At 70.4% G+C, this 114,388-nt stretch carries 111 protein-coding genes and 1 pseudogene (2 of these 112 cut by a window edge); 84 read left to right on the forward strand and 28 right to left on the reverse strand.

Annotated features, from left to right (window positions below):
* Positions 1–252, reverse strand: the start of a protein-coding gene (locus R4I43_RS05160; RefSeq protein WP_324264354.1) for a pyridoxamine 5'-phosphate oxidase family protein. It extends 390 nt beyond the left edge of the window; only the first 252 of its 642 coding nucleotides appear in the window; its start codon is at positions 250–252; its stop codon lies beyond the left edge, outside the window.
* A 60-nt stretch (positions 253–312) separates the two neighbouring features.
* Between R4I43_RS05160 and pdxR the strand changes: the two genes are divergently transcribed.
* Positions 313–1,731, forward strand: a complete 1,419-nt coding sequence (gene pdxR, locus R4I43_RS05165) for a MocR-like pyridoxine biosynthesis transcription factor PdxR (protein WP_324264355.1) — start codon at positions 313–315, stop codon at positions 1,729–1,731.
* Positions 1,732–1,808: 77 nt separating this feature from the next.
* A complete protein-coding gene (locus R4I43_RS05170) occupies positions 1,809–2,900 on the forward strand; it encodes a D-alanine--D-alanine ligase family protein (RefSeq protein ID WP_324264356.1) in 1,092 nt (363 codons plus the stop codon).
* 72 nt (positions 2,901–2,972) lie between these two features.
* Here the strand turns inward: R4I43_RS05170 and R4I43_RS05175 are convergent, their stop codons facing one another.
* The gene (locus tag R4I43_RS05175; protein ID WP_324264357.1) at positions 2,973–3,560 is read right to left on the reverse strand and encodes a DUF3515 domain-containing protein; all 588 of its coding nucleotides are present in this window, start codon (positions 3,558–3,560) and stop codon (positions 2,973–2,975) included.
* A 39-nt stretch (positions 3,561–3,599) separates the two neighbouring features.
* A complete protein-coding gene (locus R4I43_RS05180; protein WP_324264637.1) occupies positions 3,600–3,833 on the reverse strand; it encodes an Lrp/AsnC ligand binding domain-containing protein in 234 nt (77 codons plus the stop codon).
* Between the two features lie 73 nt (positions 3,834–3,906).
* Here R4I43_RS05180 and R4I43_RS05185 point away from each other — a divergent pair, with 73 nt between their 5' ends.
* Entirely contained in the window at positions 3,907–4,896 is a 990-nt protein-coding gene (locus R4I43_RS05185) for a thiamine-phosphate kinase (RefSeq protein WP_324264358.1), read from the forward strand.
* A 63-nt stretch (positions 4,897–4,959) separates the two neighbouring features.
* On the opposite strand, the gene R4I43_RS05190 is transcribed toward R4I43_RS05185, so the two are convergent.
* On the reverse strand, positions 4,960–6,291 hold the full coding sequence (locus R4I43_RS05190; RefSeq protein ID WP_324264359.1) for an MFS transporter: 1,332 nt from the start codon (positions 6,289–6,291) through the stop codon (positions 4,960–4,962).
* 361 nt (positions 6,292–6,652) lie between these two features.
* Between R4I43_RS05190 and R4I43_RS05195 the strand changes: the two genes are divergently transcribed.
* Positions 6,653–7,327 carry a uracil-DNA glycosylase gene (locus R4I43_RS05195; protein ID WP_324264638.1) on the forward strand — a complete coding sequence of 225 codons (675 nt, stop codon included), beginning with the start codon at positions 6,653–6,655 and terminating at the stop codon, positions 7,325–7,327.
* Between the two features lie 293 nt (positions 7,328–7,620).
* Here the strand turns inward: R4I43_RS05195 and rpmB are convergent, their stop codons facing one another.
* On the reverse strand, positions 7,621–7,812 hold the full coding sequence (gene rpmB / locus R4I43_RS05200; protein ID WP_281454936.1) for a 50S ribosomal protein L28: 192 nt from the start codon (positions 7,810–7,812) through the stop codon (positions 7,621–7,623).
* Between the two features lie 292 nt (positions 7,813–8,104).
* On the opposite strand from rpmB, the gene R4I43_RS05205 reads away from it, so the two are divergent.
* From R4I43_RS05205 to R4I43_RS05230, 6 genes are all read left to right on the forward strand, one after another.
* Complete coding sequence (locus tag R4I43_RS05205; RefSeq protein ID WP_324264360.1) at positions 8,105–9,664, forward strand: DAK2 domain-containing protein; 1,560 nt, start codon at positions 8,105–8,107, stop codon at positions 9,662–9,664.
* Between the two features lie 103 nt (positions 9,665–9,767).
* Positions 9,768–10,115 (forward strand): GntR family transcriptional regulator, encoded by a 348-nt coding sequence (locus R4I43_RS05210; protein WP_324264361.1) that lies wholly within the window; start codon positions 9,768–9,770, stop codon positions 10,113–10,115.
* Complete coding sequence (locus tag R4I43_RS05215) at positions 10,112–11,059, forward strand: SdpI family protein (RefSeq protein WP_324264362.1); 948 nt, start codon at positions 10,112–10,114, stop codon at positions 11,057–11,059. Before R4I43_RS05210 ends, R4I43_RS05215 begins: the two co-directional genes overlap by 4 nt.
* 128 nt (positions 11,060–11,187) lie before the next feature.
* Positions 11,188–11,646, forward strand: a complete 459-nt coding sequence (locus R4I43_RS05220) for a hypothetical protein (protein ID WP_324264363.1) — start codon at positions 11,188–11,190, stop codon at positions 11,644–11,646.
* Positions 11,647–11,685: 39 nt separating this feature from the next.
* Positions 11,686–13,917: an ATP-dependent DNA helicase RecG gene (gene recG / locus R4I43_RS05225; RefSeq protein WP_324264364.1), complete on the forward strand. Its 2,232-nt coding sequence runs from the start codon at positions 11,686–11,688 to the stop codon at positions 13,915–13,917.
* 341 nt (positions 13,918–14,258) lie between these two features.
* A complete protein-coding gene (locus R4I43_RS05230) occupies positions 14,259–17,636 on the forward strand; it encodes a pyruvate carboxylase (protein ID WP_324264365.1) in 3,378 nt (1,125 codons plus the stop codon).
* A gap of 313 nt (positions 17,637–17,949) precedes the next feature.
* Here the strand turns inward: R4I43_RS05230 and R4I43_RS05235 are convergent, their stop codons facing one another.
* Together R4I43_RS05235 and araD are read right to left on the reverse strand one after the other, a co-directional pair.
* Positions 17,950–18,852, reverse strand: coding sequence for a dihydrodipicolinate synthase family protein (locus R4I43_RS05235; protein WP_324264366.1), 903 nt, complete (start codon positions 18,850–18,852; stop codon positions 17,950–17,952).
* 16 nt (positions 18,853–18,868) lie between these two features.
* Positions 18,869–20,599 (reverse strand): L-arabinonate dehydratase, encoded by a 1,731-nt coding sequence (araD, locus tag R4I43_RS05240; protein ID WP_324264367.1) that lies wholly within the window; start codon positions 20,597–20,599, stop codon positions 18,869–18,871.
* Between the two features lie 130 nt (positions 20,600–20,729).
* Here araD and R4I43_RS05245 point away from each other — a divergent pair, with 130 nt between their 5' ends.
* Together R4I43_RS05245 and R4I43_RS05250 are read left to right on the forward strand one after the other, a co-directional pair.
* Positions 20,730–21,500 carry a ribonuclease activity regulator RraA gene (locus tag R4I43_RS05245; protein ID WP_324264368.1) on the forward strand — a complete coding sequence of 257 codons (771 nt, stop codon included), beginning with the start codon at positions 20,730–20,732 and terminating at the stop codon, positions 21,498–21,500.
* 12 nt (positions 21,501–21,512) lie between these two features.
* Complete coding sequence (locus R4I43_RS05250; RefSeq protein ID WP_324264369.1) at positions 21,513–22,580, forward strand: Ldh family oxidoreductase; 1,068 nt, start codon at positions 21,513–21,515, stop codon at positions 22,578–22,580.
* Here the strand turns inward: R4I43_RS05250 and R4I43_RS05255 are convergent.
* Positions 22,569–24,122: a thiamine pyrophosphate-dependent enzyme gene (locus R4I43_RS05255; RefSeq protein WP_324264370.1), complete on the reverse strand. Its 1,554-nt coding sequence runs from the start codon at positions 24,120–24,122 to the stop codon at positions 22,569–22,571. The genes R4I43_RS05250 and R4I43_RS05255 overlap by 12 nt on opposite strands.
* A 121-nt stretch (positions 24,123–24,243) precedes the next feature.
* On the opposite strand from R4I43_RS05255, the gene R4I43_RS05260 reads away from it, so the two are divergent.
* Positions 24,244–24,936, forward strand: a complete 693-nt coding sequence (locus tag R4I43_RS05260) for a GntR family transcriptional regulator (RefSeq protein WP_324264371.1) — start codon at positions 24,244–24,246, stop codon at positions 24,934–24,936.
* A gap of 43 nt (positions 24,937–24,979) precedes the next feature.
* Here R4I43_RS05260 and R4I43_RS05265 read toward each other — a convergent pair whose 3' ends face one another.
* Complete coding sequence (locus R4I43_RS05265) at positions 24,980–26,317, reverse strand: MFS transporter (protein ID WP_324264372.1); 1,338 nt, start codon at positions 26,315–26,317, stop codon at positions 24,980–24,982.
* Between the two features lie 139 nt (positions 26,318–26,456).
* Positions 26,457–28,505, reverse strand: a complete 2,049-nt coding sequence (locus tag R4I43_RS05270; protein WP_324264373.1) for a HelD family protein — start codon at positions 28,503–28,505, stop codon at positions 26,457–26,459.
* Between the two features lie 170 nt (positions 28,506–28,675).
* On the opposite strand from R4I43_RS05270, the gene rsmD reads away from it, so the two are divergent.
* From rsmD to R4I43_RS05315, 9 genes are all read left to right on the forward strand, one after another.
* Positions 28,676–29,236: a 16S rRNA (guanine(966)-N(2))-methyltransferase RsmD gene (rsmD, locus tag R4I43_RS05275; RefSeq protein ID WP_324264374.1), complete on the forward strand. Its 561-nt coding sequence runs from the start codon at positions 28,676–28,678 to the stop codon at positions 29,234–29,236.
* Positions 29,237–29,290: 54 nt separating this feature from the next.
* Positions 29,291–29,773, forward strand: a complete 483-nt coding sequence (gene coaD / locus R4I43_RS05280) for a pantetheine-phosphate adenylyltransferase (RefSeq protein ID WP_324264375.1) — start codon at positions 29,291–29,293, stop codon at positions 29,771–29,773.
* A 109-nt stretch (positions 29,774–29,882) separates the two neighbouring features.
* Positions 29,883–30,296 (forward strand): ribonuclease domain-containing protein, encoded by a 414-nt coding sequence (locus tag R4I43_RS05285; RefSeq protein ID WP_324264376.1) that lies wholly within the window; start codon positions 29,883–29,885, stop codon positions 30,294–30,296.
* A 266-nt stretch (positions 30,297–30,562) separates the two neighbouring features.
* The gene (locus R4I43_RS05290) at positions 30,563–31,291 is read left to right on the forward strand and encodes a DivIVA domain-containing protein (protein WP_324264639.1); all 729 of its coding nucleotides are present in this window, start codon (positions 30,563–30,565) and stop codon (positions 31,289–31,291) included.
* 160 nt (positions 31,292–31,451) lie between these two features.
* Complete coding sequence (locus tag R4I43_RS05295) at positions 31,452–32,024, forward strand: YceD family protein (protein WP_324264377.1); 573 nt, start codon at positions 31,452–31,454, stop codon at positions 32,022–32,024.
* 2 nt (positions 32,025–32,026) lie between these two features.
* Positions 32,027–32,209, forward strand: a complete 183-nt coding sequence (rpmF, locus tag R4I43_RS05300; RefSeq protein ID WP_125091036.1) for a 50S ribosomal protein L32 — start codon at positions 32,027–32,029, stop codon at positions 32,207–32,209.
* A gap of 14 nt (positions 32,210–32,223) precedes the next feature.
* Positions 32,224–32,991, forward strand: coding sequence for a ribonuclease III (gene rnc, locus R4I43_RS05305; protein ID WP_324264378.1), 768 nt, complete (start codon positions 32,224–32,226; stop codon positions 32,989–32,991).
* A 109-nt stretch (positions 32,992–33,100) separates the two neighbouring features.
* Positions 33,101–33,985 carry a bifunctional DNA-formamidopyrimidine glycosylase/DNA-(apurinic or apyrimidinic site) lyase gene (mutM, locus tag R4I43_RS05310; protein ID WP_324264379.1) on the forward strand — a complete coding sequence of 295 codons (885 nt, stop codon included), beginning with the start codon at positions 33,101–33,103 and terminating at the stop codon, positions 33,983–33,985.
* Between the two features lie 35 nt (positions 33,986–34,020).
* Positions 34,021–34,233: a hypothetical protein gene (locus R4I43_RS05315; RefSeq protein WP_324264380.1), complete on the forward strand. Its 213-nt coding sequence runs from the start codon at positions 34,021–34,023 to the stop codon at positions 34,231–34,233.
* Here R4I43_RS05315 and R4I43_RS34555 read toward each other — a convergent pair.
* Positions 34,197–34,319 (reverse strand): annotated as a pseudogene (locus R4I43_RS34555) (mannosyltransferase YkcB-related protein); the annotation flags it as partial. The gene R4I43_RS05315 and the pseudogene R4I43_RS34555 sit on opposite strands and share 37 nt — an antisense overlap.
* Before the next feature lie 137 nt (positions 34,320–34,456).
* On the opposite strand from R4I43_RS34555, the gene R4I43_RS05320 reads away from it, so the two are divergent.
* From R4I43_RS05320 to R4I43_RS05335, 4 genes are all read left to right on the forward strand, one after another.
* A complete protein-coding gene (locus R4I43_RS05320) occupies positions 34,457–35,707 on the forward strand; it encodes a bifunctional glycosyltransferase family 2/GtrA family protein (RefSeq protein ID WP_324264381.1) in 1,251 nt (416 codons plus the stop codon).
* Positions 35,704–37,803 carry an ArnT family glycosyltransferase gene (locus R4I43_RS05325; protein ID WP_324264382.1) on the forward strand — a complete coding sequence of 700 codons (2,100 nt, stop codon included), beginning with the start codon at positions 35,704–35,706 and terminating at the stop codon, positions 37,801–37,803. Before R4I43_RS05320 ends, R4I43_RS05325 begins: the two co-directional genes overlap by 4 nt.
* A 120-nt stretch (positions 37,804–37,923) precedes the next feature.
* Positions 37,924–38,643: a response regulator transcription factor gene (locus R4I43_RS05330; protein WP_324264383.1), complete on the forward strand. Its 720-nt coding sequence runs from the start codon at positions 37,924–37,926 to the stop codon at positions 38,641–38,643.
* The gene (locus tag R4I43_RS05335) at positions 38,640–40,082 is read left to right on the forward strand and encodes a sensor histidine kinase (RefSeq protein WP_324264384.1); all 1,443 of its coding nucleotides are present in this window, start codon (positions 38,640–38,642) and stop codon (positions 40,080–40,082) included. The genes R4I43_RS05330 and R4I43_RS05335 overlap by 4 nt, the downstream gene beginning before the upstream one ends.
* Positions 40,083–40,142: 60 nt before the next feature.
* Here R4I43_RS05335 and asnB read toward each other — a convergent pair whose 3' ends face one another.
* Positions 40,143–41,969, reverse strand: a complete 1,827-nt coding sequence (gene asnB, locus R4I43_RS05340; protein ID WP_324264385.1) for an asparagine synthase (glutamine-hydrolyzing) — start codon at positions 41,967–41,969, stop codon at positions 40,143–40,145.
* Between the two features lie 384 nt (positions 41,970–42,353).
* Between asnB and kdpF the strand changes: the two genes are divergently transcribed.
* The 11 genes from kdpF to R4I43_RS05395 all read left to right on the forward strand — a co-directional run bounded on the left by kdpF (position 42,354) and on the right by R4I43_RS05395 (position 54,063).
* A complete protein-coding gene (gene kdpF / locus R4I43_RS05345) occupies positions 42,354–42,449 on the forward strand; it encodes a K(+)-transporting ATPase subunit F (RefSeq protein WP_324264386.1) in 96 nt (31 codons plus the stop codon).
* On the forward strand, positions 42,449–44,095 hold the full coding sequence (kdpA, locus tag R4I43_RS05350) for a potassium-transporting ATPase subunit KdpA (protein WP_324264387.1): 1,647 nt from the start codon (positions 42,449–42,451) through the stop codon (positions 44,093–44,095). The genes kdpF and kdpA overlap by 1 nt, the downstream gene beginning before the upstream one ends.
* The gene (gene kdpB / locus R4I43_RS05355) at positions 44,092–46,143 is read left to right on the forward strand and encodes a potassium-transporting ATPase subunit KdpB (protein ID WP_324264388.1); all 2,052 of its coding nucleotides are present in this window, start codon (positions 44,092–44,094) and stop codon (positions 46,141–46,143) included. The genes kdpA and kdpB overlap by 4 nt, the downstream gene beginning before the upstream one ends.
* 14 nt (positions 46,144–46,157) lie before the next feature.
* Entirely contained in the window at positions 46,158–46,754 is a 597-nt protein-coding gene (locus R4I43_RS05360) for a potassium-transporting ATPase subunit C (protein ID WP_407691198.1), read from the forward strand.
* A 151-nt stretch (positions 46,755–46,905) separates the two neighbouring features.
* Positions 46,906–49,443, forward strand: coding sequence for a sensor histidine kinase KdpD (locus tag R4I43_RS05365; protein ID WP_324264390.1), 2,538 nt, complete (start codon positions 46,906–46,908; stop codon positions 49,441–49,443).
* A complete protein-coding gene (locus R4I43_RS05370) occupies positions 49,444–50,124 on the forward strand; it encodes a response regulator (RefSeq protein WP_324264391.1) in 681 nt (226 codons plus the stop codon). It begins immediately after the preceding gene.
* Positions 50,125–50,252: 128 nt separating this feature from the next.
* Positions 50,253–50,624 carry a hypothetical protein gene (locus tag R4I43_RS05375; protein ID WP_324264392.1) on the forward strand — a complete coding sequence of 124 codons (372 nt, stop codon included), beginning with the start codon at positions 50,253–50,255 and terminating at the stop codon, positions 50,622–50,624.
* Between the two features lie 38 nt (positions 50,625–50,662).
* Positions 50,663–51,223, forward strand: a complete 561-nt coding sequence (locus R4I43_RS05380) for a DUF3558 domain-containing protein (RefSeq protein ID WP_324264640.1) — start codon at positions 50,663–50,665, stop codon at positions 51,221–51,223.
* Between the two features lie 9 nt (positions 51,224–51,232).
* Positions 51,233–52,540, forward strand: coding sequence for a hypothetical protein (locus R4I43_RS05385; RefSeq protein WP_324264393.1), 1,308 nt, complete (start codon positions 51,233–51,235; stop codon positions 52,538–52,540).
* Positions 52,541–52,542: 2 nt separating this feature from the next.
* Entirely contained in the window at positions 52,543–53,388 is an 846-nt protein-coding gene (locus R4I43_RS05390) for an ESX secretion-associated protein EspG (protein WP_324264394.1), read from the forward strand.
* 60 nt (positions 53,389–53,448) lie between these two features.
* On the forward strand, positions 53,449–54,063 hold the full coding sequence (locus R4I43_RS05395) for a nucleoside/nucleotide kinase family protein (protein ID WP_324264395.1): 615 nt from the start codon (positions 53,449–53,451) through the stop codon (positions 54,061–54,063).
* Position 54,064: 1 nt separating this feature from the next.
* Here R4I43_RS05395 and R4I43_RS05400 read toward each other — a convergent pair whose 3' ends face one another.
* Positions 54,065–54,253 carry a hypothetical protein gene (locus R4I43_RS05400; RefSeq protein ID WP_324264396.1) on the reverse strand — a complete coding sequence of 63 codons (189 nt, stop codon included), beginning with the start codon at positions 54,251–54,253 and terminating at the stop codon, positions 54,065–54,067.
* 24 nt (positions 54,254–54,277) lie between these two features.
* Here R4I43_RS05400 and R4I43_RS05405 point away from each other — a divergent pair, with 24 nt between their 5' ends.
* From R4I43_RS05405 to smc, 3 genes are all read left to right on the forward strand, one after another.
* Positions 54,278–54,835 (forward strand): hypothetical protein, encoded by a 558-nt coding sequence (locus tag R4I43_RS05405; protein ID WP_324264397.1) that lies wholly within the window; start codon positions 54,278–54,280, stop codon positions 54,833–54,835.
* Between the two features lie 30 nt (positions 54,836–54,865).
* The gene (locus R4I43_RS05410) at positions 54,866–55,150 is read left to right on the forward strand and encodes an acylphosphatase (protein ID WP_407691199.1); all 285 of its coding nucleotides are present in this window, start codon (positions 54,866–54,868) and stop codon (positions 55,148–55,150) included.
* Positions 55,151–55,238: 88 nt separating this feature from the next.
* On the forward strand, positions 55,239–58,883 hold the full coding sequence (gene smc / locus R4I43_RS05415) for a chromosome segregation protein SMC (RefSeq protein WP_324264398.1): 3,645 nt from the start codon (positions 55,239–55,241) through the stop codon (positions 58,881–58,883).
* On the opposite strand, the gene R4I43_RS05420 is transcribed toward smc, so the two are convergent.
* Complete coding sequence (locus R4I43_RS05420) at positions 58,880–59,182, reverse strand: zf-HC2 domain-containing protein (protein ID WP_324264399.1); 303 nt, start codon at positions 59,180–59,182, stop codon at positions 58,880–58,882. The genes smc and R4I43_RS05420 overlap by 4 nt on opposite strands.
* 236 nt (positions 59,183–59,418) lie before the next feature.
* Here R4I43_RS05420 and R4I43_RS05425 point away from each other — a divergent pair, with 236 nt between their 5' ends.
* The gene (locus tag R4I43_RS05425) at positions 59,419–60,075 is read left to right on the forward strand and encodes a hypothetical protein (protein ID WP_324264400.1); all 657 of its coding nucleotides are present in this window, start codon (positions 59,419–59,421) and stop codon (positions 60,073–60,075) included.
* A 165-nt stretch (positions 60,076–60,240) separates the two neighbouring features.
* On the opposite strand, the gene R4I43_RS05430 is transcribed toward R4I43_RS05425, so the two are convergent.
* Both R4I43_RS05430 and R4I43_RS05435 read right to left on the reverse strand, forming a co-directional pair.
* Positions 60,241–61,740 carry a sodium:solute symporter gene (locus R4I43_RS05430; RefSeq protein WP_324264401.1) on the reverse strand — a complete coding sequence of 500 codons (1,500 nt, stop codon included), beginning with the start codon at positions 61,738–61,740 and terminating at the stop codon, positions 60,241–60,243.
* A gap of 8 nt (positions 61,741–61,748) precedes the next feature.
* Entirely contained in the window at positions 61,749–62,930 is a 1,182-nt protein-coding gene (locus tag R4I43_RS05435) for an anhydro-N-acetylmuramic acid kinase (protein ID WP_324264402.1), read from the reverse strand.
* 126 nt (positions 62,931–63,056) lie between these two features.
* Between R4I43_RS05435 and ftsY the strand changes: the two genes are divergently transcribed.
* From ftsY to whiG, 23 genes are all read left to right on the forward strand, one after another.
* On the forward strand, positions 63,057–64,451 hold the full coding sequence (gene ftsY / locus R4I43_RS05440) for a signal recognition particle-docking protein FtsY (protein ID WP_324264403.1): 1,395 nt from the start codon (positions 63,057–63,059) through the stop codon (positions 64,449–64,451).
* Between the two features lie 370 nt (positions 64,452–64,821).
* Positions 64,822–66,042 (forward strand): CynX/NimT family MFS transporter, encoded by a 1,221-nt coding sequence (locus R4I43_RS05445; protein WP_324264404.1) that lies wholly within the window; start codon positions 64,822–64,824, stop codon positions 66,040–66,042.
* A gap of 122 nt (positions 66,043–66,164) precedes the next feature.
* The gene (locus R4I43_RS05450) at positions 66,165–67,505 is read left to right on the forward strand and encodes an ammonium transporter (protein WP_324264405.1); all 1,341 of its coding nucleotides are present in this window, start codon (positions 66,165–66,167) and stop codon (positions 67,503–67,505) included.
* The gene (locus R4I43_RS05455) at positions 67,502–67,840 is read left to right on the forward strand and encodes a P-II family nitrogen regulator (RefSeq protein WP_324264406.1); all 339 of its coding nucleotides are present in this window, start codon (positions 67,502–67,504) and stop codon (positions 67,838–67,840) included. The genes R4I43_RS05450 and R4I43_RS05455 overlap by 4 nt, the downstream gene beginning before the upstream one ends.
* Positions 67,841–68,254: 414 nt before the next feature.
* Positions 68,255–68,836 carry an AAA family ATPase gene (locus R4I43_RS05460; protein WP_324264407.1) on the forward strand — a complete coding sequence of 194 codons (582 nt, stop codon included), beginning with the start codon at positions 68,255–68,257 and terminating at the stop codon, positions 68,834–68,836.
* 297 nt (positions 68,837–69,133) lie between these two features.
* Positions 69,134–70,876: a DEAD/DEAH box helicase gene (locus tag R4I43_RS05465; protein WP_324264408.1), complete on the forward strand. Its 1,743-nt coding sequence runs from the start codon at positions 69,134–69,136 to the stop codon at positions 70,874–70,876.
* A gap of 153 nt (positions 70,877–71,029) precedes the next feature.
* The gene (gene ffh, locus R4I43_RS05470; RefSeq protein WP_324264409.1) at positions 71,030–72,589 is read left to right on the forward strand and encodes a signal recognition particle protein; all 1,560 of its coding nucleotides are present in this window, start codon (positions 71,030–71,032) and stop codon (positions 72,587–72,589) included.
* Positions 72,586–73,656 (forward strand): metal-dependent hydrolase family protein, encoded by a 1,071-nt coding sequence (locus R4I43_RS05475; protein WP_324264410.1) that lies wholly within the window; start codon positions 72,586–72,588, stop codon positions 73,654–73,656. The genes ffh and R4I43_RS05475 overlap by 4 nt, the downstream gene beginning before the upstream one ends.
* A gap of 144 nt (positions 73,657–73,800) precedes the next feature.
* Complete coding sequence (locus R4I43_RS05480; protein ID WP_324264411.1) at positions 73,801–74,559, forward strand: CPBP family intramembrane glutamic endopeptidase; 759 nt, start codon at positions 73,801–73,803, stop codon at positions 74,557–74,559.
* A gap of 68 nt (positions 74,560–74,627) precedes the next feature.
* On the forward strand, positions 74,628–75,443 hold the full coding sequence (locus tag R4I43_RS05485) for a CPBP family intramembrane glutamic endopeptidase (protein ID WP_324264412.1): 816 nt from the start codon (positions 74,628–74,630) through the stop codon (positions 75,441–75,443).
* Positions 75,444–75,803: 360 nt separating this feature from the next.
* Entirely contained in the window at positions 75,804–76,280 is a 477-nt protein-coding gene (rpsP, locus tag R4I43_RS05490) for a 30S ribosomal protein S16 (RefSeq protein WP_324264413.1), read from the forward strand.
* Positions 76,277–76,516, forward strand: a complete 240-nt coding sequence (locus R4I43_RS05495) for an RNA-binding protein (protein ID WP_093413382.1) — start codon at positions 76,277–76,279, stop codon at positions 76,514–76,516. Before rpsP ends, R4I43_RS05495 begins: the two co-directional genes overlap by 4 nt.
* Before the next feature lie 5 nt (positions 76,517–76,521).
* On the forward strand, positions 76,522–77,085 hold the full coding sequence (gene rimM / locus R4I43_RS05500; protein ID WP_324264414.1) for a ribosome maturation factor RimM: 564 nt from the start codon (positions 76,522–76,524) through the stop codon (positions 77,083–77,085).
* 50 nt (positions 77,086–77,135) lie between these two features.
* Positions 77,136–77,927, forward strand: a complete 792-nt coding sequence (gene trmD / locus R4I43_RS05505) for a tRNA (guanosine(37)-N1)-methyltransferase TrmD (RefSeq protein ID WP_324264415.1) — start codon at positions 77,136–77,138, stop codon at positions 77,925–77,927.
* 196 nt (positions 77,928–78,123) lie between these two features.
* On the forward strand, positions 78,124–78,483 hold the full coding sequence (gene rplS, locus R4I43_RS05510) for a 50S ribosomal protein L19 (RefSeq protein ID WP_132627488.1): 360 nt from the start codon (positions 78,124–78,126) through the stop codon (positions 78,481–78,483).
* A gap of 240 nt (positions 78,484–78,723) precedes the next feature.
* Positions 78,724–79,617, forward strand: coding sequence for a signal peptidase I (gene lepB, locus R4I43_RS05515; protein ID WP_407691207.1), 894 nt, complete (start codon positions 78,724–78,726; stop codon positions 79,615–79,617).
* A gap of 7 nt (positions 79,618–79,624) precedes the next feature.
* A complete protein-coding gene (locus R4I43_RS05520) occupies positions 79,625–80,377 on the forward strand; it encodes a ribonuclease HII (protein ID WP_324264417.1) in 753 nt (250 codons plus the stop codon).
* Positions 80,378–80,410: 33 nt separating this feature from the next.
* Positions 80,411–80,734 carry a DUF2469 domain-containing protein gene (locus R4I43_RS05525; protein ID WP_324264418.1) on the forward strand — a complete coding sequence of 108 codons (324 nt, stop codon included), beginning with the start codon at positions 80,411–80,413 and terminating at the stop codon, positions 80,732–80,734.
* 298 nt (positions 80,735–81,032) lie between these two features.
* Entirely contained in the window at positions 81,033–81,434 is a 402-nt protein-coding gene (locus tag R4I43_RS05530) for a YraN family protein (RefSeq protein ID WP_324264419.1), read from the forward strand.
* Complete coding sequence (locus tag R4I43_RS05535) at positions 81,435–82,946, forward strand: YifB family Mg chelatase-like AAA ATPase (protein WP_324264420.1); 1,512 nt, start codon at positions 81,435–81,437, stop codon at positions 82,944–82,946.
* Positions 82,946–84,106, forward strand: a complete 1,161-nt coding sequence (gene dprA, locus R4I43_RS05540) for a DNA-processing protein DprA (protein WP_324264421.1) — start codon at positions 82,946–82,948, stop codon at positions 84,104–84,106. The genes R4I43_RS05535 and dprA overlap by 1 nt, the downstream gene beginning before the upstream one ends.
* Before the next feature lie 212 nt (positions 84,107–84,318).
* A complete protein-coding gene (locus tag R4I43_RS05545; protein ID WP_324264422.1) occupies positions 84,319–85,293 on the forward strand; it encodes a tyrosine recombinase XerC in 975 nt (324 codons plus the stop codon).
* Positions 85,268–86,215, forward strand: a complete 948-nt coding sequence (whiG, locus tag R4I43_RS05550) for an RNA polymerase sigma factor WhiG (RefSeq protein WP_324264423.1) — start codon at positions 85,268–85,270, stop codon at positions 86,213–86,215. Before R4I43_RS05545 ends, whiG begins: the two co-directional genes overlap by 26 nt.
* Here the strand turns inward: whiG and R4I43_RS05555 are convergent, their stop codons facing one another.
* A complete protein-coding gene (locus tag R4I43_RS05555) occupies positions 86,216–86,725 on the reverse strand; it encodes a M23 family metallopeptidase (protein ID WP_324264424.1) in 510 nt (169 codons plus the stop codon).
* Between the two features lie 372 nt (positions 86,726–87,097).
* Here R4I43_RS05555 and rpsB point away from each other — a divergent pair, with 372 nt between their 5' ends.
* The 6 genes from rpsB to R4I43_RS05585 all read left to right on the forward strand — a co-directional run bounded on the left by rpsB (position 87,098) and on the right by R4I43_RS05585 (position 92,200).
* A complete protein-coding gene (gene rpsB, locus R4I43_RS05560; protein WP_324264425.1) occupies positions 87,098–87,925 on the forward strand; it encodes a 30S ribosomal protein S2 in 828 nt (275 codons plus the stop codon).
* A 189-nt stretch (positions 87,926–88,114) separates the two neighbouring features.
* On the forward strand, positions 88,115–88,930 hold the full coding sequence (tsf, locus tag R4I43_RS05565; RefSeq protein WP_324264426.1) for a translation elongation factor Ts: 816 nt from the start codon (positions 88,115–88,117) through the stop codon (positions 88,928–88,930).
* Between the two features lie 245 nt (positions 88,931–89,175).
* A complete protein-coding gene (gene pyrH, locus R4I43_RS05570; RefSeq protein WP_324264427.1) occupies positions 89,176–89,925 on the forward strand; it encodes a UMP kinase in 750 nt (249 codons plus the stop codon).
* A 101-nt stretch (positions 89,926–90,026) separates the two neighbouring features.
* Positions 90,027–90,584: a ribosome recycling factor gene (gene frr, locus R4I43_RS05575; protein WP_324264428.1), complete on the forward strand. Its 558-nt coding sequence runs from the start codon at positions 90,027–90,029 to the stop codon at positions 90,582–90,584.
* Positions 90,585–90,620: 36 nt separating this feature from the next.
* Complete coding sequence (locus R4I43_RS05580; protein WP_324264429.1) at positions 90,621–91,469, forward strand: phosphatidate cytidylyltransferase; 849 nt, start codon at positions 90,621–90,623, stop codon at positions 91,467–91,469.
* Positions 91,469–92,200 carry a class I SAM-dependent methyltransferase gene (locus tag R4I43_RS05585; protein ID WP_324264430.1) on the forward strand — a complete coding sequence of 244 codons (732 nt, stop codon included), beginning with the start codon at positions 91,469–91,471 and terminating at the stop codon, positions 92,198–92,200. The genes R4I43_RS05580 and R4I43_RS05585 overlap by 1 nt, the downstream gene beginning before the upstream one ends.
* A gap of 82 nt (positions 92,201–92,282) precedes the next feature.
* On the opposite strand, the gene R4I43_RS05590 is transcribed toward R4I43_RS05585, so the two are convergent.
* Positions 92,283–92,738, reverse strand: a complete 456-nt coding sequence (locus R4I43_RS05590; RefSeq protein WP_324264431.1) for a carboxymuconolactone decarboxylase family protein — start codon at positions 92,736–92,738, stop codon at positions 92,283–92,285.
* Between the two features lie 77 nt (positions 92,739–92,815).
* Here R4I43_RS05590 and R4I43_RS05595 point away from each other — a divergent pair, with 77 nt between their 5' ends.
* Positions 92,816–93,700, forward strand: coding sequence for a sigma-70 family RNA polymerase sigma factor (locus tag R4I43_RS05595; RefSeq protein WP_324264432.1), 885 nt, complete (start codon positions 92,816–92,818; stop codon positions 93,698–93,700).
* Positions 93,701–93,959: 259 nt separating this feature from the next.
* A complete protein-coding gene (locus R4I43_RS05600) occupies positions 93,960–94,421 on the forward strand; it encodes a hypothetical protein (RefSeq protein WP_324264433.1) in 462 nt (153 codons plus the stop codon).
* Here the strand turns inward: R4I43_RS05600 and R4I43_RS05605 are convergent.
* Genes R4I43_RS05605 through R4I43_RS05620 form a run of 4 tightly spaced genes read right to left on the reverse strand, consistent with a single transcriptional unit; the run spans position 94,405 to position 97,590 of the window.
* A complete protein-coding gene (locus R4I43_RS05605) occupies positions 94,405–95,091 on the reverse strand; it encodes a metal-dependent transcriptional regulator (protein WP_324264434.1) in 687 nt (228 codons plus the stop codon). The genes R4I43_RS05600 and R4I43_RS05605 overlap by 17 nt on opposite strands.
* A 5-nt stretch (positions 95,092–95,096) precedes the next feature.
* Positions 95,097–95,984 carry a metal ABC transporter permease gene (locus R4I43_RS05610; protein ID WP_324264435.1) on the reverse strand — a complete coding sequence of 296 codons (888 nt, stop codon included), beginning with the start codon at positions 95,982–95,984 and terminating at the stop codon, positions 95,097–95,099.
* Positions 95,981–96,700: a metal ABC transporter ATP-binding protein gene (locus tag R4I43_RS05615; protein WP_324264436.1), complete on the reverse strand. Its 720-nt coding sequence runs from the start codon at positions 96,698–96,700 to the stop codon at positions 95,981–95,983. Before R4I43_RS05615 ends, R4I43_RS05610 begins: the two co-directional genes overlap by 4 nt.
* Complete coding sequence (locus R4I43_RS05620) at positions 96,697–97,590, reverse strand: metal ABC transporter substrate-binding protein (RefSeq protein ID WP_324264437.1); 894 nt, start codon at positions 97,588–97,590, stop codon at positions 96,697–96,699. Before R4I43_RS05620 ends, R4I43_RS05615 begins: the two co-directional genes overlap by 4 nt.
* Positions 97,591–97,721: 131 nt before the next feature.
* On the opposite strand from R4I43_RS05620, the gene rlmN reads away from it, so the two are divergent.
* Together rlmN and R4I43_RS05630 are read left to right on the forward strand one after the other, a co-directional pair.
* Entirely contained in the window at positions 97,722–98,834 is a 1,113-nt protein-coding gene (gene rlmN / locus R4I43_RS05625; protein ID WP_324264438.1) for a 23S rRNA (adenine(2503)-C(2))-methyltransferase RlmN, read from the forward strand.
* A 148-nt stretch (positions 98,835–98,982) separates the two neighbouring features.
* Complete coding sequence (locus tag R4I43_RS05630) at positions 98,983–99,891, forward strand: alpha/beta hydrolase family esterase (RefSeq protein WP_324264439.1); 909 nt, start codon at positions 98,983–98,985, stop codon at positions 99,889–99,891.
* A gap of 69 nt (positions 99,892–99,960) precedes the next feature.
* Here R4I43_RS05630 and R4I43_RS05635 read toward each other — a convergent pair whose 3' ends face one another.
* Together R4I43_RS05635 and R4I43_RS05640 are read right to left on the reverse strand one after the other, a co-directional pair.
* Positions 99,961–100,239 (reverse strand): DUF2631 domain-containing protein, encoded by a 279-nt coding sequence (locus tag R4I43_RS05635; protein ID WP_324264440.1) that lies wholly within the window; start codon positions 100,237–100,239, stop codon positions 99,961–99,963.
* Between the two features lie 203 nt (positions 100,240–100,442).
* A complete protein-coding gene (locus R4I43_RS05640) occupies positions 100,443–100,712 on the reverse strand; it encodes a GlsB/YeaQ/YmgE family stress response membrane protein (RefSeq protein ID WP_324264441.1) in 270 nt (89 codons plus the stop codon).
* A 104-nt stretch (positions 100,713–100,816) separates the two neighbouring features.
* Between R4I43_RS05640 and dxr the strand changes: the two genes are divergently transcribed.
* From dxr to R4I43_RS05680, 8 genes are all read left to right on the forward strand, one after another.
* Complete coding sequence (dxr, locus tag R4I43_RS05645) at positions 100,817–102,061, forward strand: 1-deoxy-D-xylulose-5-phosphate reductoisomerase (RefSeq protein WP_324264442.1); 1,245 nt, start codon at positions 100,817–100,819, stop codon at positions 102,059–102,061.
* Positions 102,061–103,344 (forward strand): M50 family metallopeptidase, encoded by a 1,284-nt coding sequence (locus R4I43_RS05650; RefSeq protein WP_324264443.1) that lies wholly within the window; start codon positions 102,061–102,063, stop codon positions 103,342–103,344. Before dxr ends, R4I43_RS05650 begins: the two co-directional genes overlap by 1 nt.
* Before the next feature lie 279 nt (positions 103,345–103,623).
* A complete protein-coding gene (gene ispG, locus R4I43_RS05655; protein WP_324264444.1) occupies positions 103,624–104,778 on the forward strand; it encodes a flavodoxin-dependent (E)-4-hydroxy-3-methylbut-2-enyl-diphosphate synthase in 1,155 nt (384 codons plus the stop codon).
* 155 nt (positions 104,779–104,933) lie between these two features.
* A complete protein-coding gene (locus R4I43_RS05660; protein WP_324264642.1) occupies positions 104,934–105,770 on the forward strand; it encodes a GNAT family N-acetyltransferase in 837 nt (278 codons plus the stop codon).
* Between the two features lie 66 nt (positions 105,771–105,836).
* Positions 105,837–107,621 carry a penicillin-binding transpeptidase domain-containing protein gene (locus R4I43_RS05665; RefSeq protein ID WP_324264445.1) on the forward strand — a complete coding sequence of 595 codons (1,785 nt, stop codon included), beginning with the start codon at positions 105,837–105,839 and terminating at the stop codon, positions 107,619–107,621.
* A 305-nt stretch (positions 107,622–107,926) separates the two neighbouring features.
* Positions 107,927–108,316 carry a type II toxin-antitoxin system VapC family toxin gene (locus R4I43_RS05670; protein WP_324264446.1) on the forward strand — a complete coding sequence of 130 codons (390 nt, stop codon included), beginning with the start codon at positions 107,927–107,929 and terminating at the stop codon, positions 108,314–108,316.
* Positions 108,317–108,420: 104 nt separating this feature from the next.
* Entirely contained in the window at positions 108,421–109,278 is an 858-nt protein-coding gene (gene map / locus R4I43_RS05675; RefSeq protein ID WP_324264447.1) for a type I methionyl aminopeptidase, read from the forward strand.
* Between the two features lie 57 nt (positions 109,279–109,335).
* Positions 109,336–109,896, forward strand: a complete 561-nt coding sequence (locus R4I43_RS05680; protein ID WP_324264448.1) for a hypothetical protein — start codon at positions 109,336–109,338, stop codon at positions 109,894–109,896.
* Positions 109,897–109,920: 24 nt separating this feature from the next.
* On the opposite strand, the gene R4I43_RS05685 is transcribed toward R4I43_RS05680, so the two are convergent.
* From R4I43_RS05685 to R4I43_RS05700, 4 genes are read right to left on the reverse strand one after another with little or no spacing between them, the layout of a single operon-like run.
* Complete coding sequence (locus tag R4I43_RS05685; RefSeq protein ID WP_324264449.1) at positions 109,921–110,580, reverse strand: DUF6346 domain-containing protein; 660 nt, start codon at positions 110,578–110,580, stop codon at positions 109,921–109,923.
* A gap of 3 nt (positions 110,581–110,583) precedes the next feature.
* Positions 110,584–111,675 (reverse strand): WXG100 family type VII secretion target, encoded by a 1,092-nt coding sequence (locus R4I43_RS05690; protein ID WP_324264450.1) that lies wholly within the window; start codon positions 111,673–111,675, stop codon positions 110,584–110,586.
* Entirely contained in the window at positions 111,659–111,973 is a 315-nt protein-coding gene (locus R4I43_RS05695) for a type VII secretion target (protein ID WP_324264451.1), read from the reverse strand. The genes R4I43_RS05690 and R4I43_RS05695 overlap by 17 nt, the downstream gene beginning before the upstream one ends.
* Positions 111,970–112,413, reverse strand: a complete 444-nt coding sequence (locus tag R4I43_RS05700) for a YbaB/EbfC family nucleoid-associated protein (RefSeq protein WP_324264452.1) — start codon at positions 112,411–112,413, stop codon at positions 111,970–111,972. The genes R4I43_RS05695 and R4I43_RS05700 overlap by 4 nt, the downstream gene beginning before the upstream one ends.
* Positions 112,414–112,528: 115 nt before the next feature.
* Between R4I43_RS05700 and R4I43_RS05705 the strand changes: the two genes are divergently transcribed.
* Positions 112,529–114,049: a cobyric acid synthase gene (locus tag R4I43_RS05705; protein ID WP_324264453.1), complete on the forward strand. Its 1,521-nt coding sequence runs from the start codon at positions 112,529–112,531 to the stop codon at positions 114,047–114,049.
* A 116-nt stretch (positions 114,050–114,165) separates the two neighbouring features.
* Positions 114,166–114,388: the 5' portion of a type II toxin-antitoxin system Phd/YefM family antitoxin gene (locus R4I43_RS05710; protein WP_324264454.1), read on the forward strand. It continues 38 nt past the right edge of the window; 223 of the gene's 261 nt are visible here — the first part of the coding sequence; it begins with the start codon at positions 114,166–114,168; its stop codon lies beyond the right edge, outside the window.

Consider the following 114,388-nt stretch of genomic DNA (forward strand, 5'->3'; position numbering starts at 1 on the left):
GATCGTCACCGACACGCACACCTCGTTGGCTTCCCGGAGGCTCCGCGCACCGGTCGATCCGTGCAGGTAGAGCGTGTCGCCGCGACGTCCGTAGCCGGTGGGCAGCACGCGCGGCGAACCGTCGACCACCACGGCGAGGTGGCAGACCAGACCGGCGTCGAGCGTCGCGCGCAGGTCGGTGCGGTCGGTGCGCGCCCGGTGGGCGCCCCGGCGGATGGTGGACCGTTCGGTGGGGGAGAGCTGCGAAGTCACGTCGCCAGCATCACCCGCAGAAGTGGCATCATCGAAGTGCCAATCAGGGAGAATTTCGAAATGCCACACGACGTGCCCGCGGCCAGCTCGCCGCTGCTGGAACTGGCCATCGACCTGCACCGGGACGCCGATCTGCCGCTCGCGGTCCAGCTCGCCGACGCGCTGCGGCACGCCGCCACCATCGGCCAGCTGCGCGGCGGCGACCGGCTGCCGTCCACGCGCGCCCTGGCCCGGCACCTGGCCGTGAGCCGCACCGTCACGGCCGCCGCCTACGAGCAGCTGCACGCCGAGGGCTGGATCGTCGGGCGGCGCGGCTCGGGCACCTTCGTCACCACCAGTCCGCCCGGGGCGCGCACCGATGCCGTGCCGCCGCCGGTCATGCAGCACCGGCACGCCGAACGCCCGATGATCGTGCTGGTCCCCGGGGTGCCGTGGGCCGACGGCATCGATCGCGCGACCTGGCGCCGGGCCTGGCGCGCGGCCGCCGACACCGTTCCTGACCTGCGCCCGCAGCGCGCCGGGCTGCTCAGCTACCGCGAGGCGGTCGTGGAACACCTGCTGCGCCACCGGGGTCTGGTCGTCGGTGGCTGGACGGCGGAGAACGTGCTGGCCACCGGCGGAACCAGCACCGCGCTCGGGGAACTCGCCGCCGCCGTGCTGCCGCGCGGCGCGAAGGTCGCCGTCGAGGAACCCGGCTACCAGCGCGCGGTGGGGGCGTTGAAAGCAGCCGGGATGGAGGTCGTGCCCGCGCCCGTCGACCACTCCGGCCTGGTGGTCGAGGACGTTCCGAGCGGAGTCGCGGCCGTCTACTGCTCACCGGCGCACCAGTTCCCGATCGGCGGGAGGCTCCCGGCGGAGCGCCGCATCGCTCTCATCGAACGCGCCCGCGACGGGGGCTGGCTGATCGTCGAGGACGACTACGACGGCGAACTCCGCTACGACGTCGCACCGCTCCCGGTGCTCGCCTCGATGGCCCCGGACGTCGTGGTGCACCTGGGCACCACCAGCAAGATCCTCACCCCGACGCTCGGCGTCGGCTGGATGCTCGGCGCCGAGAAGATCACCACGGCCGTGCAGCGGCACCGCGAGCGCATCGGCGCGAGCCCGGCCCCGGCGGGCCAGCGGGTGCTGGTGGAACTCGCCCGCCACGGCGATCTCGGCAGGCACCTGCGCCGGCTGCGCCGGGAGCTCTCGCAGCGCCGCGCGATCGTCGTAGACCGGCTGGCCGCCGAGGGGGTCGGAGTGTTCGGCGACCGCGCGGGCGCCCACGTCGTGCTGCCGCTGCCCGACGGCGAAACCGAGCAGCGCGTCCTCGACGACGCCGCCGAGCGCGGACTCGTCCTCGACGGGCTGCGACGCCACCACGACGGACCGCAGCGGTGGTGCGGAATCGCCCTCGGCTACGCCGCCTGCACCCGCGACGAACTCGAATCTGCCCTGCCGATCGTGGCCGAGCTGTGCGGAAAAGCAGACGGGTGATGTCCGATACCGCATCGTGTCGCGAGCGGGAGGGCTTCGTAAAACGACCGGAGCGCAGCCGGGGTATGGTCCCGGCCATGACTTCGCGCAAGACCCGGGTGGCCGTCGTTTTCGGCGGCCGCAGCACCGAGCACGGCATCTCCTGCGTGTCCGGCGGCAGCGTGCTCGCCCACCTGGACCAGGACCGTTTCGAGATCGTGCCGGTGGGCATCACCCAGGAAGGCGCCTGGGTGCTCGGCACCGACGACCCGAAGCAGCTGGAGATCCGGAACCGCGAGGAACCCCGCGTGGTCTCCGGCACCGCGCTGGCCCTGCCGGGTGACCCCACGCGCCAGGAACTGGTGCTGCTCGAACCGGGCAAGGGCGGCGAGGTGCTCTCCGGTGTCGACGTCGTCTTCCCGGTGCTGCACGGAGCCTTCGGCGAGGACGGCACCATCCAGGGCCTGCTGGAGATGGCCGACGTGCCCTACGTGGGACCGGGCGTGCTCTCCAGCGCGGTGTCGATGGACAAGGAGTACACCAAGAAGCTGCTCGCGGCCGAGGGCATCGAGGTCGGCACCTACGAGGTGCTGCGCCGCGGCCAGGGGACGCTGACCGAGGAGCAGCGCGAGCGGCTCACCCTGCCGGTGTTCGTCAAGCCCGCGCGCGCAGGATCGTCGCTGGGCATCACCAAGGTCACCGACTGGGCCGACCTGGACGACGCGATCGCCGAGGCCCGGCGCACCGACCCGAAGGTCATCATCGAGACCGGGGTGACCGGGCGTGAGATCGAGTGCGGTGTCCTGGAGTTCCCCGACGGGCGCGTCGAGGCCTCGCAGCCCGCCGAGCTGCGGGTCACCGGTGAGAGCGACTGGTACGACTACGAATCGAAGTACCTCGACGACGTCACCGAGTTCGACCTGCCCGCCAAGATCAGCGATGAGCACACCGCCGAGCTGCGCGACATGGCGGTGCGCGCCTTCGCCGCGCTGGAGTGCCAGGGACTGGCCCGCGTCGACTTCTTCCTCTCCGACGAGGGCCAGCTGATCATCAACGAGGTCAACACGATGCCGGGCTTCACCTCGATCTCGCTGTACCCGCGCATGTGGGCGCACAGCGGCATCGACTACCCGACGCTGCTGACCACCCTCATCGACACCGCGCTGGCCCGCGGCACCGGCCTCCGCTGACGCGCACCAGGGGGGGACACCCCCAGCCCACGGAGGATGCAGGGGGGGTGGGCCCCGGGGCGGCGGCGACGGTCACGGGAAGACGGGTTGCTCGGGGAGCGTTGCCTTGATGAGGCTGGAGAGGTCCTGCAACGGGCCCGTGCCGGTGTCGGCCGGGGCGCTCAGCGCCACGTAGACCGGGCGGTCGACGGCCAGCCACGAGGAATCCCCGCCCTGGTTGATCTCCAGCCAGCTGACCCCGGAGACGTCCATCAGCTGCGACGTCGGGGTCAGCTCGGCGGGTGCGTCGATGCCGCAGCGCACGGTCACCGGGTCGTGCTCGGCGTCGCCCCAGGCGACGGTGGCGGCGGGCGCGGGCTCGGCCAGCGGCCGACGCGGAACCGGTGCGCCACCGATCGTCAGCTCGGCGGGCAGCGCGGACATCACCGAGGCGCACTCCGCTGACTGCGCTTTCGGCGCCGGGATCGGCGGTGCCGCCAGCGGTCCCGTCCGGCGCGCGGCCTCGGCGGCCCGGGCTTCCTCCCGCAGGCGGTGCTCGCCGTACCAGCCGTAGACGCCGACACCTGCCACCCCCGCGGCCAGCAGCACGCCGAGCGCGATCGCGATGATCAAAACCGGCTTGGGAACGCCGGATCCCTCGTGCTCAACCACGTTCCCCACTACAGCACCACGTGCTGACCCGTCCGGAGGAGGGGCACCTCAGAGGTGAACCACCGGACAGGTCAGCGTCCGGGTGATGCCGTCGACGTTCTGGATCTTGGCGACGACCATCTTGCCGAGGAGGTCGACGTTCTCGGCTTCGGCGCGCACGATGACGTCGTACGGACCGGTGACGTCCTCGGCGCTGATGACGCCGGCGGACCCGGCGATCTCGCCGGCGACTGCGGCTGCCTTGCCGACCTCGGTCTGGATGAGGATGTATGCCTGTACCACGGCGTGCCCCTTCGTCTGGCCCATGTGCTCGGGGTAGGAAACTGGCAGAAAGCTACCCCATCTGACCGAGCTGATGCTCAAGGAAGGAAGGTCCCAGTTGGGTCCTGACTCGTCCCAGGAACCACAGACCATTTCCCAGGTGGGTGAGTTCAATCTCATCGATCGAGTGACGGCTGGTCGCGAGCAGTCGCCGGGCACGCTCCTCGGCCCGGGCGACGACGCCGCCGTGCTGGCCGCCCCCGACGGCCGCGTGGTGGCCACCACCGACGTGCTGGTGGAGCAGGTCCACTTCCGTTTCGACTGGTCGACACCACACCAGGTGGGGCGCAAGGCGGTCGCGGTGAACCTCTCCGACATCAACGCGATGGGCGCGGTTCCCACCGGCCTGCTGGTCGGTCTCGGCTGCCCGCCCGAGACCCCGGCGGCCCTCGTCGACGAACTCGCGGAAGGTCTGTGGGAAGAGGCACAGCGAGCCGGGATCGGGCTCATCGGGGGCGACATGGTGTCGTCGCCATCACTGACGATCTCGATCACAGCGCTCGGAGATCTGCAGGGAAGAGCACCCGTCACCCGTTCCGGAGCCCGGCCGGGCGATGTGGTCGCGGTCGCCGGCAGGCTCGGCTGGTCGGCGGCGGGCTTAGCCGTGCTGGGCCGCGGATTCCGCTCCCCGGTCGCCGTGGTCGGCGCGCACCGCGTGCCCGAACCGCCCTACGGCGCCGGACCGCAGGCCGCCGTCGCGGGCGCCACGTCCCTGGTGGACACCTCCGACGGGTTGCTGGCCGACCTCGGCCACATCGCCACCGCCTCCGGAGTCGCCATCGACCTGCGCATGGAGCAGGTCGAGATCCCGCAACGGCTCACCGAGGTCGCCTCCGCGCTCGGTGCCGACGCCCGCCACTGGGTCCTCACCGGAGGGGAGGACCAGGCGCTCATCGCCACCTTCCCCGCCAACCGCCCGCTGCCGCCGGACTTCCGCGAGATCGGCGTGGTGGCCGAAGGATCCGGCGTCACCATCGACGGCAACACCTACGAGGGCTCCGTGGGCTGGGAGCACTGGCGCTGACCGAGCCAAGAGAACGCCCCCTGGCCGGGCCAGGGGGCGCTCTCGAATGTGGTGGTTTCGGCGTCAGTTCGCCGGTGCCGCCGCGGGGGATTCCTGCATCAGCGGCTTCTTCGCGGTCTCCTTCATGAGCAGGATCGGCACCAGGGCGACCAGTGCCGCGCCCATCAAGTAGAAGGCGGGGAAGTAGCTGTTGCCGGTGTTGGTCACGACGGAGTCGTTGATCAGCGGCGCAGTACCACCGAAGGCGGCAGTGGAGATGTTATAGCCGACCGAGAACGCCGCGTAGCGGACCTTGGTCGGGAACATCGCCGGCAGCGTCGCGGCCAGCGGCCCGATCAGCTGCACGTGCCCGATCGCCAGCAGCCCCAGGCCCAGGATCGTGGTCAGGACCGTGCCCTGGCCGATCAGCCAGAACGCCGGGATCGGCAGCACCAGGAAGCAGATGGCCGCCGACAGGAACAGCGGCTTGCGTCCGATGCGGTCCGACAGCGCGCCCACCGGCGTGATGATCACCAGCATGAACACGACCGTCAGCAGCAGCGGGACCAGCACCTGGTGCTCCTGCCCGTCGGGCACGTCGAGCGTGTCCGAGAGGTAGGTCTCCATGTAGGTGAGGATCGTGTAGTTGGCGACGTTGATGAGCACCACGATGCCCATCAGGATCAGCAGCTGGCGCCACCACTCGCGGATCAGGTCCCGCAGCGGGGACTTGGCGACCTGGTGGGTGTTTTCCAACTGCTTGAACGCCGGGGTGTCCTCCAGCTTCGAACGCAGGTACAGACCGACACCGCCGAGCGGACCGGCGATGAGGAACGGAATGCGCCAGCCCCAGGTCTCCATCGAAGCGCTGTCCAGCGTCAGGATCAGGACGGTCGGCACCAGAGCACCGAGCCCGAATCCGACCAGGGTGCCGAATTCCAGCCAGCTGCCCCAGAAGCCGCGCTTGCGGTCCGGAGCGAACTCGGCGATGTAAGTCGCGGCACCGCCGTATTCACCACCGGTGGAGAAGCCCTGCACCAACCGGCACAGCAGCAACAGCATCGGCGCGAACAGACCGATGGTGTTGTACGTCGGCAGCAGACCGATGACGAACGTCGAGCCCGACATCAGCAGAATCGTTACCGCGAGCACCTTCTGCCTGCCGATCCGGTCGCCGAGCGGACCGAAGAACAGGCTGCCCAGCGGGCGGAACAGGAAGGAGATGGCGAAGACGCCGAACGCGGAGATGGTCTCCCAAGGGCCGGGGAAGAACTGGTGTCCGACGTAGGCGGCCACGTACGCGTAGACACCGAAGTCGTACCACTCCGTGCAGTTACCGATTGCCGCGGCGCCGACCGCGCGGCGCAGCAACGACTTCTGCTCGGCCTCTGTTTCGGCTGTTTCCTGAGAAGTCATGAGTTTGCGGCCCACCTCCGGGTGTTGTCTCCACGGCCGTGGTCGATTTGGAACTTCGCCAGAACCTAGCCGAGTGGCCATGTCGTGGCCACCAAAAACACGACATCGAGCATTTCCACGTTATTTCGTTTATGCAGAACCGCACGCCGGGCGCACCGGAACCCTCCTCTCGGAGCGTCACTGATTTGACAGGGGAATTTCCGCGATGACGGGCGGAAATGGCGCTTTCGGAGTAGTTGTGATTACGCATGTGAGCTAACTCGCGATCACCGTTACATCATCGGTATGTGACGTGTGACACTGCCGAGTGGTTGTGGGGTTGCGTGGGAGACCCTCGGTGTCGATCGATAACCTGCTCGGCATGGCAGCACGTCCACTGCACGAAACCGTCGAGGCCGGCTGGGCGGAGGCGCTCGCTCCGGTCGCGGACCAGATCTCGGCGATGGGCGACTTCCTGCGCTCCGAGGTCGCCGAGGGCCGCACCTACCTGCCGGCCCCGGAGAACGTGCTGCGCGCGTTCCAGCAGCCGTTCCACGACGTGCGCGTGCTCATCGTCGGCCAGGACCCCTACCCGACGCCGGGGCACCCGGTCGGGCTCAGCTTCTCGGTGGCCCCCGGGGTCGCGCCGCCGCGCAGCCTGGTCAACATCTTCCGCGAGTACAGCGAGGACCTCGGCCACCCGAAGCCCTCCAGCGGCGACCTCACGCCGTGGACCGAGCGAGGAGTGCTGCTGCTCAACCGCGCCCTCACGGTCAGCCCCGGCAAGCCGGGCTCGCACCGGGGCAAGGGCTGGGAGCAGGTCACCGCCCAGGCCATCAAGGCCCTCGCCGCCAGGGAAGAACCCCTGGTCGCGATCCTCTGGGGACGCGACGCCCGCGACCTGCGGCCGCTGATGCCGGGCGTCGAGTGCGTCGAATCACCGCACCCCAGCCCGATGTCGGCAGACCGCGGGTTCTTCGGGTCTCGGCCCTTCAGCAAGGCCAACGAGATCTTGCAGCGGAAGGGCTGGCAACCCATCGACTGGAAGTTGCCGTAGGACCCGCAACGGGAGTTCGTCAGGCAACCGGCGAAGCCGGTTCCTCCTTGCCCCGAGCAAGCAACTGGCACCGCCGCGGGTTCTGAGCGACTTCGTGGCGAGCACGCCGTGACGCCGTGTATTGGACATACATCAGGAACGGCGCGCGGAATCCACGGAGCCGCTCAGGTTCCGCTGCTGGCACCGCTGAGCAAGGGGACCACAGAGTCTTGTCAGTGGGCAGAACTCGCCCCAGGGCAGCAGAAAACCCCGAGGCGAAACCACCCCGGGGCTCCTAGCTCAAGAACAAAACCTCAGCCGCGGACGATCTTGCCGGCCTTCATGCAGGACGTGCAGACGTTCATGCGCTTGCGCTGGGACAGACCGATCTTGGCGTGCACGGTCTGAATGTTCGGGTTCCACCGGCGCTTGGTCTTCCGGTGGGAGTGCGAGACCGAGTTGCCGAAGCCTGGTCCCTTGCCACAGACGTCGCAGACGGCAGCCACGTCAGACACCCCTTACTTTGCTTGACGGTTACAGCGATGAGAGCCCCGCAGCCGTGCCACGCCGAAGCGGAGAGGCACTTGCGGGAGCGCTTCCTGCTCACCGCCGTGCGGCGGCCTGAGCCCGGAGAACCCGGTCGCCCGGGGTCATCGCCACCCTGGGACCGGATCAGTCTAGCCCACCGCCACCGGCTCCTTCCGAGGTGGGGGCCGATGTGCGGCGGAGCACCGTGAGCGCGCCGACTGCGGATAGTCTCGGGTCCAACCGATCCTAACCTGCGTGGGAGGTTCCCGGGTGTTGCGGACGCTGAACGCGGCGACTGCCCGCCGCTGGGCGGACCTGGCCCTGTCGGCGCTGGCCGCCGAGCGCGAGGCGATCGACCGGATCAACGTCTTCCCGGTTGCCGACGGCGACACCGGTACGAACCTGCTGCAGACGATGCGGGCGGCCGTGCGGACCCTCGACGAGACCGCGCCGGACACGCTCGGCGGTGTGCTGGGCGCGCTGGCCAAGGGTGCGCTGGGGGGCGCGTGCGGGAACTCCGGGATGCTGTTCTCGCAGGCCATCAGGGGTCTTGCCGAGCGGCTGGGGGATGCGGTGACCGCCGATGGCGTGCAGTGGCGGGAGGCGCTGCAGCGCGCGGAGGAGCTGGCGCGGCAGGCGGTCGCGGAGCCGCAGGAGGGCACCGTGCTGTCCGTGCTGCGGGCTGCGGCCCGTGGTGGGCAGGACTGCGCTGAGCTCGCGGACGTGGTGCGCGGTTCGACGCGCGCCGCGATCGACGCCCTGGCCGCCACCCCGGCTCAGCTGCCGGTGTTGTCCGAGGCGGGCGTGGTCGACGCCGGCGGGCGCGGTCTGGTGATCCTGCTCGACGCGCTGCACGCCGTGGTGCGCGACGGCGAGTGGCTGGCCCCGAACTCCCCGGATCCGGCCGAGCCGGACCTGCTGGAGCACGAGTCGAGCTTCGACTACGAGGTCATGTACCTGCTGGCCGACACGGATGCCGGTCGGGCGGAGGCGTTGCGCTGGCGGCTGGGCGAGCTGGGCGACTGCGTGTCGGTGGTCGGCGACGGTTCCGGCTCGTGGGCGGTGCACGTGCACTGCGACGACATCGGGGGAGCGATCGAGGCGGGCGTCGAGTCGGGCCGGGCGCACCGCATCAAGGTGACGCGTTTCGCAGATCAGCAGGCCGCCTACGCCCGCGATGTGGCGGTGCTGGCGTGCGTGCCGGGCGAGGACCTCGGCGAGCTCTTCGCGGCCGAGGGCGCCGATGTGCTGGTCAGCGGTTCGCTGCCGTTCCCGGCCGAGCTGCGGGAGGCCTTCACCGCGACCGGGGCCGGGCACGTGGTGGTGCTGCCCAACGACCTGGACACGGCGCTGGTCGTGGAGAGCGCGGTCGCTGACCTGCCGAAGGACTCGCCGGAGGTCGTGGTGGTGCCGACGGCGTCGCCGGTGCAGGGGCTGGCCGCGCTCGCGGTGCACGACCCGAACCGGCGTCGCGCCGACGACCAGGTCGCGATGGCCGAGGCGGCTGCGGCGACGCGTCGCGGGGAGCTCTACGTCGCCGACGCCGAAGCGCTGACCTGGGTCGGCCGCTGCCGTCCCGGCGACATCCTGGGCTTGATCGACGGCGAGGTCGTGCTCATCGGCGAGGACCTCACCGCCACGGCACAGGAGCTGCTCACCCGGATGCTCACGCTCGGGGGCGAGCTGCTGACCGCGCTCGTCGGCGACAACACCCCTGCTGAGCTGCCTGGGGAACTTTCCGCTCACCTGCGTCGCGCGCACCCCGAGGTGGAGATGGCCAGCTATCCGGCGGGCGCGTTGGACGCCCTGCTGCTGATCGGCATCGAGTAGCCGCACTTCGAGGAGGGGAACCTTCCTGCCAGTCGGGGAGGTTCCCCTCCTCGTTGCTGCACGCTTCCCAGATGAAATCGATGGTGCTAGTTTCATTAGCGTCATGTTGCTCTCGTTGGATCTCGAGGACGGGCGGCCGCTGCACGAGCAGGCCGCCGATGCGATCCGTCGTGCCATCGCCGACGGGGAGGTTCAGCCGGGAGACCGGCTGCCGCCCGCGCGCGATCTGGCCGATGCGATGCGCATCAACGCCAACACGGTGCTGCGGGCGTTGCGCGAACTGCGCGCCGAGGGGCTGCTGGAGTTCCGGCGCGGGCGAGGGGTGACCGTGCTGCACCGCCCCGATCCCGAGGCGGGGCTGCGCTCGCAGCTGCGCGACCTGCTGGCCGAGGCACGACGCCGGGGCTTCACCGCCGCCGATCTGACGCGGTGGATCGAGGAGGAATCGTGAACCACCGGAAGACCTTCCTGATCGTCTCGCTCGTCTGGACTGCGGTCGTGACGGTCGCCCTCCTCGCACCGCTGGTGCTGCTGCGCGATCGGCTCCCGGACCCGATCGCCACCCACTGGGGCTTCAGCGGTGTCCCCGACGGGTCCTCGTCCATTGCGGGATTCCCGCTGCTCATGCTGCCGGGATGGCTGGTCCTGGCGGTGTTCGCCGTGGTCGCGGGGACGATGGGCGAGCGACGCGCCCACCGCGCCGGTTCCGCGGCCGGGCTGGGGGCGACGGCCTTCTTCTTCGCGGGGATCACGGCCTCCACGCTGTTGGCGAACCTCGATCACACCGCCTGGCAGGACGCCCGGTTGCCCGGGTGGCACGTGCCGGCGGTGCTGGTCGCAGCGGTGGTGGCCGGCGGCCTCGGGTGGAGGGTCGGCAACCGCGGGCCGGACGAGCCGGGCGCCGAGCACGACTCGGCGGGCGAGCTCGCTCTCGAACCGGGGCAGCGCGCGGTGTGGATCTCGTCGGTGTCCAGCCGGGTCCTGGTCGTCATCGGAGTCGTCGCGGTCCTGGCCGGCGTGGGAGCCCTCGCCCTGGCGACCTGGCAGGTCGCGCTGCCCGCGCTGCTCGGGGGGATCGTCGTGTCGGGCCTGTCGACCGCGCGGATCCGCGTCGACGAGCGCGGGGTGAGTGCCGCCTTCGGGCCGCAGCGCTTCCCGGTGCGCCGGGTCCGGCTGGAGCAGATCAGCAGCGCGGGAGTCGTCCGCCGCCGCGCCCTGGAGGTCGGCGGCTGGGGGTACCGGGTTCTTCCCGCCACCACCGCGATCATGCTGCGCGGCGGCGAGTGCCTGGCGTTGCGGCTGACCTCCGGCCGCGACTTCATCATCAGCGTCGACAGGCCCGAACGCGGTGCGGAGCTGATCAACGCGCTGCTCGCGGAACGCGCGGCGATGTGAGCGCGGGAACCTACCTGCCACCGTTGCACGGGAACCTTCCTGCCACCGCCCGCGCGTCGTCGCGGGTGGTCGGCGGTGTGGTCGGTGCGTGCCGCTAATCTCGAACCGAGTCGTCGAGGGAGCCAGCAGTGCGAATCCGGAGCCGGTACCTGTGGTTGATCACAGGCTGGACGCTGCTCGTGGCCGTGCTTATGCTCGCCGTGCCGCTGGGGGTTCGTGCGCGGCTGCCCGAGCCCATCGCCGTCGAGTGGACCTCGACCGGAACGCCGGAGAGCTCCAGTTCGCTGCGGGACTTCCTGCTCGGCAAGCTGGTGTGGTGGCTGGTGGTCGCGGCGGTGTGGAGCGCGCTGGTGCTGCGCGGTGTGCTGCGCAAGCGGGCCACGGCGGTGACCGGAGCCGTGATGGCGGTGTTCGGCTGGGTGATGCTGGGGACCGTGGTGCTGACCACGATGGCCAACCTGGACGCGCCGGACTTCCGCGACGCCACCGAACTGGCCGGCGAGGGCTGGCTGCTGCTCGGCGCGCTGCCGGTGGCGTGGGCGGGCTGGCGGCTCGGCGGCCGGGAAACCGTCGGTGCCGCCGACTGACTCGCGGTGCCATCCGAGGACGCAGGCGGAGGACTTGCAGTGACCACATTGGACGCCAAGCTCGACCGGTTGTTGGGGGCCAAGACCGGCAAGGCGCTCGAGTCTGCGCTGGGCCTGGTCACCGTCGGCGATCTGCTTCGGCACTACCCCCGCCGCTACGCCGAGCGCGGTGAGCTGACCGCGATCGCCGGGCTGGAGCTCGGCGAGCACGCGACGGTGCTGGCCAAGGTCGAGCGGGTCACCAAGCGCACCATGAAGTCCCGCCGGGGCACCATCGTCGAGGCCCGCATCACCGACGGGCACCGCTCGCTGTCCTGCACGTTCTTCAACCAGGCGTGGCGCGAGCGGGAGCTGATCCCCGGCAAGCGCGGCATGTTCGCCGGCAAGGTCACCGCGTTCCGCGACCAGCTGCAGCTCGCCCACCCCGAGTACCAGCTGTTCGACTCGGAGGCCACCGACGTGGGTGCCGCCGCCGAGGAGTTCGCCAGCGCGCTGCTGCCGGTCTACCCGTCGGCGCAGGGGCTGCCGTCGTGGTCGATCGCGCGCTGCGTGAGCCAGGTCCTGGACGTGTGGGACGGCACCGACGACCCGCTGCCGACCGAGCTCCGCGACCGCCTGGGCATGTCCTCGCTGGAGGACGCGCTGCGCAAGATCCACCGGCCGCAGAACTTCGGCGAGGTCGCCGCCGCGCAGGACCGGCTCAAGTGGGACGAGGCGCTGGCCGTGCAGCTCACGCTCGCCCAGCGTCGCAGCAACACGAAGTCGCACCCGGCGCCGGTGTGCGAGCGCCGCGACGACGGGGTGCGGGTCGCCTTCGACGAGCGGATGCCGTTCGAGCTGACCCGGGGCCAGCAGGAGATCGGCGAGCAGATCGCCGCCGACCTGGGCACCGAGCACCCGATGAACCGCCTGGTCCAGGGCGAGGTCGGCAGCGGTAAGACGATCGTGGCGCTGCGCGCGATGCTGCAGGTCGTCGACGCCGGGCGGCAGGCCGCGATGCTCGCGCCCACCGAGGTGCTGGCCGCCCAGCACGCGCGTTCGCTGCGCGAACTGCTCGGCGACCTGGCGATGGCGGGCGAGCTCGGCGGCGCGGAGAACGCGACCCGGGTGACGCTGCTGACCGGCTCGCTCAACACCGCCCAGCGGCGCCAGGCGATGCTGGAGGCGGCCTCCGGCGAGGCCGGGATCGTCGTGGGCACGCACGCGCTGATCCAGGACAAGGTGTCCTTCGCCGATCTCGGGCTGGTCGTGGTCGACGAGCAGCACCGCTTCGGCGTCGAGCAGCGCGACGCCCTGCGCGCCCGAGCGGGCGAGGAGACCGCGCCGCACGTGCTGGTGATGACGGCGACGCCGATCCCGCGCACGGTGGCGATGACGGTCTACGGCGACCTGGAGACCTCCGCGCTGCGCGAACTGCCGCAAGGGCGTTCGCCGATCAGCACCAGCGTGGTGCCGGTGTCGGAGAAGCCCGCGTGGCTGGACCGGGCGTGGGCGCGCATCCACGAGGAGGTCGCCGCCGGGCACCAGGTGTACGTGGTGTGCCCGCGCATCGGCGACGACGAGGAGAGCTCGGGCAAGGGCAAGAAGGCCAAGAAGTCCACTGTGGATGACGGAGACGGCGAGGAGCCGCCGCCGGACGACGGCGGCGAGCAGCGGCGCCCGCCGGTCGCGGTGATCGACGTGGCCGAGCAGCTGGCGGCGGGGCCGCTCTCCGGGCTGCGGCTGGGAATCCTGCACGGCAGGCTCGCGCCGGACGACAAGGACGCGGTGATGCGCTCCTTCGCCGCGGGCGAGCTGGACGTGCTGGTGGCGACCACGGTGATCGAGGTCGGCGTCAACGTGCCCAACGCGACCGTCATGGTGATCATGGACGCCGACCGGTTCGGCGTCTCCCAGCTGCACCAGCTGCGCGGCCGGGTGGGCCGGGGCAGCGCGCCGGGGCTGTGCCTGCTGGTCACCGAGGCGATGGGCGGCACCACCACGCGCGAGCGGCTGGACGCGGTCGCCTCCACCACCGACGGCTTCGAGCTGGCGCGGCTGGACCTGGAGCTGCGCCGGGAGGGCGACGTCCTGGGCGCCGCGCAGTCGGGCCGCAAGTCCGGCCTGAAGATGCTCTCGCTGCTGCGCGACGAGGACGTCATCGCCCAGGCGCGCGAGGAGGCGGACCGGTTCGTCACGGCCGATCCGGAGCTGCGGGAGCACCCGGGTCTGGCGCGCATGGTGGCCGAGGTGGTCGACGAGGAACGCGCGGAGTACCTCGAAAAGTCCTGATTACCGTCCAGTAGTGGGTGAAAATCCCGGATGCTGGGCAGTTTTGAAGAAAATTCCGGAGAACTCGGAGCGGTCGATCTCGAGCTGTTCCGGCGCGGATCGCCCGTTGTCGGTCGTGAGATGACCACGAGGTGACCTGCAGGCCTCGAATAGGTGAGCGAAAGTTCTGCGCGCGGAAAGATTTCATGATTTTCTTTTCGCTACGCCTTGTGCGCCTCACGCGTTTGGGCTGGTCATGAGGGGTGCAGAGGTCTTCGTCACCTGACGGGTTCTCCCGTTACGGGGAATTTTCGCGGTAGTGTCTCCACACCGACCGACACCTGTTATCCGAGGGAGCCGGCATGTTCCGCAAGGTGCTCGTCGCAAACCGCGGCGAGATTGCGATTCGCGCTTTTCGCGCCGCCTACGAGCTGGGAGCGGGAACCGTCGCGGTCTTCCCGCACGAAGACCGCAACTCGCTGCACCGGCTGAAAGCCGACGAGTCGTACGAGATCGGCGAGCCCGGCCACCCGGTCCGGGCCTACCTGTCCGTCGACGAGATCATCAAAGCCGCGCGTCAGGCGGGCGCCGACGCGGTCTACCCGGGCTACGGCTTCCTCTCGGAGAACCCCGAGCTGGCCAAGGCCTGCCACGAAGCCGGCATCACGTTCGTGGGACCGCAGAAGCAGATCCTCGAGATGACCGGCAACAAGGCCACCGCCGTGGCCGCGGCGCGCGAAGCCGGAGTTCCCGTGCTGGACTCCTCGGCGCCGTCCCGCGACATCGACGAGCTGCTGGCCGCGGCCGAGCAGATGACCTTCCCGGTCTTCGTCAAGGCCGTCGCCGGTGGTGGCGGTCGCGGCATGCGCCGCGTCGACGACCCGGCGGCCCTGCGCGAGGCGCTGGAAGCCGCCATGCGCGAAGCCGAGTCCGCCTTCGGCGACCCGACGGTGTTCCTGGAGCAGGCCGTGGTCAGCCCGCGGCACATCGAGGTGCAGATCCTCGCCGACGGCCAGGGCAACGTCGTGCACCTCTTCGAGCGCGACTGCTCGGTGCAGCGGCGCCACCAGAAGGTCATCGAGATCGCCCCGGCCCCGAACCTCGACCCGCAGCTGCGGGAGCGGATCTGCGCCGACGCGGTCGCCTTCGCCCGCAAGATCGGCTACGTCAACGCCGGAACCGTCGAGTTCCTCGTCGACGAGCGCGGCAACCACGTCTTCATCGAGATGAACCCACGCATCCAGGTCGAGCACACCGTGACCGAAGAGGTCACCGACGCCGACCTGGTCCAGTCGCAGCTGCGCATCGCCGCCGGCGAGACGCTGGAAGACCTGGGCATGACCCAGGACAAGATCCAGCTGCGCGGTGCCGCCCTGCAGTGCCGCATCACCACCGAGGACCCGGCCAACGGGTTCCGCCCCGACACCGGCATGATCAGCGCCTACCGCTCGCCCGGCGGCGCGGGCATCCGCCTCGACGGCGGCACCGCCTTCGCCGGCACCAGCATCAGCGCGCACTTCGACTCGATGCTGGTCAAGCTGTCCTGCCGGGGCCGCGACTTCCCGACCGCGGTGGGCCGCGCCCGCCGCGCCCTCGCCGAGTTCCGGATCCGCGGCGTCTCCACGAACATCCCGTTCCTGCAGGCGGTGCTCGACGACGACGACTTCGGCCAGGGCCGCGTCACCACTTCCTTCATCGACGAGCGCCCGCAGCTGCTCACCGCCCGGCACTCCGCCGACCGCGGTACCCGGCTGCTGAACTACCTCGCCGACGTCACCGTCAACCAGCCCAACGGTCCGCGCCCCACAGCGGCCGACCCGAGCTTCAAGCTCCCCGAGGTCGACCTGACCGCGGCCCCGCTGCCCGGCACCAAGCAGAAGCTCACCGAACTCGGCCCGGAGGGCTTCGCGCGCTGGATGCGCGAGGCCAAGCACGTCGGCGTCACCGACACCACGTTCCGCGACGCCCACCAGTCGCTGCTGGCCACCCGCGTGCGCAGCAAGGACCTGCTGGCCGTCGCGCCGCACGTGGCCCGGATGACGCCGGACCTGTTCTCGGTCGAGTGCTGGGGCGGCGCCACCTACGACGTGGCGCTGCGCTTCCTCGCCGAGGACCCGTGGGAGCGGCTGGGCAAGCTGCGCGAGGCCATCCCCAACGTCTGCCTGCAGATGCTGCTGCGCGGCCGCAACACCGTCGGCTACACCCCGTACCCGACGGAGGTGACCGAGCACTTCGTGCAGGAGGCCACCAACACCGGCATCGACATCTTCCGGATCTTCGACGCCCTCAACGACGTCGAGCAGATGCGCCCGGCCATCGAAGCCGTGCGCAACACCGGCAAGTCCGTCGCCGAAGTCGCGCTGTGCTACACCGCTGATCTGTCCAACCCGGACGAGAAGCTGTACACACTGGACTACTACCTGCGGCTGGCCGAGCAGATCGTCGACGCCGGCGCGCACGTGCTGGCCATCAAGGACATGGCGGGACTGCTGCGCCCGCCGGCCGCGGCGAAGCTCGTCTCCGCGCTGCGCGCGGAATTCGACCTGCCGGTGCACCTGCACACCCACGACACCCCGGGCGGGCAGCTGGCCACCTACATGGCCGCCATCCAGTCCGGTGTGGACGCCGTGGACGCGGCGACCGCGTCGATGGCGGGCACCACCTCGCAGCCCGCGCTGTCCTCTTTGGTCGCGGCCACCGACTACACCGAGCGCACCACCGGCCTGGACCTGCAGGCCGTGTGCGACCTGGAGCCCTACTGGGAGTCGGTCCGCAAGATCTACCAGCCCTTCGAAGCCGGGCTGGCCTCGCCGACCGGCCGCGTCTACTCCCACGAGATCCCCGGCGGTCAGCTGTCCAACCTGCGCACCCAGGCGGTCGCGCTCGGTCTCGGCGACAAGTTCGAGGAGATCGAGGCCATGTACGCCGCCGCGGACCGCATCCTCGGCCGGCTGGTCAAGGTCACCCCGTCGTCGAAGGTCGTCGGCGACCTGGCGCTGCACCTGGTCGGTGCGGGCGTCGACCCGGCCGACTTCGAGGCCGAGCCGCGCAAGTTCGACATCCCGGACTCGGTGATCGGGTTCCTGCAGGGCGAGCTGGGCGACCCGCCCGCCGGGTGGCCGGAGCCGTTCCGCACCCGCGCGCTGGAAGGCCGCACCACCACCCGCAAGCTCGCCGAGCTGTCCGCCGAGGACCGCGACGGGCTGGTCAACGACCGGCGCAACACGCTCAACCGGCTGATGTTCGCCAAGCCCACCAAGGAGTTCCAGGACCACCGCGACGCCTACGGCGACACCTCGCTGCTGCGCAGCAAGGACTTCTTCTACGGCCTCAAGCCGGGGGAGGAGTACTCGGTGGACCTCGAGCCCGGCGTGCGGCTGCTCATCGGCCTGGAGGCCATCAGCGAACCTGACGAGCGCGGCATGCGCACCGTGATGGCGGTGCTCAACGGGCAGCTGCGGCCCATCCAGGTCCGCGACCGCTCGGTGGCCAGCGACCTGCCGGTCGCCGAGAAGGCCGACCGCGGCAACCCGGGTCACGTCCCCGCCCCGTTCGCGGGCGTGGTCACCCTCGCCGTCGCCGAAGGTGACGCCGTCGAGTCGGGCGAGACGGTCGCCACGATCGAGGCGATGAAGATGGAGGCCGCCATCACCGCTCCGCAGAGCGGTCAGGTCAAGCGCCTGGCCATCGGCGCGGTGCAGCAGGTCGAGGGCGGCGACCTCATCATCGAGCTCGGCTGACCCACCCTGCCGGACCCCGCGTAGCGGGCCGCTTCCCCCACGGGAGGCGGCCCGCTTCGTCTGCTGCACCCGAATTTCGCGCGAAATTCGAACGCCTCACCCGCGTTCGGGCGTGTACCCGCAGGTCAGGGTGCTGCCCCGGCTGGTGGTTCGAACTTCGCGCGAAATTCGACTTGGATGCCGGGCCCTCGAATTTCGCGCGAAATTGGGAAGGTCTGCAGGTGGAGTGATCTTCGGTCGAGGGCGCGCTGGTTCTGGTCGAGTGCGGGCCGGGACCCGGAGCGTCGGCCCAGGCGTTCGAGCGGATCGACGGTCAGTAGCCGGCCTCGGACCAGGAAGCGAGGATCTCGGTGACCTGTTCCCGCTGCTGCGGGGACAAGCTGCCGGCCGGTGGCCGGACACCCGCACCGCACAAGCCCTGCTGGGCCAAGGCCTCCTTGACCACGGCGACGTTGCAGGCCGTGGCGTCCTCGGCGCGCATCTTCTCGAACGGGGCGATCAGCGACCACAACCGCCGGACCTGCTCCCGGTCGCCGGAGCGCAGGGCGGCCAGGTAGTCCAGCGAGAGCGTCGGGGCGACGTTGACCCCGCCCGAGGTGAACCCGGCCGCGCCCAGCGGCCAGAACGACGGTGCCCACCGCTCGGCGAGCCCGCACGACCAGGCCACCCGGTCCGCGCCCAGCGAGGCGCAGATGTCGCCGAAGCGCAGCGGATCCGGCACCGCGTACTTGATGCCGACCACGTTCGGGCAGGCGTCGAACAGCGAGCCCAGCGCATCGGCACCGATGCGGGCGTCCTTGACGTAGAGCACGAATCCGAGACCGGGCGCGGACTGCGCGACCTCCCGGTTGTAGGCCACCCACCCGGCCACCGACTGGTGCGGGTGCACCGGCTGGTGCAGCATCGCCAGCGGCGCGCCCAGCTGCTGCACCGCCACCGCCATGTCCTTGGCGGTGGCGATGTCGTAGCCGATGCCCGGCATCACCACCGAGCCACCCGCGGCGCTCGCGGCGACCTCGTTGGCGCGCTGCCACTCCTCGCGGGACAGCGCGTAGAACTCGCTGGTGTTGCCGTTGGGCGTGATCACGTGCACCCCGGTCTCGCCCATCCGCGCCACGATCGCCTCGTAGCCGGACCAGTCCGGTGCGCCCGTGCCGTCGAACGGGGTCACGGTGATCGCGGTGACCCCGCGCAGCGCATCAACGCTGGTGACCATCGTCGCTCCGCTCGTCTCAGTGGATGGCCGGTTCGGGTGCGCCGCCGGTGCCTTCGAGGAAGTCGAAGTCGCAGCCCTTGTCGGCCTGGGTGATGTGCTTGGCGAACAACTTGCCGTAGCCGCGCGCGAAGACCGGCTCCGGCTGCTTCCACTCGGCGCGCCTGCGCTCCAGCTCCTCGGCGTCGACGTGCAGGTCCAGCCGACGGCCGGGCACGTCGAGCTCGACGAGGTCGCCGTCGCGGACCAGCGCCAACGGCCCGCCCGCGAACGACTCCGGGGCCACGTGCAGCACGCAGGTGCCGTAGCTGGTGCCGCTCATCCGCGCGTCGGAGATCCGGACCATGTCGGTGACGCCCCGCTGCAGCAGCTTCTTCGGGATCGGCAACATGCCCCACTCCGGCATGCCCGGCCCGCCCAGCGGACCGGCACCGCGCAGGACTAGCACCGAGTTCTCGTCGACGTCGAGGTCGTCGGCGTCGATGCGCGCGTCCATGTCCTCGTAGGAGTCGAAGACGACGGCCTCGCCGGTGTGCCGCAGCAGCTCCGGGCTGGCCGCGCTGGTCTTGATCACGCAGCCGTCGGGTGCCAGCGACCCGCGCAGCACCGCCAGCCCGCCCTGCTCGGACAGCGGGTTGTCGCGGCGGCGGATCACGTCGGCGTCGTGGATCTCGGCGCCGTCGAGGTTCTCGCCGAGCGTCCGGCCGTTGACGGTGACCGCATCGCGGTGCAGCAGCTCGCCGAGCTCGGCCATCAGCCCGCGCAGCCCGCCCGCGTCGTGGAAGTCCTCCATCAGGTAGTCGCCCGAAGGCCGGATGTTGGCCAGCGCCGGGACCACGCGGGACAGCTCGTCGAAGACCTCCAGCGGCAGGTCGACCTCGGCGCGACCGGCCATCGCGACCAGGTGGATCACCGCGTTCGTGGAACCGCCCATCGCCATCACCACCGCGACGGCGTTCTCGAAGGACTCCCGGGTGAGGACCTCGCTCGGCTTGACGTCCTCCCAGACCAGGTCGACGACGCGGCGGCCGGTGGCCACCGCGAGCTGCCGGTGGTTGGAGAACGCCGCCGGGATCGACGAGCCGCCGCTGAGGGTCAGCCCCAGGGCCTCGGCCGCGGCGGTCATCGTCGAGGCGGTGCCCATCGTCATGCAGTGACCGGGCGAGCGGGCGATGCCGTCCTCGATCTCGCCCCACTCCTTCTCGCCGATGGTGCCCGCGCGGCGCTGCGCCCAGTACTTCCAGGTGTCCGAACCGGATCCCAGCGTCACGCCCTTCCAGCGGCCCTTGAGCATCGGACCGGCGGGCAAGAAGATCGACGGCACGTCGACGCTGGTCGCGCCCATGATCAGACCTGGCGTGGTCTTGTCGCAGCCGCCCATCAGCACGCAGCCGTCGATGGGGTAAGAGCGCAGCAGCTCCTCGGTCTCCATCGCCAGCATGTTCCGGTAGAGCATCGTGGTCGGCTTCTGGAACGGCTCCGACAGCGACATCGCCGGCAGCTCCAGCGGGAACCCGCCCGCCTGGTGCACGCCGCGCTTGACGTCCTCGACGCGCTCGCGGAAGTGCGTGTGGCACGGGTTGATGTCGCTCCAGGTGTTGACGATGCCGATCACCGGCCTGCCCGAGTAGTCCTCGGCGTCGTAGCCCATCTGCTTGGCGCGGGACTTGTGCCCGAACGAGCGCATGGTGTCCACGCCGAACCAGCGGTGGCTGCGCAGCTGCTCGGCGGTGAGCCTGGGACGGGACATGGCCGGCGAGCTCCCTTCCGGTGTCTGGAACTTCGCTGTTCGTGCGACTTGACTGGAGATCGTGCTGGGGCCGGGGCTTGCTCGTGCGGTATATGATATCTCAGACGTCCGACGATGCGAAGGGTCGAAGATGGTGAGCACCCCGGTCAAGGCATCCGATCCGCTCCCGGAGGGCACGCGGGAGGCGCTGCGCTACGCCAGCACGGCGACCATCACCACGCAGCTGCTCTCGCGCGGCCTGCGCAACCAGTTCATGCAGGGCGTGCGCGCGCTGAACCCCGCGCAGGTCAACATGGTCGGCGTCGCCTTCACGCTGCGCTTCATCCCCGCGCGCGAGGACATCGACGTGCTCTCGGTGTTCCAGGACTACGACCACCCGCAGCGCAAGGCCGTGGAATCGGTGAGCCCCGGTGAGGTGCTGGTCATCGACTCGCGCGGGCAGCAGCGCGCCGCCTCGCTCGGCCACATCCTGGCCACGCGGCTGCTGCACCGGGGCTGCGCGGGCGTGGTCACCGACGGCTCGGTGCGCGACTCGGACGGCTTCGCGGTGCTGGAGATGCCGACGTTCGCGATGAACCCGTCCGCCAACACCAACCTGATCCAGCACCACGCGGTCGACATGCAGGTCCCCATCGGCTGCGGCGAGGTCGCCGTCTACCCGGGCGACGTGCTCGTCGGCGACTCCGACGGGGTCGTGTGCATCCCGCGCCACTTGGCCGACGAGGTCGCCGAAGCCGCTGCGACCCAAGAACATCTCGAATCGTTCGTCCTGTCCAGGGTGGAATCCGGGCACGCGCTGCGCGGCACGTACCCGCCGGACGAGACGACCCGCGCCGCCTACGAGGCATGGGCCGCCGAAAACCCCTGGCGATGGCCCATTCCCGGTTCGACCCCGTCGTGAAGGAGGCGTGAGGTGCGGGTTTCCGCTGGAGCAGTGCGCGAGCTGATCGTCGACGTCCTCACCGCGTGGGGCATGGACCGCGACCTGGCCGACATCACCGCCGAGGTGATGGCCGAAACCGACCTGGCGGGCATCGACTCGCACGGCGTGTCGATGCTGATGACCTACGAGCAGTTCCGCGCCGAAGGCAGGATCGACCTGCGCGCCCGGCCCTCCGTGGTGCGCGAGGACGCCGCATCGGCGCTGGTCGACGCGCACGGCGGCATCGGGCACCCGGCGAGCGAGTTCGCCATGCGGATGGCCGTCGACAAGGCCAAGACCGGCACCGTCGGCGTGGTCTCGGTGGTCAACTCGCACCACTTCGGCGCCGCCGGCCACTACGCCGAGATGGCCGCGCGGCAGGGCGTGCTCGGCCTGGTCACCAGCTCGGCCAACCTGCCCGCCTCCCCGCCGACCGGATCGGTGGTGCCGATGCTGGCCACCAACCCGATCGCGTTCGCCGCACCGGCCCAGCGCAACCCGCACTTCCTGCTCGACATCGCCACCACCACGGCCGCCGTCAACAAGGTCAAGGTCTACGACTTCCACGGAACTCCCCTCCCGGAGGGCTGGGTGGTCGACGCCTACGCCCGTCCGGTGACCGATGCGGGCCGGGCGCTGGGCATCCTGCGCGACGACGACATCGGCGGGCTGACCCCGCTCGGCGGAACAGCGGAGATGGGTTCGCACAAGGGCTACGGGCTGAGCATGATGGCGCACGTCCTGGCCGCCACGCTGTGCGGCGGAGCGTTCCCGGCGAGCCGGAAACCCGAGGACCCGCACAACATCGGGCACTTCTTCCTCGCCATCGACCCGAGCGGTTTCCGCCCGCCCGGCGAGTTCGAGGACGACCTCGACGACGCCATCGACCAGCTGCACGCGACACCACCGCTCAGCCCGGACGAACCCGTCCGGGTGGCGGGGGACCCGCAGGCCGTTGCCCGGGAAGAGCGCTCCCGGCTGGGGATTCCGATGCCGGACACCCTCCTCGAGCAGCTGCGCGGGGTCGCCGAACGCGCCGGGGTGCGGTCAGCTCTCTAAGAAGTCGCCGAGCCTGGCGTCCGCGGTGAGCACGTCGGGATCGGTGCGCACGTCCAGCACGCATGGGCGGTCCTCGGCCAGCGCCGCCCTGATCGCCGGCTCCAGCTGCTCGCGGGTGTCGACGGTGTGCCCGGCGGCTCCGAGGCTGCGCGCCCAGGCCGCGAAGTCCACCGCGCCGATGTCCACCGCGGACATCGAGCGGCTGCTCTTGACCTGGTGCAGCGCGATCGTGCCGTACAGGCCGTTCTGGAACACCACCACGACGATGGGAGCCGCGTGCCGCACCGCCGTCTCGATCTCCTGGCCGGTCATCAGCGCGCCGCCGTCACCGACCATCGCGAGCACCGCGCGCTCGGGCGCGACGAGCTTGGCGGCCACGGCCGAGGGGACCGCGTAGCCCATCGCCCCGTTGCAGGGGCCGAGCTGCGTGCGCGGCTCGGTGAAGCCCCAGTAGCGGTGCGCGAACCCGGAGAAGTTGCCCGCGTCGTTGGTGACCACCGCGTCGCGCGGCGCGAGCTCGCGCAGCGCGCGCACCACCTCCGTCGGGTGCAGCGCCGACCCGGGCGCGAAATCAGGTGGGGTCATGAACTCGCGGGCCGCGGCGTGCGCGGCCGACCAGTCCCGCTGCCTCGCCGGTGCCTTCGCGCGCAGCTCGGCGAGCGCCGACGGCGGCAGCTGGAGGTGTTCCTGCTCGACCAGCGGGAACCGGAAGCCCTGGCTGGTCACCTCGTCGAGCCGCATGCCGACGGTGAGCACCACGTCGGCGTTCTCCAGCGCCTTGAGCTGCGCGTCCGGCACCGACAGGCCCAGGTGCCCGGCAAACTGGGGGTGGTCCTCCGGGAAGGAGTCCTGGCGCCGGAAACCCGTGTAGACCGCGAGCCCGAGCGCTTCGGCGGTGGCGACCAGCTCGCGGTGGCTCTCGGGATCGCGGGCGCCGGCGATCATCACCGGACTGCGCGCCGCGCCGAGGCGTTCGGCCGCCCCGGCGACGTCGGGTGCTTCGGCCGGAACCGCTTCGGGAACCGGGAGCGGACCGGGGAAGGGCTCGTCCCAGAAGTCGCTGGGCACCGCCACCACGGCCGGACCCGGACGCGGGCCGGTGGCCTGCGCCAGGGCCTCGGCGACCAGGCCCGGCACCTCGGCGGCGGTGCTGGGCTGCGCGGACCAGTTCGCCAGATGTGCGTACATCGCGGCCAGGTCGACCTCCTGGAAGCTCTCGCGGCCCAGCTTGGTCGAGGGCACCTGCCCGAGCAGCACCACCATCGGGGTGTGGTCCTGCCGCGCGGTGTGCACGCCGATCGACAGGTTCGTGGCGCCCGGGCCGCGACTGGCCATCGCCACCGCGGGGACGCCGCGCAACTTGCCGCACGCCTCCGCCATGAACGCCGCGCCGCTCTCGTGCCGCGTGGAAACCAGCGTCAGCTCCGGGGATTCGCTGAACGCGTCGAGCAACCCCAGGAACGACTCGCCGGGCACGGTGAAGCCGTGTTCGACCCCCGCGTCGGCGAGCACGCGGGCCACGGCCTGAGCGACTGTACGCATGGTTCCCTCGCAGTGTCCGATCCCGGAGCAGCATGAGATATCATACACCAACCGGCGCTCGAGACGCGGAATTCGCTGGTCGCCCGGCCGTGTCGGGCGCTGTTGATATATCATCGAGGGCGTGACACAGCTGGCCAGCGATTCCTCCGGACTGCGTCCCCTGAACGGGCCCGCCAGCCGCACCGACCTGGTCGCGGATTCCATCCGCAACGCGATCCTGGCCGGTGAGCTGCGCCCCGGGGAGACGCTGGTCGAGCGGCGCCTGTCCGAGCTGCTCGGCGTGTCGAAGACACCGGTGCGCGAGGCCCTGATCGGCATGGCGCACACCGGCCTGGTCACGGTGGTGCCGAACAAGGGGATCACCGTCCGCCGGCTCGACCTCGAAGACGTCCGCAAGGTCTACGAAGTCCGCAGGTTGCTGGAGCCGTGGGCCGCCAAGATGACCACCCGCAGCGGGTCGACCGACGTGGTGCAGCGCGCGCAGGAGGCGCTCAACGAAGCCGCCGGGCTGCTCAGCGCGGGCAACAACCACCAGTTGAGCATGGCCAACCGCCGCTTCCACCGGTCGCTGTACGCCGGCTGCGGCAACGCCCTGGTCATCGACCAGCTCGACGACCTGCAGGACCTCACCGCGCTCGGTGTCGTGAACCTGCTGTGGGACCGCTGGCCCACCTGGCGCGAGGAATTCGTCGAGCACGCCGAGATCCTGGCCGCCGTCAACGACGGCAACGACGACGAAGCCGAACGCCTCGTCCGCGAGCACATCCAGAAGTCCCTCACGAACCTTGAAGCGGCCGAGAAGGCCGACTCCTGAACGGCGGCGGGCCCCGCCCGCACCGGACGAGGCCCGCCGTCGCTCACCCGAACATCGGTCTCTGCTCGTCCAAGGGCTTGACCTTCACGACGAACGCGTAGAAGAACGCGCCGAGCACGCACATCGCGCCGGCGAACACCAGCGGCCACACGTAGGCGAACTGCCCGGTGCCGAGCAGGAACCCGATCACGATCGGCCCGATGATCCCGCCCAGCTGCGAGCCGAAGTTCTGCACCCCGGTCAGCGACGCCACGTTGCGCGGCGTGGGTGCCACGTCCGCCGGGAGCGACAGCAGCGCGCCCGTGGACACCGCAGCGCTGCAGTAGGACACCGTCAGGAACACCAACGCCCACACCGGGTTCGGGGCGATCGACGCGAGCGCGATCGTCGAAGCCCCGAGCATGCCGATCACCAGCGGGATCTTGCGCGCCATCGCCAGCGGGGTGCCGCGCCGAACCAGCCAGTCGGAGAACAATCCGCCGACCCAGTTCGCCACCATCGCCGCCAAACCCGGGATCGCGCCGAACAAACCGAGCTCCAGCAGCGAGAAACCCTGCTGGTTGACCAGGAAGTCCGGGTACCAGGTGATGAAGAAGTAGATGATCACGCCGCGGCAGGTGTACCCGGCCACCAGCGCCCAGGTCGTGGAGTAGCGGAACAGGTCCCGCCACTTCATCGGCTGCTTGCCGCCCTCGTCGAGCTCCTTCTCCTCGGTGCGACCGCCGCCCTGCTCGATGTAGTCGATCTCGGCCTGGTTGGCCCACTTCTGCCGCCGCGGTGAGCGGTAGACCAGCAGCCACACCACGACCCACACCAGGCCCAGCGCGCCGGTGACCACGAACGAGCCGCGCCAGCCGACCAGCGCGATCAGCAGCGTCACCAGCGGAACCGACAGCGCGCTGCCGAACTCCGAACCGGTGTCGAAGATCGACGACGCGAAAGCCCGCTCCTTGCGCGGGAACCACTCCGACACCACTCGCGCGTTGGCCGACTGCACCGGTGCCTCGCCGACGCCCAGTGCCAGCCTGCACCCGATCACCCCGGCGAATCCCCTGGTCAACGCGGTTGCCGCGGTGCCCAGCGACCACCACACCACGGCGATCGCGTAGAGGGCTCGGGGTCCGTAGCGGTCCATCAGCCAGCCGCCCGGCAGCTGGAAGATCGCGTAGGTCCAGAAGAACGACGACAGCATGATGCCCTTGAGCTCGTCGGAGAACTGGAGCTCCTGCTGCATGGAATCGCTGGCGACGCTGAGGTTCGCGCGGTCGATGTAGGCGATGGCCGTCGCCAGGGCGACCAGGACGACCATCAGCCAGCGGACCTGGGACCGCTTGCCGGTGGGCTTCGTTGCGCTTGCCGTGGACATGGCGGGTTCGTGCATGCAACCACCCCGTCGTGACGCATGATATCTCATATCCCACGCTAAGTGCGCTGCGTCACCCGGTCAACCGCCGTGGCCCTCGCGGAGCGGCGAGGCGGAACGGCTCGCCGTCGAGCCGCTTCCCCTCGCCGCTCGCCCCTCAGCTGGGCTTGATGACCGTGAGGAGCTGGGTGGCCCGGCTGAGGGCGACGTAGAGGGCCCGCCGGCCGGTGGTGGATTCCGCGGCCAGGCCGTCGGGGTCGACGACCGCCACCGCGTCGTACTCCATGCCCTTGGAATCGAGGCTGCCGACCACCCGCAGCCGCGGGTCGTCCACATCGGACAACCAGGCCCGGACCTCGTCCCGGCGGGACATCGTGGTGATCACGCCGATCGTCCCCTCGGCGCGCTGCAGCAGGTCGAGCGCCGTGTCCCGGGTCGTGCCGGCGAGCTCGCCGGCCGGGACCTCGCGCACGTCCGGGTCGATGCCCGTGGTGCGCACCGCCGTCGGCAGGTCGTCCGGGTCGACCAGGTCGCGGACCGCGTCCGAGGCGTGGTCGAAGATCTCCGCCGAGTTCCGGTAGTTCGTGCGCAGCGTGAACCGGCGGTGCGTGCGCTGGGCGCTGAGCGCCTCTTCGCGGGCCGTGGCGGCCTCGGACGGGTCCGGCCAGGAGGACTGCACCGGGTCACCCACGATCGTCCAGCTCGCGTGCCTGCCGCGACGGCCGACCATCCGCCACTGCATCGGCGAGAGGTCCTGCGCCTCGTCGATCACCACGTGCGCGTACTCGTCGTAGTTGACCGCGCGGCGCGGCTGCTCGGACTCCGGCTCGCTGCGGCCCGGCCGCTTCGGCGGCGGGCCGATCATCGTCCGCAGCTCGTCGATCAGCGCGATGTCGGCCACCGTCCACTCGGAGACCTCCGCCCACGACTTCGCCAGCACGTCGACCTCCTCGGCCGCCAGCAGCCGCCGCGCCGCGCGGGCCAGGCGTTCCGGATCGGACAGCCAGCGCAGCACCTGCATCGGGTACAGCGCGGGCCACCAGGCGACCAGGAAGCGGTGGAACTCGATGCGCTCGCCGATCTCGCTGATCAGCTGGTCGCGGTCGGGCTGGAAGTCCCCGCCCGCCAGTCCCCGGGCCTGCTGCCACAGGGCTTCCAGCAGCGCGTCGGCCGCCTTCATCCGCATCTTGTTCGGCTGCGCGCCCTTGTTGTGCAGGGTGCGGCGGATCCGCTTGAGCTCGTCGGCCTCCAGCTTGAGCACCGCGCCCCGGTAGAACAGCTGCAGCGCGTCGGGAGCTTCGGGCGGCGGCAGGCGCAGCGCGCGGCGCAGCACCTTGACCATGCGGGAGGAGCCCTTGATCTCGGCGGTGCGCGGATCGTCGATCGTGGCGGTGCTGATGCCGTCGAGCACCTCGCCGAGCGCGCGCAGCTCCACGTTGTGCTCGCCCATCGACGGCAACACCCGCGAGATGTAGCTCATGAACACCGGCGACGGGCCGATGACCAGCACACCCGGGCCGCCGAGCTTGCGCTGCTCCCGGTACAGCAGGTAGGCGGCGCGGTGCAGCGCGACGGCGGTCTTGCCGGTGCCGGGGCCGCCGGTGATCTCGGTGACACCGCTCTCGGGCGCCCGGATCGCCTCGTCCTGCTCCTTCTGGATGGTGGCCACGATGTTGCGCATGGTCTCGCCGCGCGAGCGGGTCAAGGCCGCCATCAGCGCGCCGTCACCGATCACCCGCATGTCGGACGGGGCGCGGTCGGGGTCGAGCAGGTCGTCGGAGACGTCGACCACCTGCTCCCGCGAGCAGCGGATGACCCGGCGCCGGACCACGTCCTGCGCGTGCTCGGGCGTGGCCTGGTAGAAGGCGGCGGCCAGCGGCGCGCGCCAGTCCACCAGCAGGTTGTCGAAGCGCTGGTCGCGGATGCCCAGCCGGCCGATGTGCACCGCGTCGCCGGTGCCCAGGTCCAGGCGGCCGAACACCAGGCCCTCGGACTCGGCGTTGAGCGCCTGCAGCGTCCGGTTGGCGTGGTGGAGCATCACGTCGCGTTCGTTGAGCGCCTCGGGCGTGGCTTCCCGCCCGTACTCGTAGCTCTTGTCGCGCATCGCCTCGGCTTCGGAGCGCAGCTCGTCGAGCCGGGCGTAGACGCGGTCCACGTGCTCCTGCTCGACCGCGATCTCGGCCTGCTTTTCGGATGCTTCGGACACCTGTGACTTTCTCCCGGTCTGGCGCGGTGGGCAGACCTAACAGACTACGCGCGATCCCGTGCCGCCCAACGCGTCCCGCCTGCCGTCGGGGGAGGTCGGCGGGCGTAACATGCGCACTGGCGGCAGACCCGCGAAACACCTGCCCACCGGCGGTGCGCGACGATGTGCGGGTGACGCGGATCGTGGCGGGGAGCGCGGGCGGCCGACGCCTGGAAGTACCCCCGAAGGGAACCAGGCCGACCTCCGAGCGGGTGCGCGAGGCGCTGTTCAACTCGCTGGAGACGATGCTCGACATCGACGGCCTGCGGGTGCTCGACCTCTACGGCGGTTCCGGGGCCCTCGGCCTGGAGGCGCTCTCGCGCGGCGCCGGGCACGCCACCTTCGTCGAGGCCGATCGCCGGGCGGCCCAGATCCTCAAGCGCAACGCCACCGCACTCGGTTTCCGCGACGTGCGGGTCGAGCAGGCCAAGGCCGAGGTGCTGACGGCCACCGCGACCGCCGAGCCGTTCGACGTGGTCCTGGCCGACCCGCCCTACGACCTGCCCGCTGAGCTGCTGCAACGCGTGCTGGACGGGCTCGTGGCCAACGGCTGGGTCGGCCCGGGCAGCGTGGTGATCGTCGAACGCGCGGTCCGCAGCGGCGACCCGGATTGGCCCGCGCCGCTCGACGCGCTGCGTTCGAAGCGCTACGGCGACACCGCGGTGCACTGGGCGGTGATCGACCAGCGGTGAGCCGGGACACGTCATCCTGGGGGTTCGGTGACCAGGCTGCTAACGTCCCAGCACATGAGGCGTGCGGTATGTCCAGGTTCTTACGACCCCGTCACCAACGGTCATCTGGACATCATCGAGCGAGCGTCCGGCCTGTTCGATGAGGTCGTCGTTGCGGTACTGATCAACAAGAGCAAGAAGGGCCTGTTCTCCGTTGACGAGCGCCTCGAAATGCTGCGCGAGGTCACCGCGCAGTGGCCCAACGTGCGCATCGACTCCTGGCACGGCCTGCTGGTCGACTACTGCAAGGCCAACGAGATCGGCGCGATCGTCAAGGGCCTGCGGGCGGTGAGCGACTTCGACTACGAGCTGCAGATGGCGCAGATGAACCAGCAGCTGTCCGGGGTCGAGACGATGTTCATGTCGACCAACCCGCTCTACAGCTTCCTGGCGTCGTCGCTGGTCAAGGAGGTCGCCACCTACGGCGGCGACGTCTCCAACCTGCTGCCGCCGAAGATCGAGCAGCGGCTCCGCGAGCGCATCGCCGAGAACGGTTAACCTCCGCGGCACCAACGGGTCACGCGGTTTTCGGCGAATCGTGCGCCGCTGACTTCGGGTTCCCGCCATTTCCGCTGGGTGACGGGTTGATCCCGTTAGCGTGATCGCCATGACGAAGTCAGTGCAGATCTTGCTGGCCGCCCTGCTCGCCGTGGCGGGGCTCGTCGGCTTCCAGTCCAGCGCCTTCTCCGCCGCCGCTCCGGCCGCCGTCGCGCAGGCCGAATGCGGGGACACCACCGGATTCGAACAGGTCAACCTGTCGGCCCTGCCGCCCGAGGCCGCCGAGACGGTCGAGCTCATCAAGGCGGGCGGGCCCTTCCCGTACCCCGAGGACGGCCAGACCTTCGGCAACCGCGAAGGCCTCCTGCCGGACTGCGCGGACGGGTACTACAAGGAGTACACCGTCGAGACCCCCGGCAGCGACGACCGAGGCGCCCGCCGCTTCGTCGTCGGCGAAGCCGGCGAGTTCTTCTGGACCGAAGACCACTACGAGAGCTTCGCCATCACCAACATCAACGCCTAGTTCCCGCGATCGTTTGCTCAGCGGTGCGGCTGCGCCGCTTGCGCGCGAGAGAGGCTGAGCCCGGAGCGAGGGAACCTTCCTGCCACTCGTGGTGGCGGGAAGGTTCCCTCGTTCTCCGGGTGGTGGCTTGACACGCGGATGGCGGATTTCCCCCGGGTACGGGCCCCGCGCAGGCAGACTGGGAGGGGAACGGCCCGTGATCGGCATCGCGCGGCGTTCTGACATGCTTGAGCGGCGCGGCGCTGAACGACTGCAGGGAGATCATGGTGTACCGGGTGTTCGAGGCCCTCGACGAGCTGGTCACGATCGTCGAAGAGGCGCGTGGCGTCCCCATGACCTCGGGTTGTGTGGTGCCCCGCGGTGACGTGCTGGAACTGCTCGACGACGTGCGGGACGCGATCCCGCAGGAGCTCGACGACGCGCAGGACGTGCTGGACCACCGCGACGAGGTGGTCACCAAGGCGCAGACCGAGGCCGACAAGTCGGTGGCCGAGGCCCGTTCCGAGGCGGAGCGCACCCTCGCCGAGGCCCGCGCCGAGGCCGAGCAGCTGCTCGCCGAGGCCCGCGAGCAGGCCGACCACATGCTGTCGGACGCGCGCGGCCAGGCCGAGCAGACCGTCACCGCTGGTCGTCGCGAGTACGAGGACTACGTCTCCCGCGCCCAGTCCGAGGCCGACCGCATGGTGCAGGCCGGGCGCGCCGCCTACGAGCAGTCGGTGCACGAGGGCAAGGCCGAGCAGGCCCGCCTGGTCACCGACACCGAGGTGGCGCAGGCCGCCAGCAACGAGGCCAAGCGCATCGTGGAGGAGGCCAACGAGGAGGCCGAGCGGCTGCGCAGCGAGTGCGACGCCTACGTCGACTCCCGCCTGGCCGACTTCGAGGACCTGCTCGGCCGCACCCTCCGCACCGTCGGCAAGGGCCGCCAGCAACTCCGCAGCCCGATGGGCGCTCCGTTCGACTACGAGGAGTGGCAGCCCTCAGCGGGCGCCAACTGATCTGCCCTGCTGGGTGGCGCGTCGCTGAACAGGGGCTGGTGTCGTTCGCGACCGGGCGTCACGTACGCTGGGAGGGCTGACTTGGGGCTCGCTGCCCGATCCGTCGGGTTCTGCTCTCAACGTCGGCCACCTGCCCATTCATCAAGCACCGAAATCCGTGATGTCTCAGAGCCATGAAACGCGCACTGCGCAAGCCGGCCCTTGGGTGATCGACACCCGGGAAATCGGCCACCGGGCCGGTAGCAGCCGTGCCTACACGCGCAAGGCCCCGGCACCGGCCGGCTTCGGGCTGGACATGATCAAGGTGCCCGAGGGCGAGCCGGTGGAGCTTGACCTGCTGGCCGAGTCCGTGGTGGAGGGCGTGTTGGTGTCGGGCACGGCGTCGGCCCGGCTGACCGGCGAATGCGTCCGCTGCCTGGACCCCGTCTCCGAGGAGATCGAGATCGAGGTCCGGGAGCTGTTCGCCTACCCGGACAGCGCTACCGACACCAGCACCGATGACGACGAGGTGGAGCGGGTCGTGGACGACCTGATCGACCTCGAACCGGTGGTGCGGGACGCGATGCTGCTGTCGCTTCCCTCGGCACCGTTGTGCTCGCCGGACTGCCAGGGGCTGTGCTCCGGGTGCGGCGTGAAGTGGGCCGAACTCGCCCCCGAGCACACGCATGAGACCATTGATCCTCGCTGGGCCGCGCTTCAAGAGCGGTTCGGCGGTACCGAAGAGGAGAAGTAGTCGTGGCCGTCCCGAAGCGCAAGATGTCCCGGGCCAACACCCGTCACCGCCGTTCGTCGTGGAAGACCTCGGCGCCGACGCTGGTCGAGTGCTCGAACCGCTCCTGCCGTGAGCAGAAGCTGCCGCACGTCGTCTGCCCGGCCTGCGGTCAGTACGACGGCCGTCAGGTCGTCCAGCCCGCCTGAGCGGCGGTCACGTAGTGGGGGGAAAGCAGTCGCGAGCTCGGCAGGTGGATCGGGCTCCGTTGTTGGCAGCGCTCGGCGTCGAACTGGACGCCGAGCTGCTCACCCTTGCCCTCACCCACCGTTCGTACGCGTACGAGAACGGCGGTCTGCCGCCGAACGAGCGGCTGGAGTTCCTCGGCGACGCGGTGCTCGGCCTGGTGATCACCGATCACCTCTACAACGAGCACCCGGACCTGCCGGAGGGGCAGCTCGCGAAGCTGCGCGCCAGCGTGGTCAACATGCACGCGCTGGCCGGAGTGGCGCGCGGGCTCGGTGAGGGCGGACTCGGCGAGTACCTGCTGCTGGGTCGTGGCGAGGAGCTCACGGGGGGCCGTGACAAGGCGAGCATCCTCGCGGACGGCCTGGAGGCGGTGCTCGGCGCCGTCTACCTGGCGGAGGGCATCGACGTCGCGCGCGCCGTCGTGCACAAGCTCTTCCAGCCGTTGCTGGCCGAGGCGCCGCAGCGCGGCGCCGGCCTGGACTGGAAGACCAGCCTGCAGGAGCTGACCGCCTCCGCGGCTCTCGGCGTGCCCGAGTACCGCGTCGAGGAGGAGGGCCCGGACCACCGCAAGGAGTTCAGCGCCTTCGTCGCCGTCGGCGGCCAGACCTACGGTCGCGGCGACGGCCGCACCAAGAAGGAAGCCGAGCAGAAGGCGGCCGAAGCGGCCTGGCGCCAGCTCAACGAGCAGGTCAACGCCGCCGCCCCGGCCGAAGAGGGCTCGGCGGCCGATTCCGCGTCGTGAGTTCGCGGATCTTCGCTTGAGAGGGGCGTGATCAGGGGCAAGGTCCCTGATCACGCCTTTTTTCACGCCCGCTTCCGGCGGGCTTCCCGGCGTGGGCCAGGATGTGCTCGTGCCTGAGTTGCCCGAGGTCGAGGTGGTCCGCCGCGGTGTTGCCGAACACGCCGCGGGCCGGAAGCTCTCCAGCGTCGAAGTCCTGCACCCGCGCGCCGTCCGCCGCCACGTTCCCGGTGCGCAGGACCTCGCGGCCCGGCTCGCCGGGCGGGTGCTCACCGCGGCCCGGCGGCGCGGCAAGTACCTGTGGATCGAACTCGGCGACGGCTCGGAGGAGACCGACGGCGAAGCCCTCGTCGTGCACCTGGGCATGAGCGGGCAGCTGCTCGTGCAGCCCACCGACGCACCCGACGAGAAGCACCTGCGGGTGCGGATGCGGTTCGCCGACGGTGGCCCTGAGCTGCGGTTCGTCGACCAGCGCACCTTCGGCGGGCTGCAGCTGGCCGAACTCGTCGAGGTCGACGGCGTCGCACTGCCGGAGCCGGTCGCGCACATCGCCCCGGACCCGCTGGAACCGGTGTTCGACCTGGCGAGGCTGACCGAGCGGCTGCGTTCCCGCCGCACCGGCATCAAGCGCGCCCTGCTGGACCAGAGCCTGGTGTCCGGCATCGGCAACATCTACGCCGACGAGGCCCTGTGGCGGGCCAAGCTGCACTGGGCCCGCCCGACCTCCACCATGACGCGCCCGAAGGTCCGCGAGCTGTTCCAGGCCGTCACCGACGTCATCGGCGAAGCGCTGCACGCGGGCGGAACTTCCTTCGACGCGCTGTACGTCAACGTCAACGGTGAATCGGGCTACTTCGACCGCGCGCTCGCGGTCTACGGCCAGGGCGGAAACCCGTGCCCGCGTTGCGGAGCCACGATCCGCCGCGACCCCTGGATGAACCGCTCCGCCTACACCTGCCCGGTCTGCCAGCCCAAACCTCGCAACGCGCACGTGTGAGTCCCGCCGCCCCTCGGCGGTCGTGGAGGTGCGTGGTGGACGAGGCGTTGCCGCCGTACTCGGCGGGGTCGACGATCGTGCAGCGCTGGGCGCCCCAGCCCATCGAGGCGTCCACCACGGCCGCGTCGACGTCGCCGCCCATGCTGCGCACACCCGATGAACCGCTGGTCCACACGTACCGGAGTTCGCCGGCGGCGACGTGCTGCTGGAGCTGCTCGACGGTCGGGGCCAGGTCGTTGCCGTTGTAGCCGCCGACGGCCATCACGGACTGGCCGGTCTCCAGGATTCCCGGTGCCACGACCCCGTCGCCTGGCTGGTTGCCGTCGTGGCGCATCCCGGCTGCACGCCGTGGGCGCGCTTCGCTGCACGTCCGCCGGGCGGCGACTCCCAGCCGATTCCCAGCTTCCGCCAACGGGACTCGCACCTGCGTCCGGCTTGATGGATGCGGAACCGGATGAGAGGTGGTGGGAGATGAGTGCCGTGCCGCAGCTCGGCGCCGAGGAAGCGCAGCGCGCGCCGAACCGGACCGCGACGGTCGACGTGGTGATCCCGGTCTACAACGAGGAACGTTCCCTTCCCGGCTGCCTGGAAGTGCTGAGCAGGCACCTGGGCGAAGGGTTCCCCTTCTCGTGGTCGATCACCGTCGTCGACAACGCCAGCACGGACTCGACGCTGGACGTGGCGCACGGGCTGGCCCGGGAGATGCCCAACGTGCGGGTGCTGCACCTGGACCGCAAGGGGCGCGGCCTGGCGTTGCGCACCGCGTGGGGCTACAGCGACGCCGACGTCGTGGTGTACATGGACGTCGACCTGTCGACGGGGCTGGACGCCCTGTTGCCGCTGGTCGCGCCGCTGGTCAACGGGCACTCCGACCTGGCCGTCGGTTCCCGGCTGGCACCCGGCGCGCGGACCGTCCGCGGCGGGAAGCGGGAGATGATCTCCCGCGGCTACAACAAGATGGTCAGGTGGAGCCACGGGGCGCGGTTCACCGACGCCCAGTGCGGGTTCAAGGCGGCGCGCACCGAGGTCGTCCGCCCGCTGCTGCGCCAGGTGCGCGACGACTCGTGGTTCTTCGACACCGAACTGCTGCTGCTGGCCGAGCACAACGGCCTGCGGGTGCACGAGGTGCCGGTGGACTGGGTCGAGGACGTCGACACGCGGGTGAACGTGGTGCGCACCGCCACCGACGACATCGCGGGGCTGGTGCGGGTCGCGCGCGCGAAGATCACCGGGGCCGCGCGGGTTCCGGGACTCCCGCAACGCCCCGAGCCGCGCGCCGCGCACCCGCAGGCGGTGCTGGCCCAGCGGGAGAACGGGCTGCTGTGGCAATTGGTCTCGTTCGGCGCGATCGGCCTGGTGTCCACAGTGCTCACCTCGGTGCTCTACGCCGTGCTGCGCGGCTGGTGGCCTCCGCTGCTGGCGAACCTGGTGGCGCTGACCGCCACCACGCTGTGGAACACCGAGGCCAACCGGCGCTACACGTTCCTGCAGCAGCGCGGCTCGTCCGGGCGGGTGCACGCCCAGGGGCTGATCGTGTTCGCGCTGTACTACGTCGTGACCTCCGGCGCGCTGCTCGGGTTGCACGCCTGCGCGGCGAATCCGTCGCGCTGGCTGGAAGTCCTGGTGCTGGTTCTGTCCTCTGTGGTCGGTACCGCGCTGCGGTTCGTGCTGCTCCGCTCGTGGGTCTTCGCGGCCCCGGCCGAGGAAGGGGAAACCTCGTGATCGCAGTCGAAGAGGCCGTGCCGCAGCGAACGTCCGACGGCGGATCGCCGCCGGTGTGGCATCGGCTCGCGCTGGCCGGGACGTGCGCGCTCGCGGCCGTGCTCTACCTCTGGGGCATCGGGAGTTCCTGGGGCAACGGCTACTACTCGGCGGCCGTGAAGTCGATGGCCTCGAACTTCGAGGCGTTCTTCTTCGGCTCGTTCGACGCCGCCGGAGTGGTGACCGTCGACAAGCCGCCGATGGCCCTGTGGTTGCAGGTGCTGTCGGTGAAGATCTTCGGGTTCGACCAGTTCGCGGTGCTGTTCCCGCAGGTCGTGTGCGGTGTGGCGGCGGTGTTCCTGCTGCACCGGACGGTGCGGCGGTGGGCCGGTGAGAACGCGGCCCTGATCGCCTCGCTGGTGCTGGCGCTGAGCCCGATCACCGTGCTGATCAACCGCGACAACAACCCGGACACCCTGCTGGTGCTGCTGGTGGTGGCCGCCGCGTGGGCGATGACGCGGGCGATCTTCGACCGCCGCTCGACGGGCTGGATCGCGCTGGCCGCGTTCCTGGTCGGCTGCGGGTTCATGACGAAGATGCTGCAGGCCTGGATGGTGCTGCCCGCGTTCGTCGCCGCCTACCTGGTGGGCAGCCACAACGGCTGGGGGCGCAAGGCCCTCGACCTCGTCGTGGCGGCCGCGGTGCTGCTGGTGAGCTCGTTCTGGTGGGTGGTGGCGACCGAGTTGTGGCCTTCGCCCAAGCCCTACATCGGTGGTAGCACCGACGGTTCGGCGTGGGACCTGATTTTCGGCTACAACGGCTTCGGCCGGATCCTCGGCAACAGCGCGGGCAACGGGGGCGGTGGTCCCGGCGGGGGAGGCCCCGGTGGCGGCGGCGGGTTCTCCGGAACGGCCGGTGCGCTGCGGATGTTCAACGAGCAGCTGGCCGGGCAGATCAGCTGGTTGCTCCCGCTGAGCGCGCTGGTGCTGGTCACGGTGCTGGTGCTGGGTGTCCGGCACTGGCGCTCGGGAGGTTCGCTCCAGCGCGGGACGACCGCCGGCTGGGTGTTGTGGGGCGGCTGGCTGGTCGTCATCGGCGTGATGTTCAGCTTCGCCCAGGGCACCATGCACCCCTACTACACGACGATGCTGGCGCCCGCGATCGGCGCGGTCGTCGGTGCCGGGCTGGTCCGGTTCTGGCAGTGGTACCGGCAGCCGGGCGGGCGGGCCTGGTTGCTGCTGCCGGTGGGGGTCGCGATCACCGTGGCTTGGGCGATGGCCGTGGTGGCGAGGGACCTGAGCTGGCACCCGTGGACCGGTTACCTGGCCGTGGGGCTGGGCGTGCTCGCGCTGGTGGTGCTGCTGGTCGGCCGTCGCGGCCGCGCAGGGCTGGCCAAGACCGGGTTCGCGCTGGCGCTGGCGGCGATGCTCACCGTGCCCACCGCGTGGTCGGCGATCGGGGCCGTCTCCGGCGGTACCGGGATGATGGGCGGCGCCAACCCGATGGCCGGACCGCAGACGTCGATGGGCGGTCCCGGTGGCGGACCGCGCGACGGCCGGATGCCGGGCACGAACGGCCAGATGCCTCCCGGGATGAGCGGGCAGATGCCTCCCGGGATGTCGGGTGACGGCGGCCGCCGTGGCGGGATGGGTGGTCCTGGTGGTGCCTCGCTGAGCGCCGACCAGCAGAAGCTCGTCGACTACGTGCGGGCAAACGCGGGTGGCAAGCGGATCCCGCTGGCGGTGGAGGGCGGCGCGAACGGCGCGTCGAGCTACATCATCAACACGGATCTGACCGTGGTCGGCATGGGCGGCTTCATGGGATCCGATGACGCGCCGTCGGTCGCCCAGCTCACCGAGTGGAAGAACAACGGCCAACTCGGCTTCGTCCTGCTGGGCGGCGGCCCGGGCGGCATGATGCGCTCCCACGAGGGCCAGAACGGCCAGGGCCAGGACGGGACGCGGGGCGGTTCCGGTGCGCAGATGCCCGGCGGCGGGCCAGGTGGTCAGGCGGCCACCGACCGGGAGAACTGGGTGAAGCAGAACTGCACCCTCGTCGATCCCGCCACCTACGGCGGCTCGACCGACTCCTCCCAGCAGCTCTACGCCTGCCGGTGACCCGGATTACCGCCGTATTCCGTTGACGGATTACGGCGGTAATCCGGGTCCCGCCGGGTGAGGGACGACACCGGGGCTGGCTTTCAGCGGGCTTCCAGGGTTTTCCCAGGGACGTCGGTGATGCTGGAGGACGTGGTGGAGAGCAGCGGAGCGCGGGTGCTCGTCGTCGACGACGAGCCGAACATCCTGGAACTGCTGGCCGCGGCGCTGCGCCTCAGCGGGTTCGAGGTGCGCGGCGCCGCGACCGGTGCGGAGGCGTTGCGCGCTGCGGCCGAGTTCCGCCCGGACATCGTCGTACTGGACGTGATGCTGCCGGATCGCGACGGGTTCTCCGTCGCCACCGAGCTGCGCAGCGGTGGCAACACCGTGCCGGTGCTGTTCCTGACCGCGCGCGACGCGGTGGAGGATCGCATCGCGGGCCTGACCGCCGGCGGGGACGACTACGTCACCAAACCGTTCAGCCTGGACGAGGTGGTGCTGCGGCTGCGCGCGATCCTGCGGCGGGTCCGCCCCGAGCAGGACGACGACGGGGCCACGTTGCGCTACCAGGACCTGGAGCTCGACGAGGACACCTACGAGGTCCGCCGCGCCGGGCAGCTGGTGAGCCTGTCGCCGACCGAGTTCAAGCTGCTGCGCTACCTGCTGATCAACGCCGAGAAGGTGGTCAGCAAGGTGCAGATCCTGGACCGGGTGTGGAACTACGAGTTCGGCGGTGATTCCCGGATCGTCGAGTCCTACATCAGCTACCTGCGGCGCAAGGTCGACTCCGTCTCGCCGCCGCTGATCCACACCATCCGCGGCGTCGGCTACGTGCTGCGGCTCCCTCCGGAGAACCGATGAAGGTCTTCCGCACGCTGCGCGGGCGGCTGGTGCTGGTGCTGGTGGGAGCGCTGGTTGTGGGCCTGCTGCTGATGGGTTTCACCAGCGTTGCGCTGCTCCACCGGTCGCTGGTGGAGCGCACCGACGACCGCCTCTCGGAGATGTCGCTGCCCTGGGAGGAAGGGCGCATGCCGCCGCCGGACCCGGCGCGCAGGCCGCCCGGCGGCCCTGACCGGGGCGAGCTGCCGACCGAGTTCCGGGTGCTGATCTTCGACCGGGCCGGTGCTCAGGTCGGGGGCACGATCGGCGCCCCGGACGGTGAAACCGGCGGCCCGGCGGTGCTGGATCCCGAGCGCGGCCCGCTGGTCGGCACTGTGCCGGACAAGGCGGGCGGCAGCGACTGGCGGGTGCGGCGGGTGGGGCTCCCGGACGGTCGGACCGCGGTGCTGGCGCTGTCGCTGGGCAACGCGCAGGCGACCGTGCAGCAGCTGGTGATCATCGAACTGGTCGTGGGCGGTGCGGTGCTGCTGGTGCTGGCGATCGCCGCGGCGGGGACGGTCCGGCTCAGCCTGCGCCCGCTGGCGCGCATCGAGGACACCGCCGATGCCATCGCCGCAGGTCAGCTGGACCGCCGGGTGCCGGATCAGGACCCGAGCACCGAGACCGGCAGGCTCGGCGAGGCGCTGAACACGATGCTGGGCCGGCTCACCGACGCGCTGCAGCAGCGGGAGCGATCCGAGGACCGGTTGCGCCGGTTCGTCGCCGACGCCTCGCACGAGCTGCGCACGCCGCTGACCTCGATCCGCGGGTTCGCCGAGCTCTACCGTCGCAGCGAGGACCACCGGCCGGAGGACGTGCGGATGATGATGCGCCGGATCGAGTCGGAGTCGGTGCGGATGGGCGGCCTGGTCGAGGACATGCTGCTGCTGGCCCGGCTCGACCGGGAGCGCACCGTCGACCTGGTCGACCTGGACCTCGTGCCGCTGGTCCGGGACGTCGCGCAGGACGCCCGGGCGCGGGACCCGGAGCGCGAGATCACCTTGAACAGCCCTGATGACCTGCGGGTCCTCGGTGACGGCGCGCGGCTGCGCCAGGTGCTGACCAACCTGGTCAACAACGCCCTGGTGCACACCCCGGCGGGCTCGCCGATCACGGTGGAGGCCGGTCACGCCGCCGCGAGTGATCAGGCCCTCGCGGCGGCGGGGGCCGACCCCGGTCCCGGGACGAGGATGGTCGCGGTCTCGGTCACCGACAGCGGTCCGGGGATTCCCGCCGAGCACGCGGCGAGGATCTTCGACCGCTTCTACCGGGTCGACGACGGCCGCACCCGCGCCGCCGGCGGCACCGGGCTCGGGCTGGCGATCACGGCCGCGCTGGCCCAGGCCCACAACGGCCGGCTCGAACTGCACGCCAACCCCACCGGCGGCAGCACCTTCCGGCTGCTCCTGCCGGTCGGCTGACCGCGCCCGAAGGGGGAGCCGTCGTGCGAGCCGACAGCTCCCCCTTCGGGCTCCAGCGGTTCAGATCTTGATGGTCGGGTTGTGGATGTCGAACCAGACCGCCAGGTCGAGGGCGCGTTCGAAGGTGTAGCGAGCGGCCGTGTCGATGGCGGACGGGTCCTGCTCGACGGCCTGGTCCAGCCAGGTCTTGTTCAGCAGCGACAGCGCCGGGCTGTCGGCCTTGACCAGGTCGCGGACCTGGCGCTGCAGCACCGCCGCGTACTTCGGGTCCTGGGTGGACGGGTACGGGCTCTTGACCCGCTCGACCACCGACTTGGGCAGGGTGTCGGCGGTGGCGTGGCGCAGCAGGCTCTTCTCGCGGCCGTCGAAGGTCTTCAGCGACCACGGGGTGTTGAAGACGTACTCGACCAGGCGGTGGTCGCAGAAGGGCACCCGCACCTCGAGGCCGACCGCCATGCTCATCCGGTCCTTGCGGTCGAGCAGGATCCGCACGAAGCGGGTCAGGTGCAGGTAGCAGATCTCCCGCATCCGGCGCTCCAGGTCGCTCTCCCCGTCGAGGGTGGGGACCTCGCCCAGCGCGGTGCGGTAGCCGTCGGCGATGAACGACGGCATGTCCAGCGCCGCGGTGACCTCGGGGTCGAGCATGTCGAAGCCGCCGCCTTGGCTCTGCACCGCGGCCAGCCACGGGAAGGTGTCGGCCGCGCGCACGTCCGGGTCGTGGAACCACTTGTAGCCGCCGAAGACCTCGTCGGCGGACTCACCGGACAGCGCCACCGTGGAGTGCTGCCGGATCGCCTTGAACAGCAGGTACAGCGACTGGTCCATGTCGCCCAGGCCCATCGGGAAGTCGCGCGCCTGCACGGCCGCGCGGCGCACCTCCGGGTCGGCGAGGGTGTCGGGGTCCAGGACGATGTCCTGGTGCTGCGAGCCGACGTGCTCGGCGACGTCGCGCACGTAGGGGCCGTCCGGTGTGGCGCGCATCGGGTCGGGGACGAAGTTCTCGGTCTGACCGAGGAAGTCGACCGCGAAGCTGCGCACCTGCTCGCCGCTGGAGGCCAGGTGCAGCCCGGAGAGGGCGGTGATGGCGCTGGAGTCGAGGCCGCCGGAGAGCAGCACGCAGCGCGGCACGTCGGAGACCAGCTGGCGCTGCACGATGTCGTCGAGCAGCTCGCGCACGTGCGCCACGGAGGCCTGCTGGTCGTCGGTGTGCTCGGTGGCCTGCAGCTTCCAGTAGGTCTGCTCGCGCAGGCCCTTGCGGTCGAGGGTGACGATCGTGCCCGGCTCGACCTCGCGCATGCCGGCCCACACGGCCTGGCCGGGGGTCTTGACCATGCCGAACAGCTCGCGCACGCCGTCGGCGTCGACGACCTTCTCGGCCAGCGGGTTGGCCAGGATCGCCTTGGGTTCGGAGCCGAAGAGCACGCCGTGCTCGGTGGGGTAGTAGTACAGCGGCTTGATGCCCATCCGGTCGCGGACGAGCAGCAGCTTGTCCTCGCGGGAATCCCAGACGGCGAAGGCGAACATGCCGTTGAGGTGCTCGGCGACCTGGGCGCCCCACTCGAGGTAGCCGTGCAGCACGACCTCGGTGTCGCTGTCGGTGTCGAACCGGTGGCCGCGGCGGCGGAGTTCGTCGCGCAGCTCGGTGAAGTTGTAGGCCTCGCCGCTGTAGACGATGGCGACCTGGCCGCTCTCGGCCTCCATCGGCTGCGCGCCTCCGGGCAGGTCGATGATGGCGAGTCGCCGGTGTCCGAGCGCGGCGTGCCTGCTGACCCAGGTGTCACCCGCGTCCGGGCCACGGCAGGTCATGGTGTCGCACATGGCGTCGACTGTGGAGCGGTGCTCGGTCAGGTCGCGCTGGAAGTCGATCCAGCCGGAGATTCCGCACATTTCCGGATGTATCCCCAATCTCGTTTGTTCCGTGCTGTTTTCGGGCGCCGTGCAGCAAGATTTCCCACGCACCGACTTGTTAGCGACAGTAACGAGATTGTTGCATCGATGAAACCAACTAACGGAGTGAAGTCACCCACCCACAAATCGTTCAGATTCCTCGAAACCGGGAGGAAAACGGCGGCGTCAAGAACGCGTCAAGGCCGCCCGCCACCGCGTCAAGGACTCGTCATGGGCCTCGACCGCGCAGCTCGCCGAGAGCTTGGCTGGCACCAGGACGAGAAATCGAGAGGAGTGACCGGTCGTGGTCGATCTCGCCTTCGCGGCGCTGCTGGTCGGCGGATTCCTGGTGCTGGCGCTGATGCTGCGCGGATTGGAGCGGTTGTGAGCGCCCTGCTCGCCAACGCCATAGGTGGGGCCCTGGCGCTGCTGCTGATCGGGTACCTGCTCGTCGCGCTGGTCCGCCCGGAGAGGTTCTGATGGGACTGCTGCAAGCAGGCCTGCTCGTGGCCGTCCTCGCGGTCGTGCACAAACCCCTCGGGGATTACATGGCTCGCGCCTACACCAGCGAAACCGACTGGCGCGTCGAGAAGATCGTCTACCGCCTGATCGGAGTGGACTCCTCCGCGCGCCAGCGCTGGACCGGCTACGCGGCCGGCGTGCTCGGCTTCTCGCTGGTCTCGATCGCGCTGCTGTACGCGATGCAGCGGCTGCAACCGCTGCTGCCGCTGAGCCTCGGGCGCGGCTCGGTGCCGCCGTCGATGGCCTTCAACACCGCGGTCAGCTTCGTCACCAACACCAACTGGCAGTCCTACGTGCCCGAAGAGGTCCTCGGGCACGGCGTCCAGATGGCCGGGCTGACCGTGCAGAACTTCCTGTCCGCAGCGGTCGGCATGGCCGTCGCGGTCACCCTCGTGCGCGGTTTCGCGGGCGACGGCGGCGACCGGATCGGCAACGTCTTCGTCGACATCACCCGCGGCTGCACCCGGATCCTGCTTCCCATCGCGACCGCGGCCGCGATCGCGCTGGTCGGGCTGGGGGTGGCGATGAGCTTCGCGCCCGGCATCGAGGTGACCGGCCTCGACGGGCAGGCGCGCACCATCGCCACCGCGCCGATCGCCAGCCAGGAGGCCATCAAGGAGCTGGGCACCAACGGCGGCGGTGTGCTCAACGCCAACTCCGCGCACCCGCTGTCCAACCCCGGCGGCGCGTCGAACCTGCTGGAGATCTTCCTGCTGCTGGTCATCCCGGTCTCGCTGACCCGCACCTTCGGCACCATGATCGGTGACCGCCGGCAGGGCCGCGTCCTGCTGTCGGTGATGGGAACCCTGTGGGCGGTGATGCTGGCCGTGACGTGGTGGGCCGAAACGCACCCCAACGGTCCGGCGGCGCTGGCCGCGGGAGCCGCGATGGAGGGCAAGGAAGCGCGCTTCGGCATCGAGGCCTCCGCGCTGTGGGCGGTGAGCACCACCGGGACCTCCACCGGCGCGGTCAACGCGATGCACGACAGCTTCACCGGCCTCGGTGGCGGGGCCCTGCTGCTCAACATGCTCGTCGGCGAGGTCGCTCCCGGCGGCGTCGGTGCCGGGCTCTACGGAATCCTCGTGCTGGCCGTGATCGCCGTGTTCCTCGCCGGGCTCATGGTCGGGCGCACGCCGGAATACCTGGGCAAGAAGCTGGGTCGGCGCGAGGTGACGGCCGCCGCCCTGTCGGTGCTGGCGATGCCGACGGTGGTGCTGCTGGGATCCGGGATCGCGATGGCGCTTCCCGCCACCCGCGACGCCCTGAACAACACCGGTGCGCACGGCCTCTCGGAGGTGCTCTACGCGTTCGCCTCGGCGGGCAACAACAACGGCAGCGCCTTCGCCGGACTCACCGCCACCAGCCCGTTCTTCCAGGTCGCGCTGAGCATCGCGATGCTGCTGGGACGGTTCGTGCCGATCCTGGCGGTGCTGATGCTCGCCAGCTCCGTCGCGCAGCAGCGGCGCGTGCCCGCCACGGCCGGGACCTTGCCGACCACCGGGCCGCTGTTCGCCGGGCTGCTCGGCGGCACCGTCGTGATCGTCGCGGCGCTGACCTTCCTGCCCGCACTGGCACTCGGCCCGATCGCGGAGGCGCTCGCATGACCACGACGCTCGAACCCGCGGTCGAAACCCCCGCTGCGCCAAGGCGAACCGCCGCAGGGCTGTTCCGCCCGCGCCAGCTGCTGACCGCGGTTCCCGAAGCGCTGCGCAAGCTCGACCCGCGACACCAGCTGCGCAACCCCGTGATGTTCGTGGTGTGGGTCGGTTCGGTGCTCACCACCGCGCTGGCCGCCTTCTCACCCGACGCGTTCGCCATCGCGGTCGCCACCTGGCTGTGGTTCACGGTCCTGTTCGCCAACCTCGCCGAGGCCGTCGCCGAGGGACGCGGTCGCGCGCAGGCGGAATCGTTGCGGCGCACCAGGATCGAGGCCGTCGCCCGCAAGCTCGTCGACGTTGGTGAGCGCGAGGTTCCCGGCACCGCGCTGGCGATCGGCGACCACGTCGTGATCGAGGCGGGCGAGATCATCCCAGGCGACGGCGACGTGGTCGAGGGCATCGCGACCGTCGACGAATCCGCCATCACCGGTGAATCCGCCCCCGTCATCCGCGAATCCGGCGGCGACAGGTCGGCCGTCACCGCGGGCACCACCGTGCTCTCGGACCGGATCGTCGTGCGGATCACCGCCGCACCGGGCGAGACCTTCGTGGACCGGATGATCGCGCTCGTCGAAGGCGCGCGGCGGCAGAAGACGCCGAACGAGATCGCGCTGACCATCCTGCTGTCGACCTTGACGATCATCTTCCTGCTCGTCGTGGTCTCCCTGCAGCCGATGGCGGCCTACTCCGGATCGCTGATCGAGGTCACCACCTTGACCGCGCTGCTGGTGTGCCTGATCCCGACCACGATCGGCGCGCTGCTCTCGGCGATCGGCATCGCGGGAATGGACCGGCTGGTGCAGCGCAACGTCCTCGCCAAGTCCGGTCGTGCCGTCGAGGCCGCCGGTGACGTGGACACCCTGCTGCTCGACAAGACCGGGACCATCACCTTCGGCAACCGGCGGTGCACCGAACTCGTCCCCGTCGACGGCGTGCCCGCGCGGGAACTGGCGGAGGTCGCCCGCCTGTCGAGCCTCGCCGACCCCACGCCCGAAGGCTGCAGCGTCGTGGCCTTCTGCGCCGAGGAGTTCGGACTCCCCGAAGGGCCCGTCGGTGCCGAGGTGCACGCGCGGAAGGTTCCCTTCACCGCGCAGACCAGGATGAGCGGAATCGACCTCGACGGCCGCCGGATCCGCAAGGGAGCCATCAGCGCGGTCCGCGAGTGGGCGGGGGAACTTCCCGATCAGGTCGTGCGCTGCGCCGAGGAGATCGCCGCCGCGGGCGCGACGCCGCTGGTCGTCGCCGAGGACGACCGGGTGGTGGGCGTGATCCGGCTGTCCGATGTGGTCAAGCCCGGGATGCGGGAGCGTTTCGCCGAGCTGCGCGCGATGGGCATCCGCACCGTGATGATCACCGGCGACAACGAGCTCACCGCCGAGGCCATCGCGGCCGAAGCCGGCGTGGACGACTTCCTCGCCGACGCCAAGCCCGAGGACAAGATGGCCTTGATCAAGGCAGAGCAGGCCGGTGGGCGGATGGTGGCCATGACCGGGGACGGCACCAACGACGCCCCCGCGCTGGCCCAGGCCGACGTCGGGGTCGCGATGAACACGGGCACGGCCGCCGCCAAGGAGGCCGGCAACATGGTCGACCTCGACTCGGATCCGACGAAGCTGATCGAGATCGTCGAGATCGGCAAGCAGCTGCTGATCACCCGCGGCGCGTTGACGACCTTCAGCGTCGCCAACGACCTCGCCAAGTACTTCGCGATCCTGCCCGCGCTGTTCGTGGCCATCCACCCGCAGCTGGACGCGCTCAACGTGATGAGGCTGGCCAGCCCGGCCTCGGCGGTGCTGTCGGCGGTGGTGTTCAACGCGCTGATCATCGTCGCGCTGATCCCGCTCGCGCTGCGCGGCGTCCGCTACCGGCCGTCCACCGCGGCGGTGCTGCTGCGGCGGAACCTGCTGGTCTACGGGCTGGGCGGTGTGGTGACGCCGTTCGCCGGGATCTGGCTGATCGACCTGGTGATCCGATTCGTGCCCGGGATCGAGTGAGGGGAGTGAACGCGATGGTGCGTCAGGCGCTGGCCGGTCTCCGGCTGCTGCTGGTCGCCACGGTCCTGCTCGGCATCGGCTATCCGATGGCGGTCTGGGGGATCAGCCGGGTGCCGGGGCTCGCGGCCCACGCCGAGGGATCGCAGGTCGTGGTCGACGGCCGGGTGGTCGGGTCGTCGCTCATCGGGATCGACCCGGTGGCCGCCGACGCGGCACGGGATCCTTTCTTCCACACGCGCCCGTCGGCGTCGGCGGAAGGTTCCCTCGGTCCCGGCGACCCCGCCACCTCCGGTGGCTCCAACCGCGGCGGCTTCAACGACGACCTCCTCGCGGCTGTCCAGGAGCGCCGCACCGCCATCGCCGCCCGCGAGGGGGTCGCCCCCGACGCGGTCCCGGCGGATGCGGTCACCGCCTCCGCCAGCGGCGTCGACCCGCACATCAGCCCGGACTACGCCCGCTTGCAAGCGCCCCGCGTGGCGAAGGTGACGGGACTGCCCCTCGCGGAGGTCCACCGGCTCGTCGCCGACTGCGAGCGAGGAGGCCTCCTGGCGCCGAGGACGGTCAACGTCACCACCCTCAACGTCGCCGTCCACGACGCCCGTTTCCGGTGAAACTTCCCCGCGCCGAGGGCGTGGCAGGATCCTCACCAGGTGATTCGGGGCCTCGAGGGTTTCAACTGGAACCGCCCGACCCGGGCGCGAGGGGAATGACAGCCGATGGTGATCGCGGCTAATAACAGCGAGCAGTAGGAGACTGGACGGCGTGGAGCAGGGGCGAAAACGCGGTGAGCTGCGGATATACCTCGGAGCGGCGCCAGGGGTCGGCAAGACCTACGCGATGCTCGGCGAGGCGCACCGCAGGGCCGGGCGAGGCACCGACGTGGTCGTCGGGTTCGTGGAGGACCACGGTCGCGCCAAGACCGCGGCCCTGCTCGACGGGCTGGAGGTGCTGCCGAGGGCCGAGGTGTCCCACCGCGGCGTCGCGCTGACCGAGCTCGACGTGGACGGGCTGCTCGCGCGCGAACCCGGGGTCGCCGTCGTCGACGAGCTCGCGCACACCAACGCGCCCGGCAGCCGCAACGAGAAGCGCTGGCAGGACGTGGAGGAACTCCTCGACGCCGGCATCACCGTGCTCTCCACGGTCAACGTCCAGCACCTGGACAGCCTCAACGACGTGGTGGAGACCATCACCGGCGTCCGGCAGCGGGAAACCGTCCCCGACGAGGTCGTCCGCCGCGCAGGGCAGATCGAGCTGGTCGACATCACCCCGCAGGCGCTGCGCCGCCGCATGGCCCACGGCAACGTCTACCCCGCCGAGCGGGTCGACGCCGCGCTGGGCAACTACTTCCGCACCGGCAACCTCACGGCGCTGCGCGAACTGGCCCTGCTGTGGCTGGCCGACCAGGTCGACGTGGCGCTGCGCCGGTACCGGGCGGAGGAGCAGATCACCGCCACCTGGGAGACCCGGGAACGCGTGGTCGTGGCGGTGACCGGTGGTCCCGAGAGCGAGACCCTGATCCGCCGGGCGCGCCGGATCGCCGCCCGAGCCGGAGCGGAACTGCAGGTCGTGCACGTCCTGCGCGGAGACGGGCTGGCCGGGACGTCCCCTCGCGCGCTGGCCAAGGCGCGCAAGGTCGCCGAGGCGGTCGGCGCCAGCTTCCACACCGTCGTGGGCGACGACGTCCCGGAAGCGCTGCTGGAGTTCGCCCGCGCCGCCGACGCCACCCAGCTGGTGCTGGGAACTTCTCGCCGATCGCGCTGGGCGCGGGTGTTCGACGAGGGGATCGGTTCCACCACGGTGCAGAAGTCCGGCCCGATCGACGTGCACATGGTCACCCACGACGAGGCCGGCACCAGGCGGCTGATGAAGAACCTCGCCCGCAACCCGCTGTCGTCGACCCGCCAGGCGTGGGGCTGGGTGCTCGCGATCGTGCTGCCGGTGCTGATCACGGTGCTGGCCACGACGTGGGCGGACGTGTCGCTGTCCACCGACGTCGTCGGCTACTTCCTGGCGACGATCGTGGTCGCGCTGGTGGGCGGGATGGCCCCGGCGATCGTGGCCGCGTTGCTGGCGGGCGGGCTGCTGAACTTCTTCCTCACCGAACCCCGCTACACGCTGCTGGTCGCCGATCCGGAGAACGTGGTCACGCTGGTGGCGATGATGCTGGTCGGGGTGCTGGTGGCGTTCACCGTCGACCGCGCCGCCCGGCTCGCCGAGCAGGCGGCGCGCGCCGGCACGGAAGCGGCCTTGCTCGCGTCCTACGCCCGCACGGTGCTGACCCATCCCGACCCGCTGGCGCGGTTGCTGGAGAAGGTCGCGGAGAACTTCGCCCTCACCTCGGTGGCGTTGCTGGAACGCACCGACGACGGCTGGCGGGTCGCGGCCAGCACCGGCAGCGACCCGTGCCGGCGCCCCGACGAGTCCGATGTGGACATCGAGGTGACCAAGGACGCCCACCTGTCACTGCGCCGCGCGGGCGAACGGCCCCTGCCCGCCGCCGACCGCGTGGTCCTGGAAGGCGCCGCCGGGCAGGCGCTGCTGGCGCTGCGGCAGCAGCGGATGGCCGACGACGCCCGGGAAGCCCAGCGCCGAGCCGACGCGACCCACCTGCGCACCGCCCTGCTGTCGGCCGTCGGCCACGACCTGCGGACGCCGCTGGCCTCCATCAAGGCGTCGGTGAGCAGCCTGCGCGCCCCCGACCTGCAGCTGTCGTCCGACGACACCGCCGAACTCCTTGCTGGAGTGGAGGAATCCGCCGACCGGCTCACCGAGCTGGTCGACAACCTGCTGGACTCCTCGCGCCTGGCGACCGGGGCCGTCGCACCCCGGCTGCACCCCGTCGGCTGCGACGAGGTCGTCGCCCGCGCGCTGTCCGGTCTGGACGGCAGGCGCCACGTCGACGTCGACATCTCCGAACGGCTGCCGCGCGTCGTGGCCGACCCCGGCCTGCTGGAGCGCGTGGTGGCCAACGTCGTGCAGAACGCGCTGAAGTACGGCCGATCCGATGAGGGCCGCGTCCGGGTCGGCGCCAGCGCCCACGCCGCCCGGGTCGAACTGCGCGTCGTCGACCACGGGCCGGGCCTTCCCGCCGGTGCCGACGAGAGCGCGTTCGCGCCCTTCGAGCGCCTCGGCGAGCACGGTGAGCGGGGTGATGCCGGCACCGCGGGCGTCGGGCTCGGCCTCAGCGTCGCGCAAGGATTCGTGGACGCGATGAGGGGAACCATCCGCGCGGAGGACACTCCAGGGGGCGGGCTGACGATCGTGATCTCGCTGCCCGCGGCGGATCGGAAGGGGGAGTAGATGACGAAGGTGCTGGTCGTCGACGACGAACCGCAGCTGCTGCGCGCGCTGCGCATCAACCTGTCCGCCCGCGGTCACGAAGTGCTCACAGCGGTCGACGGGAAGTCGGCCCTGCGCGCGGCGGGCGACGGCAAACCCGACGTGGTCGTGCTGGACCTGGGGCTGCCGGACATGGACGGCAGCGAGGTGATCGCCGGGCTGCGCGGCTGGACGACGGTTCCCATCATCGTGCTCTCGGCGCGCACCGACTCCTCCGACAAGGTGCACGCCCTCGACGCCGGTGCCGACGACTACGTCACCAAGCCCTTCGGCATGGACGAGCTCCTGGCGCGCCTGCGGGCCGCGGTCCGCCGCGCCAGCACCACCGGCGACGCCGACCAGCCGGTGGTCGAGACGGCGACCTTCACCGTCGACCTCTCGGCGAAGAAGGTCCTCCGCGACGGCATCGAGATCCACCTCACGCCGACCGAGTGGGGGATGCTCGAACTGCTGGCGCGCAACCGGGGCCGCCTCGTCGGGCAGAAGCAGCTGCTGCACGAGGTCTGGGGTCCCCAGTACGCCAACGAGACCCACTACCTGCGGGTCTACCTCGCCCAGCTCCGCCGCAAGCTCGAACTCGACCCGAGCCGCCCCCGGCACCTGCTGACCGAACCGGGAATGGGGTACCGGCTGGAGCCCTGATGCGTCCCATGCGGGTTCGCGAATAGGGGCGGGAAGTTCGCGCAACTTGGTGCTGGGCGCGTTGCGGCGCTGCTAATGTCGGTTCCGACCCGGTGATCAGATGCCGCCGCGACCTGGGGGTTTCCGCGATGACGACACCACCGCCGCCTCCCGCGCCGGACTCGGGAGCACCCGCGCAGACCATCACGGTCAACAAGGACAACGTCCTCGATGTCCGCAAGACCATCCTCGCCGCGGCCGAGGACGCGAGCGAGCGGCTGAACGATCTCGCCCCGAGCCTGGCGGTCAGCCCGCCTGCCAGCGATGAGATCTCCCAGCGCGCCGCAGCGGTCTGGACGGCGAACCTGCTGGGGAACCCCGACTCGCACTTCCAGCGCCTGCAGCAGTACGTGGACAACGTGATCGCGCTCGGTGAGCAGCTGGGCGAGGCGGCCAAGCAGTACGGGTACACCGACGAAGAGATCAGCGCTTCGTTCCAGTCGAAGCGGAGCATGAGGTGAGGGGAACCCCGGTGCGTTTCGGTGGCCGGTTGGCAGCGGTGACCTCCGCTGCGGCTGTGATCGCGTTGGCCGGTTGCACGGTGAACGGTCCCGACCCGGCGCCACCCGCGCCCGAGCTCGAATCGCTGAACCTCCCGCAGCGGCCGAAGGACATCGCGGTCGCGGGCAAGCAGGATGCCGACGTGTGCACCTGGATGAGTGCTGAGCAGTTGACATCGTTGCAGGTCGGTGCGGGCGAGCCGTTGCCCAAGGACGGCAGCAACTACAACGGGTGCGGTTACCTCGGCGACACCGGTGCGGCGCGGTTCGCTATCGGCGTGCGGATCATCCCCGAGGCCATCGACATGTTCCTGCAGAAGATCAATTCCAGTCCCGGGACGCGGCAGACGTACGAGCTCAACGGTTTTGGCGCTGTGCAGAGCCAGATCAACGGTGGCGAAAGCCTCGGTTGCGATGCGTTCGTCGACGTGGCGGAAGGCCAGACGGTCTGGGTCAACATGCAGCTGCAGACCCCGAACGCCATGAACGCCGACCAGATGTGCGAGAAGGCCCAGACAGCGGCGCATTCCGCCGTCAGCACGTTGCAGGCTCGGAGCTAGGGGGCTGGCGTGACCTACATCGACCCGATCCGCGACATCCGCTTCAAGGGGATGGACATCCCCGAGCTGCAGGAGTGGATCGCCCAGATCAAGCAGGGCCAGGGCACCCAGGCGATGCAGGGAGCCGTGCGCGCGCTGGACAAGTGCGTGCAGGTCGTCGTCGACCTCGACGACACGCTGCGCCGCGAGCTCGCCAAGCTGCAGGTCGAGTGGGAGGGCAGCGCGGGCAGCCTCGCCGCCGAGGCGACCCGGCAGCAGGCCGTGGCCTTCGGTGACGCGCCGGATCCGCTCGCCGTGTCCGCGAGCAGCGTGGACGCGCAGGCCGGTGGGTACGAGTCGGCGCGGCACAGACTGCCGAACGCCGACGAGCTGCGGCACGAGCAGTCGGAGAACGTCTTCGAGTGGGCCGGCGGCGGTTTCGGCTACGAGAGCGACTACGACCAGGAAGCCAAGCAGATCGAGGCGCAGAAGCAGGCCGCGCAGGCGGCGCTGTCGAACTACCGCGACACCTCGGTCGAGCAGGCCCAGGCCTACCAGCCGCTGCCGACGATGCCGGCCGCAGCGGTGGCGCCCGCCGCGTCGTCGGGTTCGGTGCCGCCGGCCGGGATCGGGTCGTTCGGGTCCGCCCCGGGCGGTTCGTCGGGTGATGTCCCCGGCGCCGTCGTCGGGGGCAGCGTCGGTGGCGGTCAGGTCGGCGGGGATCGGCCCGGTGCGCCGAAACCTCCTGCGGGGCAACCGCCTGCCGGTCAGCGGCCGGGCGATCGTCCCGGCGAGCAGCGGCCGCCCGAGCAGGGCGAGGACGAGCACGCCGCCGAGTTCGGCACCGAACCGGACCCGCAGGCCGGGACGAGCACCGGCGACGGGATCAGCACCGGCACCGTTCTCGGCATCGCCGCTGGTGGTGCGGCCGTGGCTGGGATCGGCGCGTACACGGCGAGCAGGTTCGTCGGCGGCCGGACCCCGGCGACCGCGGCTGGCCCCAAGGTCGTCCCGGGCGCGGGTGAGCCGAAAGCGCCCGCGACACCGCGCGGCGGGACCATCGGCGGCGGCCCGGGCGACACCGTCGCCGGCAAGGCCGCGGGCAGCACTCCCGGCAGCCGGCCGGCCCCGGGATCGGTGATGTCCCCGGCGGCCACGCGCGGCGAGAAGCCCGGCGAGGACTCCGAGCACGACAACAAGTACGGCGCCGAGGAAACCCCGTTCGACGACGACCGGCTGGTCGCGCCCGCCGTGCTGGGGCACGTCGAGCCGAAGGCCGAACCGGCCGACGAGGCCGGGGACGACGCCGATGACGACGAGCCGGAGAAGCAGGACTGACGTTGCGCCCCGGAGCCGAAGCAGAGCCGATCTACCTGTCCGCCCTGGAATTCGACGTGGTCTGCGAAGCGGCAGGGCTTGACGAACGACGGCACATCGTCCTCGACGTGCCCAGCCCCGGAACCACCTGCACCGAGCGGGCGGAACTCGTCGCGCAGGCGTGGGAGTCGTTGCGGCACAAGCGGCTCGCCGAGACCAAGCGGGATCGCGTCGAGGTCGAGTTCGCCGACCTGCTCGGCCTGCTGGACCGGCCGCAGCGCAGCATCGACGTCCGCATCTGGGCCGACCGCTCGATCCGCGCGCTGGCCTGCGCGAACGGGGGTGAGGGGCTGCTGACCGTCGTGGACGGCGACGTGGTCGAGATGTCCCCGATCCGGGGCGGTTCGCTGGCCGAGGCTGCGGTGTCGGTCGCCGGCGACGTGCCGCCCGGTCCGGGCCGCGCGGTCAGCCTGCCCAACGAGGTGCTGCGCAAGGCCTCCGAGATCGCAGGCACCGGCAACCCGCTGGCGTTCACCGACGAGCTGCGGATCCTGGGCATCGGTCACGACGACGCCGCCGATGTCGCGAACATGGCCCACAACATGGGGATTCGCGGCCAGTTCGGCGCGGAGGGCAACCCGGGGCGCGGCAAGCCCGACCGCGCCGGCCGCGTCGTGGCCTTCCACGACACCGACAGCGGTCGCTACCTGCACGTCGTCCGCCGCAGCGGTGATGGGCGGGCCTGGAGCACCATCGCCCCGGCCGACAGCGGTCGCCTCGCCGAGTACGCCCGAGAACTCCTCGCCGAGGTCTGGGACGACGCCTCGGCCCGCGATTTCAGTGGAAATCGGGGTTCCGGTTTCCACTGAAATCGCGTCACCTCCGGCCGCGAGCGCGGTGTCGGCGGCCGCGGAAACTAGGGTGGGTCCGTGTACTCGGAGTTGATCTCGCGGGCGGAGCGGCTCGTGGCGGACGGGCAGCGGCGGGTCCTGGGGATCGCCGGGGCGCCCGGGGCGGGCAAGGGGACCGTGGCCGAGCGGGTGCTGCGCGAGGTCGGCGACTCCGCCGTGCTGGTGCCGATGGACGGGTTCCACCTGGCCAACGCGCAGTTGCGGCGGTTGGGCCGCGCCGACCGCAAGGGCGCGCCGGACACCTTCGACGCCGCCGGGTACGTCGCCCTGCTGCGGCGGATCCGCGAGGGCTCCGAGACGGTGTTCGCGCCGAGCTTCCACCGCGAGATCGAGGAGTCCTTCGCCGCCGAGATCGCCGTGGAACCCGACGTCCCCCTGGTCATCACCGAGGGCAACTACCTGCTGCTCGACACCCCGCCCTGGTCGGCGGTGCGCGGCCTGCTCGACGAGTGCTGGTTCCTCGCCCCCGACGACGAGGCCCGGGTGCAGCGGCTCATCGACCGGCACGTCCGCTACGGGCGGACGCCCGAGGAAGCCGCGGAATGGGTCCACCGCAGCGACGAGCGCAACGCCGAGATCGTCGCCGCGACGCGCGCCCGCGCGGACCTCGTGGTCAACGGCGACCCGAGCTGAATCAGCGCTCGCGGAGCTCCGCGCGGACGTCGTCGGGGATGCGGCCGGTGTGGTCGATCGGCGTCCAGGCCTCGCTGCGGATCCACTGCGAGCCGCAACCGCGGCAGGCCAGCAGCGGAAGTCCGTTGAGCTCCTTGGGAGTCCGGTGCCACGAGCACAGCGACCGGCACGCGTGCACTGCCAGCAACATCAGTCGGAGGTCTGGGTCGAGCTGGTGCCGTGCGAGGGCGTCGGCTGGGTCGGGCTCGGCTCGGTCGTGGTGGTCGGCGTCGGCGGCCGCGTCGGCGAGGGCCGGGTCGGCGTCGGACGCGGCGTCGTCGTGGTGGTGGGCGGAGGCGGCGGTGGTGCCTCGGTCGTCGAGGTCGAAGTGCGCCTGGCCGACGTCTTCTCGCTGCTGCTGGTGGAGGTTTCCGAGCTGGTGGTGCCGGTGATCGGCGGGCCCGGCGGCATCGGCGGCGCCGTCGTGTACGACGTGGCGCTGGTGCGCGAGGTGGTGGGGCGCAGCGTGATGTCCGGTCCGGCGGATTCCTGCCGGTGGGAGCCGGCGACGATCGCGGCGGTGGTGGCGAAGACCGTGGCAACGGCGATGCCGGACGCGGCGAGCATCACCAGGCGCTTCGGTCGGGCGTCCGGGTCTTCCTCGTCTAACGGGTCCATCGGTGCCCCAACTCGTGTCGGTTTGTCCCAGTCCCCCGTCGGCCCCGGCTCGTGCCGGGATCTGGCGGATCATACCGGGGGCCGGATTCGACCCGATCAACCGCCGGTGATGTGACCTCGGTGCGTGCGCGGCATCATCGGGGCCGTGACGGATTCGGATCGGGCACGACTGATCGCGCGCGTGCACGGACAGGTGCAGGGCGTGGGTTTTCGCTGGTGGACGCGCTCTCGCGCGCTGGAGCTGGGGCTGGTCGGCAGCGCCACCAACCTCCCGGCGAGTCGCGTCGAGGTCGTCGCCGAGGGACCGCGCGAGGACTGCGAGAAGCTGCTGGAAGCGCTGCGCTCCGGAGCGACGCCCGGACGGGTGGACCACGTCGCCGAGCTGTGGATGGAACCCAAGGGCGGCTTCACGGGCTTCGTCGAGCGCTGAACCAGCGGTTCTGCGTCGAGTCGGCCTCGATCGACGGTAGAGTCTCCCGGACGTGGTCGCGTAACCGACGGGAAGGTCGACGGCAGCCGTGCATCTCAAGAGCCTGACGCTGAAGGGGTTCAAGTCCTTCGCTTCGGCCACCACGCTGCGCTTCGAACCCGGCATCACCTGCGTGGTCGGCCCGAACGGCTCCGGCAAGTCCAACGTGCTCGACGCGCTGCGCTGGGTGATGGGCGAGCAGGGCGCCAAGGACCTGCGCGGCGGCAAGATGGAGGACGTGATCTTCGCGGGCACCGCGGGCCGCGCGCCGCTGGGCCGCGCCGAGGTGACGCTGACCATCGACAACGCCGACGGAGCGCTGCCGATCGAGTACACCGAGGTCTCCATCACCCGCCGGATGTTCCGCGACGGCGCCAGCGAGTACGAGATCAACGGCAACAGCTGCCGGCTGATGGACGTGCAGGAACTGCTGTCGGACTCCGGCATCGGCCGCGAGATGCACGTCATCGTCGGTCAGGGCCAGCTGGCGTCGATCCTGCAGGCCAAGCCCGACGAGAACCGCCGCCTCATCGAAGAGGCCGCGGGTGTGCTCAAGCACCGCAAGCGCAAGGAGAAGGCGCTCCGCAAGCTCGACGCGATGCAGGCCAACCTGACGCGTCTGACCGACCTCACCAGCGAGCTGCGGCGGCAGCTCAAACCGCTGGGCAAGCAGGCCGAGATCGCCCGCAAGGCGCAGACCGTGCAGGCTGACCTGCGCGACGCCCGGCTGCGGTTGATCGCCGACGACCTGGTCACCGCCCGCGCGGAGCTGGCCCGCGACGAGGCCGACCAGGAGACCGCGCGCGCCAAGCGCACCGAGGTCGAGCGGGCCCTGCAGTTCGCCCAGTCGGAGGAGAAGACCCTCGAAGAGGCCGTCGCCGCCGACGCGCCGCGCCTGAACAAGGCGCAGGAGACCTGGTACCGGCTGTCGGCGCTGGAAGAGCGCCTGCGCGGCACGCTGCGGCTGGCCGCCGAGCGGCACCGGCACCTCACCGAGCAGGCCGAGGAGCACCGCCCCGGCCGCGACCCCGACCAGCTCGACGCCGAGGCCGAGGAGGCCGCCGAGCAGGAGATCGAGCTCCGCGAGCAGGTCGAGGAGGCGCGCGAAGCGCTGCAGGACGTGGTGCAGCGCCGCTCCGACCTGGAATCGCAGCTCAAACAGGCCGAGCAGGCCCACATGGCGGCGGTGCGGGCCATCGCCGACCGGCGCGAGGGGGCCGCCCGGCTGTCCGGGCAGGTCGAGTCGCTGCGCGGGAAGGTCAGCGACAGCGCCGACGAGATCGAGCGCCTCTCCGAATCCCTGGAGGAGGCCACCGCTCGCGCGGAGGAGGCGAACAGCGCGCTGGCCGACGCCGAGGAGGAGAGCGGCGGCTACGACTCCGACGACGCCGGACTGCAGGAACGCCGCGAGAACGCGGCGCAGGCCCGCGACGCCGCCCGCGCCCGGGTGGAGGAGCTGGTCAAGCAGGAGCGCGCCGCCGAACGCGAGATCGCCTCCTGGAAGGCCCGCGTCGAGGCGCTGTCGATGGGCCTGCAGCGCAAGGACGGCGCCGGTGCCCTGCTGGCCGCCGGTGACCGGGTGCCCGGTCTGCTGGGTTCGGTCGCCGCGCTGCTGACCGTCGAAACCGGTGCCGAGGCCGCGCTCGCCGCAGCGCTGGGCGCGGTCGCCGATGCGGTCGTGGTCCGCGGCGTCACCGACGCGGTGACCGCGCTGGACCTGCTCAAGTCCGACGAGGCGGGGCGTTCCGGCGTGGTGATCGGATCGGACGCCGACGTCGACCGCTCGACCTGGCCGCAGCTGCCTGGATCCGCCCGCTGGGCCGTGGACCTGGTCAGCGCCCCCGATGAGATCGAGGGCGCGGTGCTCAGCGCGCTGGACCGGGTCGCCGTGGTCGAAACCCTCGACGCCGCGCGGGAACTCGTGCAGGCCGAACCGAGCGTGCGGGCGGTGACCTCGGCCGGCGACGTGCTCGGCGCGCACTGGGCCACCGGTGGTTCCGACGACAAGCAGAGCGTCATCGAGGTCCGCGCCGCCGTCGACGAGGCCGAGGCCGAACTCGCCGCCGCCGAGCGCCGCCTGGAGCAGCACTCCGCCGCGCTGGAAGGTGCGCGCGCCGAGGAGGAGTCGCGGCGAGCCGAGGCCCGCGCCGCGCAGGAGCAGATCAACGAGGCCAAGGTCGCCCGAGCCCGCAGCACCGAGCGGCTGTCGAGCTTGCAGCGCGCGGCCCGCAACGCGACCTCCGAGGTCGAGCGGATCTCCGAGCAGCGCGTCAAGGTCGAGCAGACCCGCGACCAGTCGCTGGCCAAGCTCGCCGAGCTCGAGGAGCGGCTCGACGCGGTCAAGAACGAGCAGGAGGAGGCCGCCGAACCCGACACCGACGAGCGGGATCGGCTCTCCACCGAGCTCACCGCCGTGCGCCAGCAGGAGATGGACGCCCGGCTGACCCAGCGCACCGCCGAGGAGCGCGCCCGCGCCGTGCAGGGCCGCGCCGACCAGCTGCGCCGCGCCGCCCGCCACGAGCGCGAGGCCCGCGCCCGCGCCGAAGCCGCCCGCGAGGCCAGGGAGCGCGCCGCTCGCGTCACCCGGGCCGTCGTCGACGGGGCCGAGACCGCGCTGGAGCGGATCACGGTGTCGCTGCAGGCGGCGACCGAGGAGCGGGACGTCGCGCAGGCCAAGCAGAGCGAGCACGAGCAGGCGCTCGGGGTGATCCGCGCGCGGGTCCGCGAGCTGTCCGGTGAGCTGGAGAAGCTGACCGACGCGGTGCACCGCGACGAGGTGGTGCGGGCCGAGCAGCGGCTGCGCATCGAACAGCTCGAGACCAAGATCATCGAGGACTTCGGGATCGGCCTGGACGACCTGGTCGACGAGTACGGCCCGACGGTTCCGGTGCCGCCGAGCCCCGCCGAGGTCGCCGAGTACGAGGCAGCCAAGGAGCGCGGCGACGAGGTCAGCGCCCCGCCACCGGTGCCCTACGACCGCGCCACCCAGGAGCGCCGCGCCAAGCGCGCCGAGAAGGACCTGTCGCTGCTGGGCAAGGTGAACCCGCTGGCGCTGGAGGAGTTCGCCGCGCTGGAGGAGCGCTACAAGTTCCTGTCCACCCAGCTCGAAGACCTCAAGGACAGCCGCCGCGACCTGCTCAGCGTGGTCAAGGAGGTCGACGAGAAGATCCTGGAGGTCTTCAGCTCGGCGTTCCAGGACGTGGCCAAGGAGTTCGAGGTCGTCTTCAAGGTCCTGTTCCCCGGGGGCGAGGGCCGGCTGACGCTGACCGACCCCGAGGACATGCTGACCACCGGTGTCGAGGTCGAAGCACGCCCGCCGGGCAAGAAGGTCAAGCGGCTGTCGCTGCTGTCCGGTGGGGAGAAGTCGCTGACCGCGGTGGCGATGCTGGTGGCGATCTTCCGCGCCCGCCCGTCGCCGTTCTACGTGATGGACGAGGTCGAGGCCGCGCTGGACGACACGAACCTGCGCCGCCTGATCACGCTGCTGGACCAGCTGCGCGAAACCTCGCAGCTGATCATCATCACGCACCAGAAGCCGACGATGGAGATCGCCGACGCGCTCTACGGCGTGACCATGCGCGGTGACGGCATCACCCAGGTCATCTCGCAGCGCCTCAAGGGCAAGGCCGACAAGAACGAGCCGGAACCCGAAGGCGCACCAGAGGAAGGCGACGTCGCCTCGGTTCTGGACTAGATCCCGCCCAGGGCGTAGCCGATGCCGAAGGCGACCAGGGTCGCCACCGTGACGATGCCGAGGATCACGGTCCAGCGAGGTGCGGATTCCCGCGCCGACGACCGCGACGGGACGTCGTGATCAGCGAGGATGCGTTGCGGCGCGGCTCGGTTCCACAGCTGCGGGCGGCGCAGGTCGGCTTGGCAGTCGCCGCAGTCGGCCAGGTGCGTGCGCATCATCAGCCAGTCGACGTCGTCGAGCTCGCCGGCGGCGTAGGCGTTGAGCCGGTTCTGGAACTCCCGGTGATCGGTGTCGTGCATGGTCCCCGCTCCTGCACGCCTGGTGCGGACGAACATCCCCATTGCTCCTTGATCGGCTCGTGGCCGCTGGTCCTGAAGAGGCTGTGCGCACGTGTTGCGGACGGGGGTTTGGGAGCGGGGGAACGCATGCGCGAAGATGTGCGTGATCCGGCTTCTCACCGGGCGAGGCGTCGGCGTCGTGCTCCCGCGAGCACCACCCCGCGTGCGGGGACCGAGGCAGGCACTAGGAGATCTTGATGACGAACCCGTACGGCCCGCCGCCAGGGCAGTCGCCGTATCCGCAGCAGGGCGCGCCGATGCCTCCCGGCTACGGCCCGCCGTCCGGCCCGATGCCGCAGCAGCCGATGCCCCCGGGCCATCCGCAGCAGGGTTACCCGCAGCAGCCTCCGGCGCAGTCGCCGCCGCAGGGCTACCCCCAGCAGGGCATGCCGCCCGGCTACCCGCAGTCCGGGCCCCAGCCGCAGATGCCTCCCCAGCAGCAGATGCCGCAGCAGTTCCCGCCGCCTCCGCCCGGCATGGGACGGCTGCTGATCGACTGCTCCTTCCACTGGCTCGGCTGGGCGTTCCTGCTGTTCAAGCCGCAGGTGACGATCAACGGCCAGCCCGGTCCGGTGCTGACCTGGGGCAAGAACCCGATCGACCTGCCGCCCGGCCAGCACCAGATCCAGGTGCACGTGAACTACCTGTGGAAGGTCGGCAACGCGACCGCGGTGATCCCGGTCGGCGCCGGTCAGCAGCTCGACGTCTACTACCGGGCGCCCGCCATCGCCTTCATCGACGGCGCGATCGGCCCCACCCCGCAGGAAACCCCGGGCATGGGGCTGACCATCGGCGTCAGCATCGCCGTGTTCGTCCTGGTCCTCCTCGCCGGGCTGCTCCCCCTGGTCCTCTGACGCACCCGAACGACGACGGCCCCCGGTGACCCAATCGATCACCGGGGGCCGTAGTCACGTCCAACCCCGATTACCGCCGTATTCCGGTACCTGATTACGGCGGTAATCGGGGTTGGAGCGCGGAGTACCGCCGTAATCCGGGGAGTGTTGCCCGGGTTGTGCGGGTCAAACGGTTTGGTGTTCGGGTTCTTCGGAATCACGGCTGTGGCGCAGCGACAGCAGGCCGCCGACCACGAGGGTGACGATCACGCCCAGCGGCGTGTACCAGGGGAAGGCCAGCGACGTCTCGCCGCCTTCGCCGTCGGGGAAGCTGACGCCGATGGCGAAGTACAGCACCACCGCGATGGTCGCGACGAAGGCGATGATCGCGTCGGCCTGCCGAGCCCGCTTGACCATGAGTCCCAGCAGGAACGCCCCCAGCAGGGCGCCGTAGGTGTAGCTGGCGATGCTCAACCCGACCTCGACCACCGGGTCCTCGGTGCTGGTGAACATCGACGCGAACACCACGAACACCACCGCCCAGACCAGCGTCCACACCTTGCCCATCTTCAGGACGGTGGCATCGCTGAGCTGCTTCTTCGACAGCCGCTGGTAGAGGTCGCTGACCGTCGAGGTCGACAGCGAGTTCAGCGAGGAGGCCAGCGTGCTCATCGCCGCGGCGAGGATGCCCGCGATGAACAGCCCCGAGACGCCCGGCGGCAGGTCGTTGACGATGAACTGCGGGAACAGCTCGTCGGAGCTGGCCATGCCCATCGCGTCGGGGGTCGCTCCCTTGTAGAACGACCACAGCATGGTGCCGATGAACAGGAACAGCGCGAACTGCAGGGCCACCACGACACCGCTGGCGATCAGCGCCCGCCGCCCGTCCTCGAGGTCCTTGCAGGCCAGAAGCCGCTGCACCATCAGCTGGTCGGCGCCGTGCGAGGCCATCGCGAACACCGCGCCACCGATCACGGCGGTGAAGAACGCGTACTGGTCGGTGATGATCGACGAGGAGAAGTCGAACAGCTGGAACTTGCCCTCGGACATGGCGGTGGAGAACCAGTCACCGGGCAGCTTGCCGAACAGGATGATCCCGGCCACGATCGCGCCACCGATGTAGACCACCATCTGGATCGCGTCGACCCACACCACGGCCCGGATGCCGCCGAAGTAGGTGTAGATGACGGTCAGGATCGACAGCAGGGCGATGATCTGCCAGTACGACAGGTGCACGTCGAACGCCGCCAGCATCACCTTGACCGGGATCGCGGTGGCGAACAGCCGCAGCCCGTCGGCCAGCAGGCGGGTGATCAGGAACGTCACCGACGCGGTGCCCTGCAGGCCGGTGCCGAAGCGCTCGCCGAGGAACGCGTAGGCGCTGACCAGGTTCCCGGCGAAGTAGCGGGGCAGCAGCACGAACGAGACCACGATGCGGCCGATCAGGTAGCCGATCGCCAGCTGCAGGTAGGTGAAGCTGCCGAGGTAGGCGACCGTGGGCACGCTGATCACGGTCAGCGTGGAGGTCTCGGTGGCCACCACCGAGAAGCACACCGCCCACCAGGGCAGCCGCCGTCCTCCGACGAAGTAGTCCTGCGAACTCTTCTGCTTGCCGCTGAGCAGCAATCCCAGGGCCGGCATCGTGATCAGGTACAACCCGATCACGACGAGGTCGAGCGATCGCATCTGGCCTCCTAGTTCGTCGCGGCTGATCGCATGATCAGCCGCCGGGGCTGGGTGGTGGCGGGTTCGGGCAGCCGCAGGCCGGTGGCGCCGGGGGTGATGCTGCCGAGGATCCGGGGACCGGCCGCTCCGGTGGTGCCGGGTGTGTTGCCGGGGAGCCCGTGCCAGGTGAGGAAGCCGAGCAGCGCGGTCAGCAGGGCTTCCTTGCTGTCGGCGGGCATCCCGAGATCGTCGCTGACCAGCACCGGGACGTCCAGATGTCGGCGAAGTGCCGCCAGCAGCACGGGGTTGCGCACCCCGCCGCCTGCGGCGACGACGCGTTCCGCGCCTTCGGCCCGGCAGGCGTCGGCGATGGTGCGCGCGGTCAGCTCGGTCAGGGTCGCCAGCAGGTCACCGTCGTCGACCTCGTCGCCGAGCTCGTCCAGCGCGCGGGCGAGGTGGGCGGAGTTGAAGTGCTCCTTGCCGGTCGACTTCGGCGCGGGCGACCGGTAGTAGGCGTCGGCCAGCAGGATGTTCAGCAGGTCCTCGCGCACCGAGCCGGAGGCGGCCAGCGCCCCGTCGGTGTCCTGGGGCGTCCCGGTCCGCTGCTGCGCGGCGAGGTCGATGAGGGCGTTGCCGGGTCCCGTGTCGTAGGCGAGGGGGTGCTCGCCGCCGACGACGGTGATGTTGGCGATCCCGCCGATGTTCAACGCCACCTGGGGTTTCGGACCGTCGTCCTCGAGCCAGAGGGAGTCGAGGACTCCGGCGAGGGGAGCGCCGTGGCCGGCGGCGGCGACGTCGCGGGTGCGGAGGTCGGAGATCACCGGGATCCCGGTGGCCTCGGCGATCCAGGCGGGTTGCCCGACCTGGAGGGTGCCGCGGGCGCGGCCGCCTTCGACCCAGTGGTAGATCGTCTGGCCGAGCGAGGCGACGAAGTCGGCTTCGCCACCGGCCAGGTCCACGCCGAGCCGGGCGGCGTCGGCGAAGGCCTGGCCAACGAGGGTGTCCAAGCGGCAGAGGCCTGCGGCGTCGAGGGGACCGGGCGGAAGCGCGGACCGGAGCTGTTCGCGCAGGTCGGCGGGGTAGTCGGAGGTGGCGCAGCCGAGCGGGCGGAGTTCGACCGTCTCGCCGTCGAGGCGGAGTTCGGCCGCTGCCACGTCGATGCCGTCCAGGGACGTCCCCGAGAGCAGCCCCACCACTCGCCACCAGCGCATACCTGTGGTGTATTGCACACGGGCATGAAAAAGCAAGCACTTCGCGGCCATTGTTGGTGAATTGCTCACACGACGGCCCGGCAGGTGCCTGGCCGGGGCTGTCGGAGCAGGTGGGAGGATGTGCGGGTGACCACCTCAAACCTGATCCTGATCGTCGTCGTTGTCGCGGTGGTGCTGGCCCTCGCCGTGGTCGCCGGTGTGGTGCTCAACCGCCGGCGCCGGATCAGCCTGCGCGAGAAGGACGAAGCCGAAAGCCGCACCGAGGTCAAGGGCGGCGGTTACCAGGCCGGTGGCGGCATCAGCTTCGCCAGCGGCGCCGCCACCGCCGAACCGGAGACGGCGGAACCCGCAGCGCCCGAGCACCCGGTCGAAGAGCGCACCGAGGTGGAGGGGCAGCCGGGCGTCGGCGACGACGCGGCGGTCCCGCGCGACACCGAGCGGCGCGGCATCGTCGACGTCGAGCTCCCCGACGACACCGCACCGGCCGAGCCCGTCGCCGAGCCGGAGGTCCCCGAGCAGCCCGCCGCCCCGCCGGAACCGGAAGCGCCGGAGCCGGAGGCGCCCGCGGTCGAGCGCGAGGAGATCGAGCCCACCTCCGGTCGGCTCGAGCGGCTGCGCGGACGGCTCTCCCGCTCCCGCACCACCTTCGGGCAGAGCCTGCTCGGCCTGCTCGGCGCGGGCGACCTCGACGAGGACTCCTGGGAGGAGATCGAGGACACCCTGCTGATGGCCGACCTGGGCGCGGCCACCACCACCGAGATCACCGAGCGGCTGCGCTCCGAGATCGCCTCGCGCGCCGTCCGCAGCCCGGAGGAGGCCCGCACCGTCCTGCGCGAGGTGCTCATCGACGCGCTGGGCAAGGACATGGAGCGCTCGGTGCGCGCCCTGCCGCACGGCGACCCCGCCGACGGCGGCAAGCCCGCCGTGCTGCTGGTCGTGGGCGTCAACGGCACCGGCAAGACCACCACCACCGGCAAGCTCGCCCGGGTGCTCGTCGCCGACGGCCGCAACGTCCTGCTGGGCGCCGCCGACACCTTCCGCGCCGCCGCCGTCGAGCAGCTGGCGACCTGGGGCGAGCGCGTCGGCGCCGAGGTGGTGCGCGGCAACGAGGGCGCCGACCCGGCCAGCGTCGCCTTCGAGGCGGTCAGCCGGGGCAGTGACAGCGCCGTGGACGCGGTGCTGGTCGACACCGCGGGCCGCCTGCACACCAAGACCGGCCTGATGGACGAGCTCGGCAAGGTCAAGCGCGTCGTGGAGAAGAAGGCGCAGGTCGACGAGGTCCTGCTGGTGCTCGACGCCACCACCGGCCAGAACGGGCTCATGCAGGCCCGGGTGTTCTCCGAGGTCGTCGACGTCACCGGCATCGTGCTGACCAAGCTCGACGGCACCGCCAAGGGCGGCATCGTCTTCCAGGTGCAGCGCGAGCTCGGCGTCCCGGTCAAGCTCGTCGGCCTCGGTGAGGGCCCCGATGACCTGGCGCCGTTCGAGCCGGGCGCCTTCGTCGACGCCCTGCTGAACTGACCCGCCCCCGAGCCCGAACCCGCGCGGGAAGCCCCCGGCCGAGAGCCCTCGCCGGGGGCTTCCGCATGCCCGGGCCGCTCACGCGACCGGGTCACCTCGCCCGGGCTCGCCGATTCGAATTTCGCGCGAAATTCGAATCGCACGCGCGGCGGTCGAATTTCGCGCGAAATTCGAATCGGGAAGCGGGGGTGTGGGCGCGCTGCGGCCGGTGGAGGGGGTTTGGGGGTTCGGGGTATTTCCGGGTGGGGTGTGCAGAGGTTCACTGCGCGAGAGTTTGTGGTACGGGCGTTCCATGTAGTTGAGTTGAGCTCGCGACTCCGCCGTGCGGACCTCGTCGCAGTCCATCTGCTCTTTCGGGAAGGAACGTTGCGTGGGCACCGGAGTCCAGGGGGGAACGCCGCGGACCCAGCGGGTCACCGCCATCGTGACCGTGATCGTGGTCGTGCTGGTGGCCCTGGCGCTGCGGCCGCCGTTCACCGCGGTGGCGCCGCTGCTGGCCCGCATCCAGCGGGACCTGGGGGTCTCCGGCACGTTCAGCGGCGTGCTGACCACCCTGCCGGTGGTGTGCCTGGGCGCGTTCGCGTTCATCGCGCCGAAGCTGCGGCAGCGCTTCGGTGACGAGCGGGTGCTGCTGGGCTGCCTGGTGGTGCTGCTGATCGGCAACTCGCTGCGCGCCTTCGGCGACATCCCGACGCTGCTGGCGGGCACGGTCGTGGTCGGCGCGGGCATCGCGGTCGCCAACGTCGCGGTTCCCGGGCTGATCAAGCGCGACTTCCCGCACACCGTTCCGGTGGTCACCGCCGTCTACACGATGTGCCTGACGCTGGGCGGTGCGATCGCCGCCGCCGCCGTGGTGCCGCTCGGGCACGCGTTGGGCTCGGAGTGGCGGGCGCCGCTGGGGCTGCTGGCCGTGCCGGTGCTGGTCGCCCTGGTGATCAGCCTGGTGGCGGTGCGCGGCAGCGCGGTCGCCGCGCCGCAGCCGGTGAGCCCGGGGATCCTCTGGCGCAGCCCGCTGGCCTGGCAGGTCACCTTCTTCATGGGGCTGCAGTCCTCGCTGGCCTACGTGGTGTTCGGCTGGCTGCCCACGATGCTGCAGAGCCGCGGGATGAGCCCGGAGCTGGCCGGTCTGGCGCTGGGCGTGCAGGCGGCGATCCAGGCCGCCGGGTCGATGTCGATCCCGGTGCTGTGCAGGCGACTGCGCGACCAGCGGCCGATCATCATCGTCTTGTCGCTGATGCTCATGTCCGGCTTCGCGGGGATCCTGCTGGGCCCGACCGTCCTGCTGTGGCCGGCGGTGACCGTGCTGGGTCTGGCGCAGGGCGCCGCGTTCGGTCTGGCGCTGACCCTGCTGGGGCTGCGCTCGCCGGACAGCGACACCACGACCGCCTTGTCCGGTATGGCACAAGGTGGGGGATATCTCATCGCTGCGGTGGGGCCGTTGCTCATCGGCCTGCTGCACGACCTCACCGGCGCGTGGACGTTGCCGCTGGCGCTGATTCTGGCCTGCTCAGCGGGCTGGTTGGCGTGCGGGCTCTCCGTCGGCCGACCGGTTCAGGTCCCGTCGGTGATCGGCCGCGTAACGCGGAATTGACGTGGACACGTCCGCGTAACCGCGGACGGCGCTCATTTCATGCCTCCGTAACAGCAGAACGGTGCGCCTGAAACAGGCATTTCCCAAGATGCGGCCCAACTCGGTCCGCACGGGGAGGCAATGTGAATTCAGGCGACACCGCATGGGTGCTCGTGAGCGCCGCTCTGGTCCTGCTGATGACTCCAGGCCTGGCGTTCTTCTACGGCGGCATGGTCCGGTCCCGGGGCGTGCTGAACATGCTGATGATGAGCCTCGGCTCGATCGGCGTGGTCGGCGTGCTGTGGGTGCTGTTCGGCTACTCGATGGCCTTCTCCACCGACCTCGGTGGGCTCGGCCTGCTCGCGAACCCCTTCGAGAACTTCGGCCTGTCGGGACTGCTCGGTGAGGACTCCCTGTCCGGCACGATCCCGTCGCTGGCCTTCGTCGGTTTCCAGGCGATGTTCGCGATCCTGACGGTCGCGCTGATCTCCGGCGCCATCGCCGACCGCGCGCGGTTCGGCCCGTGGCTGCTGTTCGCCGCGCTGTGGGCGGTCGTGGTGTACTTCCCGGTCGCGCACTGGGTCTTCGACTTCGACGACACCGACGACGCGGGCAACGTGACCGCCGTCGGCGGCTGGATCGCCAACCGCCTGGCCGCGATCGACTTCGCCGGTGGCACCGCGGTCCACATCAACGCCGGTGCCGCCGCGCTGGCCCTGGTGCTGGTGCTGGGCAAGCGCAAGAACTGGCCCAAGGGCGTCGGCAAGCCGCACAACCTGCCGTTCGTGGTGCTCGGCGCCGGTCTGCTGTGGTTCGGCTGGTTCGGCTTCAACTCCGGTTCGGCCCTGGCCGCCGACAACACCGCGGCGTTCACCCTGGTCAACACGCTGGTCGCCACCAGCGCGGCGATGCTGGGATGGCTGCTGGTCGAGCGCATCCGCGACGGCCACGCCACCACCCTCGGCGCCGCGTCGGGCATCGTGGCCGGTCTGGTCGCGATCACCCCGGCCTGCTCCTCGGTGACGCCGCTGGGCGCCATCGCGGTCGGTGCGATCACCGGTGCGGTCTGCGCCCTGGCGGTGAGCCTGAAGTTCAAGTTCGGCTACGACGACTCGCTCGACGTCGTCGGCGTGCACCTGGTCGGCGGTCTGATGGGCACCCTGCTGGTGGGCCTGTTCGCCTCGGCGGAGGCCCCGGCGGGCGTTGCCGGTCTGTTCTACGGCGGCGGTGTGGATCAGTTGTGGCGTCAGGCTGTCGGAGCCTTCGCGGTGCTGATTTACTCCTTCGTGCTCAGCCTGGTCCTGGCCCTGATCGTGAAGGCGACCATCGGCTTCCGGTTGAGCGAGGAGGACGAGGCCGCGGGCATCGACGAGAACGAGCACGCGGAGACCGCGTACCACTTCGGTGACGACCGATCCGCCCGCCGCGCCTCGGCTTCGGCCGGCGACGTCGAAGACCGCAAGCTGGAGGGCAGCCGCGCATGAAGTTGGTGACCGCGATCGTTCAGCCGCAGAAGGTGGACGATCTCAAGGAGGAGCTCGGCAAGCTCGGCGTGCTGGGCATGACCGTGAGCGACGTGCAGGGCTACGGCCGGCAGAAGGGCCACACCGAGGTCTACCGGGGCACCGAGTACTCGGTGGACTTCATCGAGAAGTCCCGGGTCGAGGTCCTCGTCGACGAGACCGACGTCGACAAGGTGGTGGAGGGCATCGTCAGCGCCGCCCGCACCGGCAAGGTGGGTGACGGGAAGGTCTGGGTCACCGCCGTGGAGAGCGTCGTGCGGGTCCGCACCGGCGAGACCGGGGTGGCCGCGATCTGATCCGGAGCAGTCCTGGAGGGCGCCTCCCGACCGCGCGTCGGGAGGCGCCTTCGTCGTTGGTCGGCAGGTTCCCCAGGGGAGAGATGCGTACAACTACGCAGGCCCACTCGGGCATCTTCACGGTCTCGCATCGGCGCTGGTCCGGGCACACTTCTAGGTGCGACGCGGTGATCAGGGAGGACCCGGGGATCGCGCCCGTACTGGGGGTCGGGCGGGCTTCGCGGGGGCTCCGCGATCGCAGGGGGAGCGTGGGAGGCAGGGGGACATGCCTCCCACGCGTTGACCGGGTGCGGTACCCCGTAACGCACCGGGAGTTCACGGGCGGCCCGCTCGGGGGGAGCGGGCCGCCCTCTATTCGTTCGTGATCACGATCTCGTCCTTCCATGATCCTCGCGGGCGTAATCTGGAGCGGTCGTGGACATTTCGGACGCATCTCCGGTCGCAGCCGGCCCGACGCCTTCGGTGCGGGTGGGCCGTCGCACGCTGGTCGTGCTCGCCGGCGTCCCCGGTGCCGGCAAGAGCACGGTGCTGGCCAAGATGCGCGCGAGCTCCGACGTCGTCCGGCTCGACTCCGAGCAGGTGCGCGCTCGCCTGCGCGAGCTCCTGCCGGGCGTTCCGTACCGCTACTACCGGCCGCTGGTGCACCTGCTGCACCGCACCCGGATCGCCTGGGCGTGCCTGGTCGGGCCGGGCCCGGTGGTCGCGCACGAACCGGCGACCCGGGCGAGCACGCGGCTGATGCTGCTGGTCTTCGCCCGGCTGACCGGGCGGCGCACGGTGCTGCTGTGGCTGCACGCCGACGCCGGTTCGGCGCTGGACGGCCAGCGCGCCCGGGGCAGGCTGATCCGGTCCGGCTCCTTCCGCAGGCACGTGCAGCGCGCCGAGCGGATGCACCGCCGACTGCTCGCCGGGGAGACGCTGACCGGCTGGCGCCGGGTGCACCTGTTCACCCGCTCTCAGGTGGCCGGTGGCGTGCGGCTGGACGTCGAGACGTGACCTGCGTCCCGTTGGGCGGGGGCGGGCCGACATCAACTGATCGCGATGGCTACCCTGGTCATCCGGTGCTGCGGCCAGATGTCGTTGCGCCAGGCTGAGATTTTTCGAGCTGCGGGTCACTGGCAACAGGGTGTGCGTCGGGTGGAGCGCGCGGTTCGACAAGCGCAAGCGGAGTCCAAGCAGGTTCGCCGCACGCCACCGAGTGGACGCACAACCCCGTCAGCACGCGCGGGGTGGCGCCGGACCTTTTTCCGCGATCAGCCCCCGCCGACCCACCTAGGGAGACCCGCGTTCCGCATGCCTACTTTCGCTGAACTCGAACTCGACGAGCGCGTCCAGAAGACGCTGACCGAGATCGGGTACGAGGCCCCGTCGCCGATCCAGGAGCAGACGATCCCGCTGCTGCTGGAAGGCCGCGACGTGCTGGGCCTGGCGCAGACCGGTACCGGCAAGACCGCCGCGTTCGCGCTGCCCATTCTGTCCAACATGGACCTGACCAGCACCAAGCCGCAGGCCCTGGTGCTGGCCCCGACCCGCGAGCTGGCGATCCAGGTCTCCGAGGCCTTCCAGCGCTACGCCTCGCACCTGCCCGGCTTCCACGTGCTGCCCATCTACGGCGGCACCGGCTACGGCCCCCAGCTGGCGGGCCTGCGCCGCGGCGCGCACGTCGTCGTGGGCACCCCCGGACGGCTCATCGACCACCTCGAGAAGGGGTCGCTGGACCTGACCGGGCTGAAGAACCTGGTGCTCGACGAGGCCGACGAGATGCTGCGCATGGGCTTCATCGAGGACGTCGAGAAGATCCTGCAGTCGGTGCCCTCCCAGCGCCAGGTCGCGCTGTTCTCGGCGACCATGCCGCAGGGCATCCGCAAGATCACGCAGAACTACCTCAACGACCCGGCGGAGATCTCGGTCAAGACCAAGACCTCCACGGCCACCAACATCAACCAGCGGCACGTGCCGGTGCGCCCGTCCAACAAGCTGGACGCGCTGACCCGCATCCTCGAGGTCGAGACCTTCGACGCGATGATCGTGTTCGTGCGCACCAAGCAGCTCACCGAGGAGCTCGCGGAGAAGCTGCAGGCGCGCGGTTTCAGCGCCGCGGCCATCAACGGCGACATCGCCCAGGCCCAGCGCGAGCGCACCATCGGCCACCTGCGCGACGGCAAGGTCGACATCCTGGTGGCCACCGACGTGGCCGCCCGCGGTCTCGACGTCGAGCGCATCTCGCACGTGCTCAACTACGACATCCCGCACGACACCGAGTCCTACGTGCACCGCGTGGGCCGCACCGGTCGTGCCGGGCGCAGCGGTGAGGCGATCCTGTTCGTCTCCCCGCGCGAGCGCCACCTGCTGCGCGCCATCGAGCGGGCCACCCGCCAGCAGATCCAGCAGATGGAGCTGCCGACCATCGACGCGGTCAACGACCGCCGGCTGGCCAAGTTCGCGCAGAGCATCACCGACACGCTGGCCAAGGGCGGCCTGGAGGTCTTCCAGGAGCTCGTCGCGGAGTACGAGCGGACCCACGACGTGCCCGCCTCGGAGATCGCCGCCGCGCTGGCCGCCATGGCCCAGGGCGACCGCCCGCTGCTGCTGGAGCCCGAGCCGGAGCCGGTGCGCCGGGACGGCCCCGCGTTCCACAGCAACAACGCCGACACCGAGACCTACCGGGTCGAGGTCGGCCGCCGGAACCGGGTCACCCCGCGGGCGCTGGTCGGTGCGCTGGCCAACGAGGGCGGCGTACCCAGCAAGTACATCGGGCACATCGACATCCGCAACGAGCACACGCTCATCGAGCTGCCCGCGGACCTGCCCGAGGAGCTGCTGAGCAAGCTGCGCACCACCCAGGTCGCCGGTCGCGGTCTGAAGATCACCCGCGCCGACGGCGAGATCATCAGCCGTCGCCCGCGCCGCCCCGCCGGGAACCGGGACCGCGACAGCAAGCCGCGCCCGCACCGCAAGGGCCAGGGCGGCGGCCAGCGCTCCCCGCAGCAGCACCGCACGGGCCCCAAGCGGGACCTGCGCCACACCGGCGCGTGAGCGCCGAACCGGGCTCGTTCGGCGAATGAGCCCGCGCTTCTGAATTGATCGGGAACCTTTAGCGGTGGCCGGTCCGCGCCGAGCGTCGGCGCGGGCCGGTTACCCTCGCATAGGTACCCAGGTACATCCATCGACTCTGGAGCCCGTGAACCCGTGTTCGACACTCTCTCCGACCGGCTCACCTCGGTCCTGACGAACCTGCGCGGCAAGGGGCGGCTGTCCGAAGCCGACATCGACGCCACCGCGCGGGAGATCCGCATCGCCCTGCTCGAAGCGGACGTGGCGCTTCCCGTCGTGCGCGGGTTCATCAAGGGTGTCAAGGAGCGGGCCAAGGGCGCCGAGGTCTCGCAGGCGCTGAACCCGGCGCAGCAGGTCGTCAAGATCGTCAACGAGGAGCTCGTCACCATCCTCGGCGGCGAGACCCGCCGCCTGGAGCTGGCGAAGAACCCGCCGACGGTGATCATGCTCGCGGGTCTGCAGGGTGCCGGTAAGACGACGCTGGCGGGCAAGCTCGCCAAGTGGCTGTCCGGTCAGGGCCACACGCCGATGCTGGTGGCCTGCGACCTGCAGCGCCCGAACGCGGTCAACCAGCTGCAGGTCGTCGGTGAGCGCGCCGGGGTCCCGGTGTTCGCGCCCGAACCGGGCAACGGCGTCGGCGACCCGGTGCAGGTCTCCCGGGACAGCATCGAAGAGGCCAAGCGCGCGCAGCACGACGTCGTCCTCGTCGACACCGCCGGCCGGCTGGGCGTCGACGAGGAGATGATGAAGCAGGCCGCCGACATCCGGGACGCGGTCTCGCCCGACGAGATCCTGTTCGTCCTGGACGCGATGATCGGTCAGGACGCGGTGACCACCGCCGAGGCCTTCCGCGACGGCGTGGGCTTCTCCGGCGTGGTGCTGACCAAGCTCGACGGTGACGCCCGCGGTGGTGCCGCGCTGTCGGTCCGCGAGGTCACCGGCCAGCCGATCATGTTCGCCTCCAGCGGCGAGAAGCTGGAGGACTTCGACGTCTTCCACCCGGACCGGATGGCCAACCGGATCCTGGGCATGGGCGACATGCTCACCCTGATCGAGCAGGCCGAGCAGGCCTTCGACCAGGAGCAGGCCGAGAAGGCCGCGGAGAAGCTGGGCACCGGCCAGCTGACCCTGGAGGACTTCCTGGAGCAGATGCAGGCGGTGCGGCGGATGGGCCCGCTGCAGAACCTGCTGGGCATGCTGCCGGGCGCGGGCCAGATGAAGGACCAGCTGGCCAACTTCGACGAGAAGCAGCTCGACCGCATCCAGGCGATCATCCGCGGCATGACCCCGGCCGAGCGCGCCGACCCGAAGATCATCAACGCGTCCCGCCGCCAGCGCATCGCGCGCGGTTCGGGCGTGACCGTCGGCGACATCAACGACCTGGTCAACCGGTTCTTCGAAGCCCGCAAGATGATGCAGCGGATGGCCGGCCAGTTCGGCGGCTTCGGCGGCGGAGGCGGCGGTTCCAAGAACCGCAAGGGCAAGAAGGGCAAGAAGGGGAAGAAGGGCAAGGGCGGCCCGACCCCGCCGAAGGGCATGAAGGGCATGCCCGGCGGCCTCCCCGGTCTGCCCCCGGGCGGCATGCCCGGCATGGGCGGCGCGGGCCCCGATCTGTCCAAACTGGACCCGACCGCGAACCAGCTCCCGCCCGGCTTCGACCCGTCGAAGCTGAACTTCGGCAAGAAGGACAAGTGACGGCGCTGCACCTGCGCGCCACGGTGCTGCCCGACGGCGCGCAGCGGGACCTGTGGATCGCCGACGGCCGGATCTCGCTGGAACCGGTCGCCGGCGCGGAAACCGTCTTCGACGGCGGGTACGTGCTGCCCGGACTGGTCGACGCGCACTGCCACGTCGGCATCGGCACCCAGGGGCCGGTCGAGCTCGACGAGGCCGCCGCCCAGGCCGAGATCGACCGCGACGCGGGCACCCTGCTGATCCGCGACTGCGGCGCGCCGATCGACACCCGGCCGCTGCAGCAGCGCGACGACCTGCCGCGCATCATCCGCGCGGGCAAGCACCTGGCCCGGCCCAAGCGCTACATCCCGAAGCTGTCCGACGACCTCGACGACGAGCAGCACCTGCCGGCCGCGGTCGCCGAGCAGGCCGCCTACGGCGACGGCTGGATCAAGCTCGTCGGTGACTGGATCGACCGCTCGGTCGGCGACCTGGCCCCGCTGTGGAGCGACGAGGTGCTGGCCGAGGCCATCGACACCGCGCACCGGCTCGGCGCCCGCGTCACCGCCCACGTGTTCGGCGAGGACGCGCTGCCGGGCCTGATCAACGCGGGCATCGACTGCATCGAGCACGGCACCGGCCTGACCGACGAGACGGTCGAACTGATGGCCGCCCGCGGCACCGCCCTGGTGCCGACCCTGGTCAACGTGGAGAACTTCCCGGGCTTCGCCGCCGCCGCGACGAAGTACCCGGACTACGCCACGCACATGACCGACCTCTACGAGCGGGCCGACCGCACCGTCGCCAAGGCCATCGAGGCGGGCATCCCGGTCTACGCGGGCACCGACGCCGGGGGCGGCATCCCGCACGGCGTGCTGGCCGACGAGGTCGCCGCGCTGCACCGGGTCGGCATGTCCACTGAGCAGGCCCTCAGCGCCGCCTCCTGGGGCGCGCGCGAGTGGCTGCGCTGGTCGGGCGTCGAGCACGGCGCCCTGGCCGACCTGGTGTGCTACGACGCCGATCCCCGCAAGGACCTGGACGTCCTCCGGAGCCCGAGCCGAATTCTGCTAGGCGGCAAGGTCTTCTAGCTCTTCGAACACGCTGAAAACGGTCCCCGCAATCATTTCCACCGCTGGCCCGGTGAAAACGGCGTCCCGATGTGCGACCCCTTAGGGTTGAAGGGTCGAGGGGAGCGTCTTGTGGGGGAGAAGCGGGATCCTTACCTTCAGCCGATGCGTAGGGTGGACGGCGTTGCCGACCCCCGCCCCGCGTTCTGGGAGGACAAGCTGGAGGCCGCCAGGCGCGGCTCGCTGGCCTGGGGTTTCGCGGCGTTCTTCCTCGGATATGGCGGCTACTACCTGGCCGTGGTCGTCCTCGGCGCCGTGCGGCCCGCACCGGACGGCGGGTTCGACCCGTCGCAGCCGCCGAACACCGGTCCGCTGCTGCTGCTCGCCTTCGCGCCGAACATCCTGCTCGGCCTGGTCCCAGCGGTCTTCTCGTGGTGGCGCGGGCACGGCCTGCGCGCCGACTTCGGCATCCTGCCCCGGCGCCGGGACTTCAAGATCGGGCTGGTGTGCGGGCTCTGCGCGCTGTTCGGGTCCTGGATGGCGACGCTGGTGATCATCGCGCTCACCGGCCCGCCACCGGAATCGGACCTGGCCAGGCTGATGCAGGGCGACCGGACCGTCTGGCTGTTCCTGTTCGCCCTGTTCGCGTTCCTGGGCGCCCCGCTGACCGAGGAGCTGCTGATGCGCGGCGCCCTGTGGGGAGCGATGGAGCACTACCGGATCCCGCGCGTGGTCATCCTCATCCTCACCTCGGTGATCTTCGCGTTGATACACCAGGAGGCGTGGCGCACGCCGGTGCTGTTCATCGGCGGGCTGGCCATCGGCATGGCCCGGATGATCACCGGACGCGTTTCGGCGAGCATGGTCGCCCACGCCACGAACAACTTCGTGCCCGCCCTGCTGCTGTTCGCTGTGGCCAGATGAACACCCCGCTCGACGGCGTATTGATCGTGACGCGGCCGGGGTCCGGTATAGCCTGACGGCTTCCGCCGGTGTCAGCCGACATCGTCACGCGGGTCGTCGACCCGCTGTTCGGCATCACGGAGGCGCTCGTGCACTCAACACAAGGACCGGAAGTCGCCGGCGAACCAGCACCCTCCGGCCGGACCTGGGTCGCCGATCCGCCGGTCCGCACGCACCGCTGGGGGCTCGGGGCGTTCTTCCTGGCCGAAGCCGTGTTCGTGCTGACCTCGGTGGTGCTGGCGGCCGCGTTCGGCACGCCGGGCGTCTGGTCGATCGTGCTGATGCTGGTGCTGCCCACCCTGCTGGCCGGTGGGCTGGCGGTGCTCATCACGGTCGTGCGCGGCAACGGCCCGATGCTGGACTTCGGGCTGCAGTGGCGCTGGTCGGACGTCCGGACCGGGCTGGCCATCGGCGGCGTCGGGCTGGTCACCACGACGATCGCGACCACGCTGTGGACGCACTGGGCCGATCCCGGCCAGACGTCCACGGTGAGCAGCGTCCTCGACGGCGTCCGGTTGCCGCCGGTGGTGGCGGTGCTGGTGTTCCTGCACATCTGGCTGGTCGCACCGCTGTGCGAGGAGCTGCTCTACCGCGGCCTGCTGTGGGGCGCGATGGAGCGGCTGGGCTGGAGCCAGCTCAACGTGTTCGTGCTGAGCACGGCGGTGTTCGCGATCGGCCACCTGGAACCGGCCCGCACCTGGCTGCTGCTGGTGATCACCATCCCGATCGGTCTGGCCAGGATGGTCACCGGCCGCCTCACGGCCAGCGTGATCGCCCACCAGGTCAACAACTTCCTGCCCGCCCTCGGGCTGCTGCTCGTCTCGCTGGGGCTGATGCCCACCTGAGACCCGACCGCCAGGCAAGCGGCGGAGCCGCTTTCTCTGTACCCCACCTGAGCAACTCGCACCGCCGGAGGTTCTCAGACGTTCTCTGGTGAGGACGCCGCGACGCCGTGTATTGGCATACATCAGGAGTGGCGCCCGGAGCCAGAGGGCGTCTGAGGTTCTCCTACCGGCACCGCTGAGCAGGCTGCCCCCGTCGTCATCGAAGAAGGGTGTCTGGCAGAATAGGTTGCTGTTCGCTGCGAGGGGTCCCTCTCACCTCTCACTGGCGATTTGACCTACGAGCTTTGCGAATCGCTGCCCCACGCGGTTTGCGCATCGCTCACCGGAGCATCAATGAGAGTCTGAGGAGCACCAGCACCCGTGGCTGTGAAGATCAAGCTCGCGCGGATCGGCAAGATCCGGGAGCCGCACTACCGCATCGTCATCGCGGACGCCCGCACCCGTCGCAACGGCCGGGTCATCGAGACGATCGGTCAGTACCACCCGAAGGAGAACCCGAGCGGCATCATCGTCGACTCGGAGCGGGCGCAGTACTGGCTGGGTGTCGGCGCGCAGCCGACCGAACCGGTGCGCAACATCCTGGAGATCACCGGCGACTGGCAGAAGCACAAGGGCCTGCCGGGCGCCGAGGGCACCCTCAAGGTCGCCGAGTCGAAGAAGACCAAGCAGGAGCTGTTCGAGGAGGCCCTGGCCGCCGCAGGCGAGGAGCCGACCGTCGAGGCCACCACCCCGAAGAAGAAGGGTGGTAAGAAGTCCGAGGCCAAGGCTGAGGACAAGGCCGACGAGAAGGCCGAGGTCAAGGCCGACGAGCAGAAGTCCGAGGACGGTCAGGCGTGACGGTCCTCTCGGACGCGCTTGAACACCTGGTGCGCGGCATCGTCGACAACCCCGACGATGTCCGCGTCCAGCTGCTGACGACTCGGCGTGGTCGCACCCTCGAGGTGCACGTCAACCCGGACGACCTGGGCAAGGTCATCGGCCGTGGCGGTCGCACCGCCACCGCGCTGCGCACCGTGATGACCGGCATCGGTGGTCGCGGAATCCGGGTCGACGTGGTCGACACCGACCGCTGACCAGCATGAACGAACTTCAGCCGGAGGCCCTCGCAGTGGGGCGCGTGGTGCGGCCGCATGGCGTGCGGGGCGAGCTCGTCGTCGAGGTGCTCACCGACAGCCCGGAGCTGCGGTTCGTTCCCGGTTCGGTGCTCGGACTGAAGCGCCGATCCGGTCAAGGCAGGAAGACCAGCGCGCAGAGCCTCACCGTGACAGCCGCCCGGCACCACGCCGGGCGGCTGTTGGTGCGCGCTGAGGGCGTGGACGGCCGCGACGCCGCTGAGGAGCTGCGCGGCGCGCTGCTCACGGTCTCCGCCGACGAGGCCGAGTCGCCCGAGGACCCCGACGAGTTCCACGACACCGAGCTGATCGGGCTGCGCGCGGCCCTGGTCTCCGGTGCGGAGGTGGGCGTGGTGCGCGACGTGCTGCACTCGCCGGCGGGAGAGCTCCTCGCGGTCGCCATCGAGGACCCGGAAGCCGATGAGGGCGAGCGCGAGGCCCTGGTGCCCTTCGTCTCCGCCATCGTTCCCGAGGTGGACCTGGAAGCAGGGCGCATCGTTCTCGACCCGCCCGAAGGCCTGCTGGACTGAAGAGACTCACCCGCCCCGGCTCGACGGGGCGCTTCCCAGGCGAGGCCACCATGCGCATCGACGTCATCACGATCTTCCCCGACTACCTGAACCCGCTGCGGGAAGCGCTGCTGGGCAAGGCCATCGAGCGCGAGCGGATCTCGGTCGGCGTGCACGACCTGCGCGACTGGACCCACGACGTGCACCGCGCGGTGGACGACAGCCCCTACGGCGGTGGTCCCGGCATGGTGATGAAGCCCGACGTCTGGGGCGAGGCCCTCGACGAGGTCTGCGGGGTTCAGGACGCGACGCCCCGGCTGGTGGTGCCGACGCCGGCGGGCCGCCCGTTCGAGCAGAAGACCGCCGTGCGCTGGTCCCAGGACCCGTGGCTGGTGTTCGCCTGCGGCCGCTACGAGGGCATCGACCAGCGGGTCATCGACGACGCCGCCACGCGGATGTCGGTCGAAGAGGTCTCCATCGGCGACTACGTGCTGGTCGGCGGTGAGGTCGCCGCGCTGACGATGATCGAGGCCGTGGTCCGGCTGCTGCCCGGCGTGCTGGGCAACCCGCTGTCGGCCGAGCAGGACTCGTTCTCCGACGGCTTGCTGGAAGGTCCCTGCTACACGCGTCCCGAGGTGTGGCGCGACCGGCCGGTGCCGGACGTGCTGCGCTCCGGCAACCACGCCGCGATCGCCCGCTGGCGGCGGGATCAGGCGCTGGAGCGCACCTACCACCGGCGGCCGGAACTGCTCGCGGCGTTGCCGGAGGGGGACCTGGATAAGGCCGACCGGAAACAGCTCGATAAACTACGCGCGTCGGATGCTTCCGACGGTTCCAGTGAGACCGGAGACGCGTCGCGCTGAGCTCCTCGTTGCAGGGGCCGGATCAGGCGCCGAAATGCGGATCTGGCACACTGGACAGGTTGATGCAGTCGAGCCACCTGGTTCGACATGCGCAAAGAGCAAGTTCACCCCGTGTCGGGCGGTGCCCACCTTCCAGGTCGGGTCATCGACATGTGAGAACACGGGTGCCTTCGACACGGATGAGGACGGACCACCGATGAACACCCTGGACGCGTTGGACGCCCAGTCGCTGCGTTCCGACATCCCGGCCTTCCGGCCCGGTGACACGCTGAAGGTTCACGTCCGCGTCATCGAGGGTTCGCGCGAGCGGACTCAGGTCTTCCAGGGCGCAGTCATCCGCCGCCAGGGCGATGGCATCCGGGAGACCTTCACCGTGCGCAAGGTTTCCTTCGGTGTCGGTGTGGAGCGGACTTTCCCGGTGCACACCCCGAACATCGCGCAGATCGAGGTCGTCTCGCGCGGCGATGTCCGGCGGGCGAAGCTGTACTACCTGCGCGACCGGCGCGGCAAGGCGGCGAAGATCAAGGAGAAGCGGGAGACCGCTTCGGCGTCCTGATCGACGCGAGACGGAGCAGTACCCGAGGGCCCGGGCGCGATGCGCACCCGGGCCCTCCGGCTTTCCACCTTCGGGTGATCAATGCAGGCCCAGCGCGCGAGGGAGGCATCGATGGAACGGGATGTTCCGGAAAAGGGCACGTCATCGGGTCGCGACCGGGCGGGTTCCCGGCCCCGCCGCGCCGGGGCAGCGCGACGACCCCGCACGCGGTTCGAGTAGCCTGGCCGGGTGGCCGACGTCATGCGCAGCGGATCAGCGGAAGAGCCCCACGACTCGGAGCACCGGGAGGGTGCTCCCGGCGAAGCGGCTCAACACCCGAAGCAGAAGGGGAAGAAGAAGTCTTCCTTCTGGGTGGAACTGCCCATCCTGATCGTCACCGCACTGGTGCTCACCGTGCTCATCCAGGCGTTCCTGGCCCGGGTGTACGTGATCCCGTCGCAGTCGATGGAGCAGACCCTGCACGGCTGCACCGGTTGCAACAACGACCGGGTGCTGGTGGACAAGGTCTCCTACCGCTTCGCCGAGCCCGAGCCCGGTGACGTCGTGGTCTTCCGCGGCCCGCAGCCGTGGGTGCAGAACGAGTTCACCAGCCAGGAGACCACCAACCCGGTCGCCGGCTTCTTCCAGGGCGCGGCGTCGCTGCTGGGCTTCGGCGCCCCGGACGAGAAGGACTTCGTCAAGCGGGTCATCGCCGTCGGCGGCCAGACCGTCGAGTGCTGCGACGCGCAGAACCGGGTGCTGGTCGACGGCAAGCCGCTCAACGAGCCCTACGTGTACTGGGAGCCGGGCCGCGGCGTCGGTCAGGACGAGTTCGCGCCGGTCACCGTGCCCGCCGGGCACCTGTGGGTGATGGGCGACAACCGCAACGACTCGGCGGACTCCCGCGTGCAGGGCGGCGGCGGCATCAGCGGCGCCGTCCCGGTGGACAACGTGATCGGCAAGGCGCAGGTCATCGTGCTGCCGCCGACCCGCTGGCAGAGCATCCCGGAGCCCAACCCGCAGTCGACGGCGCTGGGCGCGCCGGCCTGGCAGGGCGGTCTGCCGCTGGGCGTGGGTTTCGCCGTGGCGTTCCCCACCGTCTGGATGGGTCGTAGGCTCGTCGGTGCAGTGAGCAAACGACGGCAGTCGGAGTGACCACGACGTGACGGTGACGGACTTCCGGCCACCCCGGTCGGTGATCCGGCGCAGCAGCGGCAACTGGGCGCTGCAGAGCGCCCTGGACCGCCGGGGGCTGGGCCCGGTCGCCGGTGTCGACGAGGCCGGGCGCGGTGCGTGCGCGGGCCCGCTGGTGGTCGCCGCGTGCGTGCTCAAGCCGGGGGACGCGAAGCGGTTCGACGGCCTGACCGACTCGAAGGTCCTCAGCGAGGCCGACCGGGAACGGCTCCACGAGCGCATCATCGCCCGCGCGCTGAGCTGCTCGACCGTGGTCATCCCGGCCGAGGACGTCGATGCGCTGGGCATTCACGTGGCCAACCTGGAGGGCATGCGCCGCTCGGTGGCCCAGCTGACCGAGCATCCCGGCTACGTGCTCACCGACGGGTTCAAGGTGCAGGGCCTGGCGACGCCGAGCGTCGCGGTCGTCAAGGGCGACCTGGTGGCCGCCTGCGTGGCGGCGGCGTCGGTGCTGGCCAAGGTCACCCGGGACCGGCTGATGGCCGGTGAGCTGCACGAGCGGTTCCCGGCGTACGCCTTCGACGTGCACAAGGGCTACAGCACGCCGCTGCACTCGGCGCGGCTGAGCGAGCACGGTCCCAGCGTCCAGCACCGCTGGTCCTACGCGAACGTGGTGGCCGCCGCCACGAAGCACGGGATGCGCTCGCCGCGCGCTGTGACCAGCAAGCCCGGTTTGTTCGATGCCTCGAAGGAGGATGTGGTGGACAATGAGGCGTTGTAGTCCGAACGGAAACGCAGAAGGGCTCGCACAGCGATGAGCGCCGAGGATCTCGAAAAGTACGAGACCGAGATGGAGCTGCAGCTCTACAAGGAGTATCGCGACATCGTCGGTCAGTTCACCTACGTCGTGGAGACCGAACGGCGCTTCTACCTGGCCAACGTGGTCGACGTGCAGGTGCGCAACTCCGACTCGGAGGTCTACTTCGAGGTGTCGATGTCCGACGCCTGGGTCTGGGACATGTATCGCCCGGCGCGGTTCGTCAAGAACGTTCGGGTGATCACATTCAAGGACGTCAACGTCGAAGAGCTGGAGAAGCCGGACTTCCGGCTCCCGGAGAACGGGCCCTTCGGGTCTTAGCGGAACCCGGTCACGACATGTGATGCCCGGGCGGTCGAAATCGACCGCCCGGGCATTTTCATGCGCGCGGAGCGACCGGGGCGAATTGATGAATACCCGGATACGCGAAATCCGCTACACGTAGGTGTGAGTGGTGATTGTCCACAGGGGACTTTTTCCTCCACAGATCTGAAAATCTGCTTGGCATTTCGATTCGGGATGGGCAACGTGGGGTCCATCCCGAATCCGGAAGCGTTGGTGCCGAATCCTTTTCGCCCACCGGATCGGGAGCCGTCGATTCGAATCCGGGGAGGTTCTCGTGCGCACCGACAAGATCACCGCGCCGCTGTCGGATCACCTGGTGGGCGGGCGCAGGCACGAGCTGGGCAGGGTCGCCGAGCGGATGGCAGCCGAGCTGCTGGAGAGCGGCGGGCTGACGGTCCTGGACCGCAACTGGCGCTGCCCGCGAGGTGAGCTCGACGTCGTCGCCACCGATGGGGAAGTGGTGGTGTTCTGCGAGGTCAAAGCCAGGTCCGGGGTGGACTACGGCGGGCCGCTCGGCGCCGTTGGCCCGGACAAGGTCGCCCGCATCCGCGGGGTGGCCAGGGCCTGGCTGGCCGAGCGCGCCCTGGTCGGCTGCCGGGTGCGCTTCGACGTGGTCTCGGTGCTGTGGCCACCGGGCGAGAAGGCGCGCGTCGAGCACCTCGAGGGGGTGTTCTGAATGGCGCTGCGCAAGACCTGGGCGGTCGCGCTGTTCGGGGTGGACGGCGTGCTGGTGGAGATCGAGGCCGACGTGCGCTCCGGACTGCCTTCGGTGCAGCTCATCGGCCTGCCGGACAACGCGTTGAAGGAGGCCAAGAACCGGGTCGCGGCGGCGATCCAGAACTGCCGGGAGGAGTGGCCGGTGGATCGGGTCATCACGCTCGCGCTGTCGCCGGCCGCGCTGCCCAAGGGCGGCACGTCCTACGACCTGGCGCTGGCCTGCGCGGTGCTGGCCGCCAGCGAGCAGGTGCCCCCGCACCGGCTGCGGGGCACCGTGCTGCTCGGCGAGCTGGCCCTGGACGGGCGGCTGCGCGGGGTGCGCGGGCTGCTGCCCGCGCTGCTGGCGGCCCGCCGGTCGGGCGTGCGCCGGGCGGTGGTGCCGGTTGAGGGGTTGGCCGAAGCGCACCTGGTGGAGGGCGTCGAGATCCTCGGCGCCGAGCACCTGCGGGAGGTGATCGCCTGGCTGCGCGAGCTCGCCGAGCTGCGCGAGGACGTCCCGCAGCGCACCGAACCCGCCCAGGAGGAGGTGCCGGACCTGTCCGACGTGCTCGGCCAGCCGGAGGCCCGCTGGGCGCTGGAGGTCGCCGCTGCCGGTGGCCACCACCTGCTCATGGTGGGCCCGCCGGGAACGGGCAAGACGATGTTGGCCAAGCGGCTGTGCGGGCTGCTGCCCGAGCTGACCCGGCCGGAATCGCTGGAGGTCACGGCATTGCGGTCGCTGGGGGATGAAGCGGCTGAATTCCTGGTGCGCAGACCGCCCTTCGTCGCCCCGCACCCGTCGCTGTCGATCCCGGCGCTGATCGGCGGCGGCACCGGCCTGGCCAGGCCTGGGGCGGTCAGCCGGGCGCACCGCGGCGTTCTCCTGCTCGACGAGGCCTGCGAGCTGGGGCCGAAGCGGCTGGAGGCGCTGCGCACGGCGCTGGAGGAAGGTGAGATCCGGTTGGCCAGGCGGGACGGGACGCTGCGCTACCCGGCGCGCTTCCAGCTGGTGCTGGCCACGAACCCGTGCCCGTGCGCACCTGCCAGGGAGCTGGATTGCCAGTGCGCTCCGCAGGCGCGGCGACGCTACCTGGGCAAGCTGTCCGGGCCGCTGCTGGACCGGGTGGACCTGCGGGTGCGCACCCGGCCGATCTCGGCGATGAGCACCGGGGCCGGTGGCGAGCCGGAGAGCACGGCGGTGGTGCGCGAGCGCGTCGAACGGGCCAGGGAGGTCGCGCGGGAGCGCTGGGCCGATCACGGCTGGCAGACCAACACCGAGGTCCCGGGTCCCGTGCTGCGCAAGGAGTTCGCGCTGCCGGAGGAGACCACGGCGTTGCTGGAGCGCGGTTTGGAGGCGGGCGCGATCAGCGCGCGCGGCGCCGACCGCTGTTTGCGCGTGGCCTGGACGCTGGCGGATCTCGACGGCAGCCCCCGGCCGTCGGCCGATCACGTCGCCGCCGCGCTGGAGTTCCGGGACAGGAGGGCGACCTGATGAGCAGGTGGGCTTCGCTGAGCGAGAAGACCAGGCAGGAACTGCTGCAGGCCAGGGCTTTCCTGTCAGCCGTGGCCGAGCCACCCGCGCAGGCCCTGGCTCGTTTCGTGGCCGAGCGCGGTGCGCGCGGCGCCCTGGACGCGATCCTGCGCGAGCGTGCGCCGGAGCAGGTGCAGGCCGAGGTGGAGGCGCGGCGCTCCGGTCTCTCCGGTGAGCAGCTGCTGCGCGCCGGGGAGGCGGCCGGGCTCCGGCTGCTGATCCCGGAACGGCCGGGCTGGCCGCACGAGGCGTTCGCCGAGCTCGTGGGGGCGCGCGAGGTGGAGCTGCCGGACGTGGCCGAACCGCTGGCACTGTGGGTGCGCGGCCGGGGCGAGCTCGCCGAACTCGCCGAGCGGACGGTGGCGATCGTCGGCGCTCGCGCCGCCTCCGGGTACGGCGAGCACGTGGCGGCCGAGTTCGGCCACGGCTTGTCCCGGGCGGGCTTCACGGTGGTCTCGGGCGCGGCCTACGGCATCGACGGCGCGGCGCACCGGGGAGCGCTGTCGGCGGGCGGGCGCACGGTGGCGTTCTTGGCCTGCGGCGCGGACCTGGACTACCCGGCCGGGCACAGCAGGTTGCTGCGCGCGATCGCCGACCAGGGCGCGGTGATCAGCGAGTACCCGCCGGGAACGCCGCCGCGCAAGCACCGCTTCCTGGTGCGCAACCGGTTGATCGCCGCGATGGGCCAGGCGACCGTGGTGGTGGAGGCGGGTGCTCGCAGCGGTGCCGCCAACACGGCCAACACCGCCGACCTGCTGGGCCGCCCGGTGCTGGCCGTGCCGGGGCCGGTGACCGCGCAGAACTCCGTGGGCTGCCACGTGATGGTGCGCTCCGGGCAGGCGGTGCTGGTCACGCGTGCCGACGAGGTCGTCGAGCTGCTCAGCCCGCTGGGCGTGCGGCCGGCCGAGGAGGTCGAGGGCCGCTCGCGGGCCACCGACCGGCTGCACCCGGACGCGCGGCGGGTGCACGACGCGCTGATGGGGATGGACTCCGCGTCCGACGGGGAGATCGCCCGCGATTGCGGGCTGCCGCTGGGGCGTGTTCGCGCGGTCCTGCCGGAGCTGGAGATCGAGGGTTTCGCGAAGCGAACGGAAAGCGGGTGGACTGCGACGAAAAGGTGAAGGGAAAGACGGGTGAAAGCTCGGTGAAAGAGATTCCGGTGAATGGAAGGCGAAACCAACTCCGATCTGCGCGTTCCACCGCGGGACCTCGTCGTGCCCAGCGAATTCCGTGACAACATGTAATGGAACAGTTTCGCAACGTGACTTCGGAAACAGTGGAATTCGCGTGGCGATGCTTGACCGGAGAATCGATTGCGACGAGCGTCGAGGGCATGACCGGTGGACGTCCAGCGCGAGCGAGCCGGCCCGACCTCCGCGAGGTCCGGGCCGGACTGCCCGGAGATCTGGGCTCCGCTGTGGACACCTTCGAGCGGCACTTGGCCGTCGAGCGGGGCCTGTCCGCCCACACCGTGCGCGGATACGTGACCGACGTCGTCTCGCTGCTGGCCAGGTTAGCCGAGATCGCGGGCGACGCCGGGCTGCGCGGGCTCGACCTGTCGGTGCTCCGCGAGTGGTTGTCCGCGCAGCACAGCGCGGGTGTCAGCCGCTCGACGCTGGCTCGGCGCACGGCGTCGGCGCGCGCTTTCACCGCGTGGGCGTTCAAAGCCGGTCTGCTGCCCGCCGATCCCGGTCCCCGGTTGGCCGTGCCGTCACGACCGCGCAGGTTGCCGCCGGTGCTGCGCGCAGACCAGGCGGGCGAGGCGATGGGCGCTTCGGCGTCGGGTGCCGAGCAGGGCGATCCCGTCGCTCTCCGTGATCACGCTGTCGTGGAGGTCTTGTACGCCACCGGTGTTCGCGTCGCAGAGCTGTGCGGATTGGACGTCGGCGATGTGGACCGCGAGCGGCGGGTGCTGCGCGTGATCGGTAAAGGCGACAGGGAGCGCGTTGTGCCGTTCGGCCTACCCGCCGATGCGGCACTCGGTCGATGGCTCCAGGACGGACGGCCTAAACTTCTCCGTGACCCGTCGAACGCCGCGTTGTTCCTGGGAGTCCGGGGTGGACGCCTCGATCCCAGGACAGCGAGGCGGACCGTGCACGACGCCGTCGGCGCGGTCGGCGGTGCGCCGGAAATCGGGCCGCACGGACTTCGGCACTCGGCTGCGACCCATTTGTTGGAAGGTGGCGCAGACCTCCGTAGCGTTCAGGAGTTGCTTGGTCACGCTACGCTCGCAACGACCCAGCTTTACACCCACGTGACCGTTGAACGGCTGAAGGCGATCCATGACCGAACCCACCCCCGTTCCTGACCACGCCGGGGGCGGCGCCAACACGGTGGCCGCGAGATCGAACTCGGCACCGGTGTGCCACGACCAGGGCGGCGCGACCAATGGCCACCGGCCCAAGCTGCCCGGTGCTCCGTCGCTGGCCACCGTGGAGTCGGCGTGGGCCACCAACGGCCAGCGCAGTGGTGACGAGGTCGAGGCGGGCATCGTCGCGCTGTGGCAGGCGTTCGGCGAACGGCCCACGCAAGAGCTGCGCGACCGCCTGGTGCTGCACTACGCGCCGCTGGTCAAGTACGTCGCGGGCCGGGTGGGTACCGGTCTGCCGTCGCACGTGGAGATCTCCGACCTGATCCAGTCCGGGATATTCGGCCTGGTCGACGCGATCGAGAAGTTCGAGCCCCAGCGCGGGCTGAAGTTCGAGACCTACGCGATGCAGCGGATCCGCGGTGCGATCCTCGACGACCTGCGCGCCCAGGACTGGGTGCCGCGCTCGGTGCGCAGCCGGGCCCGCGACGTGGAGCGGGCGCTGGAGCGGCTCGAGGCCAAGCTGCAGCGCACCGCGACCGACGCGGAGCTGGCCGAGGAGCTGGAACTGTCCATCGAGGAGCTGCGCGAGCTGTTCGCCCAGCTGCAGATGACCAGCGTCGTCGCGCTGGACGACCTGATCGGCGCCGGTCACGCGCAGGCCTCGCTGGCCGAGACGCTGCCCGACGACCGCGCCGAGGACCCGGTGGCGGCCCTGGTCGACCGCGACAGCCGGCGCCAGCTCGCCGAAGCCGTGGAGCGGCTCAGCGAGCGGGACCGGGTCGTGGTGACGCTCTACTACTTCGAGAACCTGACCCTGGCCGAGATCGGCAAGGTCCTGGGCGTCACCGAGTCCCGCGTCTGCCAGCTGCACACCCGCGCCGTCCTGCGGCTGCGCACCAAGCTCACCGAGCAGACCTGATCACCAGGGCAGCAGCCGCACGCGGGAGCTCGCGAGCAGTTCGAGCGGATTCCGGTACCGCTCGCCCTCGCGCAGTCCCCAGTGCAGGCACGCCTGAGCCGGGCAGTCGGGGTGTCCCGGTTCCAGGTGGCCGATCACCTGGCCCCGGGTGACGCGGTCGCCGCGCGCGACGACCGGGGTGAGCGGTTCGTAGCTGGTGCGCAGCCCGCCCGGGTGCTCCACGGAGATCACGGCGCGGTCCACCAACCACCCGGCGTGCACCACGACGCCGTCGGCCGCCGCCAGCACCGGCTGCCCGGCCCGCCCGACCAGGTCCACGCCGCGATGCCCGGGGCCGAACGCGGAGCCGGGCGCCTCGAAGGGGCGCGCCACCGCCGGTGGCGGCTCCAACGGCCAGCTGAAACCGGTCGAAACCGGCGGTGCGGGGGCAGGTGGTGGGCCTGCCGCGGCGGCCAGTCCGGCGGAGCAGGCGAGGGCGGCGCCGAGCAGGACCGAGATCAGGATTCGCATGCGTCCAACGTGACCCGCTCGCGGCTGCGGTGACCAGGTCCGACGGCGAATCTGTGGACGAACCGGGCGGCTGTGGACAACTCCTGGTCCGCGATCGGGTGGTGGGTTGCGCGTCCAGTACACTGTTGACGCGGTTTCGTGTGCGCACGAACCGACTACGCGTGCCCGCGCGTACGCCACCGCGCAAGTGGTCCCGGATCGCTCCGGGCTTCCTGCCGGAAGGCCACCGGATCCCTCGTGGTCCCGCCCCGTGACAAGGGCGGGTGGGGGAGCCGGGCCGGGCACCAGGGCGGCGGGTCACCCGGCCCGCCGCGGCAACCCGAACGCGCGCCCGGAAGCGGGCGCGCCCGACTCAAGAGGTGAACACAGGCCATGGCCGTCGTCACCATGAAGCAGCTGCTCGACAGCGGCGTGCACTTCGGGCACCAGACCCGTCGCTGGAACCCGAAGATGAAGCGCTACATCTTCACCGAGCGCAACGGCATCTACATCATCGACCTGCAGCAGACGCTGACCTACATCGATGGTGCGTTCGACTTCATCAAGCAGACCGTCGCCCACGGCGGCACGATCCTGTTCGTCGGCACCAAGAAGCAGGCGCAGGAAGCGATCGCCGAGCAGGCCCTGCGGGTCGGCATGCCGTACGTCAACCAGCGCTGGCTGGGCGGCATGCTCACCAACTTCCAGACCGTCCACCGCCGTCTGCAGCGTCTCAAGGAACTCGAGACGATGGAGCAGACCGGTGGCTTCGAGGGTCGCACCAAGAAGGAGATCTTGATGCTGACCCGCGAGAAGGACAAGCTGGAGAAGACGCTCGGCGGTATCCGCGACATGTCCAAGGTGCCCAGCGCCGTGTGGATCGTGGACACCAAGAAGGAGCACATCGCCGTCGGCGAGGCTCGCAAGCTCGGTATCCCGGTCGTCGCGATCCTGGACACCAACTGCGACCCCGACGAGGTCGACTACCCGATCCCGGGCAACGACGACGCGATCCGCTCCGCCGCGCTGCTGACCCGCGTGGTCGCCGATGGTGTTGCCGAGGGCCTGATGGCCCGCTCCGGCCGCAACAACGGTGCCCCCGCCGAGGGCGGCGAGGAGAAGCCGGCCGGTGGCGAGCCGCTGGCCGAGTGGGAGAAGGAACTGCTGGCCGGTTCCGGCCAGGCCGCCGAGGGCGGCGAGCAGCAGCCCGCGCAGTCCTGATCACCCGCGCTGCGCACCCGCTGAACTCCGGCGGGTGCGCAGCGCGATCAGGCTGCTGGCCAGTCACACTGGCAACCGACCCACGCCGGGCCGAGAGCACTGCCGCTGACCGCGGCGCATCGCGCGGTGTCGGGTGGAACATTCGGAAAGATCTTCCAACTCCGTATCAACAGGGACGGACTACGCACGATGGCGAACTTCAGTGCGGCCGACGTCAAGCGTCTTCGCGAGCTGACCGGCGCCGGCATGATGGACTGCAAGAAGGCTCTTGAGCAGAACGACGGCGACTTCGACAAGGCCGTCGAGAGCCTGCGCATCAAGGGTGCCAAGGACGTGGGCAAGCGTGCCGAGCGCGCCACCGCCGAGGGCCTGGTCGCCGCCGAGGGCGGCGTGCTGATCGAGATCAACAGCGAGACGGACTTCGTCGCCAAGAACGACGAGTTCATCGAGCTGGCCAACAAGGTCGTCGCCGCTGCGGCCGCCGCGGGTGCGACCGACGTCGACTCCGCGCTGGCCGCGAAGCTGGACGACAAGACCGTCGCCGACGCGATCCAGGAGCTCTCCGCCAAGATCGGCGAGAAGCTGGAGCTGCGCCGGGCGAAGAAGTTCGACGGCCAGGTGGCCACCTACCTGCACCGCCGCTCGGCGGACCTGCCCCCGGCGGTCGGCGTGCTGGTCGAGTACACCGGTGACGACGCGGAGGCCGCTCGCGGCGCCGCGATGCAGGTCGCCGCGCTCAAGCCCACCTACCTCTCGCGCGACGAGGTCCCCGAGGACATCCAGGCCAACGAGCGCCGGATCGCCGAGGAGACCGCCAAGGAGGAGGGCAAGCCGGAGAAGGCCATCCCGAAGATCATCGAGGGTCGCCTCAACGGCTTCTTCAAGGAGAACTGCCTGCTGGACCAGCCGTCCGTGCAGGACAACAAGAAGACCGTCAAGGCCCTGCTGGACGAGGCCGGCGTGACCGTGACCGGTTTCGTCCGGTTCGAGGTCGGCCAGGCCTGAGCCACGCCGCGGCGGAGGCCGGCCGCGCCCGGTGACGGGTTCGGCCGGCGCACCGGCCCCGGCGGCCGTGGAAGACGGCACGGCGCCCCGCCTTCGTTGTCGAGGCGGGGCGCTTTTGCAAGGTAACGGCGGTTCCGCGCTGCGGAACCGCACCGGGTATCAGCGCTCACCAGCCGGGTACCCGGTTCATGACCCGCACGAACACCTGATGAAGTGCACGATCAAGACCTCGCGGGAGGATTCAAGTGACCGACGACGGCCCGGCTAAGCGTGGTTACGGTCGCGTGCTGCTCAAGCTCGGCGGCGAGATGTTCGGCGGCGGCAGCGTCGGAATCGATCCCGAAGTGGTCGCCACCGTGGCCCGGCAGATCGGCGAGATCGTCGCCGACGGGGTCGAGGTGGCCATCGTCATCGGCGGCGGGAACTTCTTCCGCGGCGCCGAGCTGCAGCAGCGCGGCATGGACCGCGCGCGCGGCGACTACATGGCGATGCTGGGCACGGTGATGAACTGCCTGGCACTGCAGGACTTCCTGGAACGCGAGCACGGCATCGACACCCGGGTGATGACTGCGATCACGATGGGTCAGGTCGCCGAGCCCTACATCCCGCGACGCGCGATGCGGCACATGGAGAAGGGTCGCGTGGTGATCTTCGGCGCCGGCACCGGCATGCCGTACTTCTCCACCGACACCACCGCCGCGCAGCGCGCGCTGGAGATCGGCTGCGAGGTCGTGCTGATGGCCAAGGCCGTCGACGGCGTCTACACCGCCGATCCCAAGACGACGCCGGACGCGAAGCTGTTCGAGCACATCACCCACCGCGAGGTGCTGGAGCGCGGCCTGAAGGTCGCCGACGCCACGGCGTTCAGCCTGTGCATGGACAACTACATGCCGATGCTGGTGTTCAACCTTCTGGAGGAAGGAAACATCGCCCGCGCGGTGGGCGGTGAGAAAATCGGCACGCTGGTCAGCACCCCGGGCGCCGAGAAGCTTTGAGGGTGCTGGATCCTGATCTGGTCGCAGGGCCGCCCCAGGGGTGCGCTGAGCGACACGCCACACTTGCAACGTCCACTGGTCGGCAGACTTAAGGAGCAGCCGTGATCGACGAAGCTCTTCTCGAAGGCGAGGAGAAGATGCAAAAGGCTGTGGAGGTGGCCAAGGACGAGCTGGCCTCCGTCCGCACCGGTCGCGCGAACCCCGCGATGTTCTCCGGCATCGTCGTCGACTACTACGGATCGCCGACGCCGCTGAACCAGCTCGCCAGCATCTCCGTCCCGGAGGCGCGGCTGGTCGTCATCAAGCCCTACGACGCCAGTCAGCTGGGTGCGATGGAGAAGGCGATCCGCGACTCCGACCTCGGGGTCAACCCGTCCAACGACGGCCAGCTCATCCGCGTCGCGATCCCGCAGATGACCGAGGAGCGCCGCAAGGAGATGGTCAAGCTCGCCAAGTCCAAGGGCGAGGAAGGCCGGGTCACCATCCGCGGCATCCGCCGCAAGGTCAAGGAAGAGATCGAGCGCATCGTCAAGGACGGCGAAGCCGGCGAGGACGAGGGTTCGCGTGCGGAGAAGGAACTCGAGAACCTGACCCACCGCTACACCGGTCAGGTCGACGAGCTGCTCAAGCACAAGGAAGCGGAACTCCTCGAGGTCTGAGTGGTGACGCCCGGCCAGTGTGCAGACGAGTCCGGAATGTCGGCCGACGACGTTCCGGACCCGCCTTCGCGTCCCTCCCGGGCCGGTCGTGATCTCCGCGCAGCCATCGGCGTCGGGGTCGTGCTCGGGGCGGCTGTCATCCTCTCGTTGCTGATGGTCCGGTTCGTGTTCATCGGCATCGCCGCAGCGGCCGCCCTGGTGTCGACCATCGAGCTGGCGCAGGCCGTGCGACGCGCGGCGGGCATCCGCGTCTCGCTGGTCCCGGTGCTGGTCGGCGGGCAGGCCATGATGTGGCTGTCCTGGCCGTTCGGGTTGCGCGGAATCCTGATCTCGTTCGCGATCACCGTGCTGGGCTGCCTGGTCTGGCGGTTCCGCGACGGCATCGACGGTTACCTGCGCGACGTGACCGCCTCGGTGTTCACCGCCGCCTACGTGCCGCTGTTCACGGCGTTCGCCGCGATGCTGGTGCGCCCGGAGGACGGTGCCTTCCGGGCGCTGGTGTTCCTGATCTGCGTGGTCGCCTCCGACACCGGTGGTTACGCGTTCGGCGTGCTGTTCGGCAAGCACCCGATGGCGCCGGTGATCAGCCCGAAGAAGTCCTGGGAGGGCTTCGGCGGGTCGATGGTCGGCGGTGTGCTGGCGGGTGTGCTGTCGGTGTGGCTGCTGCTCGACGGCCAGTGGTGGATGGGTGCGCTGGTCGGTGCGGCGCTGGTGTGCAGCGCGACGGTCGGCGACCTGATGGAGTCGGTGATCAAGCGCGATCTGGGCATCAAGGACATGGGCAACCTGCTGCCCGGTCACGGCGGTCTGATGGACCGGATGGATTCGCTGCTGCCGTCGGCACCGCTGGCCTGGATGATGCTCTTCTGGCTCATTCCGAGCTGATGCGGACCTGGCGCGAGAAGCGGGTTCCGGAGGTCACGCCGAGCCCGAACATCTGGAACTGGCCGGAGGTCTACGAGGCGGAGAACCGCGCTCAGGACTCCGCCGGGGCGTTGTGGAAGGCGTTGCGGGCCGAGCGCGACTGGGCCGGTCTGGACGTGGTCGACGTGGGTTGCGGCGACGGCTTCCACCTGCCGGTCTTCGCCGCCACCGCCCGCTCGGTGATTGGCGTCGAGCCGCACGAGCCGCTGGCCGAGCGAGCTCGTGAGCGCACCTCCGGCACGCCGGGCCTGGACGTCCGGGTCGCGCCCGCCCAGCGGCTGCCGCTGGCGGACGGCAGCGTCGACCTGCTGCACGCCCGCACGGCGTACTTCTTCGGGCCGGGTTGCGAACCGGGTCTGGCCGAGGCCGAACGGGTCCTGCGTCCAGGTGGCACGCTCGCGATCATCGACCTCGACACGGCTTGCCCGCCCTACGGCGACTGGATGCGCGCCGACGCCCCGCAGATCGATCCGGTGCGGATCGAGTCCTTCTTCGCCCGCCACCACTTCACCAGCACCTCGGTGCCGACGCTGTGGCGCTTCCACGACCGGGACACCCTGGAGGCGGTCCTGCGCATCGAGTTCTCCGCCAAGACGGCCGCTCGGGCGGCCACCGAGTCACCGGGCCGGACGATCCCGGTCACCTACCGCCTCAGGACCAGGACTAAGCCCACGGGTCTCCTCGCGCCTTGACCTCCCCAGGGGCCGGGCGCAGCGGAAATCCGTGCCCGGACCTCAGCGGAAATCGGGACACGGATCTCAGCGGATATTCGGGTCAGAAGGTGACGCCCGCCGGTTGGCGGGTGACGGCGTTGATGCGGTTGAACAGGTTCGACAGGCCGATCATGAGGATCAGCGCCGCGATCTGCTCCTCGTCGTAGTGCTCGCTGACGCGCTTGAACAGCTCGTCGTCGACGGGGTCGCCGCGATCGGCCACCCGGGTCGTCGCCTCGGCGAATTCCAGGGCCACCCGCTCGGCGTCGGTGAACCAGGGCGCCTCCCGCCAGGCGGCCACCGACCAGAGCCGGTCGTCGCTCATGCCGCCCTGCTTGAGCTGCCGCGCGCTGTAGTGCACGCAGAAGCTGCACCCGTTGATCTGGCTGGAGCGCATGTGCACCAGTTCCAGCGTCTGCGCGGGGATGTCGACCGCCTGGACGGTCTTCAGCAACGCCTGGATCGACTTGAACGCGTCCGGCAACAGCATCGCGGGGTTGTTCATCCGTGCTTCCATGATGGGCACCTCCCTGTCACATGAGCCGGTTCCGGCTCGTCACCCCCATGACGGGCCGAGACGAAGGAATGTGACCGATGGGCGACAGCGAATTCCTGGCCAGGCAGTTCGAGCAGCACCGCAGGCGCCTGAAGGCGGTCGCGCTGCGGATGCTCGGCTCCCACGCCGAGGCCGAGGACGCCGTGCAGGAGGCCTGGATGCGGGTCGACCGGGCCGGAGCCGACGAGGTGGCGAACCTCGGCGGCTGGCTGACCACCATCGTCGGCCGGGTCTGCCTGGACATGCTGCGCGCTCGCCGTTCCCGGCCCGAGCACCCGGCCGAGGACTTGCCGGAACGGGGTGAGGGGCGGACACCGGAGGCCGAAGCGGTGATGGCCGACTCGGTGGGCCTGGCGCTGTTCGTCGTCCTGGACGCGCTCGACCCCGCGGAGCGGCTCGCGTTCGTCCTGCACGACATGTTCGCCGTGCCGTTCGACGACATCGCTCCGATCGTGGGCCGCAGCTCGGCGGCCACGCGGCAGCTGGCCAGCCGGGCGCGCCGCCGGGTCCGCAGCAGCGGGCGTCCGGAACCGGACCTGGTCGCGCAGCGCGAGGTCGTCGACGCCTTCCTGCGCGCGGCCAGGGAAGGTGATTTCGAGGGTCTGGTCGCCGTGCTCGACCCGGACGTGGTGCTGCGCGCCGACCAGCGCGCGGTCGACACCGCTGCCCGCGCCCGCAAGGCCGGGGCTCCGGCGCTCACCGCGGAGTCGCGCGGGGCGGAGCTGGTGGCCGAGGCGTTCCAGGGCGGGGCCAAGCTGGCGCGCCCGGCGCTGGTCGCCGACGCCATCGGCGCGGCCTACGCGCCACGCGGCAAGGCGCACTCGGTCTTCGTCATGACCATCCGCGGCGGCCGCATCGCCGAGATCGAGGTCATCGCCGACCGCGACCACATCGCAGAACTGGACCCGCTGGTCCTGGACTGAGGCAGGTTCAAGCATGCGGCGGAGCCGCATTCTCCTTCACCACTCTCGCGGCTGGGACCGCCGCCCAGGTTCCGCCACCCGCACCGCCACGCAGAGCAACCACCTCGTGGATCCGTCGAAAACGCTTTGGTTGTAGGGAGCGTCACGGCTTCGTGGCCCTTCTGCAACGCGTAGCCCCCGAATGACGCCTTGATAGCCGCCGAACCACGTGATCGACTGGAGTTGTCGTATGCACGCACACGGGTTTTCAGGAGCAGTCATGGCCTTCCGCGCGGCGCAGCCGGTGACCGCGGGTCTCAGCCGGCTCGCTCAACTGGACCGCCATGAGCGTGCGCGCCTCGTTCGCCAGTTGTGCCACCAGTACCCGGCGTTCCGGTCGATGTTCCGGCAGGCGGTCATCGCGCGAGCCGTGGCGTTCGGGTCCGCGATGCTGCTGGGCGCCTCGGTGATGGCCCTGGCGCAGGGGCTCAACATGTGGATCGTGGCGGGCCTGGTGTTCTCCGGGATGGGCGGGTTCTGCTACGTCGCGGTGACCTTGACCAACAGCCGCTTCGACCTGCTGATGGCGGTGCTCGGCGCGCACCGCACCGACGAGCTGCACAGCAGGCTGGTCACCGAGCAGATCTACGGCGAGGAGATCGCCCAGGTCGAGCCGCAGCAGGTGGTGCCCTCCCACGCGGTCGGTTCGCGGCTGACCGGCGAACCTAGCTCTGCACGCTGATCGACAGGGCGGCCGCGATCTCGTCGCCCACGAAGTGCGTTTCGGCGTGCGGGGGTTCGCCGACGCGCACCACGAGCGGCCCGCCGAAGGGCTTGCGCTCCACGATCTCGATCCGCGAACCCAGCGTCATGCCGTGCTCGGTGAGGTAGCGCAGCAGTTTCGAGTCGGTGTCCCAGACCCGCGCGATGGTGCCGATGGTGCCGGGCTCGATCTGGTCGAGCTGCCGGGTCCGGGGCGCGGCGAGTTCGCCTTCGGCGGTGGGGATCGGGTCGCCGTGCGGGTCGACGGTGGGGTTGCCGAGCTTGGCGGCGATGTGCTCGACGAGCTCGTCGGAGACCGCGTGCTCCAGGGCGTCGGCTTCGCTGTGCACCTCGTCCCAGCCGTAGTCCAGCTCCTCGACCAGGAACAACTCGATGAGCCGGTGCCTGCGCAGCACGGAGTGCGCGAGCCGGCGGCCTTCGGGGGTGAGCTCGACGCTGCGGTAGCGGACGTGGGTGACCAGGCCCAGCTGGTCCAGCTTGTTGATCATGCCGGACACCGAGGATGGGCTGAGTCCGAGGCGCGCGGTCAGCGTCGCGTTGGTGACGGGCTCGCCCCGTTCGCTGAGCCCGTAGATCGCCCGGAGGTAGTCCTCCACCGAAGGCGACGGGCGCTCGGTTTCGCTCGGCATGACTTTCACGATACGGGCGGCACCGTCATCGCGGTCGTTCGGTCACCGGCCACCGCGCGTCGTCGCAGCGCACGGGGGATCAAGCCCTGACCGGGCGCGAGCAGGTAGGCGATCGCGAACACCACGGCCTGGCAGAGCACGATCATCCCGCCGGTCGAGGTGTCGATGTGGAAGCTCAGGTAGGTGCCGGTCACCGCGGACAGCACCGACAGGCCGGCGGCCGTGGCCAGCATCTGCGGGAACCGCTTGGTCAGCAGGAACGCGGTCGCGCCAGGTGTGATCAGCATGGCCGTGACCAGCACGACCCCGACGGCTTGCAGGGCGACGACCACGGTCAGCGCCAGCATCGCCAGCAGCAGGGTGCTGATCCGGCGCGGCGAGATGCCGATCGCGTGCGCGTGCGTGGGGTCGAAGGCGTAGAGCGTGAGGTCGCGGCGCTTGAGCAGCGCCACCGCGAGCACCGCCGCCGCGATGATCAGGACCTGCGCGATGTCGAAGTCGGTGACGCCCAGGACGTTGCCGAACAGGATGTGGTTGAGGTCCACCTGGCTGGGGATCCGCGACACCAGCACCAGTCCCAGCGCGAACAGGCCGGTGAACACCACGCCGATCGCCGCGTCGCCCTTGAGGCGGGTGGTGCTGCGCACGCCCGCGATCAGCCCGACCGCGAGGCTGCCGAACAGGAACGCCCCCACCGAGAACGGCATCCCCAGCACGTAGGCGAGCACCACTCCCGGCAGCACGGCGTGCGAGACGGCGTCGCCGAGCAGCGACCAGCCGATCAGCGTCACCCAGCACGAGAGCACCGCGCACACCAGCCCCGCGACCAGGCTGACCAGCAGTGCCCGCTGCATGAACCCGAACTGCAGGGGTTCGATCAGCCACTCGATCATCGCGCTTCCACCCCGAACGTGCGTGCCAGCGTCTCCGGTGCCAGGACTTCGTCGATCTCGCCGTGGGCGATCACCCGCTGCTGCAGCAGGACCGCTTCGTCGCACAGCTCGGGGACGCTGGCCAGGTCGTGGGTGGAGATGACCACGGTGCGCCCCTCGTCGCGCAGCTCCCGCAGCAGGTCGCTGATCATCGCCTCGGACTTCTTGTCGACCCCGGCGAAGGGTTCGTCGAGGAACAGCAGCCGCGCGTCCTGGGCGATGCCGCGCGCCACGAAGGCCCGCTTGCGCTGACCGCCGGAGAGCTCGCCGATGGGCCGGTGGGCCAGGTCGGTGAGCCCCACGCGGGTCAGCGCCGCGCGCATCGCGGCCTTGTCGGCGCGGCGAGGGCGGCGGGTGAGCCCGAGGTGCCCGTAGCGGCCCATCAGCACCACGTCGGAGACCGTCACCGGGAACGTCCAGTCCACTGCCTCGGATTGCGGAACGTAGGCGAGCAGCCCCGCACGCCGGGCCTGCTTGCGGTCGCGGTCCATGATCCGGATGTCGCCCGCGTCCGGCCTGACCAGGCCCATCAGCGACTTGAACAGGGTCGACTTGCCCGATCCGTTCATCCCCAGCAGGCCGCAGATGCGTCCTTCGCGGATGTCCACCGACACGTCGTCGAGGGCGAGGACGTCGCCGTAGCGGACGGTGACGTGGTGGGCGCTGATGGCGGTCACGGTGTCCCTCCGCGCAGTCCGGCGACGATCACGCGCGCGTCGTGGCGCAGCAGGTCCAGGTAGGTCGGCACCGGCCCCTCGGGGCCGGACAGCGAGTCGACGTAGAGCTTCTCGCCCAGCTCCGCCCCGGTCTCGCGGGCGACCTGGCGCTGCGGGCCGTCGTTGACGGTGGATTCGCAGAACACCGTCGGGACCGCGTTGGCGCGGACGAACTGGGTGGTGGCCTTGATCTGCTGCGGCGTGCCCTCGGACTCGCTGTTGACCGGCCACAGGTAGGCCTCGCCGAGCCCGGCGTCGCGCGCCAGGTAGGAGAAGGCCCCTTCGCAGCTGACCAGCGCTCGCTGCGACGGGGGCAGCGCGGCGAGCTCGTCGTGCAGGTAGCGGTCGATCTCGGCGAGCCGCGCCAGGTAGGCGTCGGCGTTGGCGCGGAAGGTCGCCTCGTGAGCGGGGTCGAGGCGGATGAAGGTGTCCCTGATGTTGGCGACGTAGATCGCGGCGGTGCGCGGCGACATCCAGGCGTGCGGGTTGGCCTTGCCCTGGTACTCGCCGCTGCGGATCGGGATCGGGTCGACGCCTTCGGTCAGCGTCACGTGCCGGGCCTCGCTGCGCTGCACGAACCGGTCGAACCAGCGCTCCAGGCCGAGCCCGTTGTCCAGCACGACGTCGGCCTTGGCGGCCTTGAGCATGTCGCTGGGGGTGGGTTCGTACTCGTGGATCTCGGAGCCGGGTTTGGTGATGGACTCGACGACCAGGGCGTCGCCGGCGACGTTGCGCGCCATGTCGGCGAGCACGGTGAACGTGGTGACGACGTGCTTGCGGCCGTCGTCGGGCTGACCCAGCCCGGTGCCGCAGGCCGACACCAGCATCGCGAGCACGACCAGAGCGGCCATGTTTCGGTGCCTCGCCAATCCTGGTTTCGCCACGCCGAAAACCATACATCGGCGAATCGCGAAGGCCAACGGACCGGCCGGACCGGCTGCCCACCGAGATCCTCTCCGGACGTGGGAGACTGTAGGGCGCTATGTCTACGAAATCCCTGCCGCTCGTCTTCGACGCCCCGCGCCGCGGCAAGCCGCCGCGCCACCTCGCCGACCTCTCCGCCGAGGAGCGGAAGGCTGTCGTCGCCGAGCTGGGGGAGAAGCCGTTCCGCGCCAAGCAGCTCGCCAGCCACTACTTCGGGCGGCTCAACGCCGACGTCGAGTCGATGACCGACATCCCCGCGGCCAGCCGCGAGGCGCTCGGGGCCGCGCTGCTGCCGCAGCTGCTCAGCCCGGTCCGCAACCTCGACACCGACGAGGGCACCACCCGCAAGACGCTGTGGAAGGCGCACGACGGGACGCTGCTGGAGAGCGTCCTGATGCGCTACCCGGACCGCGCGACTGTGTGCATCTCCAGCCAGGCCGGATGCGGCATGGCCTGCCCGTTCTGCGCCACCGGCCAGGGCGGCCTGCAGCGCAACCTCTCCACCGCCGAGATCGTCGACCAGGTCCGCTCGGCGGCGGCCATGATGCGCGACGGCGAGGTCCCGGGCGGGCCCGGACGCCTGTCGAACGTGGTGTTCATGGGCATGGGCGAACCGCTGGCCAACTACCGCCGGGTGATCGACGCGGTGCACCGCATCTGCGACCCCGCCCCTGACGGGCTGGGCCTGTCGCAGCGCTCGGTGACGGTCTCCACGGTCGGCCTGGTGCCGGCGATCCGGAAGATGACGGCCGAGAACCTGCACGTCACGCTGGCGGTGTCGCTGCACACCCCGGACGACGAGCTGCGCGACACGCTGGTGCCGGTCAACAACCGCTGGAAGGTCGCCGAAGTCCTGGAGGCCGCCCGCGGCTACGCCGACCACACCGGCCGCCGGGTGTCGATCGAGTACGCGCTGATCCGCGACATCAACGACCAGCCGTGGCGCGCCGACCTGCTCGGCAAGCTGCTCAAGAAGCACCTCGGCCAGTTCGCGCACGTCAACCTGATCCCGCTGAACCCGACCCCGGGCAGCAAGTGGGACGCCAGCCCCAAGCCGGTCGAGCGCGAGTTCGTCCGCCGGGTCCGCGAATCCGGCGTCTCCTGCACGGTCCGGGACACCCGGGGCCAGGAGATCGCAGCGGCCTGCGGCCAGCTCGCGGCCGAGGAGTGACCACCCCGCCCACGGCCAGGTGCCCGCGGTCGTGAGTTCGTGACCGCAATGAACAGAAGTGGGTGGGTTCGCCTCCGGTGCTCGATGATCCTCGGGTCTCAGTGATCGAGCTGGGAGGCAAGGGTGCCTGACCTGAGAATTCGTGGCGTTGCGGTTTCATTCGATCGTCGCGGCGGCGCTGGTGCTGCTCGCCGCACCCGCCCACGCGGAGGTGCCCGACCGGGCGGTGCCGACGACGGGCTGCGGGAACACCGCTGCACAGCCCGGGGAATCGGTGACCCGGGAGATCGTGTCGGGCGGGGTCACCCGCACGTACCTGCTGCACGTTCCGGAGAACTACGTGCCGCTGCGGCCGACCCCGGTGGTGCTGTCCTTCCACGGGCACTCGCGCGACTCCGCTTACCAGGAGGAGCTGTCGGAGTTCTCCGGCACCGACGCCATCGCGGTGTACCCGCAGGGGCTCGTCGGCACCGACGGCGAGACGGCCTGGCAGGGCGCTCCGTACTCGGCCGAGGCCGACGACGTCCGGTTCACCGGTGACCTGCTCGACGAGCTGCAGCAGGAGCTGTGCGTCGACCCGGCCCGCATCTACGCGGCGGGCAAGTCCAACGGCGGCAGTTTCGTCGGGGTCCTCGCCTGCCGCATGAGCGACCGGATCGCGGCGTTCGCGCCGGTGTCCGGTGCCTTCTACCCGCAGGGCGGGGCCTGCGAACCGGCTCGTCCGGCACCGATCCTCGACTTCCACGGCGCGATCGACGAGACGGTCCCCTACGACGGGGACGCGGCGCGCGGACTCCCGCCGATCCCGGAATGGCTCGCGGCGTGGGGCGAGCGCAACGGCTGCGCCCCGGACCCGGTCACCCGCGACGAGGGCGACGGGGTGCGCACCGTCGAATACCGGGCCTGCGATTCGAACGCCGAGGTGGTCCACCACCGGATGGACTCGGTCGCCCACGACTGGCCGGCGACCCACCCGAACCCGGATTCCGACCAGCCCGCGCCGATCGACGCGACCCCGCTGATCATGGACTTCTTCGCCCGGCACCCGTTGCGCTGAGCGCGACCCCCGCTGAACAGCGAAAAGCCGCCCTCAGGGTTCCGGGGGCGGCTTCTCGGAAGGCTCAGGTCAGCGGCGGCGCTTGTTCTTGGCCAGGTCGATGAACAGGCCGACGACCAGGACCGCGGCCGTGCCGATCAGCCACAGGTCCTCCATCTTGAAGTGCCCGCCACCACTGAGGATGCCCTGGTGGTTGCCGATGAGCATGAGCAGGATCGCGACGACCGAGAACCAGCCGGCGATCTGGGTGCCCTTCGGGAAACCGCCGTGCCAGCCCCACTCGACCGACGGTTCCTCGGCCGGGTCGATGGCCTGGCTGGGCTTCTTCTCCAGCTCGGTGCTCGCCACGTTCCCCTCCTGCGCCACACCGGCCACGCGCGGCCGGAAAGCCTGTTGCTTGGGTTTCGCGCACCGCCGGACGGCGATCCACGATCGCCTTCATCCTCGCACACCCGATCGGGGCCCGAGCGCCCACCTGCCCGGCATCAGCAGCGAAAAAGGTGCCGCGCGAACCCGGCTCGCGCGGCACCCCGGTGAACGGCGACCGGTGACTACCCCTTGACCGCCTTGCGGCCGACGATGACGCGGTAGACGCCGAGCACGATCAGCGAACCCACGATCGCCAGGATCCAGGTCTGCAGCGACCAGAACTCGTTGAGGCCGGTGCCGAAGATCCACTTGCCGAGCAGTCCGCCGAGGAAGGCGCCGACCACGCCGAGCAGCATGGTGACCAGGATGCCGCCCGGGTCCTTGCCCGGCATGATCAGCTTCGCGATGGCCCCCACGATCAAGCCGAGAACGATCCATCCGATGATGCCCATGACGGCCTCCTTCATTCATCAGGCAGCGGCCTCTGACCCCGATCGTGACGCTGGACAGTGATTTGTGCACCGCGAGGGGCACCTGCTCACCTCCTTCAGGGACAATGGCGGCGATGCACGCGGACACGAGCACACAGAGCGACACCACTCCGCGCACCGTTCTGGTGCTCGGCTCCACCGGCTCGATCGGTACCCAGGCACTCGACGTGATGCGCGACAACCCCGACCGCTTCCGGGTCGTGGGGCTGGCCGCGGGCGGCAGCGACCCGCAGGCCCTGGCCGCGCAAGCACTGGAGTTCGAGGTCCCGGTGGTGGCCGTGGCCAAGGGCACAGCCGCCGAGGACGTCCAGCTCGCGCTCTACGCGGAGGCCCAGAAGCGCGGCTACGCCGAGGGCGACTTCAAGCTGCCGCGCCTGCTGGCCGGGCCCGAGTCCGCGCTGGAGCTCATCGACGCCGCGCCGGCCGACGTGGTGCTCAACGGCGTCGACGGCTCGCGCGGCCTGCGGTTGACGCTGGCCGCTCTGGCCACCGGCGCACAGCTGGCGCTGGCGAACAAGGAATCGCTGGTCGCGGGCGGTGCGCTGGTGCTGAGCAAGGCCGCGCCCGGGCAGCTGGTGCCGGTCGACTCCGAGCACTCGGCGCTGGCCCAGTGCCTGCTCGGCAACGACAACTCCGACGTCGACCGGCTGGTGCTGACCGCCTCGGGCGGCCCGTTCCGAGGCCGCAAGCGCGAGGACCTCGCCGAGGTCACCGTGCAGCAGGCGCTGGCGCACCCGACCTGGGCGATGGGCAACGTCGTCACCATCAACTCGGCGACCCTGGTCAACAAGGGCCTCGAGCTCATCGAGGCGCACCTGCTGTTCGGCATCGAGTACCCGCGCATCGACGTCGTGGTGCACCCGCAGTCGATCGTGCACTCGATGGTCACCTACACCGACGGCGCCACGATCGCGCAGGCCAGCCCGCCGAACATGAAGATCCCGATCGCGATGGGCCTGGAGTGGCCGCGCCGGGTGCCGGGGGTGGCGCCGCGGCTGACGTTCGAGAACGCGCAGGCGTGGACGTTCGAGCCGCTGGACGACGAGACGTTCCCGGCCGTGGAGCTGGCCCGCGCGGCCGGTTCCGGCGGTGGGTGCCTGCCCGCCATCTACAACGCCGCGAACGAGGAAGCGCTGGCCGCGTTCGTCGACGGCCGACTCCGGTTCACCGAGATCGTGCAGACTGTGGGTGACACGCTCGCCGCCGCTGACCAGTGGCGCGGCGAGCCATCAGAACTGGACGAGGTCTTCGCGGCCGAGGACTGGGCGCGGGCCCGGGCGCGCGAGCTGGCCGGAGGGAAGGCGGAGTAGTGCTGGTCGTCATTGGCATTCTGATCTTCTTCTTCGGGCTGCTGTTCTCCATCGCGTGGCACGAGCTGGGACATCTCGCGACCGCGAAGATGTTCGGCGTCAAGGTCACCGAGTACATGGTCGGCTTCGGGCGCACGATCTGGTCGCGCAAGAAGGGCGAGACCGAGTACGGCGTCAAGCTCATCCCGTTCGGCGGCTACATCCGGATGATCGGCATGTTCCCGCCGAAGAAGGACGAGGAATACGGCCGCGCCGCTTCGTCCTCGCCGTTCCGCGCGATGATCGACGACGCGCGCCAGATGTCGGCCGAGGACGTCAAGCCCGAGGACGCGCACCGGCAGTTCTACCAGCGGGCGCCGTGGAAGCGGATCATCGTGATGATGGCCGGGCCGGTGATGAACCTGATCCTGGCCGTCGGCATCTTCGCCGCGATCCTGATGGGGCACGGCCTCAACACCCCGACGCTGACGGTCTCCTCGGTCAGCGAGTGCGTGCTGCCCGCCAACGCTCCCGACACGCAGAAGTGCCCGCCCGGCGCGAAGCCGTCACCGGCCGCCGCGGCCGGGTTCAAGCCGGGCGACCGGATCCTGGAGTTCAACGGCAAGCCGTTCAGCTCGTGGGAGGACCTGCAGCAGGAGATCCGCACCTCCAAGGGCAGCGTGCCGGTCGTGGTCGACCGCGCCGGGCACCGGGAGACGCTGACCGCGGACCTGATGCAGACCGAGCGGCCCAAGCTGAACTCGACCAGCGAGTACGAGACGGTCGGGTTCCTGGGGCTCTCGCCGACGTCGGTGCTGGTCAAGCAGGACGTCGGTGGTGTGGTGAACACCATCGGCGAGTTCGTCGGCATGACCGCGCAGAAGATCGTCGAGCTGCCGCAGCGGGTCCCGGACCTGGTCTCGGCGATCTTCGGTGGCGAACGGCACAAGGACTCGCCGGTGGGCATCGTCGGCGCCAGCCGCCTCGGCGGTGAGGTGCTGGCCACCGATCAGATCGCGGTCGACGACCGCATCATCCTGATGTTCAACCTGCTCGCGGGCGTGAACCTGTCACTGTTCGTGTTCAACATGCTGCCGCTGCTGCCGCTGGACGGCGGGCACGTCGCGGGTGCGGTCTGGGAGTGGATCCGGCGGGGCTTCGCCAAGCTGGTCAAACGCCCGGACCCGGGCCCGTTCGACACGGCGCGCCTGATGCCGCTGGCCTACGCGGTCAGCCTCATCTTCATCGCGTACTCGTTGCTGGTCCTGGTCGCCGACATCGTCAACCCGGTGACCTTGTACTAGCGGCCCGCCGATTTCACCGCTGTGGTGGACCGGGTTCACAGCAGGGGAGGACGCGTCGCCTTCGGCGATGCAGACGGCGCGTATTTGTGAGCGCAAGATCACCGATAGGGTGAGCTTCGGCTCGAGATGCTGGGCCGAACGGGACGTTAACGGTCGATGTCGATCACCCAACGTGATCCGTCAGACGCCCGGACGTCCAGCCGGATGAAGGTGCGCCGGTATCGTGGAATGCGGGCGGGACACCGTCCGAAGCACACCAGAAGAGGTGGAGAGGTATCGATGACCGTCGATCTGGGCATGCCCGCGGGCCCCGCCCCGGTGCTCGCGGAGCGGCGTAAGACTCGCCAGTTGCAGGTCGGACCGGTCGGAGTGGGCAGCGAGAGCCCCATCTCCGTGCAGACCATGACCACGACCGTCACCGCAGACGTCAACAGCACGCTGCAGCAGATCGCCGAGCTCACCGCTGCGGGCTGCGACATCGTCCGGGTCGCGTGCCCGACCGCCGATGACGCCGAAGCCCTGCCGGCCATCGCCAAGAAGTCGCAGATCCCGGTCATCGCCGACATTCACTTCCAGCCGAAGTACGTCTTCGCGGCGATCGAGGCGGGCTGCGCCGCGGTGCGCGTGAACCCCGGCAACATCAAGAAGTTCGACGACAAGGTCAAGGAGATCGCGCAGGCCGCCAAGGACCACGGCACGCCGATCCGCATCGGCGTCAACGCCGGTTCCCTCGACCCGCGCCTGATGCAGAAGTACGGCAAGGCCACCCCCGAGGCGCTGGCCGAGTCGGCGCTGTGGGAAGCGAGCTTGTTCGCCGAGCACGACTTCCACGACATCAAGATCTCGGTGAAGCACAACGACCCGGTGGTCATGGTGCGGGCCTACGAGATCCTCGCCGAGCAGTGCGACTACCCGCTGCACCTCGGCGTCACCGAGGCCGGCCCGGCCTTCCAGGGCACCATCAAGTCGGCCACCGCCTTCGGTGCGCTGCTGCGACAGGGCATCGGCGACACGATCCGCGTCTCCCTGTCGGCCCCGCCGGTGGAGGAGATCAAGGTCGGCGCCCAGATCCTGCAGTCGCTGAACCTGCGCCCGCGCAAGCTGGAGATCGTCTCCTGCCCGTCCTGCGGACGCGCCCAGGTCGACGTCTACAAGCTCGCCGACGAGGTCACCGCCGGTCTGGAGGGCATGGAGGTCCCGCTGCGCGTCGCGGTCATGGGCTGCGTCGTCAACGGTCCCGGTGAGGCCCGCGAGGCCGACCTGGGCGTGGCCTCCGGCAACGGCAAGGGCCAGATCTTCGTCAAGGGCGAGGTCATCAAGACCGTGCCCGAGCACCAGATCGTCGAGACCCTGATCGAAGAGGCCATGCGCATCGCCGAAGAGATGGGCGAGCCGGTGGAGGAGGGCGCGAGCCCGACCGTCACCGTGAGCTGACTCGACACCGCAGATCGGCCGTCCGGCGCGTCCGGGCGGCCGATCTGCGTTTTTCCGGCGTTCGCGCTGCTCCGAACGGGTGAGCGCGGCGCCGATCGATGTGGTCGATCTCCGCCGATCAGCCGTTCGCGCGGCATTTCTGGCAGTCTTGGCTGGTGCTCAAGGTTGCCGGTGCCCGCTTGCTGGAGGAACGGGACGCGAATCTGGTCCGCTCGGTGCTGGCCTCCGCGCCCGTGGCCACCTGCATGGTCGCCGCGCGCGTCGAGGAGACTGGCCTGCACCCGCTGCGCCTCGGCGGTGAGCTCTGGGGCCACGGCAGCAGGCTGACCGGGTTGTGCTTCTCCGGGGCCAACCTGGTCCCGCTGCGCGGCGGTCCGGACGCGATGCGCGCGTTCGCCGACCGCGCGCTGCGCCGCCGCCGGGTGTGCTCCTCGCTGGTCGGCCCGGCCGAGCAGGTGCTGACGCTGTGGGACGAGGTGGAGGCCCAGTGGGGTCCGGCGCGCGAGGTCCGCGCCGAGCAGCCGCTGATGGTGCTCTCCGAGCGCCCGCACGTCGAGCCGGATCCGCTGGTGCGCCAGGTGCACCTGGACGAGCTGGAGCGCTACCTGCCCGCCGCAGTGGCGATGTTCACCGAGGAGGTCGGCGTCGACCCCTCCACCGACGGCGGTGCCGCCGGGTACCGGGCGAGGGTGGCCGATCTCATCGCGAGCGGCCGCGCGTTCGCGCGCTTCGAGGACGGCGAGGTCGTGTTCAAGGCCGAGGTCGGCGCGCTGTCGTCGACGGTCGGCCAGATCCAGGGCGTGTGGGTGCATCCCGACCGCCGCAGCACCGGACTGGGCACCGCGGGCACGGCGGCCGTGGCCGACCGCCTGGTGCGGGGGTGGGGGCGGACCGCGAGCCTGTACGTCAACGACTTCAACGTCGCCGCTCGCGCCGCCTACGAGAAGGTCGGCTTCCGCAGCGTCGGGGAGTACGCGACCGTGCTGCTGTGAGCGGTTTCGTCCGCTATGCCGGAGCCCCGGTTCGGTGTCGCACACGTCTTCGGCATACTCGCGGGCATGCTTGCCTCGCGGATCATGGTCGGTCTCACGGCACTGCTGCTGGTTCCAGTGGCGGGGTGCAGCACCGGACCATCCGAGAAGGACGTGGCCACCTCGTTCGTCAACGCCGTCGCCGCAGGTGACGTGGCGGGTGCGGCGGCCCAGACCAACAACCCCGACGCCGCGCGCCGCACGCTGGAGCAGGTGCGCAAGACGCTGGCCCCGACCGCCTCGCACGCCGCCCTCGGCCAGGTCACCGAGAACGAGCAGGGGGCGTCGGCGAAGTTCGACCTCTCGTGGGACTTCGGCGAGGGCAAGGTCTGGCGCTACACCAGCACCATGCAGCTCGCCGAGGAGGGCCAGGGCTGGAAGGTCCTGTGGGCCCCGTCGGTGGTGCACCCGAACCTCAAGGCCGGTCAGACCCTCGCCTACAGCGAGGTCCTGCCCGCCCCGGGTCCCGTGACGGGATCCGAGGGCAAGCAGTTGATGGGGCCGGAGCCGGTGGTGACGGTCAGCCTCAACGGGCAGGAGGCCGGCGATGTGCCCGGCGTGGCCGGGAAGCTGGCCGACGCGCTGCGCCAGGTCGACCCGGAGATCACCCAGAAGTCCATCGTGGACGGTGTCGGCAAGACCCCGCCCGGCCAGCCCTACCAGGTCATCACGCTGCGGCAGGCCGACTACGACAAGGTCCGCTCCAGCATCTACGACCTGCCGGGCGTGCGGTTCCCGGCGCAGGTGCGGCTGCTGGCTTCCGAGCGCGGTTACGCCGCGCAGGTGCTGGCGGGCGTGTCGAAGAAGCTCGACGAGCAGGTCAAGGCCAACGCCGGGTGGCAGGTGGCCGTCGCCGACGCCAAGGGCAACGAGATCAGCAAGTTGCACACCGTCGCCGAGAGGCCGGTGCCGCCGACCTCGGTGACGCTGTCCGACCGCACCCAGCGCGCCGCGGAGAAGGCACTGGACCCGGTTCCGCAGGCCGCGATGATCGTGGCCATGAAGCCCTCCAACGGCGAGGTGCTGGCGGTCGCGCAGAACGACCCGGCCGACGCGCAGGGGCCGATGGCGCTGTCCGGGCAGTACCCGCCCGGCTCGACGTTCAAGGTGGTCACCGGTGCCGCGGCGCTGGAGACCGGCAAGGTTCGCGCGGACACGCCGGTGGAGTGCCCGCCGAAGAAGGTCTTCGACGGCATGACCCTGCCCAACGACAAGGAGTTCGACCTGGGCCGGGTGCCGCTGCACACCGCGTTCGCGCACTCCTGCAACACCACGTTCGCGCAGCTGTCGGTGGACATGCCCGACGACGCGCTGCCGAAGGAGGCCAAGAAGTTCGGCATCGGCGTCGACTTCGACATGCCGGGCTCGACGACGATCACCGGCAAGGTGCCCAACGCCGAGACCGTCACCCAGCACGCGGCCAACGGCATCGGCCAGGGCAAGGTGCTGGCCAGCCCGTTCGGCATGGCGCTGGCGGCGGCGTCGGTGGCCAACGGGAGCATGCCGACGCCGACGCTGATGCGCGGTCAGCAGACGACCTCCGACGGCAACCCGGAGAAGATCTCCCCGGCCGCGCTGGACCAGCTGCGCTCGATGATGCGCGAGGTCGTCACCGGCGGTACCGCTCGCGGTCTGGCCGGGTCGGGCGAGGTCCGCGGCAAGACCGGCACCGCGCAGTTCGGCGACGGCACCCGCTCGCACGGCTGGTTCGTCGGCTACCGCGACGACGTGGCGTTCGCGGTGCTCATCACCGACGCGGGCGCCTCGGGTCCCTCCGTCGACGCGGCCAAGAGGTTCCTCGACGGCCTGTGATCACGGGAAGCGAGCGGTCGCTTCACGTGATTGGGTGATCACTTAGGGTCAGTTGGGTGCTAGGTTGTAGCCCATCGAGCGCAGCAGGGTGGTCTCGTTGCTGTGCTCGATGGGTCGTCACCGGATCAGCGCCACCGTCGCGCGATCCGGCCGCCACGCTCCGTTGCCGTGGCGAGCGACTTGGTGTCCGGTCCGGACACGCACCGGCCCGCCGCAGTTCACGGCGGGCATCCCCGACGAAACGTGCCGGCAACCGCCTCCCCCGAAGGCCGCCGGTGCCGCCCCAGGTGTGAACAGGAGTCGTTTTGATCTACTTTGATTCTTCCGCGCTGATCAAGATGATCGCCCCCGAGCCGGAGAGCCAGGCGCTGAGCCAGTGGATCCGCGATCGCTGGGAGCAGCCGCGGGTGACCAGCGCGCTGTCCAAGGTCGACGTGCTGCGCAACTTCCGCGAGCAGGGTCCGGCCGCCGAGGACCTGGCCTCCATCGTGGTGTCGAAGCTCGACACGCTGCCGGTGCAGCAGGACGTGCTCGACAGCGCCAGCGAGCTGCGCGCGGACCTCGGCCCTGTCGAGGCCATCCACCTGGCCTCGGCCTGCGGGATCCGCAACGAGCCGGTGACCTACGTCTCCTACGACCCGGCGCTGCTGGAAGCCGCCAAGGAGGCCGGCCTGGCCACGGCCTCCCCGGCCTGAGCGCTCCCGCGATCCGGGCGGTGGCGGTTCGCATCGCGGACAGCGCCTTGGCGTGCGGTTACCGCCCGGAGTCGGGATCGATGAGCGTGGTTAGAGTGGGGGGCATGCCGGTTCGAGCCCCGTTGAAGCCAGGCGTCCCGACGCCGCGCCGCCAAGTCCCAGCGCACATCGAGCGTCCCGAGTACGTGGACAAGCCGGCTCCGCAGCGCAACACCGATCCCGACGTGCAGCCGCCCGAGGTCGTCGAGGCGATGCGCGTCGCGGGCAAGATCGCCGCGCAGGCGCTGGCCGAAGCGGGCAAGGCGATCCAGCCGGGCGTCACCACCGACTCCGTCGACGCCGTCGTCCACGAGTTCCTGCTCGACCACGGCGCGTACCCGTCGACGCTGGGCTACCGGGGCTTCCAGAAGAGCTGCTGCACCTCGCTCAACGAGGTGATCTGCCACGGCATCCCGGACTCGACGATCATCGAGGACGGTGACATCGTCAACGTCGACGTCACCGGCTTCATCGGCGGCGTGCACGGCGACACCAACGCGACCTTCCTGGCCGGCGACGTCTCCGAGGAGGCTCGCCTGCTGGTCGAGCGCACCCACGAGGCGACGATGCGCGGCATCAAGGCCGCCAAGCCGGGGCGCCAGCTCAACGTGATCGGCCGCGTCATCGAGTCCTACGCCAAGCGCTTCGGCTACGGCGTGGTCCGCGACTTCACCGGCCACGGCATCGGCCGCTCGTTCCACAGCGGCCTGGTGATCCTGCACTACGACGAGCCGTCGGTGCAGACCGTCCTGGAACCGGGCATGACCTTCACCATCGAGCCGATGATCACCCTCGGCACCCACGAGTACGACATGTGGGACGACGGCTGGACGGTCACCACCAAGGACAAGAGCTGGACCGCCCAGTTCGAGCACACCATCCTCATCACCGAGGACGGCAACGAGATCCTCACCCAGCCCTGACGGCTGGATCGCCGGATTCCTCGCCGGATGCCGGGAGCCGATCCCTAAGCTGGGCGCGTGCAGACCGAGATGTGGGCGCCCAGCGCATCGGCGAAGGTCGTCCGGTACCGCGAGGGCGTCGGGTGCGTTGGCGGCGGCGCATTCATGGCCTTGGTGGGAAGTTGTGCCCTCTACCTGGCGCTCAACCCGGAAGAGGCGGTGCGGAGCCCACCAACCGTCGCTCTCGTGATCGGGTGGATCCTGACGCTGTTCATCTTCGTGCCCGGTGTCCTGATGATGCTCGCCGGTCTCGTCATGCTCGCCAAGCCAGAGCGCGTGCACCTCGACGAACGCGGGATCTGGCTGCGGCAGAGCGGGACGTTCGAGCTGATCGCCTGGACTGAGATCAGCGCTGTGCACGGTCGGCTGCCGCAACCCAAGGCCAAGGACGACCCGAACTCGGGCCCGGTGTCGGCGGCCTTGCTGTTCCAGCCGGCGGACAGCGGCTTCCTCCCCCGGCACCCGAAACTCGCAGACCGCGACAACCCGGAGGTCCCGCGGCTGAAACTGCCCGGGAAATCCGCCGTGCAGCGCCTGACCCAAGCCATCGGGGAATACCGCCCGGACTTGCTCCGATAGCCTGCCCGGGCGGATCGGACCCTCCTAGCCCCGGTTGTCTTCCTTCGCACGCTTGCGTGCTGCCTTCGCGGCCTCATGCTGTTCAGCGCGTCGACGCTGGGTTTCGCGCCAGCGGGCGTCGTCTGCCTGCTTCTTTCGCTTCTTCTCGGCCTTCTGCTCAGGTGTGCCGTTGATCTTCTCCCAGAACCTTCGCTGTTGGTTCTGGGGGAAGCTCCAGACCACGGACTTGGCCAGGAGCCACAGGGCCGGCGGGATAATCACGATTGCCGCAACGATGGCTACGAGAATTCGCACCCCTGCCGGATAGCCTTCGGATGAGGTGTAGATGTACGTTTCGGTGTTCGTGCTTGCGCGACCACCGCCGTGCCCCCAAGTGAGCCGCTTCTCCTTGCCGACGTCCTCGGGTGAGAAGAAGTTCATATCGATGTTGGTGGTCCAGCTCTTCCCGGTCTTGTCATCCCGAATCTGGGCCCTGCAGTCCCAGTTGTGCCCGAAACCCCGGCGCGTGATCGGCCCGGTGTCCCTGCATGACTGGACGATGGCGGTGGCGTTCTGCTTCTCGGCCTTCTCGGGAAACGAGAACACTGCGGTGGGCCACAGCATGAGGATGCAGGTGGTGGCAAGCAGGCCGAGCACCATTTTCGTCAGCCGCACGCCGAGATTGTTCGAGTTCAAGGCGTTCACTGCCTATTTGCCTTCCTGGTCCTTGCCGTCGTCTAGCTTGGCGGTTTCCTTAACGACCTCGTACGCGAACTTGTAGGACCCGCCTCCAGGCCCCGGGTCTAGGTTCGGCTGCCAAATGTCGCCTCGGGCGAATGGCTTGTACCCAGAACCACCTGCCTTGGCTCCCTCCCATGCGTCATTCAGCTTGGTTCCGCTGCCTGTGGCGCCTTCCGCTAGCTCATCGACCTTTCCTGCAGTGAGAGGAGTGTTCTGGTTCTGGACCTTGACGAGGTTCCCTTCCGGGGGTTTGTACAGGCCGCTGAAGAACTCGTCGACCCCTTTTCGGACTGAAGTTGCGGCTGTACCGAGTTCATCAAGCTTGTTCCACAGGTTCTTCAACGTGGTGCCGAGCTTCTGCATCCAGCCGGAGATCTTCTCCGCCCACTGCAGCGCGATGCGCACAGCATCAGCGATGGCACCCCCGAGTGCGATGCCGGCGGTGCACACGGCTGCGATTCCCCACTTGGCCAGTGCGGCGATGATTTCCCCGATCGCACCAGCGATGAGATCGCGAACGATTCCGCGCACGGCAGCGACCACCGTGCCAGCGCCGTCGACAGCCGCCTTCAAGCCCGTGCTCGATATGGCGAGCGCGTCGATCGTCTTCGCTCCGTCACCGCCGAGGTTTCGATATGCCTCAGCGGCTTGGCCTTCCCAGCCGGTGGTACTGCGTACAGATTGGGCGTATTCCTGGCCTACGGACTTCAGCTCCTCGCCGATCTTCTCCCAGGTGGAGGCCATCCCGGAAATTTCGTCCGGGTTCCCCATGAGCGCGTCGAATGGTTCTTTGATGAACTCGACATGTTCGATGATGTAACCGACGCCCCAGCTCGCCAACGTGCCCAGCGGGTTGGCTGCGAGCGACACTGCGTCGACCCCGGCTCCAACGGCACTCAGCCCGACCGTGTCCCAGTCGCCGTTCTGAATCCCCTTGACGATGGACACGGCGTTCTCAACCCCGCCTGCTCCGTCCATCGGGTTCTTGGTGTTCTTCGCGACCGCTTCCGCTTCCGCCTCCTCGCCGGAAACGACCATGTCCTCAGCCGAAGTCAACATTCACCCCTTTGAGAATTGCTCCGCTTTCCTGGTCGGTTACCTGGTAGTCGGCAGCTGTTTCGTCTAGGGCTTTCTTGATCTCGGTCAAGGCTTTCCCGCCCCCTTCGATCGCGGACTTCACCACATCGCATTGTGCGATGACGTGCGCCGCCAGGAATTGGCCGAAGATGCCGAAGGCGTTGGTGTCCATCGTGGTTTCGGCTGCGCTGTGGGCGGTGTTGACGCGGTCGGCGAAGCCCTGGACCTGGTTGCTGTGCTGCTTGATCACCGGGACGTCGGCGCGGAAGCCGTCTGTCATCGCAGGAAGCTCCCGTTGGAGTAGTCGTCATCGTCGTCGGGCGGGGTGGACGGGCGGCCGGGCGTCTGCTGCTGGTCCTCGCCGGAGCCGTCGCCCGAGTACCCGTGCGGGAGGTTGTTCTTGACGAAGTCGAGGGCGGCGCCGTCGCCGACGAACTGCTGCATGACCTCAACCATCTGACCTGCGGCTTGACGCTGGGCGTCGCGAACGCAGGCCATGATCGCGGTGGCGACCTGATCTGGTTTCGGATGCTGGAAGCCGTTGCCGAAGCGGATGTCCTCCAGCACGCCACTGCTGTTGACCCGAACCGTGATCTGCCCGTCGGGGGAGGTCGCGGACGCGCCGACCTGCGTGAGCTCCTGCTGGGCGCGGTCGGTGTCGGACTTGATCTTCTGCAGCTTCGCGTTGTAGTCGCTCAGCCAGTCGGCAGGTGTGGTCATCGGAATCCGTGGGTCGAAGGGTCGGGTTGGTCGGCAGGGTAGTTGAGGGGATTCGTCCGGTGTTCGGGTTTCGGGTGTTGGTACCCACATCGAGGCGATGGGGTAGGAACGGGGTGTGAATGCGCTGTTGGTGGCTGGGACGACTTCGGATGCTGGGAAGAGCGTGGTGACCGCTGGGATCTGCCGGTGGTTGGCTCGGTCTGGGGCGCGCGTCGCGCCGTTCAAGGCGCAGAACATGTCGAACAACTCGGTGGTCACGCCTGATGGCGGTGAGATCGGGCGGGCGCAGGCGGTGCAGGCCGCGGCGTGCGGGGTCGAGCCGTCCGTGCGGTTCAACCCCGTGCTGCTCAAGCCCGGCAGCGACCGGCAGTCGCAGGTCGTGGTGCTCGGCCGGGTCGCCGGTGAGGTGACCGCCCTGTCGTACCGCGAGCGCAAGGCCGCGCTGCTGGACACCGTTGCGTCCACTTTGGACGAGCTGCGCCGGGACCACGACTACGTCATCTGCGAGGGGGCCGGCTCGCCTGCCGAGATCAACCTGCGGGCCAGCGACATCGCCAACATGGGGCTCGCGCAGGCCGCTCGGCTTCCCGTGGTCGTGGTCGGCGACATCGACCGGGGAGGGGTGTTCGCGCAGCTCTTCGGCACCCTGTCGCTGCTGGACGCCGCCGACCAGGCGCTCGTGGCCGGGTTCGTGGTCAACAAGTTCCGCGGCGACCCCGAGCTGCTGCGCCCGGGGCTCGACCAGCTGCGGGCGCTGACCGGGCGGCCCGTGCACGGGGTGCTTCCCTGGGCCGAGGACCTGTGGCTCGACGCCGAGGACTCGCTGTCCTACGTCGCCGACGGCGTCGTCGGCCGCCCCGCGCCGCCGCGAGGAGGGCAGTGGCTGCGAGTGGCCGTGCCCCGGTTGCCCCGGATCTCCAACGCCACCGACGTCGAAGCGCTGGCCGCCGAACCCGGGGTGGCCGTGCGGTTCGTGACCGAGCCCTCCCGGCTCTCCGACGCCGATCTCGTGGTGCTGCCCGGCTCCAAGTCCACCGTCGCTGACCTGGCCTGGCTGCGGGAAACCGGCCTGGCCGAGGCGATTCGCGAGCACGCGCGGGCAGGGCTGCCGGTGGCCGGGATCTGCGGTGGTTTCCAGATGCTGACCAGGCGCATCCACGACGACGTCGAATCCGGGGCCGGAGTGGTCGACGGCCTCGGGCTGCTCGACCTGGAGATCGACTTCGCGCGGGAGAAGACGCTGGCCAGGCCGCGAGGCCAGGCGTTCGGCGAGGACGTCGACGGGTACGAGATCCACCACGGCGTCGAGGTCCGGCGAGGAGACCTGACGCCGCTGGTCACCCTGCCCGACGGCGAGGGAGAAGGCGGCGTGTCCGATTCGGTGCTCGGCACGCACTGGCACGGGCTCTTCGAGAACGACGCCTTCCGGCGCGAATTCCTCGGCTGGGCCGCCCGCCTGGCCGGGCGCGACGGGTTCCGCGCTGCTCAGGGCACCGTGTTCGCCGACATCCGCAACGCGCAGCTCGACCTGCTCGGTGATCTCGTGGCCAAGCACCTCGACACCGACGCCCTGCGCGGGCTGCTCGACGAAGGAGCGCCGTCCGGGCTGCCACTGGTGAGCGCGCGGCTCAGCTGAGCTCGGGCCCGGTTCGAGCAGGTCGCGAGGAGAATCCCGTTCTGCTTAGCCGGAACTGCCCAACCGGTTGGTCGAAATGGCCTCATGATCTGTGTGGTGCAGGTAACTTGTCGCGCATGGCTGTTGAGTTTTCCGTGGACGAGGCCCGCGAGCGGCTGACCGAGCTGATCGAACGAGCGGAGGCGGGCGAGCACATCGTGATCACCCGCTTCGGCGCACCGGCCGTGTCGCTGGAGCCCTCGCCGGTGCCCTCCCAACGCCGCGGTGGTTTCGCCGCCGGGGTCGTCGCGGCCTCGTGGGTCGCGCCGGACGCCGGTGGCTCGTTCGACATGGGAACCG

This window comes from Saccharopolyspora mangrovi, assembly GCF_035320975.1.
Lineage (GTDB): Bacteria > Actinomycetota > Actinomycetes > Mycobacteriales > Pseudonocardiaceae > Saccharopolyspora > Saccharopolyspora mangrovi.

Bases quoted from the DNA above. Each gene is read 5' to 3' on its own strand.
- pdxR (WP_324264355.1), top strand. From the start codon at position 313: ATGCCACACGACGTGCCCGCGGCCAGCTCGCCGCTGCTGGAACTGGCC.
- R4I43_RS05170 (WP_324264356.1), top strand. From the start codon at position 1,809: ATGACTTCGCGCAAGACCCGGGTGGCCGTCGTTTTCGGCGGCCGCAGC.
- R4I43_RS05185 (WP_324264358.1), top strand. From the start codon at position 3,907: ATGCTCAAGGAAGGAAGGTCCCAGTTGGGTCCTGACTCGTCCCAGGAA.
- R4I43_RS05190 (WP_324264359.1), bottom strand. From the start codon at position 6,291: ATGACTTCTCAGGAAACAGCCGAAACAGAGGCCGAGCAGAAGTCGTTG.
- R4I43_RS05195 (WP_324264638.1), top strand. From the start codon at position 6,653: ATGGCAGCACGTCCACTGCACGAAACCGTCGAGGCCGGCTGGGCGGAG.
- R4I43_RS05210 (WP_324264361.1), top strand. From the start codon at position 9,768: ATGTTGCTCTCGTTGGATCTCGAGGACGGGCGGCCGCTGCACGAGCAG.
- R4I43_RS05230 (WP_324264365.1), top strand. From the start codon at position 14,259: ATGTTCCGCAAGGTGCTCGTCGCAAACCGCGGCGAGATTGCGATTCGC.
- R4I43_RS05235 (WP_324264366.1), bottom strand. From the start codon at position 18,852: ATGGTCACCAGCGTTGATGCGCTGCGCGGGGTCACCGCGATCACCGTG.
- araD (WP_324264367.1), bottom strand. From the start codon at position 20,599: ATGTCCCGTCCCAGGCTCACCGCCGAGCAGCTGCGCAGCCACCGCTGG.
- R4I43_RS05245 (WP_324264368.1), top strand. From the start codon at position 20,730: ATGGTGAGCACCCCGGTCAAGGCATCCGATCCGCTCCCGGAGGGCACG.
- R4I43_RS05255 (WP_324264370.1), bottom strand. From the start codon at position 24,122: ATGCGTACAGTCGCTCAGGCCGTGGCCCGCGTGCTCGCCGACGCGGGG.
- R4I43_RS05265 (WP_324264372.1), bottom strand. From the start codon at position 26,317: ATGCACGAACCCGCCATGTCCACGGCAAGCGCAACGAAGCCCACCGGC.
- coaD (WP_324264375.1), top strand. From the start codon at position 29,291: ATGAGGCGTGCGGTATGTCCAGGTTCTTACGACCCCGTCACCAACGGT.
- R4I43_RS05285 (WP_324264376.1), top strand. From the start codon at position 29,883: ATGACGAAGTCAGTGCAGATCTTGCTGGCCGCCCTGCTCGCCGTGGCG.
- R4I43_RS05295 (WP_324264377.1), top strand. From the start codon at position 31,452: ATGTCTCAGAGCCATGAAACGCGCACTGCGCAAGCCGGCCCTTGGGTG.
- R4I43_RS05320 (WP_324264381.1), top strand. From the start codon at position 34,457: ATGAGTGCCGTGCCGCAGCTCGGCGCCGAGGAAGCGCAGCGCGCGCCG.
- R4I43_RS05330 (WP_324264383.1), top strand. From the start codon at position 37,924: ATGCTGGAGGACGTGGTGGAGAGCAGCGGAGCGCGGGTGCTCGTCGTC.
- R4I43_RS05335 (WP_324264384.1), top strand. From the start codon at position 38,640: ATGAAGGTCTTCCGCACGCTGCGCGGGCGGCTGGTGCTGGTGCTGGTG.
- asnB (WP_324264385.1), bottom strand. From the start codon at position 41,969: ATGTGCGGAATCTCCGGCTGGATCGACTTCCAGCGCGACCTGACCGAG.
- kdpA (WP_324264387.1), top strand. From the start codon at position 42,449: ATGGGACTGCTGCAAGCAGGCCTGCTCGTGGCCGTCCTCGCGGTCGTG.
- kdpB (WP_324264388.1), top strand. From the start codon at position 44,092: ATGACCACGACGCTCGAACCCGCGGTCGAAACCCCCGCTGCGCCAAGG.
- R4I43_RS05360 (WP_407691198.1), top strand. From the start codon at position 46,158: ATGGTGCGTCAGGCGCTGGCCGGTCTCCGGCTGCTGCTGGTCGCCACG.
- R4I43_RS05370 (WP_324264391.1), top strand. From the start codon at position 49,444: ATGACGAAGGTGCTGGTCGTCGACGACGAACCGCAGCTGCTGCGCGCG.
- R4I43_RS05375 (WP_324264392.1), top strand. From the start codon at position 50,253: ATGACGACACCACCGCCGCCTCCCGCGCCGGACTCGGGAGCACCCGCG.
- R4I43_RS05400 (WP_324264396.1), bottom strand. From the start codon at position 54,253: ATGTTGCTGGCAGTGCACGCGTGCCGGTCGCTGTGCTCGTGGCACCGG.
- R4I43_RS05420 (WP_324264399.1), bottom strand. From the start codon at position 59,182: ATGCACGACACCGATCACCGGGAGTTCCAGAACCGGCTCAACGCCTAC.
- R4I43_RS05425 (WP_324264400.1), top strand. From the start codon at position 59,419: ATGACGAACCCGTACGGCCCGCCGCCAGGGCAGTCGCCGTATCCGCAG.
- R4I43_RS05430 (WP_324264401.1), bottom strand. From the start codon at position 61,740: ATGCGATCGCTCGACCTCGTCGTGATCGGGTTGTACCTGATCACGATG.
- R4I43_RS05435 (WP_324264402.1), bottom strand. From the start codon at position 62,930: ATGCGCTGGTGGCGAGTGGTGGGGCTGCTCTCGGGGACGTCCCTGGAC.
- R4I43_RS05455 (WP_324264406.1), top strand. From the start codon at position 67,502: ATGAAGTTGGTGACCGCGATCGTTCAGCCGCAGAAGGTGGACGATCTC.
- R4I43_RS05465 (WP_324264408.1), top strand. From the start codon at position 69,134: ATGCCTACTTTCGCTGAACTCGAACTCGACGAGCGCGTCCAGAAGACG.
- R4I43_RS05480 (WP_324264411.1), top strand. From the start codon at position 73,801: ATGCGTAGGGTGGACGGCGTTGCCGACCCCCGCCCCGCGTTCTGGGAG.
- rimM (WP_324264414.1), top strand. From the start codon at position 76,522: ATGAACGAACTTCAGCCGGAGGCCCTCGCAGTGGGGCGCGTGGTGCGG.
- trmD (WP_324264415.1), top strand. From the start codon at position 77,136: ATGCGCATCGACGTCATCACGATCTTCCCCGACTACCTGAACCCGCTG.
- rplS (WP_132627488.1), top strand. From the start codon at position 78,124: ATGAACACCCTGGACGCGTTGGACGCCCAGTCGCTGCGTTCCGACATC.
- lepB (WP_407691207.1), top strand. From the start codon at position 78,724: ATGCGCAGCGGATCAGCGGAAGAGCCCCACGACTCGGAGCACCGGGAG.
- R4I43_RS05525 (WP_324264418.1), top strand. From the start codon at position 80,411: ATGAGCGCCGAGGATCTCGAAAAGTACGAGACCGAGATGGAGCTGCAG.
- R4I43_RS05535 (WP_324264420.1), top strand. From the start codon at position 81,435: ATGGCGCTGCGCAAGACCTGGGCGGTCGCGCTGTTCGGGGTGGACGGC.
- dprA (WP_324264421.1), top strand. From the start codon at position 82,946: ATGAGCAGGTGGGCTTCGCTGAGCGAGAAGACCAGGCAGGAACTGCTG.
- R4I43_RS05545 (WP_324264422.1), top strand. From the start codon at position 84,319: ATGACCGGTGGACGTCCAGCGCGAGCGAGCCGGCCCGACCTCCGCGAG.
- whiG (WP_324264423.1), top strand. From the start codon at position 85,268: ATGACCGAACCCACCCCCGTTCCTGACCACGCCGGGGGCGGCGCCAAC.
- R4I43_RS05555 (WP_324264424.1), bottom strand. From the start codon at position 86,725: ATGCGAATCCTGATCTCGGTCCTGCTCGGCGCCGCCCTCGCCTGCTCC.
- rpsB (WP_324264425.1), top strand. From the start codon at position 87,098: ATGGCCGTCGTCACCATGAAGCAGCTGCTCGACAGCGGCGTGCACTTC.
- tsf (WP_324264426.1), top strand. From the start codon at position 88,115: ATGGCGAACTTCAGTGCGGCCGACGTCAAGCGTCTTCGCGAGCTGACC.
- R4I43_RS05580 (WP_324264429.1), top strand. From the start codon at position 90,621: ATGTCGGCCGACGACGTTCCGGACCCGCCTTCGCGTCCCTCCCGGGCC.
- R4I43_RS05585 (WP_324264430.1), top strand. From the start codon at position 91,469: ATGCGGACCTGGCGCGAGAAGCGGGTTCCGGAGGTCACGCCGAGCCCG.
- R4I43_RS05590 (WP_324264431.1), bottom strand. From the start codon at position 92,738: ATGGAAGCACGGATGAACAACCCCGCGATGCTGTTGCCGGACGCGTTC.
- R4I43_RS05595 (WP_324264432.1), top strand. From the start codon at position 92,816: ATGGGCGACAGCGAATTCCTGGCCAGGCAGTTCGAGCAGCACCGCAGG.
- R4I43_RS05600 (WP_324264433.1), top strand. From the start codon at position 93,960: ATGGCCTTCCGCGCGGCGCAGCCGGTGACCGCGGGTCTCAGCCGGCTC.
- R4I43_RS05605 (WP_324264434.1), bottom strand. From the start codon at position 95,091: ATGCCGAGCGAAACCGAGCGCCCGTCGCCTTCGGTGGAGGACTACCTC.
- R4I43_RS05610 (WP_324264435.1), bottom strand. From the start codon at position 95,984: ATGATCGAGTGGCTGATCGAACCCCTGCAGTTCGGGTTCATGCAGCGG.
- R4I43_RS05620 (WP_324264437.1), bottom strand. From the start codon at position 97,590: ATGGCCGCTCTGGTCGTGCTCGCGATGCTGGTGTCGGCCTGCGGCACC.
- rlmN (WP_324264438.1), top strand. From the start codon at position 97,722: ATGTCTACGAAATCCCTGCCGCTCGTCTTCGACGCCCCGCGCCGCGGC.
- R4I43_RS05640 (WP_324264441.1), bottom strand. From the start codon at position 100,712: ATGGGCATCATCGGATGGATCGTTCTCGGCTTGATCGTGGGGGCCATC.
- dxr (WP_324264442.1), top strand. From the start codon at position 100,817: ATGGCGGCGATGCACGCGGACACGAGCACACAGAGCGACACCACTCCG.
- ispG (WP_324264444.1), top strand. From the start codon at position 103,624: ATGACCGTCGATCTGGGCATGCCCGCGGGCCCCGCCCCGGTGCTCGCG.
- R4I43_RS05665 (WP_324264445.1), top strand. From the start codon at position 105,837: ATGCTTGCCTCGCGGATCATGGTCGGTCTCACGGCACTGCTGCTGGTT.
- map (WP_324264447.1), top strand. From the start codon at position 108,421: ATGCCGGTTCGAGCCCCGTTGAAGCCAGGCGTCCCGACGCCGCGCCGC.
- R4I43_RS05690 (WP_324264450.1), bottom strand. From the start codon at position 111,675: ATGTTGACTTCGGCTGAGGACATGGTCGTTTCCGGCGAGGAGGCGGAA.
- R4I43_RS05695 (WP_324264451.1), bottom strand. From the start codon at position 111,973: ATGACAGACGGCTTCCGCGCCGACGTCCCGGTGATCAAGCAGCACAGC.
- R4I43_RS05700 (WP_324264452.1), bottom strand. From the start codon at position 112,413: ATGACCACACCTGCCGACTGGCTGAGCGACTACAACGCGAAGCTGCAG.